The organism is Bacillus yunxiaonensis, assembly GCF_037104695.1.
Lineage (GTDB): Bacteria > Bacillota > Bacilli > Bacillales > Bacillaceae_G > Bacillus_A > Bacillus_A yunxiaonensis.
In genome coordinates this window covers 227370-342712 of record NZ_JBAWSV010000002.1, presented here as the reverse complement: position 1 = coordinate 342712, position 115343 = coordinate 227370, and the positions used below count along the sequence as shown (strand labels likewise).

The window sequence follows — 115343 nt, the reverse complement described above, 5'->3', positions numbered from 1 at the left end:
GATGAAAAAGAAGACAATGCAAAGATTAAAAATGTAATTGTCTTAATTGGAGATGGTATGGGCCCTTCTTATATGACAGCGCATCGTTATATGAAGGATAACCCAAAAACATTTGAAATGGAGCAAACCGAATTTGATAAGCATCTCGTAGGAACACAGGTTACATATCCAGAAGATGAGCATCAAAATATTACAGACTCAGCTTCTGCGGCAACTGCAATGTCAGCAGGGGTTAAAACATATAATGCAGCCATAGCAGTGGACAATGATAAATCAAAGGTAAAAACAGTATTAGAGCAAGCGAAAGAACGCGGAAAATCTACAGGTTTAGTTGCAACTTCTGAGATTACACATGCAACGCCAGCTGCGTTTGGAGCACATAACATTGATCGGAAAAATATGGATCAAATTGCTGATGACTATTTTAACGAGAAAATTAATGGGAAACATAAAGTTGACGTTCTCCTTGGGGGAGGATTAAAGAACTTTGATCGAAAAGATCGTAAACTTACAGAAGAATTTAAAAAAGATGGTTATAGTCTTGTAACGGATCGTCAGCAATTATTAAATGATAAAAATGATCAAATTCTTGGATTATTTGCGCCAGGTGGTCTTGATAAAATGATTGACCGCAATGACAGCACACCTTCTTTAGAAGACATGACAAATGCAGCGATTAATCGCTTAAATAAAAATAAAAATGGTTTCTTTTTAATGGTAGAAGGTAGCCAAATTGACTGGGCTGGTCATGATAATGACGTTGTTGCAGCGATGAGTGAAATGGAAGACTTTGAAAGAGCGTTTAAAGCAGCAATTGAATTTGCGAAAAAGGATAAGCACACGTTAGTAGTGGCAACGGCTGATCATTCTACTGGTGGTCTGTCTCTTGGAGCAAACGGAGTATATAATTTTGATGTGAGTCCAATTAAAGCAGCAAAACGTACACCTGACTTTATGGCAGCTGAAATCGCTAAAGGTGCAAACGTTGAAGAAACATTGAAAAAGTATATTGATTTACAATTAACACCTGAAGAAATTAAATCTGTGAATAATGCTGCAGCGTCAAAAGATGTAACAACGATTGATAATGCAATTGAAGCGATCTTTAATACACGCTCTTACACAGGTTGGACAACTGGTGGTCATACTGGTGAAGATGTTGGTGTATATGCATTTGGACCAGGAAAATACTTATTTGCTGGCGTTCAAGAAAATACAAACTTAGCAAAACGTGTGTTTGATATTATTGGCGGCGGCGACCCAAATAAAGGTAGACGCTAACATGAAGAAAAAGCGGGGCTTCTTTGCCTTGCTTTTTTCTTTTTGATTTTGGAGGGTAGATATATGAAACGATTTTTAAAGAGATTAGGGATTTTAGGAATAATAAGTTTTCAATTATGTGGATGTAGCTTACAAGAAAAAGCGAAAAAAGACACAACGAAAAAGGAAGAAACGATTCATAAAGAAGGGAAAAATGAGCCTATACCAAAGGAAGAAGAACAAGCGATTAGAAAGTTAATAGATTCCTATATTCAAACAATAAATGAGAAAAACTTTGAGGGGCATATGGCACTTTTTTCAACGAAGTCATTAGGATTAGAAGATACAAAAGCACAAAAAGAAGCAGAATTTAAAAATAAGAATAAAAAAATCGAACTATTGGATTTTAGCGTAAGAAATTTTGAAGGAGAGTATGCTGTGGTAGAAACGAAAGAGAAAGAAGAATCTGCTGAAAAGAAAGTTCGTTACACCGTAGGAAAAGAAGATGGTGTATGGAAGATAGAAGAAGTACGTGTGATTGAAAAAGGATAAAGTGAAACTTCCATCAGTGGGGCGGGATAAAAAAGAAGTTCTCTTGCATAGAGAACTTCTTTTACACAGGTAATAAAATGCGCTCTGAACACGATTCAATTTCATCAATATCTTGACGGATGGAGGCCATCTTATTGTCAAGTTCTTCAGCTTTCATAGCGGCATCATGTAATTCCTGCTTTAAATATTCAGGGATATTTCCTTCATATTTATAATACATTTTATGTTCTAAACTTGCCCAGAAATCCATTGCTAACGTACGTAATTGAATCTCTGCAAAAACATTTTGTGTTCCTGAATTTAATACTAATGGATACTTAATAATCATATGGAGACTTTTATAGCCATTTGGTTTTGGTGTTGCAATATAATCTTTAACTTCTATGATTTCCATATCTGTTCGTTTTTCTATCAAATTTTTCAAATAGTAAATATCTTCCACGAAACAACATGTAATTCGAATACCGATAATATCGAATAAATGTTGTTGGGCATTTTCGACAGTTGGCACTAAGTTTTTTCGTTCCAACTTTTTAATAATACTTTTTGGTTGTTTTAATCGTGTTTTTATATGTTCAAACGGGTTGTAGTCTTCTAGAAACTGAGCTTCCCGGTTCATAATTTCAAATTTTGTTTTCAGTTCTTCAAGAGCAAATGTATAAGGTAATACAAATGCTTTCCAATAATCAACTGTTGTTTGGTTAAATTCCATTATATACACACCTTTTTCTTATTTGGAAAGTAAGGCTGCTTAAACTAAATACCAAATCATATAAGCAAACGCCGCCACAGATGAAATCATAAAGCGATAGCGTGTTTTCATTACATGTTCCTCCTTCCCCACATAGTGTTTATTATATGATATAACTATGTACATTTTCTATACTAATTGATTGATGTGAATTCCGTATGAACAAATTGTTTCAGTTTTTTGTCTTTTTTATACCGCTTACAAAACATCTTGAGTTCGAGGTATTTTGCTTTCTTTGTATAAGCTTCTATATCATTTCAGTTTTAATGATTGCAACGGGAAAAGTAATGAAATTATAATTCAAACATATGGATATTATCTAAGAAGAAAGAGTTAGTTCTTTAAATTAAGGAGTTTTTTTATGATGGAATTGACAAAGTGAATGGTAAAGTTTATGATGTAAATCGTAACAATTACGTTTTGTGTCCGCGAAATCAATTTACTAGGAGGTATAAATTCATGCGTGTAAATATTACGTTAGCTTGTACAGAGTGCGGTGATCGCAATTATATTACAAAGAAAAATAAACGAAACAATCCAGAGCGTATTGAACTAAAAAAATATTGTCCACGATTAAAGCGAGTAACATTGCATCGTGAAACGAAGTAAACGACTAGAGATTCTAGTCGTTTTTTGTTATTTGTAAAGGGAATAGGGAGGGGAATACAGTGATATCGTGTGTGATGATATAAATGAATCTATAGTTATATAAAGACAAAAAATAGATAATTTGTACTCTCGATCATGACGTGGACAAGGGTACAAGCAAAAGGAGTTTTATTTCATACATTTATAGTATATTTCAATAGAAAGGAGTTCATTTATTCTTGCCCCCAAAAGATCAAAAATTTTTCCATCCGTATGAGTCTCCGGTTCCGATTGTAGGAGCTCAAAGACCACAAAAATTACACGTATTTACAACAGGACTTATACTGAGAAATCCCAATACTGAGATTGTGGTTGTTACGCTTTTGAATGAGGATTTCTACGAATCCAAAACGGTCACTGTGTCCGTGTTAGATTGGCAAAATACGTGGAATCCTACAGAGTTTGCTAAGGTTGGATTTCTAGCCGGACAAGCTCTCAATCCGTCTTTATCGACACAAGGGGTTCAACCGCAGCAAACTAATATCGTTCCTCCTAACAATGTCCAATCGATTTTTACACCTATTACATTTACGATTCCGCCACGCGGTCTTTTTACGATTCACGCATCTCCACCACAACCTGTAAATCTGCCAAGTCCTTGCTACGAAGTGATTGTTACTTTTCCGTCTAATTTTACTCACCCACCTGTTCCTATCAGACGTGTCATCGTCAATACATTTGGGATCAATGCTGCGGGTGTGCCGCAAGAGGGGAATACCGTCTTGCATAATCAGTTGATACCTAGTCCTATAACTTCACCCGTTCCTTTCTCTCCAATAGCTCCTCCACCTCCACCTCCTATCCTATAAGGATTAGAAACAAAATCTAGGGTTAGGAGATTCGGCACGAATAGCAGCATAAATTTCAATCATTTTTATCCCGCTATTTGTGGGCAGTAAGACCCCCACCTCAAGATTCAGAGAAGAGTGAAGAAGATAGGTCGGGGATAACTGCTGGCATGCGCCCGATTGGGCAGGATTTCCATCAGTGGGGGATGAAGAAAACCCCCACTGATGGAAGTTTCACTTTATGCCAACATCAATCCCCTTCAATAAGTAATTTGGATGGGACTCTAAATGTATGATAAAAAGGTTTTGATTTGATAACGGACTTTAAAAAAGACAAGAATTGATATTTGCGTTGTACAGACACAAACAATCACCCGCCCACATACACATAGTAAAGACCACTATTTTTGCGGGGGTGAAGAGGTTGAGTCTGTTCGCCGCAATTGGATATATGATTCGTGAGGTTTTCATTTTCGTATCGTATGTCAAAAATAATGCATTTCCACAGCCGTTGTCGCCTGATGAGGAGAGAAAGTACTTAGAGCTTATGGAGCAAGGAGATGCACACGCAAGAAATCTCCTCATCGAACATAATTTACGCCTTGTGGCACATATTGTGAAGAAATTTGAAAATACAGGAGAAGATGCAGAAGACTTAATTTCCATCGGTACGATTGGTTTAATTAAGGCGATTGAAAGCTATTCGCAAGGAAAAGGAACAAAATTGGCAACGTATGCAGCTCGCTGTATTGAAAATGAAATTTTAATGCATTTACGCGTATTAAAGAAAACAAAAAAAGATGTTTCTCTTCATGATCCAATTGGGCAGGATAAGGAAGGGAATGAAATTTCTTTAATAGATATTTTAAAATCAGAATCAGAAGATGTGATTGATACCATTCAACTGAGTATGGAGCTTGAGAAAATTAAAGAGTATATCGACATATTAGATGAACGGGAAAAAGAAGTAATTGTAAACCGATTTGGTCTTGGTATGGAGAAAGAGAAAACGCAGCGAGAGATTGCGAAAGCACTTGGTATATCGCGGAGCTATGTATCGCGTATTGAGAAGAGAGCATTAATGAAAATGTTTCATGAATTTGTTCGTGCAGAGAAAGATAAGAAGGGGAAATCTTGAAGATGGAAAATGCCTGATTTTATTCAAAAGCAGGCATTTTTCTTTTTCGATAAAATGAAACTCCTTTGATAAATCTATGTTCACGGTTGAAAATGATGGGTTCTATCTGTAATATTAAAAGGTGCTAATAATTTATGATATAGAAACAAAAATAGGAGAAACTACATTTAATAGTCTTATTACAAAAGAATATATCATAGTAGGGGGTTTCGCAGTTTGCGACGTACGTTATATCGATTATTGATTGAACTTACAAATGGTCGTTTTACGTCCTATGTATTGCGTAAATTTGCGCAGTCGCGTTTAAGCTCGATTATTATCCCGTCTTATGCAAAAGTATTTCACATTAGACAAGATGAGATGGAGAAGGATTTAAAAGAGTACGGAACGCTTCATGAATTATTTACGCGTAAATTAAAAAAGGGAAAACGATCGATTGATACAGAAGTATCTAGCATTGTGAGTCCGGTTGATGGTGTTTTTGCAGATCATGGTCCTATTGACCAAGCGAAAATGTTTGAGATTAAAGGAAAACAATATTCTATTGTAGATATGCTTGGTACGGAAGAAAGAGCAGCGCGCTACGCAGGTGGTACATACATGGTTATTTATTTAAGTCCAAGCCATTATCACCGTATTCATAGCCCGCTTTCAGGTACAGTAACAGAACGTTTTGTACTTGGAAGGAAATCATATCCTGTTAATGCAGCAGGTATGAAATATGGAAAAGATACGTTATCCAAAAACTATCGCTCTGTAACTGAAATAGAGAGTGAAGGAGAGCGGTTGGCTCTTGTTAAAGTAGGCGCAATGTTTGTTAATAGTATTGAACTGCTGCATGAGAGAGAAGTTGTTCAAAAAGGTGAAGAGATGGCTTACTTTACATTTGGCTCTACAGTTGTTCTATTATTTGAAAAGGATATGATTGAAGTAGTTCAATCATTAACTAGTGGACAAGAGGTTCGTGTTGGTGAAAAAGTCGCAACTCGGTTATAAAAGAAGCAGCTTTTATGTAGCTTGTTTCACTTTATAATAAAAGAGCCGTCTTCTAGATGGCTCTTTTTACAGGTGAAGCAATCTACCCCGCACTGAATGGGCAGTAAATCTCTAATCTTAATATACAGAGCTTATTAAGGTAATCTGGTCAACTAATCATAAGCGGATAAAAGGCCACCTATGGAAGTTTCACTTTATATGTACTCAAGACGACTTCAAAAGCTTGTCCTCTAGTGAACGTCTAATGATTTCTTGTTTAATAAGTAAAATGAAGTCGGGATTTAAATTTAATTCTTTTGCTTTATAATAAGACTCAGTGAGTAATTCAGTAGATAACTTTTCCATATGTTTCGCCGTCAAGGCGATTCACCTCCTACGAAAAAGGTAAATTTGTCACATTTAATGTACCAAAAATTGTCTTGTGTCACAATCTGTTGGTTATCCACATGTTATCGTGGATAAGATGTGTAAGAATTGTTGGTAATTTCGGAATTAACTGAAATTTAAACGTGGAAATTGTGTACAAGTTTATCCACAGGTGTGTAATCGAAAAATGCTGTCGAAAAATTTTGTCCAAGTTTAACGGACAGTAGCCGTTAGATGAGTTATTCCGCTACTAGCGGGCAGGAAGAGCCCGATAAGTTCACCTAACTCATTTTGAGAGAAAATCGCTCTCCAAAAGGGAAGTTGAACTATACCCCGCTCTAACAGGCAGTAGTGATAGAAGTTTCATGAAGAGTAACTGCCTGTAAGAGCCCGATAAGTTCACCTAACCCTTTTTGAGAAAAGACGCTCTCAAAAAAGGAAGGTGAACTATACAAAACTCCTCAAAGAGGTGAAAGAGATTGAGTTTATTTTTACCAAATGAATATGTGAAAAATGTGTATCATATTCAACCAGAAGAATTGGAAAAACGAGGTATAAAAGGGATTATTACTGATTTAGATAATACCCTGATTGAATGGGATCGTCCGAATGCGACCCCGCAATTGGAAGAATGGTTTGCTAAAATGAAGGAACACGGCATTCAAGTGACAGTTGTTTCGAATAATAATGAACAACGTGTAAAAGATTTTGCTGATCCACTTGGTATTCCGTTTATTCATAGTGCACGTAAGCCGCTTGTTCGTGCTTTTAAACGAGCGCTAACGGAAATGAATTTGCGTGCGGAAGAAGTAGTTGTAATTGGAGATCAAGTATTAACAGATGTGCTTGGAGGTAATCGTGTTGGACTGCACACGATTTTAGTTGTTCCAGTTGCAAAAACAGACGGATTTATGACTCGTTTTAATCGGAAAATTGAGCGTAGAATTATGCGTAATATGAAGAAAAAAGGTTTAATTAATTGGGAGGAATAAAGCTTGACTGAGACGTTTAAATGTATTGGATGCGGTGTTGCAATTCAAACAGAAAATAAAAGTGAAGTTGGTTATGCACCAGCTTCTTCGTTAGAGAAAGAACATATCATTTGTCAGCGTTGTTTTCGCTTAAAGCATTACAATGAAATTCAAGATGTGTCGTTAACAGATGATGATTTTTTACGCATTTTAAATGGAATTGGACAATCTGATGCATTAGTTGTTAAGATTGTTGATATTTTTGATTTTAATGGAAGTTGGCTGCCTGGTTTACACCGTTTTGTTGGAAATAATAAAGTACTTCTTGTCGGCAATAAAGCGGATTTAATTCCAAAATCTGTGAAACCGGAAAAGCTAACACATTGGATGCGCTATAGTGCGAAGCAACTCGGTTTAAAGCCGGAAGATGTTTTCTTAATTAGTGCTGCAAAAGGTCAAGGTATTGAAGAGCTTGCAAGTGCAATTGAACAATACCGTGATGGAAAAGATGTTTATGTTGTTGGGTGTACAAACGTTGGAAAATCAACGTTTATTAACCGTATTATTAAAACGTTTAGCGAGGAAACAGAAAATGTCATTACGACATCACATTTCCCGGGGACAACGCTGGATTTAATCGATATTCCATTAGATGAAAATTCATCTTTATATGATACACCAGGTATTATTAATCATCATCAAATGGCACATTATGTTGGAAAGCAAAGCTTAAAAATGATTACTCCAACAAAAGAAATTAAGCCGATGGTATTTCAACTCAATGAAGAACAAACGTTATTCTTTGGTGGATTAGCACGATTTGATTATATAAGCGGCGGTCGTCGTTCGTTTACTTGCCATTTATCCAATCGTCTTACAATTCATCGTACGAAGCTTGAAAAAGCAGATGCATTGTATGAAAAGCATGCTGGAGAATTATTAAATCCACCAACACCAGAAGAACTTGAGAACATGCCAGAGCTTGTAAAATATGAGTTTACAATTCACGAACCGAAAACCGATGTTGTATTTTCGGGTTTAGGATGGGTAACAGTGAATGAAGCTGGCGCAAAAATTGCAGCGCATGTACCAAAAGGAGTTAGTGTTTCATTACGTAAATCTTTAATCTAAAGTGGTGAGGACTTGTGAAACAATTATATGGCGTAATTGGGAATCCAATTGGACATTCCTTATCACCGCTCATGCATAATGATGCATTTACACATTTAGAGATCGATGCACATTATCATGCTTTTCTTGTTCAAGAGAGCGAATTAGGTGAAGCGGTGACTGGATTAAAGGCACTTGGGGTTGTTGGGTTTAATGTGACAACTCCGCACAAAGTTTCTATTATGCAGCATTTAGACGAAATTGATCCGTTGGCAGAGAAAATCGGTGCAGTAAATACAGTGCTTCATAAAGAAGGAAAACTAATTGGGTATAATACAGATGGAATTGGATATGTTCGTTCATTGCAATCTATTAGTAAAGAGCCATTAACGAACAAACGTATTTTACTGCTCGGCGCTGGCGGGGCGTGTCGTGCGATTTATTATTCACTTGCAGATGCTGGTGTGAAAGAGATTGACATTGCGAATCGAACAGTAGAAAAAGCAGAGCAGCTTATTGCTGGCTGTGAAAGTGAAGTCGTGTCCTTAGCGCTTTCAATAGAAGAAGCAATAGACAAACAAGCACTGTACGATATCATTATCCATACAACGACAGTAGGTATGCACCCGCATGTAGAAGATACACCGCTACGCATTCGAGATTTGAAAAAAGGAAGCATTGTGTCTGATATTATTTATAATCCGTTTGAAACGAAGTTATTGCAAGATGCGAAGGCGCATGGAGCGATTGTACAAAATGGCATTGATATGTTTGTATTTCAAGGCGCACTTGCATTTGAAATTTGGACGGGACGTTTGCCGAATATAGAACGAATGAAACAAATAGTAATGAAAAAGCTTGGAGGCTAAATACATGTTAACAGGAAAACAAAAACGATTTTTACGTGCTGAGGCACATCACTTAACACCAATTTTTCAGGTTGGTAAAGGTGGAGTAAATGAAAATATGGTAAAGCAAATTGCAGAAGCGTTAGAAGTGCGTGAGCTAATGAAAATTAGCGTACTACAAAACTGTGAATTTGATCGCCATGAAGTAGCAGAAGAGCTTGCGAAAGGTGCAAAAGCTGAACTTGTACAGGTAATCGGAAGCACAATCGTCTTATATAAAGAATCAAAAGAAAATAAACGTATTGTGTTACCAAAAACAAAGTAACGATTTCTAAAAGTTAGTTGAACCAATCGAGTTCGTATAGGTGCCTCACTTTTTCATGAAGGGGAACTATCACCTATAAGGACAAGGTAAAGGGGCGTTTTCTTTGAAGAGAATCGGGATTATTGGCGGGACATTTGACCCGCCTCATAATGGACATTTGTTAATTGCAAATGAAGTGTATGATGCATTGCAACTTGATGAGGTTTGGTTTCTGCCAAATCAAATCCCCCCTCACAAACGAGATAAGGAAGTCACAAGTGTACGTAATCGTTTAGAAATGATTCATTTAGCAATCGAACAAGACATGCATTTCTCTATTTGTTTAGCGGAACTGGAACGAGAAGGTCCGTCTTACACATATGACACTATGTTACAATTGACAAAGGAGCATCCAGACGTTCAATTTTATTTTATTATTGGCGGAGATATGGTCGAATACTTGCCAAAATGGTATAACATCGATAAGTTGTTAAAGCTCGTTACGTTTGTCGGCGTTGCTCGTCCTGGTTATACACTTTCTACGTCTTATGATATTGTAACGGTAGAAATTCCGGAATTTGCTGTCTCTTCGTCGCTTCTGCGCGAACGTTTTACAAAGAAGAAGACATGCAAATATTTGCTTCCTAAAGGAGTACAGGAATACATTGAGAGGAATGGGCTATATGGATCGTAAACGAGCACTTGAAATTGTGAAACAACAAATGCATGAAAAGCGTTATATTCATACAATTGGTGTTATGGAAACGGCTATCGAACTCGCAAAGCAATATGGTGTTGACGAGAAAAAGGCCGAGATGGCAGCGATTTTTCATGATTATGCAAAGTGTAGACCGATTTTAGAAATGGAAGAAATTATTAAGCGAGAAAATTTACCACAGGATTTGTTGCATTATAATAAAGAATTATGGCATGCACCAGTTGGGGCATATTTAGTAGAAAAAGAAGTCGGTATTACAGATACTGACATATTACAAGCTATTACGTATCATACGAGTGGACATGAACAAATGACGATGCTTGATAAAGTGATTTATGTGGCGGATTATATTGAACCTGGCCGTAAGTTTCCTGGCGTTGAAGAAGCGAGAAAGCTGGCGCGAGAAGATATTAATCAAGCGTTATTATATGCTTTAAAGCATACAATACAATTTTTAATGGAAAAGAACCAAACGATCTATCCATTAACATTCCAAACGTATAATGCAGTCATTAAGGAGGACTTTACGAAATGAAAGATAGAGAATTATTAGTATTGGCAGCACGAGCAGCTGACGATAAAAGAGCAGAAGATATTGTTGTTTTAAATATGCAAGGGATTTCACCGCTTGCGGATTATTTTGTGATTTGCCATGGTAACTCTGATAAACAAGTGCAAGCAATCGCTCGCGAGATTAAAGAACAGGCACATGAAGTGCAAATTGATGTAAAGCGCATGGAAGGTTTTGAAGAAGCGCGTTGGGTGTTAGTTGACCTTGGGGATGTTGTTGTACACGTATTCCATAAAGATGAGCGTGATTACTATAACTTAGAACGTCTTTGGGGCGATGTACCGCGTGAAGATATTGCAGAAGAGCTAGGTCAATGAGATACGAACAATTTGCATTATTGTATGATGAGCTAATGAATGATGTCCCATATGAAAAATGGGTAGAATTTACGGAACAAAGCTTAGAGCAAATTGGTAAAACAGATGCGAAAATTCTGGATGTGGCTTGCGGAACGGGCAATGTCACATTGCCTCTTGTGAAAAAAGGATATGATGTAACGGGAGTAGACTTATCGGAAGAAATGTTAACAATCGCTCAGCAAAAGTTATGTGAAGAAGGTCATTTTATTCCTTTTTATCAACAAGATATGCGCGAGTTGGATGTTCCAGGTGAGTTTGACTGCGTCACGATTTTTTGTGATTCGTTAAATTATGTGTTGCAAGAAGAAGGCGTTCAAGAAACATTTCGACGTGTTTATCATCATTTGCATCAAGATGGTTTATTTTTATTTGATGTTCACTCTCTTTATAAAATTCATCACGTATTTCAAAATGAAACGTATACAGTCAATGAAGAAGAAATTTCTCTCATATGGAACTGCTTCCCAGGTGAAGAAACAAACAGTGTCGAGCATGATTTAACATTTTTTGTACGAGATGAAGAAGAGGATGTGTATCATCGATTTGATGAGTTGCATATGCAGCGTACATATTCTGTTGAAGAACTGACGAAATGGCTTGAAGAAGCTGGTTTTACCGTTCTTCGCGTAACGGGAGATTTCGAAAGAACTGAAGTAACAGAACAAACAGAGCGTATTTTCTTTGTCGCTAAAAAGAATGCATAGTAAAAAAGCAACCGTATGAATGGTTGCTTTTTTACTTATAAAGTGAAACTTCCATCAGTGGGGGGCTTTATCCCCCACCTATCTTCTTCGATTTTCGGGGGTCTTACTGCCCGCGAATAGCGGGATAAAGGTAGGCAGCAAAAAAATAAAGCATTTATGAAGGAATATAGTAGTTTTTGTCGTAAGAGATATATTAATGCTTTTTAAATTGTTGTTCTACATGTTTTACATCCTCTTGGTACTTCTCGTGTGTTCGTTTTAACACCTTGTTAAACATATCTCCAACATGTTCTTCTAAAACGCGAATCCCTTCCCCGGTTATACCGCCTTTTACACACACTTTCTCCTGCAAAGTCGGCAAGGTGAAAATTTGTTTTTCTAACAGTTTTCCCATACCGATAATCATTTCGCTCGTTAAAATAGTAGCTTCTTCACGTGTAATGTTTGTTTCTTCTACAGAAGCATCAATAAAGCGCTGTAACAAATAGCTGAAAAATGCAGGGCCGCAGCTTACGATATCGGATGCCACTCTTGTGATATTTTCTTCAATAGTAATAGGTTTAGATATTTTTTGAAATAAGTTCAATACACGCGTTTGCCATTCTTGTGAGCAGTTTTTTCCGAATGTACATAGGGTGACACCAGCTAATGCGCGATTTGTAATACTCGGGATAATACGAGCAACATGGCAAGATACGATCGTTTCTAATTGTACGGTAGATATGGGGCTTGTAATCGAAACTAGGCATTTGTCATTTGTAAGAATAGGAGCATGATTTGTCAAAATAGGATATATATCTAATGGTTTTACGCAAATAAAAATCAGCTCAGAGCGTTCAATTACTTCTTGAATTGTTTTTGCTATATGAATAGAAGGATACTTCTCTTTTATATGATATGCTTTTGCGAAAGTACGATTAATAATAGTAAGACACGAAGGTTTGACAGCCCGGGCTTCGATGCATGCATCAATGAGTATATTCCCCATATTCCCTGTTCCTATTATTCCTATGTTCAATGTTTCATCCCCTCCTTCGTAACATCTTTCTCCTAAACAATATGAAGTTTATTTTGAATTTATGAATTAGAGGTGCAAAATGATGATGAATTTGCCGAGAAAGTGGCTCGTTTTATTTGCGGCAATTGGTGTTGTCGGTATTTTATTTGTATGGCAAACAAAAAATGGGCAAGAGCAGCCTGCAGTGAAAGTTGAAGCGAATTCTAAGATGGAAGAAAGGAAAGAGAAAACAAAAGTAATAGATTCTAAACCGCAATCGAAAACGACTATAGTTGATGTTAAAGGAGCTGTACATCATGAAGGGGTGTATGAATTACAAAGCGGAGCGCGGGTGAAAGATGCTATTGAAAAAGCAGGGGGATTTTTACCAGAAGCAGATGTGACGAAGGTAAACTTGGCGCAGATTGTACAAGATCAAATGATGATTTATGTGCCAAAAAAAGGAGAACAAACGGTTTCTGTGAATGGCTCGTCCTTGCAAGAAGGAAAAATACAAATTAATACAGCAACAAAGGAACAACTTGAAAAAATATCCGGCATTGGTCCTAGAAAAGCAGAAAATATTATGAAATATCGCGAGCAGCACGGACCGTTTCAAAAAGTAGAAGATTTATTAGAGGTTGATGGGATTGGAGAAAAGTCGCTAGAAAAAATAAAAGATGAAATAATTGTTCCATAAATGATTGACGACTTTTTTCTTCTTTCGCTACACTAGTAAGAAGATTAAAAAGTAGGTGAAGATAATGGAACGAGTTTCTTGGGATCAATATTTTATGACACAAAGTCATTTGTTATCACTGCGCAGTACGTGTACAAGGCTTGCGGTTGGAGCGACAATTGTACGGGATAAACGCATTATTGCTGGTGGTTATAATGGATCGATTGCCGGCGGTGTGCATTGTATAGATGAAGGGTGTTATGTGATTGATAATCATTGTGTACGCACAATTCATGCGGAAATGAATGCACTACTGCAATGTGCGAAATTTGGTGCGAAAACAGATGGAGCGGAAATTTATGTTACGCATTTTCCGTGTTTACATTGCTGTAAAGCAATTATTCAAAGTGGTATTACAGCAGTGTATTATGCGCAAGATTATAAAAATCATCCGTATGCACTTGAGTTATTTGAGCAAGCAAATGTAAGAGTAAAACATGTTCCTCTTGCATTTGACGTAACAACATTAGAAGAACAACAGAAAATGCAGGAGCTAAAACAGCTTTTGTCTTCGTTAGAAACAGATGAAATGACGTTGGAACAGTTGCAACAAGTATTATTGCAGGCAAAAAATATGGTATAAACCGTGAGGTGAGTACGTGTTGCGTGGGCAATGGAGCTACGTTGCAATCTCAGTTATCTTTGGGATTGCAACGGCTTACTCCTCTTTTTCTATCGTTCCTTTTTTTATATTCGTTTGCTATTGTTTCGTTTGTTTTCCTCGTACCTCTCTTCCAATATTCTCCTTGATTGTCCTCGTATTTGGTCTTACGTATGTATATGCAATCTACGTAGACAAACAAAATGATTCTATGCTCTCTTTTCGTGAGACAGACATAACAGGTACAATTCAAAGTACCCCGCTTATAAATGGAGATCGCCTTTCTTTTCAGTTAGGAATGGAAAGTAATGAAACAGTTCAGTTGTTTTACAAAATTCCGTCTCGTAAATTAAAAGAAGAATTGAAGCAATTGCACCCTGGTATGGTGTGTACGTTTACTGGTACTTTGAAAGAGCCGCCCCTTCCTCGAAATTTTTATGCGTTTAATTATAAGGATTATTTATATAAACAGCATATTCATGCTCTTTTTGAGGCAGAATCAATCTCGAATTGTGTACAAAAAGATATTTCGTTTGTTCATTGGTTATTTTCGATGCGACAAGCAGCTGTTTCTTATATAGGAGAGACTTTTTCCGGACAGTCAGCGGCCTTTATGAATGCTTTATTGTTTGGTGATCGCCAATATATGACGTTTGAGGTAGAGGAACAGTATCAACAGTTTGGACTTGTGCATTTGTTGGCAATATCAGGATCGCATATTGTTCTGTTAACTGCGATATGTTATTTCGTATTACTTCGAACTGGGATGACACGTGAAAGTACGACGATGCTCCTACTCGTGTGTATTCCACTATATATGTTTTGTGCAGGGGCCTCGCCATCGGTTGTGCGAGCATCTATAGCAGCTGTTATTGTGCTAGGAGCGCTCACGCAAGCAATCCGAGTCTCAGGGATGGATGCTTTAAGTATGACGTTGATAATCATGCTTTTTTATGATCCGTATGTACTATTTGACATTGGATTTCAGTTTTCATTCGTAGGAAGTTTTTCTCTTTTGTTATCTTCGTCGCAGCTTCTAGCTAGTGAACATGGTATAGTGAAAAATTCTATATATCTTTCAGTTATTTCTCAGTTAACGAGTACACCTATTTTACTTTATCACTTCGGCTATTTTTCTCCTTACAGTATTCTTCTAAATATGCTATATGTCCCGTTTTTATCTTTATTTGTTTTGCCTATGTGCATTGTGCTTCTTATATGTATGATATTTCTCCCAATTGTGTCACAGTGGTTAGCTCACATATTGTCTCTATGTATACATGTTTCGAATACGATGCTTCAAATATGCGAAGCTTTACCGTTTGTACGTCTTACCTTTGGACAAACACCGCCATTTATCGTTGCGCTATATTGCATGAGTATTGTAAGCGTCCTTTTATCATGGGAGGGGCTTATTTGGAGAAAATATCGCATGTTGTTTCTATCGAGCTTTTTTCTGCTTAGTATATGTCATTATGCATTTCCATATGTAAATGCAAACGGAAGTATTACTTATATTGACGTTGGACAAGGAGATGCTATTTTGATTCGTCTCCCATACAATCAAGGAACGTATGTAATTGATACGGGTGGGACACTTCCAGTAAAGAAGAAAGAATGGCAGCGGAAAAAACATGAATTTTCTGTTGGACATGACATCCTCATTCCATTTTTACAAAAAGAGGGTGTGCGAGTGATTGATAAATTAATTGTGACACATGGAGATATGGATCACATGGGAGCAGCTAAAGAAGTAATGCAATCCATTGCCGTGAAAGAGGTTGTTTTAGGGAAGAAGAAAAAATTCTCCTTACCTGAACAACAAATAAAGCAGCTTGCTGTGCAAAAGAATGTGCCCGTTCGAGTTGTAGAAAAAGGAGACAGCTGGGCGGCTGGTGAGGTGGTGTTTTCGGTATTATCCCCAGGAGGAGAAGAAAAGGCAGATAATGATCAATCTATTGTGATTTGGACGAAAATAGGGGGACTAACATGGTTATTCACAGGTGATTTAGAAGAAATAGGTGAGAGGCGTCTCATACAATGGTATCCAGAGCTGCATGCAGACGTTTTAAAAGTTGGACATCATGGTAGTAAAACGTCATCTTCACAACAGTTTTTGGATATTGTACAGCCGAAAACAGCCGTTATTTCTGTTGGAGAGAACAATCATTATGGGCATCCGCATAGTGAAGTGTTAGAGCGTTTAAAAGAACGCGGTATTAAAATGTGGAGAACGGATGAACAAGGAGCAATTTCTTATGTTTTTCAAGGGGAGACGGGAACGTTTCGCAGTAAGTTAACATATGATGAAACACAGAAAAAAAGAAGACTGCCACATGCAGTCTTTAAGAACCGATAAATTTAATGACTGTTGCGATGATAAATAATGTGGTAAAAAATCCAAATGAAACTATAAAGCCTACTCCTGAATCGGTAGCGTCATTACGCTTACTTTGAACGTTTTTTTCAAATTCATTCATCTTTGAATCCCTCCCAACATTCCATTTTAGTATAAAATATTGTCAGAAAAAAATCTACAATTTATCCTGTTATTCGTGGGCAGTATTCCAAACTCAAAATTCTGAGGGAGTTGGGAATATTGCCCGTAAAAGTCCAATTGGGCGAGATTTCCATTAGTGGAAAGTCGCCTCCGCTGATGGAAGTTTCACATTATCAATGCTTTTCCAAGTGTGCTAACAGTTGTCATTCATAGTTGGTAAGGCAAGTGCAAACAATAAGACCAAGGTAATTACCGTTACAAAATAAAATTCCCGGGGTTTATTTTGTAACGTTTTATATAGATCAAGGAACGGGTAGTTGCCTGTTCCTTTGCACTTGTAAAACGGTGGCTGCCACATTACTATAAGTATATAAAGTGTTAGGGAGTAGGAAGTTACATGAGTGATATACATAAAAAAATAAAGAAAAAGCAATTTTCCACGTTATATTTGTTATATGGAACAGAGGCATATTTTATAAATGAAACGCTTCAGCTTTTGACATCAGAAGCATTAGCTGAAGAAGATCGTGAGTTCAACATTGTTACGTATGACTTAGAAGAAGCGTATATAGAAGAAGTAGTTGAGGATGCAAAGACACTTCCTTTTTTTGGAGAACGTAAAATCATCGTTGTGAAATCACCGTTATTTTTAACATCTCAAAAAGCAAAAATTGAGCAAAACGTAAAAGTGTTAGAAGAATATATTGCTGAACCTTCATCATTTTCTATTCTCGTATTTATTGCCCCGTTTGAAAAATTGGACGAGCGTAAAAAAATTACAAAGCTCTTGAAGAAAACAGCAGATGTGGTAGAAGCAAATGCAATGCAAGTACAAGATGTGCGTAAATGGATCGTAAGCCGTGCAGAAGAAATGCATATTCATATAGAGGATGGGGCAGCTAGTTTGCTATTAGAGCTTGTTGGAAGCAATGTGACGATGCTTGCGCAAGAAATGGATAAGCTCACATTATATGTCGGACTAGGCGGTGAGATTACTACAGGTCTTGTAGCAGAACTTGTTCCAAAGTCTGCTGAACAAAATGTGTTCGCCTTAACAGAAAAGGTGATAAAAAAAGATATTGCAGGTGCAATGCGCATTTTAGAAGGATTATTTACACAGCAAGAAGAGCCAATTAAATTACTTGCGCTTCTTGTAGGTCAGTTTCGTTTATTATATCAAGTAAAAGAACTTCAGCAGCGCGGTTATGGGCAAAATCAAATTGCATCGCATATCGGTGTGCATCCGTATCGCGTGAAATTGGCAATGAATCAAACAAATTTCTTCTCATTTGAAGCGTTAAAGCGAGTGATTCATGAACTTGCTGAAGCAGATTATAATATGAAAACAGGAAGAATGGATAAACGACTTGTGCTAGAATTTTTTCTAATGCGTTTAAATCATATTGGATAGTGGAAAAATGTTCATGTAGACAACTACATGAACATTTTTTTAGGAAAATAAAAAACGACCCAGATGGATCGTTTTTTTAAACGCTTACGCGTTTACTTGTTTCGCTAAGCGAGATTTTTGACGAGATGCAGCGTTTTGGTGGATAAGACCTTTACGAGCTGCTTTGTCAAGTTTTTTAGAAGCTACTTTGTATGCTTCTTTTGCTGTTTCAAGATCGTTATTGTTAACTAAAGCCTCTACAGTTTTAACAGCTGTACGCATGTCAGATTTGATAGAAGCGTTATGTGCACGACGCTCTTCGCTAAGTTTAGCGCGTTTGATAGCAGATTTAATGTTTGCCATATATTTCACCTCCCTGGTGCGATCGAGTGACTCGATACTTACATAGAACAAGTGATATTCTATCAAACGGAGAAGAGAATTGCAATAGTGAGATCGATGAAATTTCAATATAGGAAAAGAATGGCTAAAAAAATTTGGGGAATTCTAATGAATATTTATTATAAGTAGTGGAGGAGATAGTATGCGTGAACCGCTTGATTTAAGTAAATATGCGATAAGAACAGATCTTGCATTAGAAGCCCATCAAATGCTGCAAGAGCAGCAAGAAGAAAAAACTGCTATTCAAGGTGTAATTGTAAAAGAGCGCGAAGAAGATGGTATTACAATTACGAAGGTGACAATTGATGAAAGTGCTGCTCCGGCGATGGGAAAGAAACCAGGAAATTATTTAACTTTAGAAGTGCAAGGGATTCGTCAGCAAGACACAGAGTTACAACAAAAAGTAGAGAATATTTTTGCGAAAGAATTCTCCTACTTCATGGAGGAAATTGGGATAGATAAGGAAGCGAGCTGCTTAATCGTTGGTCTTGGTAACTGGAATGTAACGCCGGATGCATTAGGTCCAATTGTTGTGGAGAATGTACTTGTCACACGTCATTTATTTAAGTTGCAGCCGGAAAGTGTTGAGGAAGGTTTTCGTTCCGTCAGTGCGATTAGACCGGGAGTTATGGGCATTACAGGTATTGAAACGAGCGATATGATTTATGGAGTCATTGAAAAAACAAAGCCAGACTTTGTGATTGCAATTGATGCGCTTGCTGCCCGGTCTATTGAACGAGTAAATAGTACCATCCAAATTTCGGATACTGGTATTCATCCTGGTTCTGGTGTTGGGAATAAACGAAAAGAGTTAAGTAAAGATACGCTCGGTATACCAGTTATTGCAATTGGTGTTCCAACTGTTGTAGATGCGGTCTCAATTACAAGTGATACAATTGATTTCATTTTAAAACATTTTGGGCGTGAGATGCGAGAGGGCGGAAAGCCAGCCCGTTCTTTACTTCCGGCCGGCTTTACATTTGGTGAGAAGAAAAAATTGACAGAAGAAGATATGCCGGACGAAAAGAGCCGCAATATGTTTTTAGGAGCTGTTGGTACGCTCGAGGAAGAAGAGAAGAGAAAGTTAATTTATGAAGTGTTAGCGCCGCTCGGACATAATTTAATGGTCACACCAAAAGAAGTTGATGCGTTTATTGAGGATATGGCCAATCTCATTGCCAGTGGTTTGAATGCAGCGCTTCATCATCAAATTGATCAGGATAATACAGGGGCATATACGCATTGATTGTAAAAGGAGAAATAAGAATTGGGGCAGTTTACACGCAAATGTATTCTTCTCGTTATCAGTTTATTTCTTATAACGTTAGCGGGTATGCAAGTTGCTAATAGCGGGTTAAAACAGATGAAAGGTTATAATAATCCAACATATGAGCAAATTGCTCATATAACAGGAACAGACCACGGGGATGTAGGAAGAACAATTCTTGGAGAAACATTTTCCATTGAGGAAAAACAAAAACAGCTAGAGGGATTAAAAAGTTTTAATATGCTAGAGACCATGGGAAGAGGATTGACTTTATTTGTACAAAATGTAGTTCGCAACGTAACATATACCGTTGTAGATAAAATGAAACGTATATTTCGTTAATTTGGAACGTAAAGAAGCGGCTATCTTACTTAAGAGTAGGGTAGCTTTTCTTCATGATAGAAAAGGTTTGTCTATTGTTTACGGATTGCATATGATAAAAGTAAGAGCACTTGCTTATAACGCTGCACCAGTTTTCATTGAATCTTTTCCCTTGTATTGATATAATCAGTGCTAGTGTATATTGGCGAGATTAGTAGGAGTGAGAAAATAGATGAATAAAGAAGAAAGAGCAAAAAGGCAGTCTAAAATTCGTAACTTTTCCATTATTGCTCACATTGACCACGGAAAGTCAACGTTGGCAGACCGCATTTTAGAGAAAACAAATGCGTTAACACAACGCGAAATGAAAGCACAGTTACTTGACTCTATGGATTTAGAGCGTGAGCGCGGAATTACAATTAAATTAAATGCAGTACAATTAACGTATAAAGCGAAAGATGGAGAAGAATATATTCTCCACTTAATTGATACACCAGGGCATGTCGATTTTACGTATGAAGTATCTCGTAGTTTGGCGGCTTGTGAAGGTGCGATACTTGTTGTTGACGCAGCGCAAGGGATTGAGGCGCAAACATTAGCAAACGTATATTTAGCACTAGATAATAATTTAGAAATTTTGCCGGTTATTAATAAAATTGACTTGCCGAGCGCTGATCCAGAGCGCGTTCGTCAAGAGGTAGAAGATGTAATTGGCTTAGACGCATCAGAAGCTGTGCTTGCTTCTGCAAAAGCGGGGATTGGTATTGAAGAGATTTTAGAACAAATCGTTGAAAAAGTGCCAGCTCCAGCAGGTGATTCGGAAGAACCATTACAATGTATGATTTTCGACTCTTTATATGATCCGTACCGCGGTGTAATTGCTTATATCCGTGTTGTAAACGGTACAGTAAAAGTTGGCGATAAAGTACGTATGATGGCAACAGGTAAAGAGTTTGAAGTAACAGAAGTAGGTGTGTTCACACCGAAAACAACACAGCGTGAAGAATTAACAGTGGGTGATGTAGGCTTTTTAGCGGCATCAATTAAAAATGTTGGTGATACGCGTGTAGGTGATACGATTACACATGCAAAACGTCCAGCGGCAGAACCTTTACCAGGGTATCGTAAATTAAATCCAATGGTATTCTGTGGTTTATATCCAATTGATTCTGCGCGTTATAATGATTTACGTGATGCATTAGAAAAGCTAGAATTAAATGACTCTGCTCTTGAATTTGAACCAGAAACGTCTCAAGCACTTGGATTTGGTTTCCGCTGTGGTTTCTTAGGCTTACTTCATATGGAAATCATTCAAGAACGTATTGAACGTGAATTTAAAATTGATTTAATTACAACAGCACCAAGTGTTATTTATAAAGTATATTTAACAAACGGTGAGGACATGACAGTTGATAATCCATCTAACATGCCGGATCCGCAATCTCTTGATCGTGTGGAAGAACCGTATGTAAAAGCATCTATTATGGTTCCAAACGATTATGTTGGGGCAGTTATGGAAATTTGCCAAGGGAAACGTGGTACGTTTATTGATATGCAATATTTAGATGAAACGCGCGTTACTTTGACATATGAAATTCCGCTTTCTGAAATCGTATATGATTTCTTCGATCAATTAAAGTCGAATACGAAAGGATATGCATCCTTTGATTACGAGCTAATTGGTTATAAACCGTCTAAGCTTGTGAAGATGGATATTTTATTGAATGGTGAGCAAGTCGATGCGCTATCTTTCATTGTGCATCGTGACTCAGCATATGACCGTGGAAAAGTAATTGTAGAAAAGTTAAAAGAGTTAATTCCAAGACAGCAGTTTGAAGTGCCAATTCAAGCGACAATCGGAAATAAGGTTGTGGCGCGTTCTACAATTAAAGCGATGCGTAAAAACGTATTAGCAAAATGTTACGGCGGTGACATTTCCCGTAAACGTAAACTTCTTGAAAAACAAAAAGAAGGTAAGAAGCGTATGAAGTCCGTTGGTTCTGTAGAAGTACCGCAAGAAGCATTCATGGCTGTATTGAAAATGGATGATAACTAATAACAAAAAGAAGCCGTTTGTACGGCTTCTTTTTCTTTAAGAAATCAGAAATGGTAGTTTTTAAGGATTCGGTTAATATTTAGACATCTTTGTATCTGTCCTTTACAATAGTGGTGATGCTTTTTATTGTAAAAAGAAAAAATTGTTTGGAAAAGGATGTGCTATTTGGTGAAGAGTAACCAAACAGTACCTCTTGATTAAAAGTTAGGAGATTGTCGTGTCTGAGAACATTCGAAAAGAAATTCAAGAGAAAATACAAAACGGCGATTTTAATTGCGAAAAGGAACTAACACTTTCTATCATTAGTGGAAAGTGGAAGGTTGTGATTTTATGGCATTTAGGTGTGGAAGGTCCGTATCGTTTCAGTGAACTTCAGCGTCTATTTCCTAATATTTCTCATAAGGTCTTGTCTAATCAATTAAAAGAATTGATTGAAGATGGAATCATTAATCGAACTGTATATCCAGAGGTACCTCCGCGTGTAGAATACTTTATGACGGAACTCGGTATGACGCTTTTACCAATCGTTGAAATGATGTATGATTGGGGGAAAATGCGAATGGACCAAATTCGTATAGGGTCACAGAAGTAAATAAACCTCCGAAGTGCGGGGGGGTTCTTTTTAGAAAGGTAGGAACAGAATTTGATACAAGCTGCATATATTCATATTCCGTTTTGTCAGCATATTTGTCACTATTGTGATTTTAATAAAGTATTTATTGAGCGTCAGCCAGTTGAACAATACTTGCAATATTTAGAGAAAGAAATTGTGAATACAATCAAAAAAACGCCTTTTGAACAAATGAAAACGATTTTTGTTGGTGGGGGAACACCAACAGCGCTAAATATGGAACAGACAGAGCATTTGCTAGATATTATTAATCGTCGTTTGCGTCCGTTTGCACCAAATTGTGAACTAACTTTTGAAGCTAATCCAGGCGATTTACCTAAAGAAAAATTGAATCTTCTACTAGAAGGTGGTGTAAACCGGATTAGTTTTGGTGTTCAAACATTTCGAGACGAATTATTGCAAAAAATTGGGCGCAAACATACGAGAGAAGATGCATTTGTAGCGATTCGTGAGGCGCAGGAAGTTGGTTTTACAAATATTAATGTTGATTTAATTTATGCATTGCCGACGCAAACGATAGAGGATGTAAGAGAAACGCTAGATATTGCTTTTACACTTGGGGTTCAACATTTCTCAGCGTATTCTTTAATTGTCGAGCCGAAAACGGTTTTTTATAATTTAATGAATAAAGGAAAACTGAGACTTCCAGGAGAAGATCATGAAGCAAGAATGTATGAAATTGTGATGGATGAGATGGAGAAGCATGGTTATAAACAGTATGAAATTAGTAATTTTTCGAAAGAAGGCTATGAAAGTAAACATAATCTAACATACTGGAATAATGAAGAATATTATGGTTTTGGAGCTGGGGCTCATAGTTACGTAAACGGCGAACGAATTCAAAATGTGGGTCCATTAAAACAATATTTCACTAAAATTGATGAGATAGGTTTTCCGTATTTAGATGTTCATAAAGTGACAAGGCAAGAAAAAATGGAGGAAGAGTTATTTTTAGGGCTGCGAAAAACAGCAGGTGTTTCAAAAGTAGAATTTAGAAAAAAATTCGGTGTAGAAATGAGCGAAATCTTTGCGAAGCAGTTACTTCATAATAAAGAACATGAATTGCTTCAAGAAATGAATACCCATATTTGTTTAACAAGAAAAGGGAAGCTATTAGGAAATGAAGTATTTCAATCATTCTTGGTGGATTAATTTCATATAAAGTTTCGCTGTATCCCGCTAGACGGTACGTAGAGGTGAATCAAGATGAGGGGGACCGTCTGTAAGAGCCCGATTGGGGGGACTAATTAGCGGCGGAAAATCATGCTGCTAAAAGTTTCACTATCTCATCACGTTTCCGTTGACAATTCAATATCAATTTTGGTAAGTTAGTAATAGATTTAGCACTCGAAACAGAAGAGTGCTAACAGAGGTGATGATGAAATGCTTACGGAACGTCAGCTCTTAATTTTACAGACAATAATTGATGATTTTATTGGATCTGCACAACCTGTTGGATCAAGAACTTTATCTAAAAAAGAAGAAATTACATTTAGTTCAGCGACAATTCGAAATGAAATGGCTGATTTGGAGGAGCTTGGGTTTATTGAAAAGACACATAGTTCTTCAGGGCGCGTTCCTTCTGAAAAAGGGTATCGCTTTTATGTAGATCATCTTCTTTCACCGCAGCTTTTGCCAAGTGAAGATATTGTGCAAATTAAAGACTTGTTTGCTGAAAGAGTTTTTGAAGCGGAAAAGCTGGCACAGCAATCCGCACAAATTTTATCAGAACTCACGAATTATACGGCGATTGTTCTTGGGCCAAAAGTGAGTGCGAATAAGCTGAAAAATGTACAAATACTTCCGCTTGATTATAAAACAGCGGTCGCAATTATTGTAACTGACACAGGACATGTGCAAAGTAAAACCATCACTGTTCCGGAATCTGTTGATTTATTAGATTTAGAAAAGATGGTTAACATTTTGAATGACAAGTTATCAGGTGTACCGATGTCAGAGCTTCATAATAAAATCTTTAAAGAAATTGTAATGGTTTTGCGTCAGTACGTTCATAATTATGATAGTGTCATGAAAATGTTAGACGGTACATTTCAATTTCCGTTATCCGAAAAAATATATTTTGGTGGAAAAGCAAATATGCTTGCTCAGCCAGAATTCCATGACATTCAGAAGGTTCGATCATTATTCACTATGATTGAAAACGAAGATGCGTTTTATGACATCTTGCAGAGCAAACAAATTGGTATTCAAGTGAAGATTGGACGTGAAAATTCTTCTGCTGCCATGGAAGATTGTAGTTTAATTTCTGCGACATACTCGATTGGGGATGAGCAGCTTGGAACAATTGCGATTTTAGGACCGACGAGAATGCAATATTCTCGTGTCATTAGTTTGTTGCAATTGTTTACAAAGCAATTTACAGATGGACTAAACGGTTTATATAAACCGAAATAATAAAAAACTTCCATTTGTGGCGGGGATATCCCCGCTGCTGATGAGTAGTTGGATACAAATTAGACAGCTGGGTTAGTGCTGAGTTGTGTTGGCCCGGCCTTTTTAAGGAGGTGAAAGTTGTGGAAGAGCGTAATGAACAAGTGGTAGAAGAAGTAAAAGAAGCACAAACAGAAGAAGCTGTGGCACCAGAAAATAGCGAAGAAACTGTAGTAGAAGAAAAAAGCGAAGCTGCTCTTTTACAAGAAAAAGTAGATGAATTACAAGCGAAATTGTCGGAAACGGAAGGTCGCGCGCTTCGTCTACAAGCTGATTTTGAAAACTATAAGCGCCGCGTTCAATTAGATAAGCAAGCGGCTGAAAAGTATAGATCACAAAGCCTTGTATCAGATATTTTGCCAGCTCTTGATAACTTTGAAAGAGCAATGCAGGTGGAAGCAAATGATGAGCAAATGAAGTCCTTATTACAAGGGATGGAAATGGTATATCGTCAATTGTTAGAAGCACTGAAAAAAGAAGGCGTAGAAGCGATTGAAACTGTTGGAAAGCAGTTTGATCCACATGAACATCAAGCTGTTATGCAAGTAGAAGACAGCGAGTTTGAATCAAACGCGGTTGTGGAAGAATTCCAAAAAGGCTATAAGCTGAAAGATCGTGTGATTCGACCATCAATGGTAAAAGTAAATCAATAATTTACATAAATGTAGGAGGTTTCGCCATGAGTAAAATTATCGGTATTGACTTAGGTACAACAAACTCTTGTGTAGCTGTTATGGAAGGTGGAGAACCAAAGGTTATCCCAAATCCAGAAGGGAACCGTACAACTCCTTCTGTTGTAGCTTTCAAAAATGAAGAACGTCAAGTTGGGGAAGTAGCGAAGCGTCAAGCGATTACGAACCCAAATACAATCATGTCTGTTAAACGTCATATGGGTACAGACTACAAAGTAGAAGTTGAAGGTAAAGATTACACACCTCAAGAAATTTCTGCAATCATTTTACAAAACTTAAAAGCTTCTGCTGAAGCATATTTAGGTGAAACAGTAACAAAAGCTGTTATCACAGTACCAGCATATTTTAACGATGCAGAACGCCAAGCAACAAAAGACGCAGGCCGCATTGCTGGTTTAGAAGTAGAACGTATTATTAACGAGCCAACAGCAGCTGCGCTTGCTTACGGTTTAGAAAAACAAGACGAAGAACAAAAAGTTCTTGTATACGACTTAGGTGGCGGTACATTTGACGTATCTATCCTTGAATTAGCAGATGGAACATTTGAAGTTATTTCAACTGCTGGTGACAATCGTCTTGGTGGTGACGACTTTGACCAAGTTATCATTGATCATTTAGTAGCTGAATTCAAAAAAGAAAATAACATTGATTTGAGCCAAGATAAAATGGCACTTCAACGTTTGAAAGATGCGGCTGAAAAAGCGAAAAAAGATCTTTCAGGTGTAACACAAACACAAATTTCATTACCATTCATTAGTGCTGGAGCTGCTGGTCCATTACACTTAGAATTAAACTTAACAAGAGCGAAATTTGAAGAACTTTCAGCTAATCTTGTTGAAAGAACATTAGAACCAACTCGTCGTGCATTAAAAGATGCTGGTCTTTCTCCAAGTGAATTAGATAAGGTTATTCTTGTTGGTGGTTCTACTCGTATTCCAGCTGTACAAGAAGCAATTAAACGTGAAACTGGTAAAGAACCATATAAAGGTGTAAACCCTGATGAAGTTGTAGCATTAGGTGCTGCAGTACAAGGCGGCGTACTTACTGGTGATGTAAAAGGCGTTCTATTATTAGACGTAACTCCGCTTTCTTTAGGTATCGAAACAATGGGCGGCGTGTTTACAAAATTAATTGAGCGTAACACAACAATCCCAACAAGTAAATCACAAGTGTTCTCAACAGCTGCTGATAACCAACCAGCAGTAGATATTCACGTACTACAAGGTGAGCGTCCAATGGCAGCGGATAACAAAACGTTAGGTCGTTTCCAATTAACAGATATCCCGCCAGCACCACGCGGCATTCCACAAATCGAAGTAACATTCGATATTGATGCGAACGGTATCGTAAACGTACGTGCAAAAGATTTAGGAACAAGTAAAGAACAAACAATTACAATCCAATCTTCTTCAGGTCTTTCTGATGAAGAAGTAGATCGTATGGTAAAAGAAGCAGAAGCAAATGCTGATGCTGACCAAAAACGTAAAGAAGAAGTTGAACTTCGCAATGAAGCAGATCAACTTGTGTTCCAAACAGATAAAGTTGTAAAAGATTTAGAAGGCAAAGTAGATGCAGCTGAAGTAGCGAAAGCAACAGAAGCAAAAGATGCATTAAAAGCTGCAATCGAGAAAAACGATCTTGATGAAATCCGTGCGAAAAAAGATGCACTTCAAGAAATCGTACAACAATTAACTGTAAAATTATATGAGCAAGCTCAAGCTGCTGCAGGATCACAGCAAGCAGAAGGCGCACAAGGTAATGCAGGCGCGAAAAACGACAATGTAGTCGATGCTGAGTTTGAAGAAGTAAAAGAAGATAAGTAATAAAATAAGTAAGATGACAAAAAGTCAAAGTCAAGCGTGCCTTGGCTTTGACTTTTTTCACGAGTGAAGAAAAGACTGGGTGCACACGGAGTCTTTTGTGTGAGAGTCCAATGTTTTTCTTTTTGCATACTGTAAGTGAGGAAACAGTGTTGCAAAGCACTTTCTTTCGATGTTAAAATTACGTTTATGTGAAAGGATTCGGGGGTTGTAAACTTATGAGTAAACGAGATTACTATGAGGTACTTGGCGTTAGCAAGGGCGCTTCAAAAGACGAGATTAAAAAAGCATACCGTCGTTTGGCGAAAAAGTATCATCCAGATGTAAGTACAGAAGAAAATGCAATTGAAAAATTTAAAGAAGTGCAAGAAGCATACGAAGTATTAAGTGATGATTCAAAACGTGCGCAGTACGATCAATTTGGTCATGCTGATCCAAATCAAGGCTTTGGTGGTTTTGGCGGTGGTGATTTCGGTGGTGGATTCGGTTTTGAAGACATCTTCAGTTCATTCTTTGGTGGCGGAGGCGGCGGCAGACGCCGTGATCCAAATGCACCGCGTCAAGGTGCAGACCTTCAATATCAAGTTTCTTTAAAATTTGAAGAGTCAATTTCTGGTAAGGAAATGGATATTGAAATTCCAACTGAAGATCCTTGTAATACATGTAGTGGTAGCGGAGCAAAACCGGGAACTTCGAAAGAAACATGTAAACATTGTTCTGGAACAGGTCAAGTTAGCGTGGAGCAAAACACACCATTTGGTCGTATTGTGAATCGTCAAGCTTGTAGACAATGCTCTGGAACAGGTCAAATAATTAAAGAAAAATGTACAACATGTCATGGCTCTGGAAAAGTACGTAAAATTAAAAAAATTAACGTTAAAATTCCAGCAGGTATTGATAATGGTCAACAAATTCGCGTGTCTGGTAAAGGGGAAGCTGGTATAAACGGCGGCCCAGCAGGAGACTTGTATGTAGTAGTTCGTGTGAAAGAGCATGAATTCTTCCATCGCGAAGGTGATGATATTATTTGTGAAATGCCATTAACATTTGCGCAAGCAGCACTTGGAGATGAAGTGGAAGTTCCGACTGTGCATGGAAAAGTAAAATTAAAAATTCCAGCAGGAACACAAACAGGAACAGAATTCCGTTTAAAAGGAAAAGGCGCTCCAAACGTACGTGGATATGGGCAAGGTGACCAATATGTTGTTGTTCGTGTTGTTACACCAACAAAATTAACATCACACCAAAAAGAATTGCTGAGAGAATTTACAGGTCAAGAAGACCATGATGATAGCCTATTTAAAAAGCTTAAGCGAGCTTTTAAAGGGGAATAATGGAAATAAAAAATGGAGTTGGTAAATTGTGAAATGGTCAGAAATTAGTATTCATACAACAGAGGAAGCTGTAGAAGCAATCTCGCATATTTTACATGAAGCAGGAGCAAGCGGTGTTGCGATCGAAGATCCTGCTGAATTAACGAAAGAGCGTGAACAACAATTTGGTGAGATTTATGCGTTAAATCCAGCTGAATATCCAACAGAAGGTGTACTTGTAAAAGCGTATTTCCCAAAGAATGATACTTTGCAAGAAACAATTACAAGTGTAAAATCATCCATTGATCTGTTGCCTTCTTATGGAATCGAGATTGGAGCAGCAACTGTATCTGTTAATGAGGTAGATGAAGAGGATTGGGCAACTGCTTGGAAAAAGTATTACCATCCAGTGAAAATTTCTGATACATTTACAATTGTGCCAACATGGGAAGAGTATACACCTTCTTCACCAGAAGAAAAAATTATCGAGTTAGATCCAGGGATGGCATTTGGTACAGGAACGCATCCAACAACAACGATGTGTATTCGTGCTTTAGAAAAAACAGTACAATCTGGCGATACTGTTATTGACGTTGGAACAGGCTCTGGTGTGTTAAGTATTGCTGCTGCCAAACTAGGTGCTGCGTCTATTCAAGCATACGATTTAGATCCAGTTGCAGTAGAGAGTGCTGAGATGAACGTCCGATTAAATCATACAGAGAATGTTGTAACTGTTGGACAAAACAGTTTACTAGAAGGCATTGAAGGCCCTGTTGATTTAATTGTCGCAAATTTACTAGCGGAAATTATTTTATTATTCCCCGAAGATGCAGCAAAAGTTGTTAAGCAAGGTGGATTATTCATTACATCTGGTATTATTGCTGCGAAAGAGAAAATTGTAACAGAAGCGTTAGTAAATGCAGGTTTTACAGTAGAAGAAGTGTTAACGATGGAAGATTGGGTAGCAATTATTGCGCGTAAAGGGTAAGTTAGAGTTTTCCCTATTTCGGAGTTTTATTGCCCGTTTGTACGGGGGAATGTAAACGAAAAGTCTCTCGCTGGCAGTAGTGAGGGACTTGCCGTTTGTTCAATCCAAATCAAACTGTTTAGCTCTTTTCGTAAGCATTTGTTTACGAAAAGAGCTAAACCTTACTAAGGTGATATAATGCAGCGTTATTTTGTAGAAGAACAAAATATAAATGAAACGACAATTCGTATTGTAGGAGATGATGTGCATCACATCGGAAGAGTGATGCGTATGACGCCTGGTGATCACATTTATTGTTGCACAAATGGGAGAACAGCAATTTGTACAATTGCTGAAATTACCAATGAATTTATAAATGCAACTATTGTAGAATGGATAGAGATGTCAAGTGAACTACCTATATTTGTGACAATTGCTAGCGGACTGCCTAAAGGAGATAAGCTTGAGTTGATTTTACAAAAAGGAACTGAGCTTGGAGCAGCCGCCTTTTTACCGTTTGAAGCATCTCGATCTATTGTAAAATGGGATGCGAAAAAAGCCGGGAAAAAAGTAGAGCGTTTTAATAAAATCGTAAAAGAGGCAGCTGAGCAGTCTCATCGCAGTGAGATTCCTACTGTGTATGCACCTGTTTCTTTTAAAGAGCTTCTTTCGATGAGCAAAGGCTATGATAGTTGCCTTGTTGCATATGAAGAAGAAGCAAAGCAAGGTGAAAAAACAAATTTCGCTAAGGCTTTAACAAAGTTAGAGCCAGGACAAAAGGTACTCATTGTATTTGGGCCAGAAGGTGGTTTAACAGAAGGTGAAGTGTCTTCTCTTTCTGAACATGCTTTTGTACCGTGCAGTTTGGGACCAAGAATATTGCGGACAGAAACAGCGCCTTTATATGCGCTAAGTGCCGCGTCTTATCATTTTGAATTAATGGGGTGAATATATATGGCAACTGTTGCGTTTCATACGTTAGGTTGTAAAGTAAACCACTACGAGACAGAAGCGATTTGGCAACTGTTTAAACAAGGTGGTTATGAGCGAACTGAATTTGAGAAAACAGCTGATGTATATGTAATTAATACATGTACTGTAACGAATACAGGGGATAAAAAAAGTCGTCAAGTAATTCGTCGTGCCGTTCGTCAAAATCCTGATGCAGTAATTTGTGTAACGGGATGTTATGCACAAACATCTCCAGCAGAAATTATGGCGATTCCAGGTGTAGATATTGTTGTCGGAACGCAAGACCGTGAGAAAATGCTTGGCTATATTGAAGAATATCGCAATGAACGTCAGCCAATTAATGCTGTACGTAACATTATGAAAACACGTGTATATGAAGAATTAGACGTACCATACTTTACAGATCGTACGCGTGCATCTTTGAAAATTCAAGAAGGATGTAACAACTTCTGTACGTTCTGTATCATTCCATGGGCTCGTGGTTTAATGCGTTCTCGTGATGGAAAAGAAGTTATTCGTCAAGCGCAGCAATTAGTAGATGCTGGCTATAAAGAAATCGTCTTAACAGGTATTCATACAGGTGGATACGGTGAAGACATGAAAGATTATAATTTAGCAGGATTACTTCGCGATATGGAAGCGCAAGTAACAGGTTTAAAACGCCTTCGCATTTCTTCCATTGAAGCAAGTCAAATTACTGATGAAGTGATTGAAGTACTGCGCGACTCTAAAGTTGTTGTACGTCATTTACACATTCCGCTTCAATCTGGATCCAATACAGTATTAAAGCGTATGCGCCGTAAATATACAATGGAATTCTTCCAGGAGCGTTTAGATCGCTTAAAAGAAGCGTTGCCAGGATTAGCAATTACATCTGATGTTATCGTTGGTTTCCCTGGTGAAACAGAAGAAGAATTTATGGAAACGTTCAATTTTATTAAAAATAATCGTTTCTCTGAACTTCATGTATTCCCGTATTCAAAACGTACAGGAACACCAGCAGCGCGCATGGACGATCAAGTGCCAGAAGAAATCAAGAACGAGCGTGTACACCGCTTGATTGCATTATCTGATCAATTAGCGAAAGAATATGCATCTCAGTTTGAAGGCGAAGTTCTTGAAATTATTCCAGAAGAACCATTTAAAGAAGCTGATCGTGAAGGATTATATGTAGGTTACACAGATAATTACTTAAAAGTTGTCTTTGAAGGGTCTGAAGAATTAATCGGTAAATTGATTAAGGTAAAAATCACGAAAGCTGGTTATCCTTATAATGAAGCGCAATTTGTTCGTGTTCTAGAAGATGCATCTCCGAAAGAATCAGCAAGCGCATAACCGAAAAGCATGCAAACAGTTTTGTTTGCATGCTTTTTTATTTGATGGAGAAGTTAAAATATGAAAACGCTATACTTTATGATATAATGCTGAAGATTAAGGTTGTCAGACAACTGATAAGTACGAAATTATTGAGTATAAGTTAAGAAAGGGGCAATTTTAAAATGAATTATGCAAAATTAATTGATCATACGTTATTAAAACCAGATGCAAAAAAAGAGGCAATTGTTACTCTATGCGAAGAGGCAAAACAACATGATTTTGCTTCTGTATGTGTAAATCCAACATGGATTGAAACAGCGGCAGAAATTTTAAAAGGAACAGACGTAAAAGTTTGTACTGTAATTGGTTTTCCTCTTGGAGCAAATACAGCAGAAACGAAAGCATTTGAAACAAAAGATGCAATTGCAAAAGGCGCAACAGAAGTTGACATGGTGATTAACATCGGTGCGTTAAAAGATAAAAACGACGAGTTAGTAGAGCGTGATGTTCGCGCAGTTGTAGAAGCTGCAAAAGGAAAAGCACTTGTAAAAGTAATTATTGAAACATGCCTATTAACAGAGGAAGAAAAAGTTCGTGCTTGTGAGTTATCTGTAAAAGCAGGCGTTGATTTTGTAAAAACATCAACAGGATTTTCAACAGGCGGCGCAACAGTAGAAGATGTTGCATTAATGAGAAAAACAGTAGGACCAGAAATAGGTGTAAAAGCATCAGGTGGTGTTCGTGACGAAAAAGGCATGGACGCAATGGTAGAAGCAGGTGCAACACGCATCGGTACAAGCTCTGGTGTAGCGCTAGTAAGCGGAAAAACAGCAACAACTGATTATTAAAATAAAAGCGGAAGCCGCTCGTTTAGAACATGAGGGCGTTGGAGCTCTTGACGTAGAGGCGTTTTTTGCCTCGTAGGAAAGAGTGAAACGACCGATTGTTCTAGCGGCTGTAGCTGGATAAAATAAAAGCGGAGCCGATTGTTTAGTCCTGTCGGCTAAGGTTATTTGACACGAAAAACTGGGGATATTGTATCCAGATGATGAAAAGTAGAAGCGAACATTTTGGTAGAATAATGTCGCATTGATATAGAATTTTATATCGAAATTGAACGTATCGTGAAAAAAGAAGAGCGATTGCTCTTCTTTTCTTTTATCAGATAGTTGACCTAAAAGTATAAAATGTATTATAATCTTAAAAGACATGCTGAGAAAGTGTTTCTTTTTGCATGCTGAATTTAGGATGTAAGTGGATGTTTCGGAGGGAGGGAAAGAGAATGTCAAAAACAGTCGTTCGTAAAAACGAGTCTTTGGAGGATGCACTTCGCCGTTTTAAAAGATCAACTTCTAAAGCTGGTACGCTTGCTGAAGCAAGAAAGCGCGAGTTCTATGAAAAGCCAAGCGTAAAACGCAAGAAGAAATCTGAAGCGGCAAGAAAACGCAAATTCTAAGAGAGGGTGTAATTTATGAGTCTTCTCAGTCGTTTAAACGATGATATGAAACAAGCGATGAAGAATAGAGAAAAAGAAAAATTAACCGTTATTCGTATGGTTAAGGCTGCTTTACAAAATGAAGAAATTAAACTGCAACACTCTCTTGCAGAAGAAGAGGAATTAACAGTTTTAACTCGTCAAGTAAAACAGTATAAAGACTCCCTCCTTGAATTTGAAAAAGCGGGTCGTGAAGACCTTGTTGATAAACTGAAAAGCGAAATTCAGATCTTAGAAACATATTTGCCAGAGCAATTAACAGAAGAAGAATTGACTGCTGTTATTCAGCAAACTATTTCTGAAGTTGGTGCAGCTTCTAAAGCTGATATGGGCAAAGTGATGAGTGCTGTTATACCGAAAGTAAAAGGTAAAGCAGATGGCTCACAAGTGAATAAGCTTGTTTCACAACTATTAGCATAAAAAAGCGTCTCATTTATAATGAGACGCTTTTTTATGTTTTTTTTCAATTTGGACGTGATATTACAAGCCTTTTTTTCATACATATGGGATGAGAGGGGGGTCTTCGATGAGAAAGTTGCAGCAAATGAAAAATTGGATTACTAAGCAGATAGACCTACCTGCAGATGTATTCATGGATCTGCCGAGAATTACACTTGTTGGGCAGGTACATATTTATATAGAAAATCATCGTGGATTATTAGTATTTAGCGATAAAGAGGTGCGGCTTTTGTTAAAACAAGGACAATTATTAATAAAAGGAGACTCTTTTGTTATTAAAACGATTCTTCCAGAAGAGCTTTTACTTGAGGGGACCATTGAGCAAGTCTTGTTTTTAGAAGAAGAAAAGAAAGATAGATAAAGTGAAACTTCCATCCGTGAGACGCTTTTCCTCGCGAATGGTTAGTTGAATCAATCGGGCTCTTGCAGTCGGTAAGCCTTCGTTTTCTTAGTTTTACTACTACCGACTGGTTTGAGCGGGATAAAGTGATAAAGAGGGTGCAGGTCTCTAAGCGGGGCTGCGCCTTTTTCAGAAAGCTGATGGGGGCGAGTTATGAAAAATCAGTGGTTTACAAGATGGATTGGGTATGTGAAGGTGCGGATTCAAGGAAGAGGAGTAGAACGATTTATTAATGAATGTGTACGGCGTGATATTCTTGTTTGGAATGTGAAGAAAGTTGCAGATGATACACTTGTATTTTGCATGCTACTTCGTGATGTGAAACGATTACGTCCGATTTACCGTAAAAATGAATGCAAACTGTATTTTATTGGACGTTACGGGTTACCGTTTTGGAATAAGCGTTTACTTCGAAATAGCGGTTTTCTTGTTGGTTTTTTAATTTTTTTAGTAAGTGTTATCGCCTTATCAAATATGGTATGGAAAATAGAAATAACAGGGGCAAAGCCAGAAACGGAATATATTTTGATGAAAGAATTGGACAAAATGGGTATTAAGAAAGGGAAGCTGCAATTTCAAATGCCGAGTGTAGAGACTGTACAGCGTTATTTGACTAATAATATTAATGCTATTACATGGGTTGGTTTGGAAGTGAAAGGAACGACATATCACTTTAAAATAGTCGAAAAAAATGAACCGAAAAAAGAAAAAGAACAGGTACCGCAACATCTAGTTGCAAAAAAGGAAGCAATTATTACGAAGATGTTTGTAGAGATTGGAAAGCCAGCAGTTATGAAAAATGATTATGTACAAAAAGGACAACTTCTTGTATCGGGGGTGTATGGGAAAGAGGATAGCCCGACAATTGTTTCTGCTAAAGGGGTTGTATTTGGGGAAACTTGGTACAAGTCTGAAGTGGAGGTACCTTTGAAAACGACATTTCAAGTTTATACAGGGAATTCATATAGAGAGCATTATCTTACTTTCGGAAACGCAAAAATAAAAATATGGGGATTTCAGCATGATAAGTATAAGCAGTCTAAAACGGAGATAGTAAGACATGATGTTAAGCTGCTTGGTTTTACACTGCCGATTGCTTATGAAAAAGCGATTGTACGTGAAGAGGAAGAAGCAAACCGTGAATATACAGAAAAACAGGCAATGGCGGTAGCGGAGGAAATGGGACAAAAAGAATTAAAGAAAAAATTGGATGAACGTGCTATGATTATAGGGAAGAAAGTTTTGCATAAACAGGTTGAGAATGGGAATTTAAAATTATTGTTGCATTATACAGTGATTGAAAATATTGCAGAGGCTCAACCGATATCTGAATCCGATATTCAAGGAGATTGAGTAATTAATGGCTGAACAATTAGTAGAGATGAATCAACAATTGGAAAACCATAATGAAGCAATTGCTTTGTTTGGAGTAAATGATGCGCATCTAAAAGTAATTGAGAACGAACTTGAGGTATCGATTGTTACGAGAGGGGAATCTGTTCGTGTATCTGGAACAGACGAAGCGATAGCTCTTGTTGAAGGTATATTAAAACAGCTTCTAGCTGTTATTCGCAAGGGTGTATCGATTTCCGAGCGTGACGTAACTTACGCAATTCAACTTGGTCGTCAAGGAAAATTGGCTCATTTTGAAGAGTTATATGAAGAAGAAATTTTTAAAACAGCAAAAGGTAAGTCCATCCGTGTAAAAACAATGGGACAAAGGCAATATATTCATGCTATTAAGAAGAATGATATTGTTTTTGGAATGGGACCAGCAGGTACTGGTAAAACATACTTAGCTGTAGTAATGGCTGTTCGAGCATTAAAAAATGGTTATGTAAAAAAAATTATATTAACAAGACCTGCTGTTGAAGCTGGAGAAAGTCTAGGTTTTTTACCGGGAGATTTGAAAGAAAAAGTGGATCCGTATTTACGCCCTCTTTATGATGCTCTTCATGATGTGCTTGGACAAGAACATACACAAAGAATGATGGAACGCGGTATCATTGAAATTGCCCCATTAGCATATATGAGGGGACGGACACTCGATGATGCGTTTGTTATTCTAGATGAAGCGCAAAATACAACAGGAGCACAAATCAAAATGTTTTTAACGCGTCTTGGATTTGGTTCAAAAATGGTTGTAACGGGAGATCCATCTCAGATTGATTTACCGAAAGGTGTGAAATCCGGTCTCTCTATTGCAGCGAATGTATTAGACGCTGTAGCTGGACTTTCGTTTATTAAACTTGAGCAATCGGATGTTGTTCGTCATCCACTTGTACAGCGAATTATTGAAGCATATGATAAAATGGAATGATCCTGCTTGTAAGGATCATTTCTTTTTATCCCGTTCAAACGGCCGGTACAGAGAAGAAAAACCGTCTGTAAGAGCCCGATGGGTTCAACTAACCATTCGTGAGGAAAGAGCGCCTCACGAAAGGAAGTTTCACTTTATATCAGGAGAGGAGAAGGTATTGTAATTATGTCAAGGTTTCAAGAAGTTGCAAAGTGGTTTCGCAATATACAACATTCGAAAAAACTGAGCTGGATTTCTTATGTTTTAGTAGGAGCAGTGCTATTTTTTGCGCTGATGAATAATGTAAAACCGGAACAATTAGATGTCAAAATGCTGTCTATTTCAAAAAAGACAATCCATTCTCCTGTTAAAATTGAAGATAAAGTAACAACGGAAAAGAAAAAGAGAGAAGCTGCTCAAAAGGTCGAGGATCAGTATACGTATCGAAGTGAATATAAACAAAACCGAATTGATGTTGTAAATTCGGTCTTTGATGCAGTTAAAGAAGTGGATTCAGAGACCAATGCTTCGGCACCAGATGCGCAAAAAAGCTTATCGACTTCAGAACGATTGGATAAGTTAAAAAAGAAATTGCCAACGGATTTAACGAAAAGTTTGTCTGATCAAGTGCTATTGCAATTTTTAAATGCGGCAGAAGATCAGCTTCTTGTGGCGAGGGAATCAACCGTCACAGCCGTTAATAATTTAATGAGTTCTCATATTAAAATGAATGAAGTGGATCAGTTTAAAGATCGTATTTCTAACGAGTTAAAAAATGTATTTGTTAGCAATGAATTGAAACAAGCAATTATTGCACTTGGTCAGTATGCGATTGTACCAAATTATTTTTATGATCCGTCTGCTACGAAGGAACGAAAGCAAATGGCGATGGATCAAGTGGCCCCTGTTTATATTTTACAAGGTCAAATTCTTGTGAAAGAAGGCGACACAATCACAAGAGAAATATATGAACAGTTGAAGTTAGTAGGATTACTGGATCAAAGTAATTCATTTCAACCATTTTTGGGACTAGCTATTTTTATAGGTGTTCTTTTATTTTTTATGCATAAGCAATTTGAGGCGTTTTTAAAGCCGAAAAGAGAGGACAAGCCATATATCCTAGCATATACAACAATTGTTGCTATTACAGTTGTTTTAATGAAAATTATTAGTTTGTTTCAAAAGCTAGAATATGCCGGTATTGCTTATATTGTCCCAGTTGCAATGGGAACTATATTAGTGAAGTTGATGATTAGCGATCGATTTGTTTTCATAACGAGTGTGATTTTTTCGGTGTGTGGTAGTATTTTATTTAATGAAGGGGTAACGAGTACACTGAATTTTTCAGTTGGGATTTATGTATTGCTTAGCTCGCTTTCTGTTAGTATTTTCTTGCGGGAAAAAAATCGCCGTACAATGCTGCTGCAAGCTGGGGTGCTTGTATCTATTTTAAATGTGGTTGTATTAGCAGCTTTATTGTTACTGCGCAACGGAAACTTTTCACCGCTTGAGATTGGAACACATTTATTAATGGCAGCGGCATCTGGGATTATTTCATCTATTTTAGCAATGGGGATTTTGCCATATTTAGAAAGTGCTCTTGGTCTTGTTTCTAGTATGAAGTTGGTGGAATTAGCAAGTCCAAATCATCCATTGATTCGCAAAATTTTATTAGAAGCACCAGGAACGTATCATCATAGTGTCATGGTTGCGAATTTATCAGAAGCGGCATGTGAAGCTGTAGGAGCAAATGGTGTGTTAGCACGTGTAGGGGCATACTATCACGATATCGGGAAAACGGTGCAGCCGCATTTCTTTATTGAAAATCAAATGGGAATCTCAAATCCTCATGATCGGTTAGATCCTGAAACAAGCAGAGATATTATAATTGCCCATGTTACAAATGGAGTGAAAATGTTAGAAGAACACCATATTCCGCAAGAAATTATTGATATCACGGCACAGCATCATGGAACCACTTTGTTAAAGTATTTCTACTATAAAGCAATGCAAGAGGATAAAGAGAAGTACACAGAAGAGATGTTTCGTTATCCAGGCCCAAAAGCAACATCAAAAGAATCGGCAATTGTCGGTGTTGCCGATAGTGTAGAAGCGGCAGTGCGTTCGATGAATGCACCAACGCCGGAGCAAATTGACAATCTTGTTCGTAGTATTATTAAGGATCGTCTACAAGATGGACAATTTAGTGAATGTAATTTAACATTTAAAGAACTGCAAATTGTGGAGAAAACATTATGTGAAACATTAAATGGAATTTTCCATTCTCGGATTAAGTATCCGAAATTATCAGAAGAAAAGGTGAAGTAAATGGGGTTAATAATTGACTTTTTTGATGAAACGGAAGAAGTAAAAGAAGAGTATGTTGATATGATTCAGCAGTTAGTTGAAAAAGCTGCGGATACAGAATCTGTAGAAGATGGAGCGGAACTTTCGATTACATTTGTAAATAATGAGCGTATTCAAGAAATTAACCGTGATTATCGTGATAAAGATCAGCCAACAGACGTGATTTCTTTTGCCATGGAAGATATGGGCGAAGGAGAAATGGAAATTGTCGGTGTGGAAATGCCTCGTATGTTAGGGGATATTATTATCTCTATTCCGAGAGCGAAAGAGCAGGCTGAAGAATATGGCCATTCTTTTGAGCGTGAGCTTGGTTTTTTAGCAGTGCATGGCTTTTTACATTTACTTGGTTATGATCATATGACAGAAGAAGAAGAAAAGGTTATGTTTGGAAAGCAAAAAGAAATTCTCGATACTTTTGGATTGGGTAGATGAAAAAAGGGAAACTAATAAATAGTTTTCGCTATGCATTTGCTGGAATTTTCTTTTGTCTTCTCCATGAACGAAATGTACAAATTCATTGTTTGGCAGCGTGCGTTGTTAGTGGCCTTGGCTTTTATTTTCATATTACGAAAATAGATTGGCTTATTTTACTGTTGACAATTGGCGTTGTATTTGCATTGGAAATCGTTAATACAGCGATAGAGAAAACAGTTGATTTAGTAACGACTGATGTGAAACCCCTTGCTAAAATAGCAAAAGACGCAGCAGCAGGCGCGGTATTGTTTTTCTCGATTATTGCCGTTGTAATTGGCGCTATTATCTTTGGGCCGTATATGATATAGTTGCATTCCAAAGATTTTTATCTTTTCATAATGTGAATGGAAAGGACGAGACACGATGAACAGCAAAGAATTAATTCAAGAAGCGATCGAAGCGCGTAAACAAGCATATGTACCGTATTCTAAATTTCAAGTCGGTGCTGCCTTATTAACGAAAGACGGGAAAGTATATCGTGGTTGCAATGTTGAGAATGCATCATATGGTTTGTGTAACTGCGCGGAAAGAACGGCGCTATTTAAAGCGATTTCGGAAGGAAGTACAGAATTTACTGCAATTGCAGTTGTAGCAGATACAAAACGCCCAGTGCCTCCTTGTGGAGCCTGTCGTCAAGTTATGGTAGAATTGTGTGAGTCAAATACAAAAGTATATTTAACAAATTTAAGCGGTGACATTCAAGAAACAACAGTAGGAGAATTGTTACCAGGAGCATTTTTAGCGGAGGATTTACATGAATAGAGAAGGTTTTAAATCAGGTTTTGTCTCTATTATTGGGAGACCAAACGTTGGGAAATCAACATTTTTAAACCGAATTATCGGTCAAAAAATTGCGATTATGAGTGATAAACCACAAACAACACGTAATAAAATTCAAGGTGTTTATACAGAAAATGATGCGCAAGTCGTATTTATTGATACACCAGGTATACATAAACCAAAGCATAAACTTGGCGATTTTATGGTTAAAATGGCTCAAACGACAATAAAAGAAGTAGATATTGTTTTGTTTATGGTCAATGCAGAGGAAGGCTTTGGACGCGGTGAAGAGTTTATCATTGAAAAATTACAAGAAACGAAGCGACCAGTATTTTTAGTGATTAATAAAATTGACCAAGTTCATCCAGAGGAGCTGCTTGGGCTTATTGATAAATACCGTACGTTATATGATTTTGCTGAAATTGTACCTATTTCAGCATTAGAAGGAAATAATGTGGAAGCGTTAATTGGGGCGATTAAAAAATATTTACCAGAAGGCCCACAATATTATCCGGAAAATCAAGTGACAGATCATCCAGAGCGCTTTATTATTGCAGAACTTATTCGTGAAAAAGTATTACATTTAACACGTGAGGAAGTGCCGCATTCTGTTGCGGTTGTTATTGATGCAATTCAAAAGCGTGAAGGCGGAGCAATTTATGTTAATGCAACAATTATTGTAGAACGTCCGTCACAAAAAGGAATTGTGATTGGGAAACAAGGTAAGATGTTAAAAGAAGTTGGGAAAAGAGCGCGCTTTGATATTGAGTCGCTTCTTGGTTCAAGAGTATTTTTAGAGTTGTGGGTAAAAGTGCAGAAAGATTGGCGTAACAAAATGTCACAGTTACGTGACCTTGGCTTCCGCGAAGACGAATATCTATAAAGTGAAACTGCCATTCGTCAGATGTTTTTCCTCACGAATGGTTAGCTGAACCAATCGGGCACATGCTAGCAATTATCCCCACCTATTTTTTCGCTTTTCTCTGAATATTGTGTTGGGGATTTTACTGCCCGCGAATAGCGAGATAAAAACTGTATAATTTAGAAAAAATTTTCTCACATGAAAATGAACAAAATGGGTCATTTTAATAACAAAGCAAGAAATTGGATTACATGTAAGCTTACTGAGAAAGGTGGATTCTTATGTTAGATTTTACCTGGAAAGTTTTCTCGAAAACAGGAAGCATTGAAACGTATCTTCTTTTGAAGGAAATGGAAAAAAATGTAGAAGATGAAATGCAGCAGCATGAAGAAATACAAGTAGAGCTAGATTCTCCAATTTCCTAACCCATTTTGTTCGAACCTTGGATGGTGACGAACATGTTTCAAAAAATTGAGGGAATTGTCATTCGAACGATTGATTATGGAGAAACAAACAAAATTGTAACTATATTTTCCCGCGAATTAGGAAAAGTTAGTGCAATGGCCAGAGGAGCTAAAAAACCTAAAAGTAGACTGGCATCCATTTCTCAATTATTAACTCACGGTCATTTTCTCATTCAAATGGGTTCCGGTTTAGGGACATTACAGCAAGGTGAGATTATTTCTTCTATGCGAGAAATCCGTGAAGATTTATTTTTAACTGCTTATGCGTCATTTATTGTTGAACTGACTGATAAAGCGACAGAAGAGAAAAAACATAATCCGTATTTATTTGAAATGTTATATCAAACGTTACATTATATGGGTGAAGGGGTTGACCCAGAAGTTCTAGCACTAATCTATCAAACGAAAATGTTGCCAGTTTTCGGGCTTAATCCATACTTTGATACATGTGCGATTTGTCACCAGTCAACAGATTTTGTCGCCTTCTCTATTAGGGAAGGCGGTTTTCTGTGTAAACATCACGCTGAGCAAGACCCGTACCGTGTTGTGATTGGAGAAGCTGTTCACAAGCTGCTGCGGTTATTTTATCATTTTGATTTAGCGCGTCTTGGAAATGTATCTGTTAAAGACGAAACAAAAAAACAAATGCGCACAGTATTGAATATGTACTATGATGAATATTGCGGGATATATTTAAAATCAAGACGTTTTTTAGATCAGCTTGATAAATTTCAAATATAGGGGACCAAATGAGGTCCTTTTTACATACTTTCTTTTTCGAATGACATATTTAGTATATAATATTTAAGAGATAGTATAACTCTTTTCGTGTTGTAATGAAGGTGGTGATTATCATAGAACTAAATAAGCGCCAAGAACATATCATCCAGATTGTAAAAGATAACGGTCCAATTACAGGAGAAGCGATTGCTGAGCAATTAAATTTAACGAGAGCAACGCTTAGGCCAGATTTAGCTATTTTAACAATGGCGGGTTATTTAGAAGCGCGTCCGCGTGTTGGTTACTTTTATACTGGAAAAACAGGTGGGCAACTGCTTTCTGAGGCGGTTAAAAAAATTATTGTACAAGATTATCAATCTAGGCCGGCTGTAATTGATAAAAACGTTTCTGTATATGATGCAATCTGTGCAATGTTTTTAGAAGATGTCGGTACTTTATTTATCGTTGACCAAAATACATTGTTAGTCGGTGTTGTTTCTCGAAAAGATTTGCTAAGAGCAAGTCTAGGAAAGCAGGATTTAACGTCATTACCGGTAAATATTATTATGACAAGAATGCCGAATGTTACGATGTGTCGCAAGGAAGATAGCTTGTATGATGTCGCAATGGGTTTAATAGAAAAGCAGATTGATGCTGTTCCGGTTGTGAAGGACACGAAACAAGGATTAGAAGTTGTCGGTCGCATCACAAAAACTAATATTACGCGTGCATTCGTTGATTTAGTGAATCATGAGTAAGTGCAATTTGTTTAAAGTGAGGTAATGCAATGAATAGTAAAATCGTATATGTCGTATCTGATTCGGTTGGAGAAACAGCTGATTTAGTTGTTCGAGCAGCTATGGGGCAATTTCCATTTGCGCCGGACATTAGACGTGTACCGTACGTAGAAGATACAGGGACATTAAAAGAAGTTATTTCTATCGCCAAAAGTAATGATGCGCTTATTTGTTTTACGTTAGTAAAGCCCGATATGCGAAAATATTTACGGGAAGAAGCGGCAAAAGAGGGTGTAGAGGCTTATGATATTATCGGTCCTCTTATCGACCAAATTGAAGAGGTAACAGGGCAAATTCCAAGATATGAGCCAGGGGTTGTACGAAAGTTGGATGAAGAGTATTTCAAAAAGATTGAAGCGATTGAATTTGCTGTGAAATATGACGATGGTAGAGATGCACGTGGTCTTTTAAAAGCTGATATCGTTTTAATCGGAGTGTCTCGTACATCAAAAACACCACTTTCACAATATCTTGCACATAACAAGCGATTAAAAGTAGCTAATGTTCCTCTCGTGCCTGAAGTGGATCCGCCGGAAGAATTATATCGCGTGCCGAAAGAAAAATGCTTTGGCTTAAAAATAACACCTGATAAATTAAATCATATTCGCAAAGAACGTTTAAAGTCTCTTGGGTTAAGTGATGGAGCGAGTTACGCTAATATTAATCGTATTAAAGAAGAGATTGAACACTTTGAACGTGTAGTGAGTAAAATCGGTTGTCCTGTTATTGATGTATCCAATAAAGCGATTGAAGAAACAGCAAATATTATTGTGAATGCAGTGCAAAACCGACAGAAGTTTTAGCACATTTACCAAAGGTGAATGTGCTTTTTTCACTCAATTATGAAAATTTAACAGATGTGTAGCTAAGTTTAGAAAAATATATTATAATAAAAAATTGTGATAAAAACATTCATTTTACGTTTAGACTTTAATTTTTCAGAATAAACTAGGGATAAGATTTGTGAAGGAAATACTTTTACGTAAAATCGACAAAAATCTGAACAAGAAAACACACATTATGGAAGGATTCACAGAAGGGATGTAGAATAGAGAAATATGCAAAACATCACTGGAATTTTTGTTGATGCAGATGCATGTCCAGTGAAGGTAGAAATTTTGCACGTCTGTACAAAATTTCATGTCGACATTTGATTTATCGCATCCTACGCCCATCAGTCAGGAAGCCAAAAAGGAAATTGGGTATATGTAGATTCTGCACAAGATGAGGTGGTTTTTTACATCTATCAGCGTGCAAAGGCAGGAAATCTCGTTATCACACAAGATATGGGACTTGCTGGTCTTCTTGTTAAAAAAGGAGTGTACGTATTATCTCCGCGCGGCACATTTGTAACCGATGAGCATATGGATACGATTTTATATAATCGATATGTATCTGCGAAGTTACGTAGACAAGGAACCTTTACAAAAGGGCCAAAAACATTTTCTAAGCGTGATCGACAATGTTTTTTGTCTAGTTTAGAAAAAATATTGTCGAATTATAAAGGAATTCTTTAGTTTGTATCGAATACAAAATACGACACGGAGATGGAGTTATGGGGAACAAAATTCCCGAGGAAGTTGTAGAACAAATTCGTACATCGTCTGATATTGTTGAAGTGATTGGTGAATATGTGCAGCTTAAAAAGCAAGGTCGAAATTATTTTGGACTTTGCCCTTTTCATGGCGAGAACTCACCGTCGTTTTCTGTTTCCTCTGATAAGCAAATTTTTCATTGCTTCGGATGCGGAGAAGGAGGGAATGTTTTTTCCTTCTTAATGAAAATAGACGGACTGTCTTTTGTGGAATCTGTACAAAAATTAGGTGAGCGAAATGGTATTCCTGTTGCTAACTTTACATCAGAACTAGAGCAAAAACAAAACATATCTGATGATAGTACGATTATGTTGCAAGCTCATGAGCTTTTGAAAAAGTATTACCATCATCTCTTAGTAAATACAGAAGATGGCAAACAAGCGCTTTCGTATTTGCTAGAGCGAGGTATTACGAAAGAAATGATTGCAAAGTTTGAAATTGGGTATGCCACTCCCGCTTGGGATGCAGCGGCGAAAATCTTGCAAAAGCGGGGATTCTCAACGGCTGTTATGGAACAAGCTGGGTTACTTGTTCGCAGCGAGAAGGATGGCAGTTATCATGATCGTTTTCGTGGACGAGTTATGTTTCCAATTCATACATTGCAAGGAAAAGTAGCTGCTTTTAGTGGACGGGCATTAGGAGATGATACACCTAAGTATTTGAATAGCCCAGAAACACCTATTTTTCATAAAAGCAAGCTGTTATATAATTTTCATCAAGCAAGGCCATTTATTCGAAAACGAGGGCAAGTTCTTCTCTTTGAGGGGTATGCGGATGTTTTAGCAGCTGTGAAAAGTGGAATTGAAGAATCTGTTGCAACAATGGGCACTGCTTTAACTGAGGAACAGGCGAAGCTTCTGCGGCGTAATGTTGAAACTGTTGTTCTTTGCTATGATGGTGATAAAGCAGGACAAGAAGCAACGATGAAAGCAGGACAATTGTTATTGCAAACCGGTTGTGAAGTGAAGGTTGTCTCTATGCCAGATAAATTAGACCCTGACGAATATGTGCAGCGATACGGGACAACACCGTTTCAAAAACTTGTACATGCAAGTATAAGTTTTGTTGGATTTAAAATAAATTATCTTCGTTTAGGGAAAAATTTACAAGATGAATCTGGAAAAGAAGCTTATGTGAAAAGTGTTTTAAAAGAGTTAGCGTCATTGCAAGATGCAATGCAGGCGGAATCGTATTTGAAGGCATTGTCACAGGAATTTGCTTACTCAATGGAAACACTACTTGGGCAATTGCACCAATATCGCAAAGAACAAAAGGTACAGCAAAAACAGACAAAGTCAATTTCGCAGCCTTCTCAAATTGTTCATGCGAAGCCGAAATTTTCTGGTTTTGAAAGAGCTGAAAGAGAGCTTATTTATCATATGTTGCAAAGTGTAGATATCGCTTTTCGTATCGAGCCTCATATAGAAGATTTTCATACAGAAGAACATAAAGGGATTTTATATGAGCTATACGCATATTATGAAAAGGGAAATGAACCGTCAGTCGGAAACTTTTTAAGCTGGCTTTCTGATGAAAAGTTAAAAAATATTGTAACTAATATTTCAACAGATGAGATGATTAATCCCGAATTCTCAGAAGAATTGCTTCATGGTAACGTAGATGCTTTACGTCGGCATAAGCAAAAGATAAAGAAAATGGAAAATATTTTTATGCTTAAGCAAATGGAAAAAGAAGACCATTTAGCAGCAGCGCGTTTTTTCCAAGAGTATTTACAAAAGCGAAAAGCAAGAAAATAGCTTTTTGTATAAAAACTTATTATAATCATTGTTTGTATCTCGCTAAGGAGGGGAACAAATGGCTGATAAACCAGCTCGTTCTAAACAAATTGAAACTGATATAACACTTGAGCAAGTGAAAGAGCAACTCACAGAGCTCGGAAAAAAACGTGGCGTTCTTACATATGAAGAGATTGCAGAACGCATGAGTGGATTTGATATTGAATCCGAACAAATGGATGAATATTATGAATATTTAGGTGAACAAGGAATTGATTTAGTTGGCGACAGCGATGAAGATCCAAACACACGTCAATTAGCCAAAGCAGAAGAAGAGTTTGACTTAAATGATTTAAGTGTACCGCCAGGTGTGAAAATTAATGATCCTGTGCGCATGTACTTAAAAGAAATTGGTCGTGTTGACTTATTATCTGCTGAAGATGAAATTGCTCTTGCAAAACGTATTGAAGAAGGCGATGAAGAAGCGAAGCGTCGCCTTGCAGAAGCAAACTTACGTCTTGTTGTAAGTATTGCAAAACGTTATGTTGGCCGCGGTATGCTTTTCTTAGACTTAATTCAAGAAGGGAATATGGGTCTAATTAAAGCAGTTGAAAAGTTTGATTACCGCAAAGGGTATAAATTTAGTACGTATGCAACATGGTGGATTCGCCAAGCGATTACACGTGCAATTGCGGACCAAGCAAGAACAATTCGTATACCAGTTCATATGGTTGAAACAATTAATAAATTAATTCGTGTTCAACGTCAGTTATTACAAGATTTAGGTCGTGAGCCGTCTCCTGAAGAAATCGGTGAAGAGATGGACCTAGCTCCTGAAAAAGTACGCGAAATCTTAAAAATTGCACAAGAGCCAGTATCTCTTGAAACACCAATTGGTGAAGAGGACGACTCTCATTTAGGTGACTTTATTGAAGACCAAGAAGCAACATCTCCTGCAGAGCATGCAGCATATGAGTTATTAAAAGAGCAATTAGAAGATGTATTAGATACATTAACAGATCGTGAAGAAAATGTTCTTCGTCTTCGTTTCGGTTTAGACGATGGACGAACTCGTACGCTTGAAGAAGTTGGAAAAGTATTCGGCGTTACGAGAGAGCGTATTCGTCAAATTGAAGCAAAAGCGCTTCGTAAATTAAGACACCCAAGCCGTAGCAAACGTTTGAAAGATTTCTTAGAATAGAGATTTGCTTAAAGTTTACTTCAGTAATATGAAGTAAACTTTTTTCTTTTGTTAATTTTTGTTAAAATGTAGCTGTCAAAAGCAATTACAATTCTTGTAATTTATTTTACAGAATTGTCTTTTGATTTGCAAATGGTCATTTTTCGATTTTTCGATTAATTTCGTGTATTCCTAGCAAAAATATGTGGAAAATATAACTGTTTATGATGAGAAAAGTGGATATTTATCAAAAATTTACGTGATTTTGTAGCGGAATAATTGATAGAATATATGGAATATTTTTAACTTATTGTAGTTTGGTCTTTTCTGGTAGAATGTTTTCAAGTACAATATAAATGACTGAATCATCAAACTATTAAGGGATATAGAGGGGGAAAAAGAAAAAATGAAGCGTAATCCGTTAATTCCATTTGCTCTTATTGCTGTATTAGGAATTATTATGATGTTTGTATTTTCATTTCAAGGTATGAATAAATCAAAGGAGCTAGCTGAGGCGAAGAAGCCCGGGGGAAAAACGACGCAGACAGCAGCAAAACCTGAAGATATTGTAAAACAAAGTTGTACAAGTTGTCATGGTGATCAGTTGCAAGGAGCAGTTGGTCCTAATTTGCAAAAAGTAGGTGACAGACTTTCAAAAGATCAAATCCAAGAAGTTATTTTAAAAGGAAGAGGAAACATGCCATCAGGTATTATTCCAGCGGATCAAGCGTCAAAGGTTGCAGATTGGTTATCAAAGAAAAAATAATATATTGTTACATGGCAACTCTTTGCGTCTTAGCGAAGGGTCTTTTTTTTGTCTTGATTTAATGAGCAGTAAGATTCCAGCTTCAAGATCTTGAGAAGTTAAAGAAGATAGATGGGAGATGATTGCTGAGTGATTCAATTAACTATTAGTGAGGATGAAGAAAATCCTCTACTGATGAAAGTTTCACTTTATTATGTTTGCTTTCTGTTTACCTTCTTTTTAAAATAAAGAGGATCAAGATAATCTCAAAAAAGACATGTGGTGACTACATGAAACAATTATTTTATGATATATGGTAGTTTCACTTTATCGCCTAAAATGTTGAATTCGAAAAAAACGGTTTGTAAGGTAAGTAAAATAATTTATTCCCTTGCAACAACAACTATAAATTCTTTATCATGGAGACAGACTGAAAAGAGAAGGAGCAATTGAAACAAATGAATGAAGTAAAGCTTTCAAAACGATTAGAAGAAGTGGTGCTTGAAATTCCAAAGGGTTCTACTGTTGCAGATATTGGTTCGGATCATGCTTATTTACCTTGTTATACGATTTTACATAATATTGCCACACAGGCGGTAGCGGGAGAGGTTGTAGAAGGTCCGTTCCGTTCTGCCCAAGCTACGGTAGCAGAGTGCGGATTGCAAGATAAAGTGAACGTACGTAAAGGAAATGGCTTAGAAGTAATCGCGCCAGGTGAAGTGGATGTAATTACAATTGCAGGTATGGGTGGTGCGTTAATTCGTGATATTTTAGAGAATGGAAAAGAGAAGCTTAGCGGTGTAACCCGTTTAATTTTACAGCCTAACATTGCTGCGCACCATATTCGCGAATGGTTTATTGAAAATGGTTGGGAATTAATAAAAGAAAAAATTATAAAAGAAGACGGCAAGATTTACGAAATTTTAGTAGGGGAACAGGGCAACACCCTTGCACCGTACAGTGAGAAAAAAGAAGAAGCTTTGTTAATGGGACCATTTTTAATGAAAGAGAAAAATGAAGTGTTTGTAGAAAAATGGGAGAGTGAACGTACAAACTTTAAAAATATTTACAAGCAATTAGAACGTGCGACAGAAACAGAAGATACAAAAGTGAAGCGTGCAGAAGTGCTAGAGAAGATTCGTATGATTGAGGAGGTTTTATCATGAGTAAAACGCCGAATGGATATGAAATCATTTCTTTATTTGAAAGCATGTACCCAAAACATTTAGCGATGGAAGGCGATAAGGTTGGATTGCAAATTGGGGCATTGAATAAAACGGTAGATAGTGTTTTAATCGCACTTGATGTAACGGAAGAAGTTGTACAAGAGGCGATAGAAAAAGGGGCAAATTTAATTATTGCCCATCACCCGCTTATCTTTAATCCATTAAAAGTAATTCATACAGAGCAAGCATATGGACGGATTATTGAAATGTGTATAAAACACGATATTGCAGTTTATGCTGCTCATACAAATGTGGATATTGCAAAAGGTGGTGTGAATGATTTACTTGCAGATGCTTTAGGATTGCAGGAAACGGAAGTGCTTGTTCCCACTTATGCAGAAGAAATGAAAAAGTTAATTGTATTTGTTCCTTCTTCTCATGCAGAAGCAGTACGTCAAGCGATTGGTGATGCGGGAGCGGGTCATATCGGGAATTATAGTCATTGTACGTTTAATAGTGGGGGTACTGGTACATTTCTGCCGCAAGAAGGAACAAATCCGTATATCGGAAAGACAGGGCATTTAGAACAGGTGGAAGAAGTTCGTATTGAAACTGTTATTCCTGCTTCCTTGCAGCGTAAAATCATGAAAGCAATGCTGCAAGCACATCCGTATGAAGAAGTGGCATATGATATTTATCCGCTAGAGAACAAAGGTGAAACATTAGGGCTTGGGAAAATTGGGTATTTACCACAAGAAATGACATTACAACAGTTTGCAGAGCATGTGAAGGAATCCCTTGAAGTGAAGGGAGCTCGCGTTGTTGGAAACTTACATGATACTGTGAAAAAAGTAGCGGTACTTGGCGGGGATGGAAATAAGTACATAAAGCAAGCGAAGTATAAAGGAGCAGACGTATATGTGACAGGAGATATGTATTATCATGTTGCGCATGATGCGATGATGCTTGGATTAAATATTGTAGATCCGGGGCATAACGTAGAGAAAGTGATGAAAAAAGGTGTACAAAAACAATTACAAGCAAAAGTAGATGAGAGAAAATTTACTGCGCGTATTCATGCTTCAGAATTACATACAGATCCATTTACGTTTGTATAACGTGGACTAAAATAAAATCCGTTATCTTATAAGATAACGGATTTTATTTATATTATCCCGCTATTGATGGGAGTTTCACTTTATTTTGCCTTTACTTTCGGTAAGATTTTTTGTAGTGGTACGTTTCGCTTGCGCTCCCATGTTGCAGGATTTGTTGGATCGTACTGTTCAAAAAATGCGATTACCTCTTTTGTGATAGGTGTTGGTGTAGAAGCCCCCGCTGTAATAGCGACTGTTTCTATGCCTTGTAGCCATTCTAATTGAATTTCACTTACATCGGCAACGCGGTATGCTTTTGTGCTAGCAATTTCTTCAGATACTTGTGCAAGGCGGTTAGAGTTATTACTTTTTGGATCACCAACAACAATTGTTAAATCAGCAGCAGTTGCTTGTTTTGCGACCGCTTCTTGACGCACTTGCGTAGCAAGGCAAATCTCTTTATGAAATTCTGCTGTTGGAAACTTTTCTTGGATTTTCTCCATAATATGTTGAACATCCCATTGACTCATCGTCGTTTGGTTTGTGACCAAAATTTTATCAGTTGGAATGGTAAGTGTTTCAAGGTCTGCATCTTTTTCAATGAGATGGACAATGTCCGGGGCAATCCCAATTGCACCTTCAGGCTCAGGATGTCCTTTTTTGCCGATATAAATAATATGGTAGCCTTCTGCTTTTTTTTCCTCAATTAAGTCATGTGTTTTTGTTACGTCAGGACATGTCGCATCAATTGTTGTTAGGCCTTTTTCTTTTGCACGTTGTTTTACTTCAGGAGATACACCGTGAGCTGTAAAAATAACAGTGCCAGACTCAATTTTTTCTAGAATATCTAAGCGGCTTGGACCGTCAAGTGTAATAATGCCATCTTCTTCAAATGCATCTGTTACGTGTTTGTTATGGACAATCATACCTAAAATATAAATTGGTCTTGGTAAAGTTTTATCCAGCGCTGCATTGCGCGCAATGACCATCGCGTCTACAACACCGTAGCAATAGCCGCGAGGGGAAATTTTAACAATTTTCATATAATTAATCCGCTCCTTAAAAAAGGATTTGTTTGATAAAGTTAATCCTTTTTATTATAAATGAGAAGGAAGCGGATGACAAAGAAATGTTACACATATAACTTTGGTTTAGGAGTAGTAGGTTGTAAGGTTTCTACGTTTGTATCATCTTCAAGTATGATTTGAGAAGTAAGTGGTTTGCTTGTAATAGGTATTTGTTTAGGTGAAGTGGGAGTTATTATTTCGACTTCTTCTGTTTCTTTTTCCTCAGTACTTTTTCCAGATGTAAGTATTTTCATTATGTTAGGAATACTGCGGACAATCGGGCTGTATTGCTGCACGACGGGTGCAACGGATTGGGCCATTTGGACAACTTTTTCAACGTTGTTTAGCATTCCAGTGGGGTTTGAAATGAAGTTAGTGAAAAAGCTGCCAATCCCACTAGGTGCACTTCCTGCAGCTCCAGCTGCTCCGCGTGTTTCATTTGGTGCCATCATTTGAGGTTGCATCATTTTTTGCTGCTGCTGCGGTTGCATATATGGGTTGTTTTGCTGCTGCTGCTGCGGTTGCATATATGGACGGTTTTGCTGATATGGTACATTTGAGTAGGTTTCCATTTGTCTATAAGGGGGCATCATATGCATATAATCTGCAGCTGGGTCGTTTTTTTTAAACAATTTTGCAAGAAAGCCTTTCTTTTTAGGCATCATGGGTTGCATACCTGGTGATGGTGGCATACCTGGTAATGGTTGCATGCCTGATGACGGATACATTGTATAAGGATAGGGAGGCTGACCGTACATTTGTTGATATGGAGGAGATTTCATACGCATTAGGGAATCCTCCTTTCTTTAATTTGGTAATATACACCACAATATGCAATTGACAGTAAGAAGGTTAGTTTTTCCCCTGAAAAGCTAAACTAAAGATAGATTTTACTGGTAGATTTCGATATAATGTTAACTTGACTGATTAATGAACGCAGTAGAAATAAGGAAGAAGGTGGAATGTATGTCAGTGCAAACATTTACACAGTATGATTTTCAACCATTTTTAATAGATGCAATTCGTGAATTGCGTTTTTCAGAACCGACAGAAATTCAACAGAAAATTTTCCCAGTTGTGAAGAAGGGAATTAGTATTATCGGGCAATCACAAACAGGTTCTGGAAAAACACACGCGTATTTACTTCCAACGTTAAATCGTATTGATACAAACCGAGAGGAAGTACAGCTCGTAATTACAGCTCCAACTCGTGAATTAGCACAGCAAATTTATGCAGAAATTGTAAAGATGACAAAGTTTTGTGAAGAAGACAAAATGATTACAGCGCGTTGTTTTATCGGTGGGACAGATAAACAGCGTTCGATTGAAAAGCTGAAGAAACAACCGCATGTTGTTGTCGGAACGCCTGGTCGTATTAAAGATTTAGTGGAAGAGCAAGCGCTATTTGTACATACGGCTTCTGTTATTGTTGTCGATGAAGCAGATTTAATGCTTGATATGGGCTTTATTCACGATGTAGATAAAATTGCATCGCGTATGCCGAAAAATTTACAAATGCTTGTTTTCTCAGCGACAATTCCGCAAAAGTTAAAACCATTTATGAAGAAATATATGGAGAACCCAGAGCATATTCATATTAATCCAAAGCAAGTAGCAGCAGTTAACCTTGAACATCATCTTATTCCATCAAGACACCGTAATAAAGTTGAGCTTGTGAAAAATATGTTACTGCAATATCAGCCGTATTTAGCGATCGTGTTTACAAATACAAAAAAAATGGCTGATGAAGTAGCTGATGGTTTAGCTGAGCGCGGTTTAAAAGTTGGTCGTATTCACGGTGATTTATCCCCTCGTGATCGTAAGAAAATGATGAAACAAGTTCGTGATTTAGAATTCCAGTACATTGTAGCTACAGATTTAGCTGCACGCGGTATTGATATCGAGGGAATTAGTCATGTTATTAACTATGAAATTCCGTCCGATTTAGATTTCTTTATTCACCGTGTTGGCCGAACTGCACGTGCTGGGTACTCTGGTATTGCAGCAACAATTTATGATCCGGCTGATGAAGAAGCATTAGATACTTTAGAGAAGCAACGCCATATTGAATTCCAACACGTTGATTTGCGTGCAGGTGAGTGGATTGAATTAGGACCTCGACGTCGTCGTCAAAGTCGTAAGAAACCGAATGATAAATTAGATGCTATGGCGCAAAAAGTTGTGAAAAAACCGAAAAAAGTAAAACCGAACTACAAGAAAAAGCTTGAATGGGAACGCGATAAAATTAAGAAAAAATATAGCAAGAAGAAAAGATAAGGACCTTCCTTATCTTTTTTTTGTGGAGAAGTTAACAGTGTCAGATTTCTACAAATTATGCTATCATTATAGCTATTGTATTTATAAGAGGTGATTACATGTTGAAAATTGGATCTCACGTTTCGATGAGTGGAAAGAAAATGCTATTAGCAGCGAGTGAGGAAGCTGTATCCTATGGTGCAACAACGTTTATGGTTTATACAGGGGCACCGCAAAATACGAGAAGGAAACCAATTGAAGAGTTAAATATAGAAGCTGGACGTAAACATATGGAACTTCATGGGATTGAAGAAATTATTGTTCATGCACCTTATATTATTAACATTGGCAACACAACGAAACCTGAAACGTTCCAACTAGGTGTTGATTTTCTTAGTATGGAAATCGAAAGAACATCAGCGTTAGGGGTTGCGAAACAAATTGTGCTTCATCCTGGAGCACATGTTGGAGCAGGTGCAGATGCAGGAATTCAAAAAATTATTGAAGGATTAAATGAAGTGTTAACAGCTGATCAAACGGTGAACATTGCGCTAGAAACAATGGCTGGAAAAGGAACAGAGTGCGGGCGCAGCTTTGAAGAGCTTGCTAGAATCATTGATGGTGTAACGCATAATGAGAAATTATCTGTCTGCTTTGATACGTGTCATACACATGACGCTGGTTACGATATTGTTAATGATTTTGACGGTGTTTTAAACGAGTTTGATAAAATTGTAGGTATCGATCGTTTGCAAGTATTACACATTAATGATAGTAAAAATGAGCGCGGTGCTAGAAAAGACCGTCATGAGAATATCGGATTCGGTCATATTGGTTATAAAACATTGCATCACATTGTACATCATCCACAATTACAGCATGTACCGAAAATTCTTGAAACACCATATGTAGGTGAGGATAAACAAGATAAAAAGCCACCGTATAAATTTGAAATTGAAATGTTGAAAAACGGTATGTTTGATGAAGAGATTCTTCAGAAAATTAAAGGTCAATAAAAAAGGGGGAAATCCCCTTTTTTATTTTAGTAATTTTTGGAACAAAATATTGATTTGCTGTGCAGTAGCAGGAGAAGTAACCTTTGCAATTTGTTTTAAGAGTTGCAATCTTTCTTGGACATCATAAATATTAATATTTTTTCCTTGAATTAATGTGACGATTTTATCTGCTTGTTCACTTGTAATAGATACTCCATATTCTGTACTATATTTTAATAATTCTTTAGAAGTCATATTGTTTAATTTTTTATTTACAAACTGCTGAATGAGGTTCATGTTGCTGCCTCCTTTGTTTTGTCCTCATATCCGAATATATGTGGAATATGCTTGTGTATATTCCAAAGCAGGCAGTTTTCTCAGCAAAAAAAGGTGAGTGTGCTATAATAAAAGGACAAAACTATAAAGATACTTGAGGAGGTAGCATGGAAAAAAAACAACATAGAAGAGAAAGTATAATTCATCTTGTGTATCGTCTTGTTATGATTGTAATCGGTGCTGGCTGTGCAGCGGTTGCACTCGAATTATTTTTAATTCCAAACAAAATTATTGATGGTGGTATTATCGGTGTTTCCCTCATATTAGATTACCTTACACCAAATATTTGGTGGCTAAGCTTTTCCACTTTAGTTGTAATCCTCAACTTACCATTTATGTACTCAGGTTATAAGCAAATCGGAAAAACATTTATGTTATCTTCTGTTTTTGCAGTTGTATGTTTAGCTTTCATTGAGTCAACATTACATTCTATTCAGCCCTTTACGACAGAGCCGATTTTAGCGACTGTCTTTGGCGGATTAATTTTAGGTGTTGGTGTTGGACTGGTAATTAGGCATGGTGGTTCATTAGACGGAGCGGAAATTCTAGGTATTTTACTAACAAAAAAATTACCGTTCTCTGTTGGTGAATTTGTGATGTTTATGAATATTTTCGTCTTTTCTTGGGCGGCATTTGTGTTTGGAGTAGAACAAGCAATGTATTCTGTCATGACATACTATATTGCCTTTAAAACGATTGATACAGTTATTCAAGGTCTAGATGAAACAAAAGCAGTTATTATTGTGTCAGACTATTATGAAGAGGTATCAAATGCAATTTTACATCGACTTGGTCGCGGAACAACGAAGTTAGTTGGGAAAGGTGGCTATACAGATAAAGAAAAAGAAGTCATCTATGCAGTTATTACTCGTTTAGAGGTAACGAAACTAAAATCAATTGTTCATGAAGTAGATGAAAATGCTTTTATTACTATTATGAATACACAAGAAACAAAAGGTGCAAAATTTAAATCAGCAATTCACTAAAAGCAGAGAGATTTTCTCTGCTTTTTGCTATAATAGAAGGGTTGTCTAAAATGAGAGGTATATTTTAGGACAGATTGGTTTACAACTCGTAATGAGCTATAATATAATTCAAAGGGAAATAAATCGGAATCATTCTGAATTAAAATAGGTGAGATATGATGGAATATATATTAGAAATCGAGAATTTAACCTTTCGTTACGAAGAGCGAAATGTGTTAGAGAACATTCAATTACAAGTTCCTAAAGGAGCTTTTTTAGGTTTAGTAGGCCCAAATGGATCGGGGAAATCTACATTATTGAAATGTATATTAGGTATTTTAAAACCGAAACAAGGGACGATTCGGTTGTTTGGTGTTGATAGTAAAAAATTTAAAAATTGGAATAAAATTGGATATGTTTCACAAAAGGCAAATAGCTTCAATTCTGGCTTTCCAGCGACTGTATTTGAAGTTGTTTCGATGGGACTTGTTTCTAAAAAGGGTTTATTTCGCTTTTTATCCAAATCTGATAAAGAAAAAGTAAGACAGGCTATCGCCGATGTTGGAATGAGTGATTTTATAAATCGGAACATTGGAGAGCTTTCTGGAGGGCAACAGCAGCGCGTCTTTATTGCAAGAGCACTTGTCAGCGATCCGGAGCTGTTGATTTTAGATGAACCAACAGTGGGGGTAGACGTAAAAAATGTTGAGAGTTTTTATGAAATGCTTGCACATTTAAATAAGAAATTAGGAATTACACTAATTCTTGTGACGCATGATATTGGCGCGGTAACAGAAAAAGTGACGCATGTGGCATGCCTAAATCAGCAGTTACATTTCCATGGAAATGTAGAGACATTCCGAGAGTTAGAAGATGCTGAAATGTCGTTATTATATGGTCATCATGTTCATCGTTTAGAGCATGATCACGAGCATCACGGGGGGATACGATGATACAGGATTTTTTGCAATATGACTTTTTACGAAATTCTTTATACGCTGGAATTTTAATTGGACTTGTTGCCCCGCTGTTAGGTGTTTTTGTTGTAATTCGTCGTTTATCATTTATTGCTGATGCGTTAAGTCATGTTACGTTATCAGGTATTGCAGCGAGCTTATTACTAGAAAAAACAGTATTTACCGGTGGTTTTTTAAATCCATTATATATGGGAATGGTATTTTCTATTGGCGGTGCTTTACTCATTGAAAAATTAAGAGCGGTATATAAACATTATCAAGAGTTAGCAGTTCCAATTATTTTATCAGCTGGTATTGGAATTGGTGTTGTGTTCATTTCGCTAGCAAATGGATTTAATACAGATTTATTTAGTTATTTGTTTGGTAGTGTGAGTGCAGTAACAAGCAGTGATTTACTTATTATTGGATTGGTTGCTATAGTTGTGCTTGTTGTCATCATTTTATTATACAAAGAACTGTTCTTATTATCTTTTGATGAAGAATATGCTGTAGCAACAGGTTTGCGTGCAAAATGGATTCACTTTATTTTTGTTATTTTAGTTGCACTTGTGATTGCGGTTTCAATGCGTGTTGTCGGTATTCTTCTTGTTTCATCGCTAATGACATTACCAGTTGCAGCGAGTATCCGTATCGCAAAAGGATTTAAACAAACGATTTTCTACTCTATTGTATTTGGGGAAATTTCGGTAGTCGGAGGTATGTTAGCTTCTTATCAGCTAAACCTCGCTCCAGGTGGTACAATTGTTGTGTTAGCAGTTCTTATTTTAATTGGTGCAATCTTATGGGAGAAGAAAAAAACTGCGTAAAGTAGGGATGATTATGAATCTTACAGAAGCTTTACACCTTATGAAGGAGAAAGGCTATAAACATACCGGAAAAAGAGAAGAGATGCTTCGCCTATTTGCAGCTCACAATAAATATTTAACAGCGAGAGATGTTTTAGCTAATATGAAAGATGATTATCCGGGATTAAGTTTTGATACCATTTATCGCAATTTAACTGTATTTGTAGAAATTGGCATTTTGGAACAGACTGAATTAAATGGTGAAAAGCATTTTCGCTTCAAATGTTCTACTACAGAACACCATCATCATTTCATTTGTTTAGATTGCGGAGGAACGAAGGAAATTACTTCGTGTCCAATGGAACTCATAAATAAAGATTTTAAAGGATTTGAAGTAACTGGGCATAAGTTTGAAATATATGGGCGCTGTCCAAAGTGTGCACAATAAAAAAAGCTTGTCAGTTTTGAAACTGACAAGCTTTTTTTATTAGAACTTTTTCACCTTATTTTTCTTGTTTTGCCGCATATTCTGCTGCAATTTTATCAATTTCTTTTTTTAATTCTTCTACCATTGTTTCTTCTGGTACTTTACGCACAATTTCGCCTTTACGGAAAAGCAAACCTTCTCCGCGTGCTCCGGCAATCCCGATATCAGCTTCACGTGCTTCACCAGGACCATTTACTGCGCAACCAAGTACCGCAACTTTAATCGGTGCTTTAATTTTTGAAATATATTCCTCTACTTCATTTGCGATGCTAATTAAGTCAATTTCAATACGTCCGCAAGTTGGACAAGAGATTAATGTAGCGGCGTTAGAGGCAAGACCAAATGATTTTAATAGTTCACGTGCTACTTTTACTTCTTCAACTGGGTCTGCACTTAACGAAATACGTAGTGTGTTACCAATGCCTTTGCTTAAGATAGCTCCAAGACCAGCTGCACTTTTTACAGTTCCGGCAAATAACGTTCCAGATTCTGTGATTCCAAGGTGTAATGGATAATCGAAAGCACGTGATGCTTTTTCGTATGCTTCAATTGCTAAGTTCACATCGGACGCTTTCATCGATACGATGATATCGTGAAAATCTAAGTCCTCTAAAATTTTAATGTGATGCAATGCGCTTTCTACCATGCCATCTGCTGTTGGGTATCCATACTTTTCTAAAATATGACGTTCTAATGAACCTGCATTTACACCGATGCGAATTGGAATGCCGCGTTCTTTTGCAGCATTTACAACTGCTTCAACTTTATGGCGGCGACCGATGTTGCCTGGATTGATGCGAACTTTGTCAATACCGCCTTCAATTGCTTTTAATGCTAGGCGATAGTCAAAGTGAATATCAGCAACAAGAGGGATATTAATTTGTTTTTTAATATCAGCAATTGCATTTGCAGCGCGCTCATCTGGAACGGCTACACGAACAATTTGACAACCTGCTTCTTCTAAACGTTTAATTTCAGCAACTGTTGCTTCCACATCATGCGTTTTTGTTGTTGTCATACTTTGTATAATTAATTCATTATTACCGCCAATTGTTAAATTTCCAACTTTAACAGGACGTGTTTTTGTACGATGAGTTATTTCATTCACGAATAGATCGCTCTCCTTATAAAAGAAGTTTCTTATTTTATAGACAAATACATTTATATTATATGCAGTATTTATCTAGTGAAGCCAAATGTCTAGTTTCACTTTTTCTATTGTATCAGCGCTTTGCTGCAGTTGACAAGAATTATGTAATGCTATTATGGATAAAGGGGGAATTTGTATTTTTTTCCGATTTGTATTTTTGCAGGAGATTCATTTTGATTTAATCCTTTAAAATCTGTAACAACCTTTTCAATAGAAGGAATTTTTTTTTTGTTAATTTCTTCTGTAATGGATAGAACGGTATCACCTGTTTTTACTTCAATGATTTTATATTTTGATGATAATATATTTTCTTTTTGGCCGTTCTTTGAAGCTTTAGCCGAAGTTTCTTTTGCTTTGGAATATGTATGAAGCAACGGCAAAGTGCCGATTGTAATATCGTAGTACAGAATGTAACCGAGGACAAGCAACAATAAGACGCCGCCAAGTCTTTTCATCTTTCTCACTCCTTTGTAGAAAAATATATGCTTGTCCAAAAAAAAAATGCCTTGAAGGCATTTTTTATAGTGAATTTTTTTCTTTTGGCTTTGGTACTTCTTTTATTGTTAAGTAAAGAACAATGAGGACAACAGCAATAAATAGAAGTAACGGGCTTGGGACATTAATTTTTAACAAGTCCATTATCATAAAGAATATCGTTGGGATTGTATAGCTGTAGGCAGTTAATGTCCAAATTTGTTTGTAAGATAGTTTGCGCTGTCCGCTCATTGCAGAGCCGATAAATGCTAATAGCGTAACACCAAGGAATGTAATGAAGAGCTGGAATAAGTAAATAAATATCCCGATAATGAACATAGCAATTGGATATATGCTATCGATAAATGTAACCAATTCTTGAATATCTTTCTTTTCAAAAGTTGTATTTCCAAAGTCACTATATGGAAATGATTGTGTTTTTTGTTCTGCTATTGAAATCACTTTATCTTTTAAGATGAACACACCATCTCGGTTTGGATATGCACTTGTATCTGTTGCGTTTGGATCAAATACAAAAATAGAATTTGTGTCATCTTTTACAATGGGTTTGTCGATGTCTGCGTGAAGTTCGCCATTTTCAATTTTAAAATCAGGCACATCTTTTTCGATAGAACGATCAACCAGACTGATACCATCTTGAATGAAATTTCCAAATAGAATTGTTTTTGGAACGGTAGCAAATAAACATAACAACATTATGTAAAGAATCGTTTTTCCGATTTTTTGAAAACGAAAAAGCGCCATTTCTTTTGGTACATATAAACTTTTAAACAATTGCGTAAATATGGACATGAATTCACTTCCTTCTTTTAAATATACTGATTTATCACCTCATTGTAACGTACGCTTCTAAAGAATCACAAGATATATCATGCGTGATATGAAAATCAATTGACACATTTCTTTTCAATATGGTAAATTTATCTTACATTTTTATATGTAATCATACATTCCGTAGTAGTTTAACTGACTAGAGCATACAAGATACCTTGGCAGTTATTCGTATATATATTGTGGACCCTTAGCTCAGCTGGTTAGAGCAGACGGCTCATAACCGTCCGGTCGTAGGTTCGAGTCCTACAGGGTCCATACCCATTTCGCATATTCATACATAGCACATATGCTTCCTTATAAAAGGAAGCTTTTTTTACGAAATGTATGAGCATTTCGTTTGAAAAGAAATGGAAAATTTGCTACTTTAATGTTAGCGAGGCAATACGTTAAATTTGTTTTCACCCCCTATATAATTAGGGTAAAATAAATTTGTATGCCAAGTCATTATCGGCAATACATACAATGGGAGGAATATAACAATGGCAAAACATGAATTACCAAATTTACCTTATGCGTATGATGCATTAGAACCTCATTTTGACAAAGAAACAATGAACATCCATCATACAAAACATCACAACACATACGTAACAAACTTAAATGCTGCATTAGAAGGACATTCGGAATTAGCAGAAAAAAGCATTGAAGAGCTAGTTGCAAACTTAAACGAAGTGCCAGAAGCAATTCGCACAGCAGTACGCAATAACGGTGGTGGACATGCAAACCACTCTTTATTCTGGACAATTCTTTCTCCAAATGGCGGCGGACAACCAGTAGGTGAACTTGCAGGCGCAATTGAAGCAAAATTCGGCAGCTTCGATGCATTTAAAGAAGAGTTTGCAAAAGCAGGCGCAACTCGCTTCGGTTCTGGCTGGGCATGGCTTGTTCTAAACAATGGTGAATTAGAAGTAACAAGCACACCAAACCAAGATACTCCATTAATGGAAGGTAAAACTCCAATTTTAGGATTAGACGTTTGGGAGCATGCATACTACTTACATTACCAAAACCGTCGTCCTGACTACATCGGTGCATTCTGGAACGTTGTAGATTGGAACGCAGTTGAAAAACGTTACCAAGACGCAAAATAATTATAATTGTAAAAGCTAGGAGATGTTTCTCCTAGCTTTTTTTGTTTCTCACATCGGATCGATTGGTTCAACTAATCGCCAATGGAGAAAAACATTCCATTGATGGAAGTTTCACTTTACCCCTTCTTCTTTACATAATTGTAGCCTTCTTTGGAAGACTAGAACATGTGAAGTAAAGGAGAGTTCATATGAAATGGAAACATTTAATTGGCGATGTTGAGGTGAATCGTGACTTAGTATTATTACTGACAATTGGCGGGTTATATGCGTTGGCTATTTCGTTGTCGAATACGTTTGTTAATATTTATTTATGGAAACAAACAAAGGATTTTGTGAATATTGGTCTTTATAATTTAGCAAGCGTTGTTTTACAACCGCTGACATTTCTTGTAGCCGGAAAATTAGCGAAACGAGTGGATCGGACGATTTTGCTCCGAATTGGTGTGACAACATTAGCTATTTTTTTTATTGTTGTATTACTAACAGGAACAAATGCTTCGCGGTATATTTTACTTATCGGTAGTTTGCTTGGAATGGGATATGGGTTTTACTGGCTCTCATTCAATTTATTAACATTTGAAATTACAGAGCCGGAGACACGGGATTTTTTTAACGGATTTCTCGGATTGCTTAGCTCATTTTCGGGCATGATTGGTCCGATTGCATCCGGATTTATCATTTCGCGTATGGAAAAGTGGAGTGGTTATACATTCGTTTTTTTTCTGTCTTTAACCTTATTTACTATTGCAGTTGTGGTCAGTTTTTTTCTCACAAAGCGTGAATGTGAAGGGCGTTATGAACTGGTTGAAGTAATGAAAGAGAGAAAGAATAATAAAAACTGGGGAAGAATTACACTTGCTCACTTCTTTCAAGGTTTACGAGAAGGTACATTTATATTTGTTATTTCTGTATATGTGTACTTGGCTTCTGGAAGCGAATTAGCGCTAGGAAAATATGGACTTGTAAATTCTGCTGTTTCTTTCATTTGTTACTATTTAGTAGCACGTGTAATGAAAAAGGAATGGAGAAAAAAAGCCATTTTAATTGGTGGAATTATTTTATATGCCGTTGTATTTTTAGTTGTCTTTCATGTTACGTATACGAAATTGCTCATTTATGCAGCTTGTATTGCTGTGGCGTATCCAATTCTTCTTGTACCATACGGTTCGATGACATATGATATAATTGGCAGAGCCAAACAAGCAAAAGAGCGGCGAGTAGAATATATTGTTGTTCGTGAACTATGGTTAAACGGAGGAAGAATCTGTTCCGTTTTAAGCTTCCTACTAGCGGTTTCGTTATTTCCGGCAGAAAAAAGCTTGCCTGTTTTATTATTAATATTGGGTGCTGGACATTTACTCATCTATTTTGCAATTCGAAATGTCAAATACGATGATGAAAAAGCGCATTCTACAGGGCTAGAAGTTGTACAAACGACTCAAAATACAACTGAAGGAGAAGGTTAACTTCTGCCCTATTTTATGTTAGAATAATAAAACGTATATGACAGTAGCGAGGACACCTGAAGAAGGTGTCCCTTTCCGCTTGCATAGCTGTTGGCAGAGGGGGTTCGTATGAGCAAGAACAAGAAAGAGAAAAAGAAGAAAGCCACGGTTCCGTTTCGGTTAAATGTGTTGTTTTTTTGTGTGTTTTTACTGTTTTCGACAGTTATTGTCCGCTTAGGAATGGTACAGATTGTACATGGTGAAGATTATAAAAATGAAGTAGATAGAAAGGAAAACTTAACAGTAAGTACCCCTGTTCCACGAGGAAAGATTTATGACAGGTATGGTCGTGCGGTTGTAGATAATACACCACTTCGAACGATTACGTATACAAAAGTGAAGGGGTCAAAACCTGAAGAACGTTTAGAAACCGCAAAACAACTTGCGAAACTAATTGATGTACCGACTGATAAGTTAACAGAACGAGATAAAAAAGACTTTTGGATTCTGTTAAATCCAGAGCGAGCAAAAGAAAAAATTACGAAAAAAGACAAAGCGGATCTCAAAGCGGAAAAGATTGACGATAAGCAACTGGCACAGCGTCAACTTGACCGTATTACAGAAGCAGAATTAAATGAATTAACAGCTCAGGATTTAAAGGTGTTAGCAATTAAGAGTAAAATGGACAGCGGTTATGCAATGACGCCGCAAATTATAAAAAAAGATACTACACCTGAAGAATATGCTGTAATTAGTGAGAATTTAGACAAGTTGCCAGGGGTAGACACTACGGTTGATTGGGATCGTAACTATGCTTATGGTGATATGTTCCGCACTGTACTTGGCGGTGTAACGAGTTCTGATGAGGGATTACCGCGAGAGAATCTAGATTACTACTTGGTTCGTGATTACGATCGTAATGATCGCGTCGGAAAAAGTTATATTGAACAGCAATACGAAGATGCATTGCATGGTACAAAAGCAGAAGTGAAAAATGTTACAGATTCAAAAGGTAATATTATTGAAACAGATTACGTATCTAAAGGAGAAAGCGGAAAGAATTTAACGCTGACTATTGATATGGAGCTGCAAAAGCAGGTTGAGCAAATTATCGCAGACGAAATGCAAAAAGCGAAAGCTTCAGGCTCAGCCGGTTATATGGATCGCGCGTTCGTTGTTATGATGAATCCGAAAAATGGCGAAATTTTATCGATGGCTGGTAAACAATTTGTGAATGAAGATGGGCAGTCTAAGATAAAAGATTATGCACTTGGTACGATGACGAGTTCATATGAAATGGGTTCGACTGTAAAAGGGGCAACTCTTTTGACAGGATATCAAACAGGAGCTATTACGCCAGGAGAAGTAATTGTCGATGAACCACTGAATTTTAAAGGTACGAAGGTGAAAAAATCATGGACAGGGAATGGAATGGGACCAATCGATGATTTAACTGCCCTGCAGCGATCTTCAAACGTATATATGTTTAAAACGGCGATGGCAATTGCTGGTGCACCATATGTGCCGGGTGGTACATTAAACGTTAAACAAAAGACTTTTGATACAATGCGTTATTACTTTAATCAATTTGGTCTTGGAGTGCCAACGGGAATAGATTTACCGAATGAAGTGTATGGAGTAAAAGGACCAGCAGGAGAACCTGGTAAGCTACTTGATTTTGCGATTGGACAGTTTGACACTTATACACCTCTGCAATTGGCACAATATGTATCAACGATCGCAAATGGCGGTTATCGCATGAAGCCGCAAATTGTAAAGGAAATTCGCAAGCCCACTTCAAAACCAGAAGATTTAGGACAAGTTGTGCAGTCGATGGAACCAGTTGTCTTAAATCGAGTAGATATGAAAGAGGATTATATTAAACACGTCCAAGATGGGTTTAAAATGGTAATGCAAACTCAAAATGGAACAGGTCATAGTGCTTTTGGTACTGCCACATATGATCCGGCAGGAAAGACAGGAACAGCACAGTCAGTTTATGCAGGTCCTGACCAAAAAGAAGTAAAAGCAAGGTTAGGTCAATTGCCAAATACGTATAATTTAACGATGATTGGATATGCGCCGGCATCTGATCCGGAAGTTGCATTTTCTGTTGTTGTTCCGTGGCTGTCTGATGATCACAATCCAGTCAGCAAAAATATTGCACGCCGAGTTATGGACGCATACTTTGATTTGAAAAAGCAAGAAATTAGCGGAAACGCTGGAGCATTAGAAGCTACTTCAAAAACAAATCAATAAGAATAAAAATATGTAAGGTTGGCACACTATCTGTGAAGATAGTGTGCTTTTTTTTATGTGTGCCGCATATAGTGATGAAAGAAGTGTACAAGCTTATGGAATAAGGCTTGTATTTTCGTAAATGAATAAATGAGGATTCATCCCGCTATTTATAGACAATAAGACTCCCACAATAAAGAAGATAGGAGGGGAAGCATTCGCTGATGGAAGTCTCGTATACAGACGCATAACTGCTTGTTCATTAGGGCATAGAAAATGTGGATATTTACAAAACTTTTACAAACTATTAAAACCGAGTTAATAGTTCGGCATTATTCTTAAATGTGTACTTCTGTTATCAGAAGGCTCCTAGGAGGAAATATTACGTGAAACGTAATAGAACATACACCATGGTTATATTATCGATATTTTTTTTATCTGCTCATACGTTACCTATTTCTGCTGCGAATATTGTAGGGAAAGTACAAATTGATGGATCTTCTACAATTTTTCCGATTATGGAAGCAGTAGCAGAAGAGTATACGAAAAGAGAACCCTCTGTAAAAATTTCCATTGGTATATCTGGAACAGGGGGAGGATTTCATCGTTTTGGAAAAGGCGAAGTGGATATGACGAATGCTTCTAGGCCAATGAAAAGAGAAGAAGAGCAACTTGCTAAGAAGCATCATATCACGTATACGCCACTTCAAATTGCTTATGATGGTCTTACACTTATTGTGAATCGTGAAAATACGTGGGCAGATAATCTTACAATAGAAGAATTACAAACAGTATGGAGTGAAAGTGGAACAACGAAAAAATGGTCACAAATTCATCCGAAATGGCCGCAGGAAACGATACAATTTTACGCACCAGGGGTAGATTCTGGTACGTACGATTATTTTCAAAATGTAGTGTTACAAAAAAAACTCATAACAAAAACAGTAACGTTATCCGAAGATGATAATGTTCTAATAAGAGGTGTTATGAGTAATAAACACGCAATTGCATTTGTTGGATATGCATACTATGCCGCGAACCGTGATAAAGTAAAGGCTGTAAAAATTAACGGTATTGCCCCATCGAAAGAAACAATTCAATCTGGGGCATATAAGCCGTTGTCTAGGCCGCTCTATGTATATGTAAACAATTCTTCTATTCGAGCGGAAAAAAGCGTTGCGAATTATGTATCTTTTATGATGAAGCACGCTGGAGAGCTTGTAGAGGAGATTGGATATGTGAAGCTACCGCAATATAAATATAATAAACAGTTGCAAATGTTAACAGAAATACAAAAATAATGTCAGGATGGAGAGGGGTTTTCATCTTTGGCTCGTAATGATAAGAGTCGCGTTACGGTTTCTGTTCAACATTTGATTGAAAGAAATATAGGCAAGCGAAAGAAAGCACAGCGAATCAATCAAATGGTTCCTTTCTTACTACGAATAATCGCCAGTATTTCTATTGTTACAACGATAGGAATTATTGTAACTTTAGCAAATGAAACATTTATGTTTTTTGAAAGAGTACCAATGGTTTCCTTTTTTACAGAAAAAGAATGGCTTCCCTTTTTTGAAAATCCTAAGTTTGGTATTTTACCGCTTATATATGGAACTGTGCTTGTTACTATCATTGCAATGGTTGTTGCGATTCCGATTGGATTAGGATGTGCAATATTTTTAAGTGAATACGCTTCTAATGCGGCAAGAAAGGTATTAAAACCGGTATTAGAACTGCTGGCGGGGATCCCGACAATTGTATACGGTTTTTTTGCTTTAACAGTTGTTACACCTATTTTGCAGCGCGTCGTTCCGGATTTACAGTTTTTTAACGCACTTAGTCCAGGGATTGTAATTGGTATCATGATGATTCCGACGATTGCATCTCTTAGTGAGGATGCGATGCGTGCTGTACCGAATCAGGTGCGAGAAGCTTCCTTTGCGATTGGGGCCACCCGTTTTGAAACGGCAAAGAACATTGTATTACCAGCAGCTTTTACGGGAGTTGTAGCAGCGATTGTGTTAGCCGCCTCAAGAGCAGTTGGAGAAACGATGATCGTTGTCATTGCGGGTGGTTCAACGCCAAGCTTATCATTAGATCCGACGCAGTCTATTCAGACGCTAACGGCTTATATTGTGCAAGTTAGCTTAGGGGATGCTCCTTATGGAACGCTGACCTATTACAGTATGTATGCTGTCGGAGCAACGCTATTTATTTTTACATTAATCATGAATATGATTGCGCAGTATATTATGCGTCGCTTTAAGGAGGCGACATAATATGCGTATGTTAAATGAGCGAAATATAGAAGAACATATGTCTTCTCGATTCCGGAAAGATCGTGTATGCAAGATTGCATTCCGTATAACTATGTTATTTTCACTTTGTATATTAATTTTTTTGCTGTACCAAATTTTCCGACAAGGCATAGCATATATTTCATTTGATTTTTTTACCAATTTTGCATCGCGAAATCCAGAGAAAGCTGGTATTGCAGCTGCTTTATCGGGAACGATTTTATTTATGAGTGTTGTTACTCCTACTTCTTTTTTATTAGGAGTCGGAACAGCTCTTTATTTAGAATACTATGCCAAGCAATCATTGTTTACACGAATGATAAAAATCAACATTCAAACGTTGGCAGGAGTGCCATCTGTTGTTTTTGGATTATTAGGATTAACAATGTTTGTATATGGGCTGCAGTTAGGTGAAAGCATATTGGCAGCAGCATTAACGATGAGTCTTCTCGTTTTGCCGACAGTTGTTGTAGCAGCGCAAGAGGCACTTCGATCTGTGCCGAGATCTCTGTTGGAAGCTTCTTATGGAGTGGGGGCAACGAAGTGGCAAACGATGTCTCGTGTTGTTATTAAAGCAGCAATGCCAGGAATTTTAACAGGTTGTATTTTGGCATTATCACGAGCGATTGGAGAAGCAGCTCCATTACTTGTCATTGGGGCACTTGCTTTTGCAAACTATGTACCGCTTGATGTATTTGATAAATTTACAGTTTTACCAATTCAAATTTTTAATTGGATGAGCAGGCCGCAGGAGGAGTTTCAACATGTAGCAGCAGCTGGAATTATTGTGTTACTACTGTTGTTGCTTTTTATAAACACTTTTGCAATATGGCTACGAAATCGTAAGTAAGAAGGACATGGATGAAAGGGGAATTTCAAAATGGTATCTACAGTAGTAAATGTACAGGTGAAAAAAGAAGAAAAGACTATCCCTCAGACAAAAAAGGTTGTATTTGATACGAAAAATTTAAACTTATGGTACGGAGAAGATCATGCGTTAAAGGATATTAATTTAAGTATTTATGAGAATGAAGTGACAGCAATTATTGGGCCAAGTGGTTGCGGGAAATCTACGTATTTAAAAACATTAAATCGTATGGTTGAACTAGTACCAATCGTTAGGACAACAGGGGTGATTGAATATCGTGATCGTAACATTTTCGATAAATCTTATCCTGTTGAGGAACTACGTACACATGTTGGAATGGTATTTCAGAAGCCAAATCCATTTCCAAAATCAATCTACGAAAATGTTGTGTATGGCCCGAAAATTCATGGTATTCGCGATAAGAAAACGTTGGACGAAATTGTTGAGAAGAGTTTGCGCGGTGCGGCGATTTGGGATGAATTAAAAGATAGATTACATGATAATGCGTATGGGCTATCAGGTGGACAGCAGCAACGTTTATGTATTGCACGTTGCTTAGCGATTGAACCAGATGTTATTTTAATGGATGAACCAACATCAGCGTTAGATCCAATTTCTACATTAAAAGTGGAAGAGTTAATTCAAGAGTTAAAGAAAGATTTCAGTATCGTTATTGTTACACATAACATGCAACAAGCAGCACGTATTTCTGATAAAACTGCTTTCTTCTTAAGCGGAGAAGTAGTGGAATATACAGAAACGAATAAATTATTTACAACTCCAACAGACAAACGAACAGAAGATTATATTACAGGCCGATTCGGTTAATAGTGTCGGTTTGAGAGAGAAATGTATGTTCTTATCAATTGGAATAATTCGGTGAGAGCTTCATCTTATATTGGGGCACGTGTAACGAATAAAGGGGGACCAACATGGTACGCGAACAATTTCAGTATGATCTGCAAGCATTACAGCAAAAAATTATTGAACTAGGTGAATTAGCAAAACAAGCTCTTGAAATTGCAATGGAAGGATTGCGTACAAGAGATGTAGAGAAGGCGCTTGAGGTAATCGATGGTGATTACCGTATGGATAATTTGGAAGAAGAAATTAATGATTTTGCATTAATGTTGATTACGAAACAACAACCTGTTGCTAGTGATTTACGAAGAATTTTTATTTCTATTAAAACTGCAACAGATTTAGAACGTATTGCAGATCACGCAGTAAATATTGCTAAGTCGACAATCCGTCTTGGTGAAAAAGAAGTATCTGTATCATTACAAAACCTTGAAGATATGTTCAAAATTGCAATAGATATGCTGCAAAATGTGATTCAATCTTATAGAGAAGAAAATTTAACATATGCGAAAAAGATTGCTGAGATGGATGATGAAGTCGATGAACTTTATGGGAAAGCTATTCGCGAGTTTATTTCTTCTATTCCAAATCAGCCAGAGACGATTGGACAAATCACACAGCTGTCGTTTATTGCACGTTATATTGAACGAGTAGCTGATCATAGTACAAACATTGCCGAAAATGTTTTTTATCTTGTAAAAGGAAAGCATTATTTATTAAATGAATAAGAATTGTTAAGAGAGGAATGCAGAATGTTCCTCTCTTTTTTTTAGTCAAAATATGACAAAAAAGGATTATTGTTACTTTGTTATTGCGATGGTAAGATGGATTATAATGCAACCGAAAGAAAACGCTTACTTTTTACGTTCATGAAAGGAAGTTTCACTTTACCCCGCTCAAACGGTTGGTAAGAAGTATAGGCAAGAAGAAAAATCAAACCATCCGTAAGAGCCCGATTGGTTCAGCTAACCTTTCATGAAAAAAGCGTTCATGAAAGGAAGTTTCACTTTACCCCGCTCAAACGGTTGGTAAGAAGTATAGGCAAGAAGAAAAATCAAACCATCCGTAAGAGCCCGATTGGTTCAGCTAACCTTTCATGAAAAAAGCGTTCATGAAAGGAAGTTTCACTTTATTCTTCTACGCGAAGAGAAAAGAGGGATGTATGGAGCCTTTGCATATTTTAATGTTGGCATGGGAATATCCCCCGATGATGGTAGGTGGCCTTGGAAGACATGTATATGAATTATCCCGGGCTCTTGCACATAATGGGCATTACGTGCATGTAGTAACGGTACACGAAGAGCGTTGCACGACATATGAAAAGATACATGATGTACATGTGCATCGTGTTTCAGTTGATGATCGTGAAAAGTATCATTTTTATGAATGGATTGCTCAGTTAAACAAGTCTATGTTTGCTTATACACAAGAATTGTGTAAATGTTATACGTTTGATGTGATTCATGCTCATGATTGGCTTGTTGCTATTTGTGCAATGGAACTGCAAAAACAGCAACATTTGTCACTCGTTACAACAATTCATGCAACGGAACATGGACGCAATGGTGGGATTTATACATCACTGCAATGGAAAATACATATGCATGAAAAAGAGCTAGTAAAAGAATCTAACATTGTGATTGTTTGCAGTCAGTTTATGAAAAATGAGGTTGTACGAGACTTGGAAATAAATGGTGAAGGTGTTGTTGTACATCCAAATGGGATTGACCGCCATTTCTTTCATGCTGTTACGCCTTCATTAGAAATTACGCAGCGTTATAATTTAGCAGAACGCTTGGTTGTATTTTCAATTGGCCGTATTGTCAATGAGAAGGGCTTCTATACCATTATTGAAGCAGCACCGCAGATTATTAAGCTATACCCACAGGTTTTGTTTATTATTGCAGGTCAAGGGGCCATGTTAGAGCAGTATCGTGCAGTTGTACAGGGAAGGGGATTGCAACATTCTATCTTTTTTCTCGGTCATATTACAGAAGAAGAACAACGAGCTTTTCTCCAAAGGTGTGATGTATTATTAATTCCAAGTTTGTATGAACCTTTTGGGATTGTTGCATTAGAAGGGATGCTCGCAAAGAGACCGGTTTTGGTTTCACGTGTGGGTGGTCTGCAAGAGATCATTATAGACGGTGTGAATGGGTTTCAAATGAAATCAGGCTGCTCGCAAAATTTGAGTGAGAAATTAATATTTATTATAGAACAACGAGAATTTGCTCAGTGTGTAGCAAATAAAGGATATGAAGATGTTCTTGTTCACTATAATTGGGGTGAAATTGCAAGAGCAACCGCACACACGTATGAAAAAGCAGTTCAACATCATAAATGTGGAGGTTGAATGCCGATGAAGGGGGTTATTTTAGCAGGAGGGAAAGGGACACGTTTACGTCCGTTAACATGTAACCTTCCAAAGCCCATGTTGCCTCTACTACAAAAGCCAGTGATGGAATATAGTATTGAACTATTGAAACAGCATGGTATTCGAGAAATTGCTATTACTGTTCAATATATGAGTTCCGTTATTCAAAATTATTTTGGTGATGGTAGTAAATGGGGAGTGAAGTTATATTACTTTGAAGATACTCCTCCTCTTGGTACAGCGGGGAGTGTAAAACAAGCAGAAAAGTTTTTAGATGAGCCATTTGTTGTGATTAGCGGAGATGCACTAACAGATTTTCAGCTATCTAAAGGGATTGATTTTCATAACAGTCATAACGGAATAGTTACAATGTTTGTTAAAGAAGTAGCTAATCCGTTATCGTATGGATTAGTTGTTACAAATCATCGCCATGAAGTTATTAAATATATTGAAAAACCAAGCTGGAACGAAGTAATTTCCAATACAGTAAACACTGGTATTTATATTATGAACCCCGACATTTTTTCTTATATTACACCTCATACGTTTTTTGATTTTAGTCATCATGTATTTCCTTTATTAGAAAATAAAGAAGCGATGTATGGATATGTAGCGGATGGATATTGGCTTGATATTGGAACATTTTCTCAATATCGTCAGGCTCAATTTGACTTGCTTACGAAGAAAGTTCATGTACCTATTCCATATACAGAAGTGTTGCCAATGGTATGGATTGGCGAAGATGTAACAATTGAAAAAGGAACAAAGATACACGGTCCTGCTTTTATTGGCGAAGGAACAACAATACAAACAGGAGCTGTTATTGAGCCGTATTCTATTATCGGTAAGCATAGCATGATTTCTGCATATACCCGTCTTCAAAAAAGTATTCTACTCCCCCATACGTACATAGGAAAGCAATGTGAGTTACTTGGAACAACAGTTGGGGCAAGTACAATTATTGAAGATGGAGTTACTTTATTTGAAAAGAGTGTTGTGGCTGATCAATGTCGAATTGGACGGAATGTAGTGATCAAGGCGAAGGGAAAAGTATGGCCAGAGAAAGTGGTTGAAAACAGTACAATTATTGCTTCATCTGGAATTAGAGAGCATGAAAATATTTCGTGTTTTCTGCAGAAAAGCCGTATGTGTGGGAGAAGTAATTTAGATATTACACCGCAAGTTGTTGTGAAAGTGGCAATGGCATACGGTTCTTTATTAGAAGAAGGAGGAAATTTGCTGATTGGCAGCAGTACACATACAGATGTAGAAATGTTTAAACATATTTTTTTACATGCTGTTCATACAGTGGGATTGCATACAAAGGAATGCCAAGAAATAAATGAGTCTTGTTTTCGATATGCGGTCGGGCAAACAAATGTCGTTGGCGGTGTGTTTTTTTATAAGGGGGAAGATGAGAAACTAGTCATTCAATTTTATAATGAAGAAGGAATGGGATTAACATATAAAAAGCAAAAAGAAATAGAAAATTTGTATATGGCAGAGTCATTTCGATATGTCGATTGTAAAAAAATTGGGAATAACGAAGTCATGCATGTTTGTTCAGATATGTATATTGAATCTGTCCTGCAATTAATAGATGTACCAGCTATAAAAAAACAAACATTCCATCTTCTTATAAATAAGTGGGATGAAATGTTTCAATCTTTGTTACTATCTTTTTTACAAAAAATTGGATGCACAGTAACGTGGATATACGCTGCTGAGAAAAAAGAGCATATTAAGTCATTAATGAAATCGAGTCAAGCAGATATGGCTATTATGTTTCGTGAACAGGGAAATACATTTGAGTTATATGATTCTTATGGAAATATTTACGGAAATACAAATTGTGAGGAGATTGATATTCCAAATTTATTATTTGAAAAAGATGAATGTGTCTATCCATTATCATTAAAGTTAGGAGAATGTTATCTTCTTTTCTATATGCAGAATGAAAATAAGAAATTATTTCAAATGAGATGGCAGCAAGATATTTTATTTCGAATTGGTAAATTATTGGAGTTAATCGTTCTACAAGGGAAAACACTTCCGGCAATGTTAGAGCAATATCCACCGCTTTACTTATTATGTGACGAGGTAGTTTGCTCATGGAATGAGAAAGGAAAGGTGTTAGGGATGTTGCTGCGAGACATGGCACAGAGGGAGTTTGAGGTATTAGAAGGAATTAAGTTTACACATGCGGAAGAAGAGTGGTCTTATGTTGTTTCTGATGTAAATCAACCGAAATTTCTTGTGTATTCTCAAGCAAGAAATCCAGTCATAGCAAAGGAAAATATGAATACTCTTATAGAAAAAATTAGACAATATCAAAAGGTGTAGAATTTTTATTTTAAAAGTGGTATTATAGTATAGTCTGATTTAAGTTATTAGTGACTGGAGGGAAATAAGAATGCGTGTAAATATTACTCTAGCATGTACAGAATGCGGAGATCGTAACTATATCTCAAAGAAAAACAAACGTAACAACGCTGAGCGTCTTGAGCTTAAAAAATATTGCAAGCGTGACAAGAAGTCTACGTTACACCGCGAAACAAAGTAAGCAGTAGGATATTTTCCTACTGTTTCTTTTGTATATAGGGGGAATTTATGATGAAAGAAGAGAAAAAAAGATTACGAAAAGAAATATTGCAGCGTATGAATACTTTATTGGAAGAACAGTATACGACTTTATCAGCAAAAATTGCAGATTCTTTATATAAACAACGAGAATGGATTGAGGCAAAAACAATCGGGATTACACTTTCTATGGAACGTGAAGTAAATACATATGCAATTATTGAAAAGGCATGGGAAGAAGGGAAAGCAATTGTTGTCCCAAAATGTAATCGTGAAACAAGAACAATGACATTTCGCCAAATTACGAATTTTGAACAATTGGAAACAGTTTATATGAATTTACGAGAGCCAGATCCGTCTATAACAGAAGAGGTATCAGCAGGGGAGATTGATTTACTTCTCGTGCCAGGTGTTGCGTTTACGCGTAAAGGAGAGCGTGTAGGATACGGTGGAGGATATTATGATCGTTATCTTGTGAACTATAAAGAGAAAACGCTATCATTAGTTTTTGATTTTCAAATTGTTTCTCATATCCCAGTTGAACCGTTTGATAAAACTGTACAAAAAATTATTACAGAAAAAGAAACAATCTCTATTGTGGAACTTACATAGGTCAATTATAAATTGACGATTCTTTTTCATGTTTATTATAATAAAATATGTGAACGTTTTCTTATTATGTTTTTATAGTAAGTGGACATAGAGGGTGAAAGAATGATATCTGTTTATGATATTCAACAATTATTAAAGAAATTTGGAACGATTATTTATACAGGAGACCGTGTTGCGGACTTACAATTAATGGGCGATGAGCTTCGTGAATTATATAAATCACAGCTGATTGAGCCAAAAGATTATCAAACTGCCTTATTTTTATTAAAGCAAGAAATTCAAAAAGAGATAAAGTGAAACTTTCATCAGTGGGGGCATCCCCCACTGATGGAAAGCTCTCACCAATCGGGCGCATGCCAGTAGTTATCCCCCACCTATCTTCTTTGTTTCCTCAGAATCTTCAGGTGGGGACCTTACTGGCACCTGAAGAAATTGATGAAGGAAGGGTAGTAAAATGGAAGAGAAATGGTTGGTTGGTGTTGATCTTGGTGGAACAACAATTAAGTTAGCGTTTATTAACATTTACGGTGAGTTTTTACATAAATGGGAAATCCCAACGAATATAAGTGAACAGGGAAAACATATTACACTTGATATTGCGAAAGCAATTGATAAAAAGTTAGAGGAATTAGGCGAGTTAAAAAGCAAGTTAATCGGAATTGGAATGGGTGCTCCAGGACCTGTTCATGTTGCTTCTGGAATGATTTATGAAGCAGTAAACTTAGGGTGGAAAAACTATCCGCTTAAAGATTTGTTAGAAGTAGAAACTGGTTTGCCAGTTGTCGTTGATAATGATGCTAATATTGCAGCGCTGGGAGAAATGTGGAAGGGTGCTGGAGAAGGTTCAAAGGATATTGTTTGTATGACACTTGGAACGGGTGTTGGTGGCGGTGTTATTACAAATGGTGAAATCGTACATGGTATAAGTGGAGCAGCTGGTGAAATCGGTCATATTACAGTTGTAACAGAAAATGGCTTTGCTTGTAACTGCGGGAAATCAGGGTGCTTAGAAACGGTTTCTTCAGCAACTGGTATTGTACGCGTTGCGATGCAAAAAATGCAGGAAACAGATGAAGCAAGTGTACTACGTTCGATGCTAGAACAAGAAGGAAGCATTACATCGAAAGATGTATTTGCTGCACTTGCACAAGGTGATGCATTAGCAGCAAAAATAGTAGACACAGTTGCTTCTTATTTAGGACTAGCGGTGGCAAACCTTTCTAGTACATTAAATCCAGAAAAGATTGTTATTGGCGGTGGTGTATCAAAAGCAGGTGATGCTTTGTTGCAACCAATTCAGCGCTATTTTGAACAATATGCATTTTCACGTGCTGTTAAAAGCACAAAACTAGCAATTGCGACACTTGGAAATGATGCCGGAGTAATCGGCGGTGCGTGGCTTGTGAAAAAGTATATTTATGAAGCAAAGTAATGTGAATTTTTATATGTGTTGAAGATTAACAAAATGAATAATCTTTTACGAGTATGACAAGAAAAAGGAAGGGAGATCCCTTCCTTTTTGCATATGCTAGAAATCATGATGTATGTAGAGAGTTTAAACAAGTTGCTTAATGTGCTGTTGGATAGCCACTGTTTATAAAAGTCATGACTGTAAACCAACCGAAAACAAGTACAGTTGCAACGGAAAAACCCCCAGCAAGAAGGTTCTTATCTCGCAACGTTTTAAGAGAAGAGTATACACCTATCAGAGTGACTAACGCAAAAATAATAACAAGACCCATACATATCCCCCTCTACTCTCTCATTTTTGTCTGAGTTTTTGTAATATTTTTTCATTTTAATTGTACATGTTTTCTATATTGTTGTCGAGGCATCGTTTCTTTTCTTATGAGAAGAAAATGTTGTATGATGAAAATGAGTGTAACGACTGGAGGAGATTAAGAGTGAATTGGATTCAAATGCCGTTAGGCCCACTGCAAACAAATGCGTATATTTTAAGTAATGATCAAAAAGAATGTATTATTTTTGATCCAGGTAGTGAAGGAGAAAAACTTGTAAATTATGTTAAACAAGAGCAGTTAAAGCCATTAGCTATTTTATTAACACACGCACATTTCGATCATATTGGTGCGGTAGATGAGGTACGCACTGCTTTTCAAATTCCGGTATATGTTCATCAAGAGGAGGCTGATTGGCTAGGAGATGCTACTGTTAATGGCTCGCAAATTTTTATGATGAATCGCAGTATTACGGCAAAACCGGCGGATCACATCATTGAGGAAGAAGGAGTATTAACAATTGGTTCATTTACATTTGATATGTATGAAACGCCAGGTCATTCACCAGGAAGTATTTCATACTATTGCAAAGAAGCAAATGCTGTATTCTCCGGAGATGTTTTATTTCAAATGAGCATTGGTCGTACGGATTTGCCAGAAGGTAGTTTCCAAGAATTAATCATGAGTATTGAAGAGAAGTTATTTGTACTGCCGGATGATACGAAAGTGTTATGTGGACATGGTCCAGAAACAACAATTGGTTTTGAAAAAGAAAATAATCCATTTTTACAATAAGGGGTACGAGAATGGAACACGTTCTAAAACAAGCAATGGAAAAAGAAATAGATCAGTCTATTTCTTATAGTACATATATGAGCCTTGCATTATATGACGTAAACAATGGCTATTATATGAAAGAACGTGAAAAAATCGGAAGGCAAGGAGATTTTTTTACAAGCAGTAACGTGTCTTCTATTTATGCCAAAACATTTGCTCATTTTTTTATTCAGCTTGTGGAAGCAGGAGTTGTTTCGCCGCATATATGTGAAGTTGGTGGTGGAACAGGAAAATTTGCATATGACGTATTACAAGAGTGGCAAACGATATCTCCCAATACGTTTGGAAATATGCAATACTCAATTATAGAGGTGAGTCCGTTTCATAGAGAGTTGCAGAAACAACAACTTATTTCCTTTCCCAATGTTTCGCAATATGCATCCTATGAGGAATTAGGAGCTTCCTTTACAGGAATTGTTTTTTCAAATGAGTTGTTTGATGCGTTTCCTGTAGAAGTGATTGAGAAACGAGAAAGAATGTTATATGAAGTGCGTATAAAGTATAACAGTGAGGGTAAGCTTGTTGAAGTATTGCGACTGCTAGATAGTGAAAGTATTATAAAGTATTTGCAAAGACATCAAATCTCACTTTATGAAGGACAACGATTTGAAGTACCGTTTCAAATGAATGCTTATGTAAAACAACTGACAAGTTGGCTGCAAGAAGGCTTACTTATAACCGTAGATTATGGTTATACAAATGAAGAATGGGCGCATCCAGCTCATCGTGAAGGAAGCATGCGAAGCTATTATAAGCATCAAATGATTCATGATCCTCTTCAATTCCCAGGAGAGATGGATATAACAACTCATATTCATTGGGACGCATTGAAGACAGTTGGAGAAGAGAATGGCTTACAAACAGTATGGCATACGAAACAAAGAGAATTTTTACTGGCTGCGGGTATTTTAGAACAGCTTGTAAATCATGAAGATCGTAATCCGTTTTCTGATAAACAGAAGAAAAACCGTGCAATTCGTTCTATGATTTTACAAGGTGGTATGGGAGATGCTTTTGATGTTGTCATTCAGCAAAAGGGGATTTCGTGTTTAAACTTAGAGCATTATCTACATGTTTTTTCATAAAATAAGGCGCAGAGTAAAATTCTGCGCCTTGTTTTATAGGTTAATACGACGTCTTTTAGGATTATGTAGTATTTTTATATTTTCTCTCATGATATATATTTATATTAAAGATATGAGATCAAAAATATACAATACGACCTATTTTTATTTGAATACCCCTAACCTAGTAATACGCGAACTAATTGAATAATCGTTTCATTTTCTACTTTGTAGTAAATTTCTAGCCCTTTTCTTTCGCTTGAAACAATTTTAGCGCTTTTTAATTTCGCTAAATGTTGGGAAATTGTAGATTGGGGCATATTTAAACCTGTATACATTGTAGAAACGTTACTTGGGCCTCGTTCAATCAATCCTTTTACAATACATAAACGAACTGGGTGAGCAAGTACTTTCAATAATTCCGCATTGTTTTCATACAATTCTAATTCCTTTTGAAAGGTTTCTAACATATTCTTTCCACCTCCATGCGTGCTGTTATACCATAATATACATAACAAAATTTTAAAGCAAAGAGAACAGTTGTTGCAAAAAAAATGCTCGAAAGTAAAGAAACTGTAAGAAAAGAGAACCTGGTGTAAATAAACTAGATAATTTTGGACGTTTTTCCAATAAGATAAATCAAGGTTTGTGAATTTAAATTACGGATATTTTTGTTCTTAATAAAAAACATTTTCATTTATATCACAATTTTACCATATTTTACGTTTCTTTCAATAATATAAATTAAAATTTTTAGAATAATTAGAAAAGGAGTTGTATATATCAATCTAGAAATTGGTAAGGATGGAAAGAAGGGATATTCATGAAGATAGAATTTTTAGGAACAGGTGGTGCCACGCCGATTCCAAGACCAGGTAGCTATAGTAAAGTAAGTAAAGAGGCGAGGGAAAAAGGTTTACCATATAGTAGAATGGGGCCAAGTATTTTTATTCACGACCTTCATTTATTAATTGATACACCAGAGGAAATACGATTGCAATTAGAGCGATCTCACATTTCAAAAGTAGAAGCCGGGATTTACTCACATTGGCATCCTGATCATACGATGGGGCGGAGAATTTGGGAAACGATGGCGTTTGAAACGAATAAAGCTTGGGCTACTACTGTGTATGTACCAGAGCAAGTAGCAGAAGATATGAAACAATTTCTAGGATCATGGGATCATATTCAATTTATGCAGCAACAAGGATGGATTGATTTAATCGTATTACGAGATGAGCAACCTTTCGAGAAAAATAAAGTGAAAGTTACTCCGTTTCGTTTATATGAACAATATGTGTATGCATTTTTATTAGAAGAAAAAGAAAAGCGAGTATTAATTGCAATGGATGAATTATATAAATGGGAAGAGCCTGCTCACTTAATTGGTAATTTAGATGTAGCAATCTTACCTATGGGAATCGTCGAGTTTGATTGGAAGACGAAAGAGCAAATAAGAGATCGTACTTTTATTGAACGCATACGCGAGGCGACGTTTGAAGATACGCTAGAAGTAGCGAAGCAATTACAAGCAAAACAAACAATTATTACGCACATTGAAGAAGTAGATAACCATGGATATGATGAGCTGAAAGAAATCGAAGCTGAATTACGAGCAGAAGGTATGAATATAACGTTTGCTTACGATACGATGCAGATTGAAGTGTGATGAAAACTTATTTTAATAGCGATGGGAGAGAAAGAGTATATGATGTCACTTCCAATTATAAAAGCTAATAATCAAGATGTGAGCGTTATTTTAAAGCATTCTGCAGCTGGGGTATATGAAAGTACTGGTAATACAGTTAACCCTCCGGAAGAAAAGGTATATGCAATGTTTACCGCTATACTGGAAAAAGGGGGATATTATCTAGTAGCCAAAGAAGAGGATCAAATACAAGGATGGATTCTTCTAGGTCAACATAAAGATTACTTTACAGATGCAATTCATGGATTTATTTATGATATATTTGTCTTACCTGAATATCGTGGAAAAGGACTAGCTAAGATGCTTATCCAGTACGGAATTGAGGAATTAAAATTAAAGGGCTATGACGAAATAGGTTTAAATGTATTTGCATCGAATACGGCGAAAGACTTATACAAAAGATTAGGGTTCAAAGAAACTCAAATTTTAATGAAATTATCAGTTTAATACTTTAAAGTTAGATGAGCTTTCATCTTCTACTTCCGCTAACGGGAGTTATATGAAAAAAAGTTCCTTCAGCCTTCTGAAGGAACTTTTTGGGTCTATAATTCTTTTTCGGAATACCAATAATTACAGTTTTGATTTTTCAACATGTAAGTTCCTGTTATGCAGAACAAAACATGACCTGCACTCGCTTTCTCCCTTTGTTTTAACCTTTGCACGTGGTAGGAAAAGGTCCTGACCGCTTCTATGCATGGCCAGATGCTCTTGCCCACCTAAAAAGAAAGGGGTTTTATGTCGGTTTGTTAATTTGTATTTATATCATTCTCTAGTTTAACCCTTTTTAAGATATAACAACTTCTTCTACATACGTAAGTGCATGCTCAAAGTCCGTAATTAAATCATCTGGATTTTCTAATCCAACAGATAAGCGCAGAAGTGAATTTGAAATCCCTCGTTTTTCACGTTCTTCTTGTGACATCGCAGCATGGGACATTTTTGCTGGATACGAAAGAATCGATTCAACAGCACCTAAACTAACGGCGAATACAGGAAGCTGAATATGTGTTAGGAATTGTCTTAGTGCATTTTCAGACTCTAGTGTAAAGGAAAGGACCGCTCCTGCTGATCTTGCTTGGGTGTGCTGCGTTTCATATCCGGCGTGGGACGGTAATCCAGGATAATAGATATCTTTAACTTTTGGATGCCCTTGCAAATAAAAGGCAATTTTTTCAGTACTTCGTGAAGAGTGCTCTAAGCGAACGTGTAATGTTTTTAAGCCGCGAAGGACAAGGGAACAATCTTGCGGCCCTAATATAGCTCCGAAAGAATTTTGTAAAAAACCAACTTTCTTTGCGAGTTCTTCATCTTTTACGACTGCCAATCCTGCGGTAACGTCGCTATGGCCTGCAATAAATTTTGTTGCACTATGGAGAACGATATCAGCCCCAAGTTCTAACGGTTTTTGAAATAGGGGTGTTAAAAATGTATTATCAACAAAAGTGAGCGCTCCAACAGATTTAGCAAGCTCACAAACAGCTTTAATATCTGTCACTTTTAATAATGGATTTGATGGCGTTTCAATATAAAAAACTTTTGTATTCGGCTGAATCTTTCGTTCTACTTCTTCTAAATTTGTCATGTCAACGAATGTGTGAGAAACGCCGTAACGAGAGAGAACTTCAGTTACAATTCGATATGTACCTCCGTATACGTCTTCAGAAATAAGAACATGATCTCCTTGTGATAAAAGAAGAAACGTTGTTGAAATAGCAGCCATGCCAGATGAGAAGGCAAACCCTTTGCTTCCACCTTCTAGTGAAGCAATGATTTCCTCGAGAGCTTCGCGCGTTGGATTTCCAGAGCGACTATAATCGTATTTTCCAAATGTATCTACATCAAATTGATGAAATGTGGATGTGTTATAAACAGGGACATTGACAGCCCCTGTTTGTTTGTCATGCTTAAAACGATTATGAAGTAAAAGCGTATCTAGTGAATAACTCATATTCTCACTCCTTCTTTTACTTGTTTTAGTGCTTGCTGTAAGTCTTGAATTAAATCATCTTGATTCTCAATTCCTACAGAGAAGCGGAGCAGACGATTACAAACACCGCGGGCTGTGCGAATATCTTCTGGTATATCTGCGTGGGTTTGTGTTGCAGGGTATGTAATGAAGCTTTCTACGCCGCCAAGACTTTCTGCAAACGTAATAAGAGAAAGAGATTGTAAGAATGGATCAATCCATGCTTCTTTTTTTAGTTTAAAAGAGATCATACCGCCTTTTCCCGGATAAAACACATCAGTTATAGATTCTTCTCCTTGTAAATAGGCAACAATTGCTTTTGCGTTTTCTTCATGCTGCTTCATACGCAGTGCCAATGTTTTCATGCCACGTATTAAAAGCCAAGAATCAAATGGGCTTAATACAGCTCCGGATGCATTGTGGTAGTGAGCAAGTTCTTCGCATAACTTTGCACCCTTAGCAACGACAAGTCCGCTCAATACATCGTTATGACCGCCTAAATATTTTGTAGCACTATGCAGGACAATGTCAGCACCTGTTGTTAAGGGTTGTTGTAAATACGGTGTGTAGAATGTGTTATCCACAATAAGAAGCAATTTGTGACGTTTTGCAACGGTAGCAACTGCTGCGATGTCCGTTACTTGCATAAGTGGATTTGTTGGTGTTTCTATGAAAATTGCTTTTGTCTTTGGTGAAATGGCCTTTTCAATTTCTTGTATATGCTGTGTATCTACGTATTTACATCGAACATCCCATTTTTGTTCGTGCTCTGTAAATAAACGATATGTTCCGCCGTATAAGTCTTCAGATACAATAAGTTCGTCACCAGAACGGAATAATGAAAGGACAAGAAGAACAGCAGCCATTCCTGAGCTACAGGCATAGCCTTGCTCGCCTTGCTCTAAGTCAGCGATTGCTCGTTCTAATAGAAGACGTGTTGGGTTTCCAGTTCGTGAATAATCAAACCCTGTTGACTTTCCAATTCCTTCGTGGCGATACGCAGTGGAGAAGTAAACAGGTGGGTTGACTGTTCCTGTTGTTGTTTCACTGCGGTTTCCAATTTGGGCAAGCTTCGTTTCAATTGTAGACATAATAGAATTCCTCCTTATACAAAATAAAAAAGCCTTCTAAGAAGAAGGCTTATATATGACAAATATAGTCTTCTTCTTATCTGTCAAATCATTTCTAAATTTGCTGGAATTAGCACCTTATTAACAAATAAAAAGCTTGTTAATGGTTGCTGAGGCGTCAATGGGCCAGTCCCTCGACCTCTCTCGATAAGAATTCGGAATATGAAGTTTTTTATTATGTTTTTTACTTTACAACAAATCGGGAAAAAAGCGCAACTATATTTTGAATAATTTTATTTTTCTTAAATTTATTTGACTTTCTCACTTTGACATGCTAAATTAATGAAAAAATTAACAAAGATTGTTAATGAGTGAACGGATAATGTTTACTTTTGGCATTCACAATAGAATGAACTCTTATCAAGAGTGGTGGAGGGAAAGGCCCTGTGAAACCCAGCAACCTTCAAACAATGTGTTTGAAACGGTGCTAAGACCTGCAGAACAAATTGTTCTGAATGATGAGAGGAGGATGAAATGCTGTCCCCCTCTTCATTGAGAAGAGGGGGTTTTTTATATTGGAAAGAAGAGAGGGAGATATGTGAAATTACTAGATTTATTGGAAAGAGGAATTGTTATTGGGGATGGGGCGATGGGAACTTTGTTGCACTCTCATGGTTTACAAAGCTGCTTTGAAGAATTGAATTTATCTGAACCGGAGCGGATTATTTCGATTCATAAACAATATGTTGCAGCCGGGGCAGATGTCATTCAAACAAATACATACGGAGCAAATGAAGGGAAACTGCGCATGTATGGGCTTGAGGATCGCGTAAGAAAGATTAACCGTGCTGCTGTAAGACATGCAAAAGAAGCAGTGACAGAAAAGAATGCAATTGTTGGAACAATCGGTGGTATGAAACACATTGGAGCAGTTACAACGACTGATATGGAACGAGAATTTATGCTCTTAGAGCAAGCAAATGCCTTGCTAGAAGAAAATGTTGATGGTCTATTATTGGAAACCTTTTATGATGAATTTGAATTGCTTCATGCAGTGAAAGTATTACGAAAGCAAACAAATGTCCCTCTTATTGCACAGCTTGCTCTTCACGCGGCTGGTACAACTCAAAATGGAAATAGTGTAGATGATGTATTGAAGCGGCTTATAGAGTATGGTGCAAATGTGGTCGGATTAAATTGTCAATTAGGGCCGCTTCATATGATTGAATCTTTTAAAACGATAGCAATTCCTGAATATGGTTATTTATCTGCATATCCAAATGCCGGTCTTCCTAAGTATGTAGAAGGTCGTTATGTATATGAAGGAAGCCCTGCTTATTTTGAAGAGATGGCGCCAGAATTTATTAAGCAAGGAGTTAGGTTACTGGGGGGGTGTTGCGGTACAACCCCTACTCATATCGAAGCGATGAAACGAGCGCTTGAAAATGAGCGTCCTGTAACAGCAAAAGAAGTTGTAAAGCGTACAGAAGTAATAACAACGAAGCGTGTACATACAGTGGATCGAATTACGTTAGCAGAAAAAGCGAAGAAAGAAACGACAGTGATTGTTGAGCTTGATCCGCCAAAAACTTTGGACACACAAAGGTTTTTTGAAGGAGCAAAAGCGTTGAAGCGTGCGGGAGCAGATGCTATTACGTTAGCAGATAATTCCTTAGCATCACCTCGTGTATCAAACATGGCGATGGGTGCGTTATTAACAAAGAACGATATTCCTGTATTAACTCATTTAACGTGCCGTGATCATAATGTGATCGGGCTTCAGTCTCATTTACTTGGATTAGCAGCGCTCGGTATGGAGGAAGTATTAGCATTAACAGGGGATCCAGCCCGCGTTGGTGATTTTCCTGGTGCAACATCTGTATATGATCTTTCTTCTGTAGAGCTCATTAAAATGATTAAAGAAATGAATAATGGGCGTTCTATTTTAGGGAAAACAATTGGAGAAGCTACCCATTTTTCAGTGGGCGGGGCCTTTAATCCGAATGTAAGACATATAGAAGCAGCTGTAAAACGAATGGAGAAAAAAATTGCAGCTGGAGCGGAGTATTTTTTAACGCAGCCTATTTATGATGCTGCAGTCATTCGAAACGTATATGAAGCAACGAAGCATATTGAGCAGCCAATTTTTATTGGCATTATGCCACTTGTAAGTAAACGAAATGCAGATTTTCTGCATTTTGAAGTGCCAGGCATTACCCTTCCAGAACAAGTGAGAAGGCGTATGGATGGACATAGAACGCCAGAAGAAGCAGTGACAGAAGGGATTCGTATATCTCAAGAGTTAATTGATGTTGCAATGGAATTATTTAATGGTATTTATTTAATTACACCATTTTTAAAGTACGAAGTGACAGAAGCACTTGTTAAGTATATTCAGGCGAAGAAAGAGCAGAAAGAAGGAATGAATGTATGAGACCAATCGAGGAAAGATTGCAGCAAGACATTTTAATTTTAGATGGTGCAATGGGGACGATGATTCAACAAGAAGACCTTTCGGCTGCAGATTTTGGCGGAGAAGAATATGAAGGCTGTAATGAATATTTAGTAAAAACACGCCCAGATGTTATTTTACATATTCATAAAGCGTATATTGAAGCAGGAGCAGATATTATTGAAACAAATACATTTGGTGCAACGAACATTGTACTAAGTGATTATAATCTCTCTCACTTAGATGAGGAGTTAAATGAAAAGGCAGCTCAATTAGCAAAACAGGCTGTAATAGAGAGCGAAAAAGAAGTATATGTAGCTGGTGCAATGGGCCCAACGACAAAAGCGATTAGTGTTACGGGTGGGGTGACGTTTGAGGGGCTTATTGAGGCATACACAAGACAGGCACGCGGGTTATTGCGTGGTGGTGTAGATTTGTTACTTGTGGAAACAAGTCAGGACATGCGTAATGTAAAAGCGGCCTGTTTAGGAATTGAAAAGGCATTTGTTGAGGCAGATAAAAGAGTTCCTCTTATGATTTCTGGAACAATTGAACCGATGGGAACAACGTTAGCTGGGCAAACAATTGAGGCATTTTACTTATCGGTAGAGCATATGAATCCACTATCAGTAGGGTTAAACTGCGCAACAGGACCGGAGTTTATGAGAGAACATATTCGTTCACTCGCAGAGTTATCAGAGTGTTATATTTCTTGTTATCCAAATGCTGGGCTTCCGGATGAAGATGGCCATTATCATGAGTCACCGCATTCGCTTGCATATAAAGTGAAGCAGTTTGCAGAAGAAGGTTGGGTCAACATTGTTGGTGGATGTTGCGGAACAACGCCAGCACACATTCGAGCGATGAAAGAGGCGTTGTTATCATTTCAGCCACGTGTGAAGCAAGAAAGAAAAGGGCATGGAATTAGCGGGCTTGAAGCATTGCAATATGAAGATGCAATGCGTCCGTTATTCGTTGGGGAGCGTACGAATGTAATTGGCTCAAGGAAATTTAAACGTCTTGTTGCAGACGGGAACTTTGAAGAAGCAGCAGAAGTAGCCAGGGCACAAGTAAAGAAAAATGCCCATATTATTGATATTTGTATGGCAGATCCAGACCGTGATGAAATAGAAGATATGGAGAATTTCCTGCAAGCTGTGACGAAAGTATTAAAGGTGCCAATTATGATCGATTCGACAGATGAGAAAGTTATGGCAAGAGCTCTTACTTATTTGCAAGGAAAAGGAGTGATTAACTCCATTAACTTAGAAAATGGAGAAGAGCGTTTTGAAAAAGTGATTCCACTTATTAAACAGTATGGAGCTGCTATTGTTGTTGGAACAATTGATGAAATTGGTATGGCGGTAACGGCCAAGCGGAAGCTTGAAATTGCGAAAAGAAGTTATGAGTTATTAACAACGAAATACGGAGTACGCCCATCTGATATTATTTTTGATGCACTTGTATTCCCTGTTGGAACAGGAGATGAAGAATATATCGGTTCAGCTGTGGCAACAATTGAAGGCATTCGGCTTATAAAAGAAGCAATGCCTGAGTGTTTAACGATATTAGGTGTAAGTAATATTTCGTTCGGTTTACCACCAGCAGGACGCGAAGTATTAAATTCAGTCTTTTTATATCATGCTACAAAGGCAGGCTTAGATTATGCAATTGTTAATACTGAAAAACTAGAGCGCTATGCCTCTATTTCTGAAGAAGAAAAAGCATTAGCAAACGCTCTTTTGTTTGAAACGACGAAAGAAACATTAGAGAAGTTTACAAACTTTTATCGAAATGTGAAGCAGAAAGAAGTCGTAGCAGCTGAAACGTTAACGCTTGATGAGCGCTTATCTCATTATATTGTCGAAGGAACGAAGCAAGGATTACACGATGACTTGCAAGCTGCGCTTGCTGAAGGAAGAAAGCCGCTTGACATTATTAATGGGCCGCTTATGGCAGGAATGGATGAAGTAGGGCGTTTATTTAATAACAATGAGCTGATTGTTGCAGAGGTGTTGCAAAGTGCGGAAAGCATGAAAGCAGCGGTTGCTTATTTAGAGCCATATATGGAGACAACTGATAGTGCGAAGAAAGGGAAAGTATTGCTTGCTACAGTAAAAGGGGATGTACATGATATCGGTAAAAATTTAGTGGAAATTATTTTATCTAATAATGGATATGATATTGTGAACCTCGGTATTAATGTGCGATCTGATCGTATTATTCAAGAGGTGAAAGAACAAAATCCTGATATTATTGGATTATCAGGATTACTTGTTAAATCTGCGCAACAGATGGTGACAACAGCAGAAGACTTAAAAGCAGCAAATATTGATGTTCCCATTGTTGTAGGCGGAGCAGCGCTGACGCGGAAATTCACAGAAACTCGCATCTCTCCTTCTTATCAAGGACTCGTCTTATACGCAAGCGATGCGATGACGGGGTTAGATCTTATCAATCGTCTGCAACACGAAGAGGAACGAGAAAAGATGCGTGAAGAAAAAGCGAAGCGCCACCTACATGTTGTTGCAACAGAAGAGAAAAAAGTAGTAGAGGTACCAGTACAGATTGAAAAATTACCTGCAGTGCCAGTGATCATACCAGATTCTACAAAACGTGTCGTTCTCCGGGATTTTCCAGTAGCACATCTTGCTCCTTTTTTAAATCGACAAATGTTACTTGGGCATCACTTAGGTTTAAAAGGGAACGTAAAAAAATTGTTGCAGGAAGGAGATAGAAGGGCCCATGAACTCAATGATTTAATTGATGAATTACTTCGTGAAGGAGAATCGTGGTTACGTCCGAGTGCTGTATATCAATTCTTTCCTGCACAAAGTAAAAACCAAGATATCTTAATTTATGACCCAAAAGATCGGGCGCGTGTATTAGAACGTTTTACATTTCCAAGACAAGGGAAAGCACCATACCGAACGTTAGGCGATTACCTGCGCCCAGTTGGGGATGAAATGGATTATGTTGCTTTTTTAGCTGTAACAGTCGGAAAAGGCGTGCGCGCCGTAGCAGAGAAATGGAAAGAGAAAGGTGATTATTTACGCAGCCATGCTATTCAGTCGCTGGCACTTGAACTTGCAGAAGGCTTAGCTGAAAAAACGCATATGCTCATACGTGATCGCTGGGGATTTCCAGATTCACCAAACATGACGATGGAAGAGCGGTTCCGCACAAAATATCAAGGAATTCGCGTTTCTTTTGGCTATCCTGCATGTCCGGAACTGGCTGATCAAGAAAAGTTATTCCGCCTCATTCATCCGGAAGAGATTGGAATTTCCTTAACGGAAGGGTTTATGATGGAACCAGAGGCTTCCGTTACAGCAATGGTATTTGCTCATCCAGAAGCACGTTATTTCAGTGTGTTATAATCTAAAGTAAAACTTCTATAAAAGGAGACTTACTGTGAAGACGATTATATTTACAGGCGGAGGTTCTGCTGGTCATGTTACGCCTAATTTAGCGCTTATACCGCATTTTCAAAAGGGTGGTTGGAACGTGTGCTATATTGGTTCGCACAATGGAATCGAAAAGACTATCATTGAAAAAGAAGGGATTCCTTATTATGGTGTAGCAAGCGGAAAGCTTCGTCGTTATTTTGATTTGAAAAATATAAAAGACCCCTTTCTTGTGATGAAAGGGGTTATGGATGCGTATGTACGTATTCGGAAATTAAAACCAGATGTTATTTTTTCGAAAGGTGGCTTCGTATCTGTACCAGTTGTAATTGGTGCATGGTTAAACCGTGTTCCTGTTTTTTTACATGAGTCTGATATGACACCGGGACTTGCAAATAAAATTGCTCTTCGTTTTGCTTCGAAAATATTTGTTACGTTTGAAGAAGCAAAAAAACATTTACCAAAAGAAAAAACAGTCTATACGGGGTCACCTGTGCGAGAAGAGGTATTGCAAGGGAGTCGTAATAAAGGACTGCAATTTTTACGGTTCACTGCATCAAAGCCAGTTATTACGGTTATGGGAGGCAGTTTAGGGGCAAAGCGCATTAATGAAGCAGTGCGCGGTGCATTGCCAGATCTTCTTCAAACATATCAAATTGTTCATTTGTGCGGGAAAGGAAACCTCGACGAAAAGCTTGAAAGTATGCCAGGATACAAGCAGTTTGAATATGTTCATGGTGAACTGCCAGACATATTAGCAGCAACAGATATTGTCATTTCTCGTGCAGGATCCAATGCAATCTTTGAATTTCTAACACTGCAAAAGCCGATGCTATTAATTCCTCTTCCGAAATCTTCGAGCCGAGGCGATCAAATTTTAAATGCACAGTCGTTTGAAAAACAAGGATATGGACGTGTGTTATTTGAAGAAGATTTAACGGAAACGTTACTTGTTGAATATGTGGAAGAATTGTATAAACATCGTTTGCAGTATAAAAGATCTATGCAGCAGTATAACGGACAAGAAGCGTTGCAAACGATAATTGATTACGTAACGAAAGCATGATTTCATAGAAATCATGCTTTTTAAATAGAGATAACAGCATACTTTATGTTACAATAACATAGATTTGACAGGAGAATTCTAATTGTTGATGCGTGAAAATACGGATGAGATTAGGAGTGACTATGTTGGGGCTAAGTCTCTATGAAAACATTGCTCTAGTTGTTTGTTTAGTATTGTATATTGGTAGTATTATAGTTTATATGGGACGGAATTTTTCACAAGAACGTAAACTAGAAAAATCAGAAATTACAGCTGAATTAGATATGTTAAATGATAAAAGCAATAAAAAAGTAAAAAAAGAGTTATAGTTGTAAACGTCCTCTTTTTTCATGCACATAAAGAGTTTCCTGTCTATGTATTACACAATAAGGAGAGAAGTAGTATGAAATTTTACATTGCTTCAACCTTTACAAATAAACCTCTTGTCCGTTTTGTAGCTGATAAACTGAAACAAGCAGGATGGATTCATACATATGATTGGACAAAAAATGAAAAAGCGACAAATAGATTAGAATTAGAAAGTATTGGAAAAGCAGAAAAACAAGCTGTACAAGCTGCAGACGTTTTTCTGCTTTTGTTGGATGGAGGGAAAGGAAGTCATACAGAGTTTGGAATGGCACTTGCTTGGGAGAAAAAGGTATATTTGTATAGTGAAAATCATTCTTTAGATACAACGTTTTACCATTTACCAGAAGTACATATAGTGGAAGGCAGTATAGAAGAATTTGTTGAACAAGTGTTAGGGGGTGCAAGGGTTTGATTACAATTGATGATGCTATATATGGTGAACATCATATAGATGGAGTGCTCGCAGAACTATTGCAATCAAAAGCAGTGCAGCGCCTTAAGAAGATTCATCAAGGCGGTGCAAGCTTTCTCGTGAATCCAACGTGGAATGTAACACGTTACGAGCACTCAGTTGGCGTTATGATTCTTGTAAAAATGTTAGGTGGTAGTGTAGAGGAACAAATTGCAGCCTTGCTTCACGATATATCTCATACAGCATTTTCTCACATTGTGGACCACGTATTAGAGGAGAAAGATGAAGATTATCATGAACAAATCTTTATGGATGTTATTGAGCATTCAGAGGTTCCGTCTATTTTGCAGAAGTATGACTATGATTATAGGATGATTGAGAAATGGGAACAATGGACGTTATTAGAACAACCTCTTCCGAATTTATGTGCGGATCGTGTAGATTATACGTTACGGGATTTATATACATATGGAATGATTTCAAAGCAAGAAGTATGTTCTTTTTTAGAGGACGTAACAGTTCATAATGGACAAATATGTTTACAGTCTGTACAGGCAGCAGAATGGTTTACAGAAGCTTATTATAAAGAAACGATTGATTTCTTTTTGCATCCGTTGAATTCGTATGGTTATTATATATTAACAAAGGTATTAAAAGAAGCGTTGCGAAAGAACATTTTGCATGTATCTAATTTTTTAGCTGATGATGAAACGGTGTTACAAATGTTGCGAAATAGTGGAGATAGTGAAATTGAGAAGATGCTTAGTTCCTTACATTCAAAAGTAGAATTAGAAGAGAACAGGGCAGAATACGACATTTGTTATAAGGGTGGAAAAGCACGATTAATTGATCCGTGTGTTTATAAAAATGGCAAGATGCAAAGAGCGTCTGTCGTATCTCCATTTGTTAAACAATGTAATGAGAAAGCGAAAAAGCAATTGCAACAAAATATATATTTAAAAATCCAGAATGTATAGAAGGAGTAACGAAATATGAATTTAGAGCAAGGATGGAAAACAAACTTTTTAACAGTTGTACAGCAAAGTGAATATAAGAAAGGTGCATTTTTAGCACAATTACTATTTGAAGATGGAGAAGAAGTAGAAGAACTCGTTGATGATTATGGGTATGAAGAGATTATAAATCGTGAACATGATGATGAACTGGAAGAGATCTTAGGCGAAGAATTATTTTATGAACTTGAGCGTAACGTTTTTGTATCATCGCAGTCAAAAGAGAAGTTCATTTCCTTTATAAATGGTTTAGGATTTCATCTATTAGATTGTATTGTGTTATTGGAATCAGAATTTCATGTAGATAGCTCGATGTTTTCATCTGATGCAGTGAAAAAAATGGAGAAGCGTTTTCATAAGTTTCCTTATGTAGAAGGTGAGCAAACGATTTTTGATATGACACTAGAAGAAGTAGTTGAATTATTAGAGAATGCGTCAGGTCTTCAAATTAAAGAAAATATGACTGTATAGAGAAAGAACGTGCTTAGCACGTTCTTTTTTTTGTATGTTCTGCGTTTTTATATTGCTTTTCAATGATTGTATTTAAATATTCAACCTTTCGTATGCAAGATTGTATATGCTTCTCCACTTCATGCAATTCTGTAAGGTGATGTGTTTCAATAGGATGAATGTGTACGCTGAATTTTTCAAATTGAGCGCTATATGTTATTTCTGCATAGCCGCTCATAATATCTGTGTCGTTGTGAAACAAATACTGTTTTGTTTTTTCACAATATGCTGCATTTTGAAATCCATATGATTTTAAAGTTTCGATGATTTTTGTAATGATTACTGTATTCATTGTTTTTCCTCTTTAAGAAATTCTAATTTATCCTCGCTATTTATGAACAGTAAGTTCTCCACCTCAAGACTGTGAGAAAGCCAAAAAGATAGTGAAGAATAAACGTGCGCAAAAAGCGATGCTTGAATTGGCCATCAGTGAAGTCCCTGCTAATGGGTTTTTCACTGTATTAGTATAACATGAGTTTATTTTAGAAAGCGCTATCAATGCGTTTATAACATGAATTTTTATGTATATTTTATACAATTAAAACAAATGAAAAATAATTGTAATAAAGCAAAAAGTAGGGGACTCTTTCGTTGTTTCATCATATACATACAGAAATGGAGCAAATGAAAGAGGTGAAGATGTTGAACTTTGATATTACAGGACAAAAAGCATATGTAAAAGATGGCCCGCATCGGAATCAAATAGGAGTCATAAAACGAAATGATACGAAGAGCAGTACAGAATATGCGATTGTAATTGACGATATGAATATCGATATTGAATTAAAAGATATTGTTTTAATTGATGTAGATGTTCGGCAATTTCATGATTGGTGCGAGGAACAAGGTTATTTGTAAAAAGTTTTATTACTGTGCTTACTTTAACGATCGTTCATTAACAAATTGAATGGTATAATTATGTCCGGAAAAAACACGCTGAAAATAGCGTGTTTTTTATTTATGCTGTATGATTTTTTGTAGGGTGTTAACTTCTTTTTCTTTTTAAACAAACTTTTTAGTGCCTGGCATTCGCATTCTTTTGGCTAGAAGAATGTCCCACCGTTGCTATGCATAGCGCGATACTCTCTTTCTTAAGAAGAAGGCTGTATTCATATAGAATTGTCATGTTTGGAAAATTGTAGGGGGTTTTAATAATTATATTTTGAAATATATGGATTTTAGTATTATAATAATTATATACTTCACCAGATTAAATAAATGAAGTTACATACATGCAGAGAGGGATGGATATACATGAAAGCATTACTTTGGTATGATCAACGTGATGTAAGAGTTGAAGAAGTTCCAGAACCAGCTGTAAAACCAGGAGCAGTCAAAATTAAAGTAAAGTGGTGCGGAATTTGTGGAACGGATTTACACGAATATTTAGCAGGGCCTATTTTTATTCCAACAGAAGAACATCCGTTAACACATACGAAAGCACCGGTTATTTTAGGTCATGAATTTAGTGGTGAAGTCGTTGAAATTGGTGAAGGTGTTACATCTTATAAAGTAGGAGACCGCGTCGTTGTGGAACCGATTTATTCTTGCGGTAAATGTGAAGCTTGTAAGCGTGGTTATTATAATCTTTGTGACCAGCTTGTCTTCCATGGTATTGGCGGAGATGGCGGCGGTTTTTCTGAATATACTGTTGTACCTGAAAATATGGTTCATCACATTCCAGATGACATGACTTATGAACAAGGTGCACTTGTAGAGCCAACTGCAGTTGCAGTTCATGCAGTGCGTCAAAGTAAATTAAAAGAAGGCGAATCTGTAGCTGTATTTGGCTGCGGACCAATCGGACTTCTTGTGATCCAAGCAGCGAAAGCGGCCGGGGCAACTCCTATTATTGCGGTTGAGCTTTCTAAAGAACGCCAAGAATTAGCAAAATTAGCAGGTGCTGATTATGTATTAAACCCAGCTACACAAGATGTACTACAAGAAATTCGCAATTTAACAGATGGCGTTGGTGTACGCATTAGTTATGAAGTAACAGGTGTTGAAGTTGTGCTTCGTCAAGCAATTGAAAGTACTAGCTTTGATGGACAAACTGTCATTGTCAGTGTATGGGAAAAAGATGCAACAATTACTCCAAATAACTTAGTTTTAAAAGAAAAAGAGGTTATTGGTATTCTTGGATATCGTCACATTTTCCCATCGGTTATTAAATTAATTAGCTCTGGTCAAATACAAGCAGAGAAACTAATTACGAAAAAAATTACAATTGATGAAGTTGTGAAAGAAGGATTTGAAGCACTTGTGAAAGATAAAAAACAAGTGAAAATTCTTGTTTCGCCTAAATAATAGACTCGTTTAGAATAAGCATAAAAACAGCTGACAGATTACTGTCAGCTGTTTTTTCTTATAATGCAACTTCTTCAGTTGTATTGACTGTTTCATTGTACGTATTTACATCTAATTCTCCGAGCCATTTGCTAGAAATCAAACCAGCTGTCATAGAACCACTCACGTTTAAAGCTGTGCGTCCCATATCAATTAATGGTTCAACAGAGATTAATAGAGCAACAATTCCGATTGGTAAGTTCAGTGTAGAAAGTACGATGAGTGCTGCAAATGTTGCTCCGCCTCCAACACCGGCAACGCCAAATGAACTAATCGTAACAACGGCAATTAACGTTAAGATAAATTGCGGCTGCAACGGATCGATACCAACAGTTGGCGCAACCATCATCGCAAGCATTGCAGGATAAATACCAGCGCATCCGTTTTGACCAATTGATACACCAAAGGATGCCGCAAAGTTTGCAATTCCTTCTGAAATGCCTAGTTTTTCTTTTTGCGCTTCAATATTTAATGGCAGTGTACCTGCGCTTGAGCGTGAAGTAAACGCAAATGTTAAAACAGGGAATACCTTTTTCAAATATTGGATTGGATTTAAACCAGAAAGAGCGATAAGTAATAAGTGAATAATAAACATAACAATGAGTGCTACGTAAGACGCTAATACAAAGTTTCCAAGTTTTAAAATGGCCTGGATGTCACTACCTGAAACTGTTTTTGCCATAAGAGCAAGTACGCCATATGGAGTAAGACGTAAAATTAATGTTACCATCCGCATTACGAGCGCATATACGGCATCGAGCATACTCTTAAATTGTTCTGCCTGCTCTGGGTATTTCTTTTTCACTCCTAAGAAGGCGATCCCAATAAATGCTGCAAAGATTACAACAGAAATTGTTGATGTTGGACGAGCGCCTGTTAAATCTAGAAATGGATTTGCAGGGAGTAATTCTAATAATTTTTGCGGGATGGGTGTTTGGTCAATGGAAGTGGATTTTTCTTCCACTAATTTTAAGCGAGCTGTTTCAGCAGCTCCTTGCTGCAATCCAGTTGCTGAAACATGAAAACCAGCACTTGAAGCAATTCCGACTGCAGCAGCAATTGCAGTTGTAAGGAGTAAAATACCGATAATAAAACCGCTAATTTTACCAAGATTATTTGTTAGTTTCAATTTTGTAAACGCTGAAAGAATAGAAACTAAAATAAGCGGCATAACGATCATTTGTAATAACTTAACATAACCGCTTCCAATTAAGTTAAACCAATTGTTGGATTGGATAATGACTTCAGAAGTTGGTTTGTAAAAAAATTGTAAAATAAGTCCAAATGCAATTCCGAGTCCGAGTGCGGTAAATACACGTTTATTAAATGATACGTGCTTACGTTGCATATAATATAACACGCCGACTAATAAGAGCATAATTACAACGTTTATGCTAACTGACAGTGTATTCATACTATTTTCCTCCTTCAAATCTGTTACATACAAATATATTCCAATAAAACCTATAAGTCAACTATGAAATGAGTTGGATATAAAAAAAGATGGCATATATGCCATCTTAATGTCCTATTCCTGGTGTAAGAAGGAATGTCGTGTAGTATGTGAATCCGATGAAGAAAACTGTTAAATATGCGCCGAATACATAAATGTACATGCGCTCTGTTAATTTTAAATAGCTTAAAAGTACGAAAAATCCTGTTTGTCCTAAAAATAATAGTGCTGTGCTATACATATCCCCTAAATAAAACATGACTGAAAAAATACCTGTCCAAAAGCCGAGAACGCGAAACATGCGCTCCATCCCATTCCCCTCCTTTTGTATGAACTCAATACTTCTTTTATTATAATGTACTTTTCTAACTATTGTAAACATTTACAAAATAATAAGAAGCCAGTATAATCTGGCTTCTTGTTTTACATATGAATATGATAACTACAAGACTTACAACTTGTTTCTAGCATAGTATCGTTGCGTGTTAAATCCTTGTTCGGAAATAGAATTTCAAAGATACCTTTCATCATATCTTCGTGCATGTTGCAAATTTCTTTTGGGTGGTGAATAGCCACTTCTTTAAAAGGACAATTGTATACTTCATAGAAGATTTTTGTTTCATCAATGCTTAATTCGAATGTCGGAGATAATCCGGCTGTTGTTAGAGCTTCCTTGGCAATTTGTATTTTTTGTTCTACAGTCAATTCATTTTCGTTAATGTTTAGATGACGTAGATGTTGTTCCATTAATTCTTTACCAAACTGCTTACCTGTCTCATATAGCGCATTTTTACCAACTTCGCCTAAGCTAAGTAACGTATTGCATGCAATTTGTGCTAACAATTGATAATCACGAAACGGGAACTGCAGTTGAATCACATCGTCTGATAGTGCGTATAACCGGCTTGGTCTGCCGCCTTTGCCTGTTTTTTTTGTTTCCGATTTTAACATATTTACATCTTCTAACTTAGAGAGATGTAGACGTGCAACATTTGGATGAATATTAAATTCATCAGCAATTTCTTGTACAGTAACTTCGTTATGTTTTTGAGAAATATATTGATAAATATAATAGCGTGTTGGATCAGATAGTACGTTTGTAATTTTTAAAGCTTGTTCCATGAGGATCGCCACCTTTATCGGTTTATCTAAGATAACAACATTATAATATAGATAATGTTGTATAATAATCAGTTTTGGCAATGATTCATTAATTGTTCATAATTTCACATACTTTTTCCTGTTTTTCTTTTGGAAAATTTAAAAATTTCAAGATAGAAATAGAAAACTCCTCATTTTTCTTTTCATGATGGCCATGATATATAAATAGTGAGGAGGGGATAATAGTGAATGCTGTTGAACAGTTTGCTGACACAATCATGAAAGAAGCATGTCGGTTGCGTGCATCAGATCTTCATATTGTGCCGCGTCATGAAGATGCTATTGTGCAATTACGTATTGGAAAAGATTTGGTGACAAAGCGCTGTATTTCAAAAGAGTTTTGCGAACGGCTTGTATCGCACTTTAAATTTTTAGCATCTATGGATATTGGTGAAAGGAGAAAACCGCAAAATGGTTCATTGCAGATGAAAGTTGATGAGGAGGAAGTATATTTACGCCTTTCTACTTTGCCAACTATACATCATGAAAGTTTGGTCATTCGTATGCACTTGCAAACGGCGGTGCCAACTCTCTCACATCTCTCATTATTCCCAAGTTCCGCGAAAACACTTCTCTCTTTTTTACATCATTCGCATGGATTAATTATTTTTACAGGACCTACAGGGTCAGGAAAAACAACAACGATGTATGCTCTTTTAGAAGTAGCGAAGAAGGAGCAGACTCGCCGCATTGTTACGCTTGAAGATCCGGTTGAAAAGAAAAAGGACGGGTTATTACAAATTCAAATTAATGAAAAAGCTGGTATTACGTATGCAACTGGATTAAAAGCAATTTTACGTCATGACCCGGATATTATTTTAGTAGGAGAAATTCGAGATGAAGAAACGGCAAAAGTGGCGGTTCGAGCAAGTTTAACAGGCCATTTAGTTATGACGACATTGCATACAAATGATGCGAAAAGTGCGGTGTTACGCTTAATGGATTATGGTATTACCCTTCAAGAAATTGAACAGTCGTTATTAGCAGTAGCGGCACAAAGACTAGTGGAATTGAAATGTCCATTTTGCAAAGGAAAATGCTCGCCGTTATGTAAAAAAATGCGTCATGTACGCCGAGCAAGCATTTATGAATTATTGTACGGTTATGAGTTAAAAGAAGTAATTCGGGAAGCGGATGGAAAACAAGCAGTGTATCAATATACAACACTTCAAGATGAATTAAGAAAAGGATATGCACTAGGATTTATTGAAGAAGATATCTATGTTTAAACATGAGAAGTGGCGGTTACATGAACAAGCCTTATTGCTCCGGAGGCTTGGTGAGCTCTTAGAGAAGGGATATTCTTTATTACATGCATTAGAATTTCTTCATTTCCACTTAAATCCTCAAAAACAAATACAGCTTCAAGATGCTGCCGAAGAATTTAAAAAAGGAAGTAGCTTGCATGATGTGTTCTATAAACTTGCATTTCACCCAGACATTTTAAGTTATTTATTTTATGCAGAGCAGCATGGTGACATTTCCTTTGCTTTGCAACAAGGAAGCTCACTACTCAGCAGAAAAGATAAACACCAAAAAAATATGATGAAAGTATTACGTTATCCGCTTTTTCTTTCCTTGTTTTTATTAGGAATCCTCCTCGTATTTAATATGGTTCTTCTACCGCAATTTTCAACTTTATATGCCTCACTCCGCGGGTCTTCTTCTTCGTTTACAGACGATATTTTAACGTTTATTCAAGTCCTTCCGTATGTGATAGGTGGAGCTGCTTTGGCAATCGGCATTGTAGTGCTTATATATATAGTGTATGTAAAGAGGTTGCACCCGATTAGAAGAATGAATATTTTTATGCGAGTGCCTCTTATAAAACAGTTTTTTATGTTAACGAACTCACACTATTTTGCAATCCAATTAAGCGGTCTTTTGCAAGGCGGGTTATCTATATTAGAAGCGCTCACATTAATGAAGGAACAAAAGCATCATCCATTTTTTCAATGTGAAGCTCTCAAAATACAGGAGTTATTAACGATAGGCGAACATCTTGATTTCATTATGATGAACCGTCCTTACTACGAACGGGAGCTTTCTTATATTATTAAACATGGACAAGCAAATGGGAATTTAGCAGCAGAGCTTGCCGATTATAGTGAACTGACAATAGAAAAGATGGAAGAGAAAATGAATCGTATTTTATTTGTTGTGCAACCTCTTTTATTTGCATGTATCGGAATGGTTGTTATTCTCATGTATTTGGCGATGATTATGCCGATGTTTCAAATGATGGATTCTATTTAGGAGGCTTGTTCTGTGAAAAATGAAAAAGGCTTTACGTTGTTAGAAATGTTGCTTGTTATGCTTGTGATTTCTGTTTTACTGCTTCTTATTATTCCAAATGTGGTAAAACAGCGCTCTTCTGTACAAGGAAAGGGATGCGACGCCTTTGTAAAGTCTGTTGAAGCGCAAGTACAAGCGTATCAACTTGAATATAATAAAGTCCCAACAGTAGATGAGTTATACAATGGTAAATATATTACATCTAAAACTTGTCCAAAAGGTGAGAGTATTACAATTGATGCGACAGATGGGGAAGTTACAGTTGCAGGGAAATCGTGAAGAAAAATGGCTTTACGCTATTAGAAATGCTCATCGTATTAAGCGCCATCTCTATATTAAGTTTTGTAACATACTTTAATCTATCCTCAATATATGAAAAACAAAAAATTGATCAGTTTATCAATCAATTTTCCCAAGACATTCTTTTTATGCAACAATCAGCGATAAGCCATCGTAATCGTCATACGTTACGATGGTTTTCTAATCAAGCAAAGTATAGCGTTACATCTTCAGGGGAAACAGATCCTGTTCTTGTTCGTTACTATCCATCTGATATACAGGTGAACTTAAATACGTTTCCAAATCCAATGACTTACGGTGCTGATGGAAATATTAATAGAGGCGGCACAATTATTGTTTCTTATAAAACAAAAACGTATTATATCGTATTTCAGCTTGGGAGAGGAAGATTTACGTATTATGAAGTGTGAAAAAGGTTCGGTTATGCTTGAGATTCTTGTGTCCCTTAGTTTATTAATGATGACGGTCTCACTCTTGCTCCCGCAAACGCTTCTCATTATGCAAGAACGAAAAAATATTCAACTCCGGTACAAAGCACAGCTATTCTTAAAAGAAGCAGCGGCCGTATATATGTATCATCATGTAATTTCACCAGTAATAGAAAAGCGATATGAGAATGTAACGTATAGAATTCAATGGCAGACTGACAAGGTATGTGTACAATGGAAAGATATGAAACAACGAGAAAATGAACGGTGTCGCTATGTTAAAAAATAGCAAAAAAGAAAAAGGATTTACGTTATTAGAAGTGATGATGTGTTTTTTATTGTTATCGGTATTTTTTCTTCTTCTACCTCGGCTTCACGTATTATTTATAGAAACTCCTTACTCTAAACAAGTTACGAATTGGGAATGGAATATTTTTTTAGAGCAAGTGCAAATTGAAATTCGAGAAGTAGAGGAAGGAAATAGTGGAGACGGAAAATTGTTTTTGAAAACAAAGACAGGAGAACGTATTACGTATGTTATGTCTGGAAATAATGTTGTTCGAAAAGTAAATGGTACGGGACATGAAGTTCTTTTACAAAAAGTAGAGAATATTTCTTATGAATTAACAGCGCATACATTGATAATACGCGTGCAGGATATAAGTGGTAAGATATATGATGGTGTTGTTACCCGTTATTCTGCTATTGAGGTGAATAGATGAGATCTGAAAGTGGATTTACAATGCCGGGAACAATCATTCTCATATTGTTGCTCATGTCTTTCTTTGTATATGAGACAAATATATTCTTATCAGATCAAAAGTTTTATGCAGAAGCAGAAGAATTGTTTATATTAGAAGAAATAACGGATCAAGCTGTTGCAGAAGTGAAACAAGAATTAAAAACTGGAATGGGAAAAAGGGAATTTTTTTATACGTATGAAAAAGGGGAAGCAAAGGGAGGGTACACAATAGTAAATGGAGATGCTTTTGTTACTTTGCAATGTATAACGAAACGAAAGCTCACACATAAAGTGAGCTTTCGTTATAATACAAATAATGAAGCGATTACGAATTGGCAAGAGGAGAGGTTGTAGTATGAGAGCATTATATATAACAGGTTTTATGGGAGCTGGGAAAACGACAATTGGTAAAGCATTAAGCAGTGTACTTCATATCCCAGTGATTGATACAGATCAACGTATTGAAGAAAACACGAAGAAAATTATTCGAGATATCTTTTCGGAAGAAGGAGAAGACGTATTTCGAAAGTATGAAAGTGAAGTACTGCAATCGTTACCTACAAATGATTATATTATTACAACAGGAGGGGGAATAGTCGAAAAAGCTGAAAATCGACAGTGGATGAAAGAACATGGCATTGTAATTTATTTGTATTGTGATCCATATGTGATTGCAAAGCGCATTGCTGAGGATACAACAAGGCCGTTATTTCAAAAAGAAAACATCCCATCGTTTATAGAGAAATTTGAAAAGCGTCAAGCTTATTATGAAGAAGCAACATTGAAAATAGACACGACAAATAAAAGTATTGAAACAATTGTGCAAGAAATTCAAACGCAGATTAAGGCATAAAAAAGTGGACATACTAATCTAGTAGGGGTGAGAGATATGTCTACAAATGATTATATAAGATATATGACACAACAATTCGTATCATATATGGATGCTCCAAAAGCTGACCGAAAACAAAAGCGGCAACAGCGCCGCGAGGAAAGAGAACCATTTTTAAATCGTTGGTTCGGTGTGCTGCCGTTAAGTGCCGCAGTATTTTACCGGCAAGTGAAGAAAAAGCGAAAAAAATCGAGTTAATACTTTTGGAATAATTTACTACTAGAAAAGAACTGCATGCCATAGTACAATTTCTACGGCGAGTTGTACTCGTCATCTATTCGACAATATAACCTAAACAAGTAGCTCCACTGTTTGTAAACAGTGGAGCTACTTGTTTATCTTGCTACTTTTATTTCTTACTTACTTAACGAATGTACCTATTAGTATTTCTAAAAACATCAGGTTAACTGCCTCGTATTTTTTTACTTATTTTGGCTTTTTTTGGGCTCTTAATGCTATTTTTTCAAGTCCATTTTCTCCTGAAAATTCTACATCTGTTTTTGGCTGAGCATTTTTATTATTTTTAAATTGGTTATTCTTGTTTTTAGCCATTTTTTCACCGCCCTTGTAGTTTGATTTAGTTATTCCTTCAAGGATGCCAACTATTATTACACTATATAAAGATGTCGGAGTGATATTTTTATATATTTTTCGTTATCGGCATCCACGATTTTAGTTTGCTTTCTTTTTTGTTGGCTATGCTATTTGATTTTCTTTAATAGAGCCAAAGAAAAAGAAACACTCTATTTCAAACGAATAAAAAACCCCCGCTGATGGGAGTTTTACTTTATAAGTTAAATGTCTGCTTCTGTCACTTGCTTAATTTTATGACCAACCCAAAGGAATCCAGCTCCGATTCCTATCGAAACGAACCAACCAATTCCTGTCATAAGTGCTTTCATTTCTCCGTATCCATCTACCCCAAACTTAGAAATCATATATATTTTGACGAAACTAAGTAGAATAAACTGTAAGCCAAAAAACAAAGTAAAGTACTGAAACGATGGAAAGAGCCGAGGATCACGGTACAGTACTTGTGATTCCTTTCGATCATAGCCTTGGAGTGCAGCATAGTCGGCGGCGAAATATAACATAAGTGGTTGCTTAATAAAAATGGTACATATGACAAGAGTTCCAAGTGTAATGTGATAGTATACGTCATTCCATAACATCTTTTCAGCTGAGCCAGAAAGTAAGTCTACGCTTGTGTTTACAATCATCGTAATAAGAATGAAAAAGCCAGTCACATGAAATTGTCGTTCTTTTTTGAAACAATACAACGTATAGAAAATACCTGGTACAGAAGAAATGAGCATTGCATAATACGCATCCACATAATGTTTGCCGAATTTCCAAATAACAAATGGAAAGATGAGATAAAAAACGATATCGTATAAAGCTTTATGGTTTTGTTTCATCAAAATCCTCCTCAAATTGTATTTTACAACAATAATTCTGAATATTACACCTATTTAATTGATAAAGAAACTTAAATTAAAATAATTTTAATTTAATGTTGACTTCAATTTAATAACCTGTATAATACTAATTATAATAATTATAAAGTAGAAATAAATATTAATTAGCTCTTAGGAGGAAGAATACGGATATGACAAAACGTTTAGTAGGAAAACAAGCACCGCGTTTTGAAATGAATGCTGTGATGCCAAATAAAGAATTTAAAAAAGTAAGTTTAGAAGAAAATATGAAAAATGATAGATGGACAGTTCTATACTTCTATCCAATGGATTTCACTTTCGTTTGTCCAACTGAAATCATCGCTCTTTCTGATCGTTATGACGAATTTGAAGATTTAGACGCAGAGGTAATCGGTGTTTCTACAGATACAGTGCACACACATTTAGCGTGGATTAACACAGATCGTACGAAAAACGGTTTAGGTGATTTACGTTATCCATTAGCAGCCGATACAAATCACACTGTATCAAGTGACTATGGTGTGTTATTAGAAGAAGAAGGCATTGCACTTCGTGGATTATTCATTATAAATCCAGAGGGTGAATTAATGTATCAAGTTGTACACCACAACAATATCGGGCGTGAAGTAGACGAAGTATTACGCGTTCTACAAGCATTGCAAACAGGCGGACTTTGTCCAGCAAACTGGAAACCAGGGCAAGAAACGTTATAATTTAAAGGGGGAATTAAGTTTATGAAATTACGCGAGCAAATGCCATCATTAGAAGGTGCAACACAAATTTTAAATGACACAATCACACGTGAAGAGTTAATTGGAGATAAACCAACGCTTATTCACTTTTGGTCAGTAAGTTGTTATCTATGTAAAGAAGCAATGCCAGAAGTAAATGAATTACGCGATGAATATGATGATCGTTTAAATGTTATTGCAGTTCATATGCCTCGTTCAGAAGATGATTTAGATTTAGCGGTAATTGAAAAAATGGCAGAGAGTCATGATATCATTCAACCAATCCTAGTTGATAGCGAGCATGTAATTACAGATGCATTTGAAAATAAATATGTCCCTGCGTATTACGTATTTGATAAAGAAGGTAAACTGCGCCACTTCCAAGCAGGTGGAAGTGGTATGCCAATGCTTCGCAAACGTCTTGAGCGTGTATTAAACGAAGAATAGAAACAAAAATGATTACCTCTAGCAAGGTAATCATTTTTGTTATATAATGATTAAAACGCTTTCATTTTTTGGGTTGTTCACAAATTTGTCTAAATTACACATTAATACTGTGACAATATTGTTTTATAATGAAACTAATCATTCATACATGCATACATTAATTGTGAAATAAATAACATATTGAATCTATATAAATGTAAACGTTATCAAAAAGAGGTGGTATAAATGAGTAAGTTTTTCTTTGATCAAAACCCTGCAAGAGTTGAGGACGGAAAGTTGGTAGAATATGCGGAAACGATTTATGGAAAAGGAGGTCGTTCTGTATTAGAAAATTTAGTTATAAAGGCGTCTATTCGACTACGTGATCGTTATCCTGATAAGTCTGATGAGCAGATCTCTTTTCTTGTGAATCAAGGTCTGCATGATATGTTTCAAAAATATGTGTAAGGAGAGGCTAATGCCTCTCCTTACTTTTTTTGCATAAGGGAAATTATGATTGCTAAAACTAATGGTGAAGTATATGCGAGTGGGGTGAACAAAATGAGTAACGGAGCAGGCGGTTCAAAGAAGAATAAAGAAACAGATGCAAATCATGTGAGTGCAAAACAGAGAGAATATCAAAAGCGAATGACAAAGATTCATCAACAAGAACATAACGATGGTCGAAAATATAATGGGAAAATATAAAGTGAAACTTCCATCAGTGGGGGCTTCATCCTCCACTGATGGAAAGCCCACCCAATCGGGCTCTGACTGCCCAAAAGTAGCGAGATAAAAAAAGCACCTTCTAGAAGGTGCTTTTTATGTTAGAAAATGATTTGCTGTGACATAAAAGAGTCCGCCGTTTATGATTTGCATGGTAATGCGCGGTTCATATTGTTCTTGCAATGCTTGTTTTTCTACCCTGTAGCTTTCTGGTAATTCATCACTTTCCTCGTAAAAACGATTTAATAGTTGTAAATCGTGATTCCAACGCACTTTTGCTTCTTCAGCCCATGTGTGATCATCTGTCCCAATGACATTTTTCATTGCTTCTTCAATTCTAGATAACCCGCTTTGCGGTTTAATAATAGGTGTTAATGTAAAACAAAAATCAGGGATTTTTGGTGTTAAACGAAGTGTTGATAATGCTTCATGAAAATTTGTAATCATCGTACCAGAAATAAGATGGATACCGACGGAATACAGCATGTCTTTTTTTCGATCACATTGATAGGAGACCTTTATATTGACGCCAAGCCAAGGATGAAGCGGGATGCTTGCCTGTCCATTAGAATGAACCTCTTCAAATAAACGAATGTAAGCACCTAATTCCTTTGTGGCTTGAAAAATTTGGTGTAAGCGCGGAGAACCATAGTGAATGAGCTCGCCTTCTTTCTCCTCGTGTTTTGGATCGGTAATGAATGTAAGACGCATCGGATTTGGTGTTCCGCCAGTCTTCTCAAGATAATGCCAGTAAAATGGACGGTTCATCAGCAGCTTGTCCATATCAATTGTTAGTTGTACGTCTAGTAAATGTGGAAAACGCTGCAAAATTTCACAGCTATTTGCCTCGAAAAAACAACTTAAATAATTATGAATTTCATGTTGCTGCATAACCACGCACCTCAGTTTCATTTCGTTTTGCAAATTCAATAATGGATGTTAAGTTTTCCATTTTTATTCGGATTTCTCCTTCACTTTTGGAATGTGCAAAAATATCTTGAATGTGCGCATCAATATTTTTCATATTAATTCTTGTCAAAATTTCATCTAAATCGCCAATGACACGCTCAAATAAGTTAATTTTTTCATACAGCAGTTTTAAAATATGTTCTTCTACTGTATGTTTCGTTGCCAAATTATAAATATGAACATCATGCTTTTGTCCAAGACGATGAATACGTCCGATTCTTTGTTCCAGTCGCATCGGATTCCAAGGAAGATCATAGTTGATCATATAATTGCAAAACTGTAGATTAATTCCTTCACCGCCTGCTTCTGTCGCAATCAATACTTGTGCATGATTTTGAAATAATTCTTTCATCCAATCTTTTTTACCGCGTTTAAATCCGCCGCGAAATGGCACAGACGAGATGCCATGCTGCTTTAAAAACCATTGTAAATACATTTGAGAAGCACGATATTCTGTGAAGATTACAACTTTATCATTAATTTCTTTAATAATTTCTAATGTTTTATTTGCTTTTGAGTTGGAAGAAATACAATTAATTTTTTCCATCAACACATCTATGTATGGATCTAGTGTATATTGTTCATCTTCTTTTTGACGCTTTTCTACATGTTTTTTGAGTGAGAAATAAACAGCTTCTCGGCTGCTGCATGCCTCACGCTTTAATGTTAAAGCAGAAAATGCAGAAGTAAATGCATCTTGCCTTTTCCACCCTTCAATTGCATCGTATAATGCTTTCTCTTGTTCATTGAAATCTACAAAGAGCGTATGAACGTGTCGCTTTGGCCATTCAATGCCAGTGTCATGCCGGCGGTTCCGTACCATTACTTTATTGATAAGCTCTTTTAAATGTTCATCTGTTTCAGCGTTACGATTTTTAGAAGCATAATATTCTTCAAAGTTAGATTGATTGCCGAGATGGCCAGGTTTTAATAATGAAACAAGATTAAAGATTTCATCAATGCGATTTTGAACAGGTGTTGCTGTAAGTAATAAACAAAACTTTTTCTTTAATAGTTGCGCAAATTCATAGTTTTTCGTTTTATTGTTTTTTAGTTTATGTGCTTCATCAATAATAATGAGATCGTATTCTAAATTTAAAACAATGTCACGATGCGGAGAGCGTTTTGCTGTATCGATGGAAGAAACGATAACGTCAGCTTGCTCCCAGGAGTAACTTTTTCTTTGGGCGACAGCTGGAATGAAAAATTTCGTATTCAATTCATATGCCCATTGTGAAACGAGTGAAGCAGGTACAAGAATAAGCACTTTTTTCACAAGTCCGCGCACCATATATTCTTTTAAAATAAGCCCGGCTTCAATTGTCTTTCCAAGACCAACCTCATCTGCTAAGATTGCTTTTCCATTCATTTTTTCAATGACTGTTTGTGCTACTTCTAACTGATGTGGAAGTGGCGTGAAACTAGGTAAATGCTTGGGTGCCTGTAACCCGTCAAATGTTGGAATGAGAAGGGACTGTTCAGTTTGATATGCTAGATGAAATAGTTCCCAATTTGTCCACGGGCCATCTTCTTCTATTCGTTTTAAGAAGTTTTCTTGCCAAGAACGATCTATTGAAATTTCGACATTCATGGATAAAATCTCACCTTCTATAAATTCTAAATTATTTTTTTAGCTAGAATATTGATGAAACGACTCGAAAAATGTTAGGATAATGATGTGAAATGTGTGGAATCTTTCGTATTTTATCCAAGAAAGTACTTTTTTATTTACGCTTTCATAAAAAAATAGCGTGAGATTCCGTATATCCCATCTTTACAGAATCAAAAATGTTTAGATATGGGAAGCCAACTTTTATTGATTTGTCATAGACAGCGTAAGGGGGAGAGAACATGATTACATTACAACGTACACCGCTATTTGATGTATACGCGAAGTATGGTGGGAAGACAATTGACTTTGGTGGTTGGGAATTGCCAGTTCAATTTTCGAGCATTAAAGAAGAACACGAGGCTGTTCGTACAGCAGCAGGTCTTTTTGATGTGTCTCACATGGGAGAAGTAGAAGTAAAAGGTGCAGATAGTTTAGCATTTTTACAACGTGTAGTTACAAACGACGTTTCTATCTTAAAGGTAGGCGGAGCACAATATACGGCAATGTGTTACGAAGATGGTGGTACAGTAGATGATTTATTAATCTACAAACGCGGGGAAGAAGACTATTTATTAGTAATCAATGCATCAAATATTGAAAAAGATTACGAGTGGTTAGCGTCTCATGTAAGCGGTGATGTACAAGTAGTCAACGTTTCTAGCGAAATTGCACAACTTGCAATTCAAGGACCAAAAGCAGAAGACATTTTACAAAAAGTTGTGTCAGAAGATTTGAAAGAAATTAAGTTCTTTAAATTTAAAGACCATGTTCTTGTAGATGGTGTAGAAGCGCTTGTATCTCGTACAGGTTACACAGGTGAAGATGGCTTTGAAATTTACTGTAAGAGCGAAGACGCTGCAAAGCTTTGGGAAAAACTTCTTGAAGCAGGAGAAGAAGATGGCTTAAAACCATGTGGTTTAGGAGCTCGTGATACACTTCGCTTTGAAGCAACACTTCCACTTTATGGTCAAGAGTTATCGAAAGATATTACACCAATTGAAGCTGGAATTGGGTTTGCAGTAAAACCAAACAAAGAAGCAGATTTCTTTGGAAAAGAAACTTTAAAGGAACAAAAAGAAAACGGTGCCCCTCGTAAATTAGTCGGCATCGAAGTAATTGAGCGCGGTATCCCGCGTACTCATTATCCAGTATATGTAGGCGATGAAAAAATCGGGGAAGTTACAAGTGGTACACAATCTCCAACGTTAAAGAAAAGCATTGGTTTAGCGCTAATTGATGTAAAATATGCAGCAATTGATACAGAAGTCGAAATTGAAATTCGTAACAAACGCGTCAAAGCAGTTGTCGTTCCAACACCATTTTACAAACGTTCAAAGTAACGGGGAGAGGGGTAGATTTCATGTTGCATCGTTATCTTCCAATGACAGAAGAAGACAAAAAAGAAATGTTACAAACGATTGGTGTGCAATCGATTGATGAATTATTTTCTGATATTCCAGCAAGCGTTCGTTTTCAAGGGGATTTAAATATTAAACCAGCAAAATCAGAACCAGAACTTTTAAAAGAACTGTCTGAGCTTGCTCGTAAAAATGCAAACTTAAAAGACTATGCTTCCTTCCTAGGAGCAGGTGTATATGATCATTATGCACCAGTAATTGTTGATCATGTTCTTTCTCGTTCAGAATTTTATACAGCTTATACACCATACCAACCGGAAATCTCACAAGGGGAATTACAAGCAATTTTTGAATTCCAAACAATGATTTGTGAATTAACGGGTATGGATGTAGCAAACTCCTCTATGTATGACGGAGGTACAGCGTTAGCAGAAGCGGCAATGCTAGCAGCAGGTCATACTCGTAAAAAGAAAATTCTTGTTTCTAAAACGGTTCATCCAGAATCAAGAGCAGTACTTGAGACATATGCAAAAGGTCAACATCTTAAAGTTGTTGAAATTGATCATAAAGACGGTGTAACAGATTTAAACGTATTACAAAGCGAAGTAGACGACACTGTCGCTTGCGTAATCGTACAATATCCAAACTTCTTCGGACAAGTGGAGAAATTAGCTGATATTGAGAAAATTGTTCATCAACAAAAATCATTATTTATCGTTTCTTCAAACCCATTATCACTAGGTGCATTAACACCACCAGGAAAATTTGGTGCTGATATTGTCATTGGTGATGCACAACCATTTGGTATCCCAACACAGTTTGGTGGACCACACTGCGGTTATTTCGCAACAACGAAAGCATTTATGCGTAAAATTCCAGGACGTCTTGTAGGACAAACTGTGGATTCAGATGGTAAACGTGGCTTCGTATTAACATTACAAGCTCGTGAACAACATATTCGTCGTGACAAAGCAACATCTAATATTTGTTCAAACCAAGCATTAAATGCATTAGCAGCATCTGTTGCGATGACGGCGCTTGGAAGACAAGGTGTAAAAGAAATGGCACGTCAAAACATTTCTAAAGCACAATATGCAAAACGCCAGTTTGAAGCAAAAGGGTTCACAGTAGCGTTTGCTGGACCATTCTTCAATGAATTTGTTGTAGATTGCAAACGTCCAGTACAAGAAGTAAATGATGCATTAGTACAAAAAAATATCATCGGTGGTTATGACCTTGGCCGTGATTATAAAGAACTTACAAATCATATGCTTCTAGCTGTAACAGAGCTACGCACAAAAGAGGAAATTGACACACTTGTAAACGAAATGGGGGCTATCCAATGAAGAACCAAGATCAAGCACTTATTTTTGAAATGAGTAGAGAAGGACGCGTAGGATATAGCTTACCCCAATTAGATATAGAAGAAGTAAAATTAGAAGATGTGTTTGAGAGTGAGTATATTCGTACTGAAGATGCAGAGCTTCCAGAAGTATCAGAGCTTGATATTATGCGTCACTACACAGCACTTTCAAACCGTAACCACGGTGTGGATTCTGGATTTTATCCATTAGGATCTTGTACAATGAAGTACAATCCAAAAATCAATGAAAACGTGGCACGATTCCCAGGCTTTGCACACATTCATCCGCTTCAAGATGAAAAAACAGTGCAAGGTGCAATGGAATTAATGTATGACTTACAAGAACATTTAATTGAAATTACAGGTATGGATACTGTTACACTTCAACCAGCAGCTGGTGCACATGGGGAATGGACAGGATTAATGTTAATCCGTGCATACCATGAAGCAAACGGTGATCATAACCGTACAAAAGTTATCGTTCCTGACTCTGCGCATGGAACAAACCCAGCATCTGCAACAGTAGCAGGTTTTGAAACAATTACAGTAAAATCAAATGAAAATGGTCTTGTTGACTTAGAAGATTTAAAACGTGTTGTGAACGAAGAAACAGCAGCACTTATGTTAACAAATCCAAATACACTTGGTTTATTTGAAGAAAACATCTTAGAAATGGCACAAATCGTTCATGATGCAGGTGGTAAATTGTACTATGACGGTGCAAACTTAAATGCAGTATTAAGTCAAGCGCGCCCAGGAGATATGGGATTTGACGTTGTGCATTTAAATCTTCATAAAACATTTACAGGTCCGCACGGCGGCGGTGGTCCAGGTTCTGGCCCAGTAGGTGTGAAAGCTGATTTAATTCCATTTTTACCAAAACCAATTTTAGAGAAAACAGAAAATGGCTATCACTTTAACTACGATCGTCCACAAGCAATTGGACGCGTGAAACCATTCTATGGAAACTTTGGTATCAACGTTCGTGCTTATACGTACATTCGTTCTATGGGTCCAGACGGACTACGTGCAGTAACAGAATATGCTGTATTAAATGCAAACTATATGATGAGAAGATTAGCTCCGTTCTATGATCTTCCATTTGATAGACATTGTAAGCATGAGTTTGTTTTATCAGGCCGTCGTCAAAAGAAACTTGGCGTACGTACGCTTGATATTGCGAAACGTCTGCTTGATTTCGGCTACCATCCACCAACAATTTACTTCCCATTAAACGTGGAAGAATGTATCATGATTGAGCCGACGGAAACAGAATCAAAAGAAACATTAGATGGCTTTATCGATAAGATGATTCAAATTGCAAAAGAAGCAGAAGAGAATCCAGAAGTGGTTCAAGAAGCGCCGCATACAACAGTAATTAAGCGTCTTGACGAAACAATGGCAGCGCGTAAGCCGATTTTGCGTTATCAAAAACCATCTATGGTACAAGTTTAATCATCAATAAAATATTTTGGAGAGAACTCGCTATAGGCGAGTTCTTTTTTATATTGCCGAATAAGGTATCAGTACCTAAAAAAGATGTTATAAAATTGCGGGTTTTATGTAAGATTGAAGAATTCTCATACTTTCTCAACATTTTTGTTGAAAAAGTCCCTTTGATAAAATTGTGTATTTTTGTTAGAATTTTAATGAAATTAAAGTGAATGAGAAGCAAAAATGTCAATTTTTCATACATATGTGAAGAAATGAACAAGGGGATGAAAAAGATGGGCTATAAGCGTTATAGGATGGTGTACCATTTAGAAAATGGTGAGATGATTAAGGATATTAAAGAATTTTATTACCAAGATACAGAAAAAATGTTAGAGAGAGTGAAGCATCACGTATTAGATAATAAAAGTGTAACCGCAATTGATAGTAAAGGAACACTTATTCCAATCGCTTGTCATGATATTGTGAAAGTCGAGTTAGACCATTTACAGGAAAGTTAGTCTTGAGTCATAGGGGAGAATTCGTTACAATAAATGAGTAATTTAGAGAGGAGTTCGTTATGGGTAGTCAAAGACATTTTTACATGTTTATTGTTGCTTTTTTACTTGTTACAGTATTAACGGTATATTTAATTATTGATAGCCACTGGTACAATACAGTACATCCAGCAGTTCTTATTTTTATGTATGTCGGGATTGCTGTTGTTAGTTTTGGGATGAGAGATGAGATGTTAAATCGCTTTGAGAAGTAATACATATATGAAAGACCAACAGGGAAATGTTGGTCTTTTTTGTTGCCTAAAATAGGAGAGTGTGTATATACTGTGGAGGGAAATGACAATATTGTTATTTTTATGTATATGATTGAAATAGAATTTGGATTTGAAGACATAGAGTTTATATGTTCTACGATTGCTAGTAGCAATGGATCTTGTAGTGATCTATTTAAGTTTAGTCATCCCAATTTTCTTTGTGTTTGGACATCCAAAAGCACGTTTGATCAATTTTAGTTTGTATGAAATTATATGAGCAGAAAGATATATAAAGTGAAACTTCCATCAATGGGGGTTTTACTGCCCACGAATAGCGGGATGAATGGGAGTATGGAATTATGAAAATCAAGGGGACCTTCTTCATAATAGTTGGATTGCTATTCATTATTGGAACAGGGATTGGCGTTACAATTCATTTCATTCCTACTCATATATCAGTCCCCACTTGTCTTTTATTCGGCACTGTTTTCATGACGACAGGAAATATAATGAGAAAAAAGAAAATCGTACATTATAGAGGGTGTCTCATTACGAGACACCCTCTTCAATGAAGCAAATTATGTACAACAAATTTATAAACTGACACCATACTTGGTGAATAAACAGGCACGTTATACGTATGCAGTACTAAACTAAAAAACACAACACATACAATAAAGATAAAAAATAGTAGTAAAATATGCTTATGTACAGAAGTTTGCATATAATCAGCTCCTTTTTTGGTAGTATGTGCAAAGGAGGAAATTATATAAAAAAAGACAGTTACTTCCTGTCAGAAGAACTGTCTTTTGAAAAGAATTTATTCCAGAGTTTCGCGATACTCCAGAGGATGATAATTCCAATTGAAGCGATAATCGACCAAGCAAAGGAAGCTACTTCAAGGGCCATGTTTGGAATAAAAGAGATGATTAAAAATGCTTTATGGAATAACCATTCTGCAATATGGAATATAGATTGCAATAAGAGTGCAACTGCAATCATGATTCCTGTCATAATTTGTTTTCCTCTTTTTTTCCACACAGCATTCACCTCGTTAACTCATTAATTTTAAGCCAACTGCACCGCATAAGATGCAGCTTAAGAAAGCAAGGCGGCGCCAATCAGCAGATTCACGGAAAATAAGAATACCAAGCAGTGCGCTTCCTGCAGTTCCGATTCCCGTCCAGATTGCGTAAGCCGTTCCCATTGGCAGTGTATCCATTGCGAGAGACAGAAAAAGGAAGCTTACGCCGAAGTTTGCAGCTAAAATGAGTTTTGGCATCCAGCCTTTTTTTTCATTGGCTATCTTCATAAAGATAACACCAGTAATCTCACATATACCAGCAATAATTAAAAATAACCATGCCATGTTTATGCAGCCTCCTTCTCTACTTGTTCACCTGTTACTCGTTTTAAACCAATAACACCAACGAAAATT

General features: G+C 36.9%; 128 protein-coding genes, 1 tRNA gene, 1 pseudogene and 2 riboswitches (2 of these 132 cut by a window edge). Of the genes and pseudogenes, 104 read left to right on the top strand and 26 right to left on the bottom strand.

What is annotated here, in order from left to right; translation table 11 throughout:
- Positions 1-1281 carry the 3' portion of an alkaline phosphatase gene (locus tag WAX78_RS07875; RefSeq protein ID WP_336481734.1) on the top strand. It extends 105 nt beyond the left edge of the window, so the window shows 1281 of its 1386 coding nt (coding positions 106-1386); its start codon lies off the left edge, out of view; the stop codon is at positions 1279-1281.
- 63 nt (positions 1282-1344) lie between these two features.
- On the top strand, positions 1345-1812 hold the full coding sequence (locus WAX78_RS07870) for a Cif family virulence factor (RefSeq protein ID WP_336481733.1): 468 nt from the start codon (positions 1345-1347) through the stop codon (positions 1810-1812).
- A 61-nt stretch (positions 1813-1873) separates the two neighbouring features.
- On the opposite strand, the gene WAX78_RS07865 is transcribed toward WAX78_RS07870, so the two are convergent.
- A complete protein-coding gene (locus WAX78_RS07865; RefSeq protein ID WP_336481732.1) occupies positions 1874-2524 on the bottom strand; it encodes a GTP pyrophosphokinase in 651 nt (216 codons plus the stop codon).
- Between the two features lie 498 nt (positions 2525-3022).
- On the opposite strand from WAX78_RS07865, the gene rpmG (WAX78_RS07860) reads away from it, so the two are divergent.
- From rpmG (WAX78_RS07860) to WAX78_RS07845, 4 genes are all read left to right on the top strand, one after another.
- Positions 3023-3172, top strand: a complete 150-nt coding sequence (gene rpmG, locus WAX78_RS07860) for a 50S ribosomal protein L33 (protein WP_001265619.1) — start codon at positions 3023-3025, stop codon at positions 3170-3172.
- A 218-nt stretch (positions 3173-3390) separates the two neighbouring features.
- A complete protein-coding gene (locus WAX78_RS07855; protein ID WP_336481731.1) occupies positions 3391-4020 on the top strand; it encodes a hypothetical protein in 630 nt (209 codons plus the stop codon).
- Positions 4021-4423: 403 nt separating this feature from the next.
- Positions 4424-5137, top strand: a complete 714-nt coding sequence (gene sigK / locus WAX78_RS07850; protein ID WP_336481730.1) for an RNA polymerase sporulation sigma factor SigK — start codon at positions 4424-4426, stop codon at positions 5135-5137.
- A gap of 216 nt (positions 5138-5353) precedes the next feature.
- Positions 5354-6133: a phosphatidylserine decarboxylase gene (locus tag WAX78_RS07845; protein ID WP_336481729.1), complete on the top strand. Its 780-nt coding sequence runs from the start codon at positions 5354-5356 to the stop codon at positions 6131-6133.
- Between the two features lie 204 nt (positions 6134-6337).
- On the opposite strand, the gene sda is transcribed toward WAX78_RS07845, so the two are convergent.
- Positions 6338-6493 (bottom strand): sporulation histidine kinase inhibitor Sda, encoded by a 156-nt coding sequence (gene sda / locus WAX78_RS07840; protein WP_336481728.1) that lies wholly within the window; start codon positions 6491-6493, stop codon positions 6338-6340.
- 485 nt (positions 6494-6978) lie between these two features.
- Between sda and WAX78_RS07835 the strand changes: the two genes are divergently transcribed.
- The 8 genes from WAX78_RS07835 to WAX78_RS07800 all read left to right on the top strand — a co-directional run bounded on the left by WAX78_RS07835 (position 6979) and on the right by WAX78_RS07800 (position 12084).
- Complete coding sequence (locus WAX78_RS07835) at positions 6979-7491, top strand: YqeG family HAD IIIA-type phosphatase (RefSeq protein WP_336481727.1); 513 nt, start codon at positions 6979-6981, stop codon at positions 7489-7491.
- A 3-nt stretch (positions 7492-7494) separates the two neighbouring features.
- Positions 7495-8601, top strand: a complete 1107-nt coding sequence (yqeH, locus tag WAX78_RS07830; RefSeq protein WP_336481726.1) for a ribosome biogenesis GTPase YqeH — start codon at positions 7495-7497, stop codon at positions 8599-8601.
- Positions 8602-8615: 14 nt separating this feature from the next.
- A complete protein-coding gene (gene aroE, locus WAX78_RS07825) occupies positions 8616-9449 on the top strand; it encodes a shikimate dehydrogenase (protein WP_336481725.1) in 834 nt (277 codons plus the stop codon).
- 4 nt (positions 9450-9453) lie between these two features.
- A complete protein-coding gene (gene yhbY / locus WAX78_RS07820) occupies positions 9454-9753 on the top strand; it encodes a ribosome assembly RNA-binding protein YhbY (protein WP_336481724.1) in 300 nt (99 codons plus the stop codon).
- Positions 9754-9856: 103 nt separating this feature from the next.
- Positions 9857-10426, top strand: coding sequence for a nicotinate-nucleotide adenylyltransferase (locus WAX78_RS07815; RefSeq protein WP_336481723.1), 570 nt, complete (start codon positions 9857-9859; stop codon positions 10424-10426).
- Positions 10416-10985, top strand: coding sequence for a bis(5'-nucleosyl)-tetraphosphatase (symmetrical) YqeK (gene yqeK, locus WAX78_RS07810; protein ID WP_336481722.1), 570 nt, complete (start codon positions 10416-10418; stop codon positions 10983-10985). Before WAX78_RS07815 ends, yqeK begins: the two co-directional genes overlap by 11 nt.
- Entirely contained in the window at positions 10982-11338 is a 357-nt protein-coding gene (rsfS, locus tag WAX78_RS07805) for a ribosome silencing factor (protein WP_336481721.1), read from the top strand. Before yqeK ends, rsfS begins: the two co-directional genes overlap by 4 nt.
- Complete coding sequence (locus tag WAX78_RS07800) at positions 11335-12084, top strand: class I SAM-dependent DNA methyltransferase (RefSeq protein ID WP_336481720.1); 750 nt, start codon at positions 11335-11337, stop codon at positions 12082-12084. The genes rsfS and WAX78_RS07800 overlap by 4 nt, the downstream gene beginning before the upstream one ends.
- 193 nt (positions 12085-12277) lie before the next feature.
- Here WAX78_RS07800 and comER read toward each other — a convergent pair whose 3' ends face one another.
- Positions 12278-13102, bottom strand: coding sequence for a late competence protein ComER (comER, locus tag WAX78_RS07795; RefSeq protein ID WP_336481719.1), 825 nt, complete (start codon positions 13100-13102; stop codon positions 12278-12280).
- Positions 13103-13181: 79 nt separating this feature from the next.
- Here comER and WAX78_RS07790 point away from each other — a divergent pair, with 79 nt between their 5' ends.
- The 3 genes from WAX78_RS07790 to WAX78_RS07780 all read left to right on the top strand — a co-directional run bounded on the left by WAX78_RS07790 (position 13182) and on the right by WAX78_RS07780 (position 16780).
- A complete protein-coding gene (locus WAX78_RS07790; protein ID WP_336481718.1) occupies positions 13182-13781 on the top strand; it encodes a helix-hairpin-helix domain-containing protein in 600 nt (199 codons plus the stop codon).
- A 64-nt stretch (positions 13782-13845) separates the two neighbouring features.
- Positions 13846-14403, top strand: a complete 558-nt coding sequence (locus tag WAX78_RS07785; RefSeq protein WP_336481717.1) for a ComE operon protein 2 — start codon at positions 13846-13848, stop codon at positions 14401-14403.
- Positions 14404-14422: 19 nt separating this feature from the next.
- The gene (locus tag WAX78_RS07780) at positions 14423-16780 is read left to right on the top strand and encodes a DNA internalization-related competence protein ComEC/Rec2 (RefSeq protein ID WP_336481716.1); all 2358 of its coding nucleotides are present in this window, start codon (positions 14423-14425) and stop codon (positions 16778-16780) included.
- On the opposite strand, the gene WAX78_RS07775 is transcribed toward WAX78_RS07780, so the two are convergent.
- Entirely contained in the window at positions 16767-16901 is a 135-nt protein-coding gene (locus WAX78_RS07775) for a YqzM family protein (RefSeq protein ID WP_098307876.1), read from the bottom strand. The two genes, WAX78_RS07780 and WAX78_RS07775, sit on opposite strands and share 14 nt — an antisense overlap.
- A gap of 417 nt (positions 16902-17318) precedes the next feature.
- Between WAX78_RS07775 and holA the strand changes: the two genes are divergently transcribed.
- Positions 17319-18332 carry a DNA polymerase III subunit delta gene (gene holA, locus WAX78_RS07770; protein ID WP_336481715.1) on the top strand — a complete coding sequence of 338 codons (1014 nt, stop codon included), beginning with the start codon at positions 17319-17321 and terminating at the stop codon, positions 18330-18332.
- An 84-nt stretch (positions 18333-18416) separates the two neighbouring features.
- On the opposite strand, the gene rpsT is transcribed toward holA, so the two are convergent.
- Complete coding sequence (gene rpsT, locus WAX78_RS07765; protein WP_336481714.1) at positions 18417-18674, bottom strand: 30S ribosomal protein S20; 258 nt, start codon at positions 18672-18674, stop codon at positions 18417-18419.
- 181 nt (positions 18675-18855) lie between these two features.
- On the opposite strand from rpsT, the gene gpr reads away from it, so the two are divergent.
- The 33 genes from gpr to WAX78_RS07600 all read left to right on the top strand — a co-directional run bounded on the left by gpr (position 18856) and on the right by WAX78_RS07600 (position 51177).
- A complete protein-coding gene (gene gpr / locus WAX78_RS07760; RefSeq protein ID WP_336481713.1) occupies positions 18856-19959 on the top strand; it encodes a GPR endopeptidase in 1104 nt (367 codons plus the stop codon).
- A gap of 21 nt (positions 19960-19980) precedes the next feature.
- Positions 19981-20322 carry a YqxA family protein gene (locus WAX78_RS07755; RefSeq protein WP_336481712.1) on the top strand — a complete coding sequence of 114 codons (342 nt, stop codon included), beginning with the start codon at positions 19981-19983 and terminating at the stop codon, positions 20320-20322.
- 211 nt (positions 20323-20533) lie between these two features.
- The gene (lepA, locus tag WAX78_RS07750) at positions 20534-22357 is read left to right on the top strand and encodes an elongation factor 4 (RefSeq protein WP_336481711.1); all 1824 of its coding nucleotides are present in this window, start codon (positions 20534-20536) and stop codon (positions 22355-22357) included.
- 217 nt (positions 22358-22574) lie between these two features.
- Positions 22575-22949 (top strand): winged helix-turn-helix transcriptional regulator, encoded by a 375-nt coding sequence (locus WAX78_RS07745; protein ID WP_336481710.1) that lies wholly within the window; start codon positions 22575-22577, stop codon positions 22947-22949.
- A gap of 51 nt (positions 22950-23000) precedes the next feature.
- The gene (gene hemW, locus WAX78_RS07740) at positions 23001-24140 is read left to right on the top strand and encodes a radical SAM family heme chaperone HemW (RefSeq protein ID WP_336481709.1); all 1140 of its coding nucleotides are present in this window, start codon (positions 23001-23003) and stop codon (positions 24138-24140) included.
- Between the two features lie 231 nt (positions 24141-24371).
- Complete coding sequence (hrcA, locus tag WAX78_RS07735) at positions 24372-25403, top strand: heat-inducible transcriptional repressor HrcA (RefSeq protein ID WP_336481708.1); 1032 nt, start codon at positions 24372-24374, stop codon at positions 25401-25403.
- A 119-nt stretch (positions 25404-25522) separates the two neighbouring features.
- A complete protein-coding gene (gene grpE, locus WAX78_RS07730; RefSeq protein ID WP_336481707.1) occupies positions 25523-26092 on the top strand; it encodes a nucleotide exchange factor GrpE in 570 nt (189 codons plus the stop codon).
- A gap of 26 nt (positions 26093-26118) precedes the next feature.
- Positions 26119-27954 carry a chaperone protein DnaK gene (gene dnaK / locus WAX78_RS07725; RefSeq protein WP_336481706.1) on the top strand — a complete coding sequence of 612 codons (1836 nt, stop codon included), beginning with the start codon at positions 26119-26121 and terminating at the stop codon, positions 27952-27954.
- Between the two features lie 215 nt (positions 27955-28169).
- The gene (gene dnaJ, locus WAX78_RS07720) at positions 28170-29285 is read left to right on the top strand and encodes a molecular chaperone DnaJ (RefSeq protein WP_336481705.1); all 1116 of its coding nucleotides are present in this window, start codon (positions 28170-28172) and stop codon (positions 29283-29285) included.
- A 28-nt stretch (positions 29286-29313) separates the two neighbouring features.
- The gene (gene prmA / locus WAX78_RS07715) at positions 29314-30252 is read left to right on the top strand and encodes a 50S ribosomal protein L11 methyltransferase (protein ID WP_336481704.1); all 939 of its coding nucleotides are present in this window, start codon (positions 29314-29316) and stop codon (positions 30250-30252) included.
- A gap of 177 nt (positions 30253-30429) precedes the next feature.
- Positions 30430-31179 (top strand): 16S rRNA (uracil(1498)-N(3))-methyltransferase, encoded by a 750-nt coding sequence (locus WAX78_RS07710; protein ID WP_336481703.1) that lies wholly within the window; start codon positions 30430-30432, stop codon positions 31177-31179.
- Positions 31180-31185: 6 nt separating this feature from the next.
- Entirely contained in the window at positions 31186-32538 is a 1353-nt protein-coding gene (gene mtaB, locus WAX78_RS07705; protein WP_336481702.1) for a tRNA (N(6)-L-threonylcarbamoyladenosine(37)-C(2))-methylthiotransferase MtaB, read from the top strand.
- 164 nt (positions 32539-32702) lie between these two features.
- Positions 32703-33368: a deoxyribose-phosphate aldolase gene (gene deoC, locus WAX78_RS07700; RefSeq protein ID WP_336481701.1), complete on the top strand. Its 666-nt coding sequence runs from the start codon at positions 32703-32705 to the stop codon at positions 33366-33368.
- 434 nt (positions 33369-33802) lie between these two features.
- Positions 33803-33976: a 30S ribosomal protein S21 gene (gene rpsU / locus WAX78_RS07695; RefSeq protein ID WP_020062243.1), complete on the top strand. Its 174-nt coding sequence runs from the start codon at positions 33803-33805 to the stop codon at positions 33974-33976.
- A gap of 15 nt (positions 33977-33991) precedes the next feature.
- Positions 33992-34435 (top strand): GatB/YqeY domain-containing protein, encoded by a 444-nt coding sequence (locus WAX78_RS07690; protein ID WP_336481700.1) that lies wholly within the window; start codon positions 33992-33994, stop codon positions 34433-34435.
- Between the two features lie 106 nt (positions 34436-34541).
- Positions 34542-34835, top strand: a complete 294-nt coding sequence (gene yqfC, locus WAX78_RS07685) for a sporulation protein YqfC (protein WP_154710175.1) — start codon at positions 34542-34544, stop codon at positions 34833-34835.
- Between the two features lie 192 nt (positions 34836-35027).
- Entirely contained in the window at positions 35028-36227 is a 1200-nt protein-coding gene (gene yqfD / locus WAX78_RS07680; protein ID WP_336481699.1) for a sporulation protein YqfD, read from the top strand.
- Positions 36228-36234: 7 nt separating this feature from the next.
- A complete protein-coding gene (locus tag WAX78_RS07675; RefSeq protein ID WP_336481698.1) occupies positions 36235-37194 on the top strand; it encodes a PhoH family protein in 960 nt (319 codons plus the stop codon).
- 165 nt (positions 37195-37359) lie between these two features.
- Positions 37360-39501, top strand: coding sequence for an HD family phosphohydrolase (locus WAX78_RS07670; RefSeq protein ID WP_336481697.1), 2142 nt, complete (start codon positions 37360-37362; stop codon positions 39499-39501).
- A complete protein-coding gene (gene ybeY / locus WAX78_RS07665; RefSeq protein WP_336481696.1) occupies positions 39502-39972 on the top strand; it encodes an rRNA maturation RNase YbeY in 471 nt (156 codons plus the stop codon).
- On the top strand, positions 39969-40322 hold the full coding sequence (locus WAX78_RS07660; RefSeq protein ID WP_336481695.1) for a diacylglycerol kinase family protein: 354 nt from the start codon (positions 39969-39971) through the stop codon (positions 40320-40322). The genes ybeY and WAX78_RS07660 overlap by 4 nt, the downstream gene beginning before the upstream one ends.
- Before the next feature lie 55 nt (positions 40323-40377).
- A complete protein-coding gene (locus tag WAX78_RS07655) occupies positions 40378-40776 on the top strand; it encodes a cytidine deaminase (protein ID WP_336481694.1) in 399 nt (132 codons plus the stop codon).
- Positions 40769-41677 carry a GTPase Era gene (gene era / locus WAX78_RS07650; protein ID WP_336481693.1) on the top strand — a complete coding sequence of 303 codons (909 nt, stop codon included), beginning with the start codon at positions 40769-40771 and terminating at the stop codon, positions 41675-41677. Before WAX78_RS07655 ends, era begins: the two co-directional genes overlap by 8 nt.
- A gap of 260 nt (positions 41678-41937) precedes the next feature.
- The gene (locus WAX78_RS07645) at positions 41938-42081 is read left to right on the top strand and encodes a YqzL family protein (protein ID WP_090916686.1); all 144 of its coding nucleotides are present in this window, start codon (positions 41938-41940) and stop codon (positions 42079-42081) included.
- 33 nt (positions 42082-42114) lie between these two features.
- On the top strand, positions 42115-42861 hold the full coding sequence (gene recO, locus WAX78_RS07640) for a DNA repair protein RecO (protein WP_336481692.1): 747 nt from the start codon (positions 42115-42117) through the stop codon (positions 42859-42861).
- Between the two features lie 104 nt (positions 42862-42965).
- A complete protein-coding gene (locus WAX78_RS07635) occupies positions 42966-43598 on the top strand; it encodes a helix-turn-helix transcriptional regulator (RefSeq protein WP_230574874.1) in 633 nt (210 codons plus the stop codon).
- Positions 43599-43627: 29 nt separating this feature from the next.
- Positions 43628-44440, top strand: coding sequence for a pyruvate, water dikinase regulatory protein (locus tag WAX78_RS07630; protein WP_336481691.1), 813 nt, complete (start codon positions 43628-43630; stop codon positions 44438-44440).
- 354 nt (positions 44441-44794) lie between these two features.
- Positions 44795-45154: a DUF188 domain-containing protein gene (locus WAX78_RS07625; protein WP_336482011.1), complete on the top strand. Its 360-nt coding sequence runs from the start codon at positions 44795-44797 to the stop codon at positions 45152-45154.
- Positions 45155-45192: 38 nt separating this feature from the next.
- Positions 45193-46989, top strand: coding sequence for a DNA primase (dnaG, locus tag WAX78_RS07620; protein ID WP_336481690.1), 1797 nt, complete (start codon positions 45193-45195; stop codon positions 46987-46989).
- 58 nt (positions 46990-47047) lie between these two features.
- Entirely contained in the window at positions 47048-48169 is a 1122-nt protein-coding gene (gene rpoD / locus WAX78_RS07615; RefSeq protein ID WP_336481689.1) for an RNA polymerase sigma factor RpoD, read from the top strand.
- A gap of 385 nt (positions 48170-48554) precedes the next feature.
- On the top strand, positions 48555-48914 hold the full coding sequence (gene cccA, locus WAX78_RS07610) for a cytochrome c550 (protein ID WP_336481688.1): 360 nt from the start codon (positions 48555-48557) through the stop codon (positions 48912-48914).
- A 437-nt stretch (positions 48915-49351) separates the two neighbouring features.
- Positions 49352-50059 (top strand): tRNA (adenine(22)-N(1))-methyltransferase, encoded by a 708-nt coding sequence (locus tag WAX78_RS07605; RefSeq protein ID WP_336482010.1) that lies wholly within the window; start codon positions 49352-49354, stop codon positions 50057-50059.
- The gene (locus WAX78_RS07600) at positions 50056-51177 is read left to right on the top strand and encodes a Nif3-like dinuclear metal center hexameric protein (protein ID WP_336481687.1); all 1122 of its coding nucleotides are present in this window, start codon (positions 50056-50058) and stop codon (positions 51175-51177) included. Before WAX78_RS07605 ends, WAX78_RS07600 begins: the two co-directional genes overlap by 4 nt.
- Positions 51178-51257: 80 nt before the next feature.
- Here WAX78_RS07600 and WAX78_RS07595 read toward each other — a convergent pair whose 3' ends face one another.
- Both WAX78_RS07595 and vrrA read right to left on the bottom strand, forming a co-directional pair.
- Complete coding sequence (locus WAX78_RS07595) at positions 51258-52199, bottom strand: 4-hydroxy-3-methylbut-2-enyl diphosphate reductase (protein WP_336481686.1); 942 nt, start codon at positions 52197-52199, stop codon at positions 51258-51260.
- 89 nt (positions 52200-52288) lie between these two features.
- A complete protein-coding gene (gene vrrA, locus WAX78_RS07590) occupies positions 52289-53011 on the bottom strand; it encodes a VrrA/YqfQ family protein (RefSeq protein ID WP_413789175.1) in 723 nt (240 codons plus the stop codon).
- 178 nt (positions 53012-53189) lie between these two features.
- On the opposite strand from vrrA, the gene WAX78_RS07585 reads away from it, so the two are divergent.
- Positions 53190-54500, top strand: coding sequence for a DEAD/DEAH box helicase (locus tag WAX78_RS07585; RefSeq protein WP_336481685.1), 1311 nt, complete (start codon positions 53190-53192; stop codon positions 54498-54500).
- Positions 54501-54598: 98 nt separating this feature from the next.
- Complete coding sequence (locus WAX78_RS07580) at positions 54599-55495, top strand: deoxyribonuclease IV (protein ID WP_336481684.1); 897 nt, start codon at positions 54599-54601, stop codon at positions 55493-55495.
- Positions 55496-55516: 21 nt separating this feature from the next.
- On the opposite strand, the gene WAX78_RS07575 is transcribed toward WAX78_RS07580, so the two are convergent.
- Positions 55517-55771, bottom strand: coding sequence for a DUF2624 domain-containing protein (locus tag WAX78_RS07575; RefSeq protein ID WP_336481683.1), 255 nt, complete (start codon positions 55769-55771; stop codon positions 55517-55519).
- A gap of 146 nt (positions 55772-55917) precedes the next feature.
- On the opposite strand from WAX78_RS07575, the gene WAX78_RS07570 reads away from it, so the two are divergent.
- The 4 genes from WAX78_RS07570 (at position 55918) to WAX78_RS07555 (ending at position 58985) form a co-directional block, all read left to right on the top strand.
- Positions 55918-56796 carry a YitT family protein gene (locus WAX78_RS07570; protein WP_336481682.1) on the top strand — a complete coding sequence of 293 codons (879 nt, stop codon included), beginning with the start codon at positions 55918-55920 and terminating at the stop codon, positions 56794-56796.
- A gap of 158 nt (positions 56797-56954) precedes the next feature.
- A complete protein-coding gene (locus WAX78_RS07565; RefSeq protein ID WP_336481681.1) occupies positions 56955-57728 on the top strand; it encodes a metal ABC transporter ATP-binding protein in 774 nt (257 codons plus the stop codon).
- The gene (locus WAX78_RS07560; RefSeq protein ID WP_336481680.1) at positions 57725-58558 is read left to right on the top strand and encodes a metal ABC transporter permease; all 834 of its coding nucleotides are present in this window, start codon (positions 57725-57727) and stop codon (positions 58556-58558) included. Before WAX78_RS07565 ends, WAX78_RS07560 begins: the two co-directional genes overlap by 4 nt.
- A 13-nt stretch (positions 58559-58571) precedes the next feature.
- Positions 58572-58985, top strand: coding sequence for a Fur family transcriptional regulator (locus tag WAX78_RS07555; RefSeq protein ID WP_336481679.1), 414 nt, complete (start codon positions 58572-58574; stop codon positions 58983-58985).
- Positions 58986-59040: 55 nt separating this feature from the next.
- Here WAX78_RS07555 and ispG read toward each other — a convergent pair whose 3' ends face one another.
- From ispG to WAX78_RS07540, 3 genes are all read right to left on the bottom strand, one after another.
- Positions 59041-60132 carry a flavodoxin-dependent (E)-4-hydroxy-3-methylbut-2-enyl-diphosphate synthase gene (gene ispG, locus WAX78_RS07550; RefSeq protein ID WP_413789174.1) on the bottom strand — a complete coding sequence of 364 codons (1092 nt, stop codon included), beginning with the start codon at positions 60130-60132 and terminating at the stop codon, positions 59041-59043.
- Positions 60133-60287: 155 nt separating this feature from the next.
- Entirely contained in the window at positions 60288-60629 is a 342-nt protein-coding gene (locus tag WAX78_RS07545) for a hypothetical protein (RefSeq protein ID WP_336481678.1), read from the bottom strand.
- Positions 60630-60693: 64 nt separating this feature from the next.
- Complete coding sequence (locus tag WAX78_RS07540) at positions 60694-61461, bottom strand: DUF1189 domain-containing protein (protein ID WP_336481677.1); 768 nt, start codon at positions 61459-61461, stop codon at positions 60694-60696.
- 223 nt (positions 61462-61684) lie between these two features.
- On the opposite strand from WAX78_RS07540, the gene WAX78_RS07535 reads away from it, so the two are divergent.
- From WAX78_RS07535 to WAX78_RS07465, 15 genes are all read left to right on the top strand, one after another.
- Positions 61685-61758, top strand: a tRNA-Ile gene (locus tag WAX78_RS07535).
- Between the two features lie 224 nt (positions 61759-61982).
- A complete protein-coding gene (sodA, locus tag WAX78_RS07530) occupies positions 61983-62594 on the top strand; it encodes a superoxide dismutase [Mn] (RefSeq protein WP_336481676.1) in 612 nt (203 codons plus the stop codon).
- Positions 62595-62782: 188 nt separating this feature from the next.
- Positions 62783-64060 (top strand): MFS transporter, encoded by a 1278-nt coding sequence (locus WAX78_RS07525; protein ID WP_336481675.1) that lies wholly within the window; start codon positions 62783-62785, stop codon positions 64058-64060.
- Between the two features lie 108 nt (positions 64061-64168).
- Positions 64169-66298: a peptidoglycan D,D-transpeptidase FtsI family protein gene (locus WAX78_RS07520; RefSeq protein WP_336481674.1), complete on the top strand. Its 2130-nt coding sequence runs from the start codon at positions 64169-64171 to the stop codon at positions 66296-66298.
- A 365-nt stretch (positions 66299-66663) separates the two neighbouring features.
- Positions 66664-67578 (top strand): PstS family phosphate ABC transporter substrate-binding protein, encoded by a 915-nt coding sequence (locus WAX78_RS07515; protein WP_413789173.1) that lies wholly within the window; start codon positions 66664-66666, stop codon positions 67576-67578.
- A gap of 27 nt (positions 67579-67605) precedes the next feature.
- Positions 67606-68556: a phosphate ABC transporter permease subunit PstC gene (gene pstC / locus WAX78_RS07510; protein ID WP_336481673.1), complete on the top strand. Its 951-nt coding sequence runs from the start codon at positions 67606-67608 to the stop codon at positions 68554-68556.
- A gap of 1 nt (position 68557) precedes the next feature.
- The gene (pstA, locus tag WAX78_RS07505) at positions 68558-69424 is read left to right on the top strand and encodes a phosphate ABC transporter permease PstA (protein WP_336481672.1); all 867 of its coding nucleotides are present in this window, start codon (positions 68558-68560) and stop codon (positions 69422-69424) included.
- Positions 69425-69454: 30 nt separating this feature from the next.
- Positions 69455-70270, top strand: a complete 816-nt coding sequence (pstB, locus tag WAX78_RS07500) for a phosphate ABC transporter ATP-binding protein (RefSeq protein ID WP_336481671.1) — start codon at positions 69455-69457, stop codon at positions 70268-70270.
- A 104-nt stretch (positions 70271-70374) separates the two neighbouring features.
- Positions 70375-71031 carry a phosphate signaling complex protein PhoU gene (gene phoU, locus WAX78_RS07495; protein ID WP_336481670.1) on the top strand — a complete coding sequence of 219 codons (657 nt, stop codon included), beginning with the start codon at positions 70375-70377 and terminating at the stop codon, positions 71029-71031.
- A gap of 434 nt (positions 71032-71465) precedes the next feature.
- Positions 71466-72656, top strand: coding sequence for a glycosyltransferase family 4 protein (locus tag WAX78_RS07490; protein ID WP_336481669.1), 1191 nt, complete (start codon positions 71466-71468; stop codon positions 72654-72656).
- A gap of 6 nt (positions 72657-72662) precedes the next feature.
- A complete protein-coding gene (locus WAX78_RS07485) occupies positions 72663-75020 on the top strand; it encodes a sugar phosphate nucleotidyltransferase (protein WP_336481668.1) in 2358 nt (785 codons plus the stop codon).
- A gap of 70 nt (positions 75021-75090) precedes the next feature.
- On the top strand, positions 75091-75240 hold the full coding sequence (rpmG, locus tag WAX78_RS07480; RefSeq protein ID WP_012095458.1) for a 50S ribosomal protein L33: 150 nt from the start codon (positions 75091-75093) through the stop codon (positions 75238-75240).
- Positions 75241-75290: 50 nt separating this feature from the next.
- Positions 75291-75869, top strand: coding sequence for a 5-formyltetrahydrofolate cyclo-ligase (locus WAX78_RS07475; RefSeq protein ID WP_336481667.1), 579 nt, complete (start codon positions 75291-75293; stop codon positions 75867-75869).
- A 102-nt stretch (positions 75870-75971) separates the two neighbouring features.
- Positions 75972-76166, top strand: a complete 195-nt coding sequence (locus WAX78_RS07470) for a YqgQ family protein (protein WP_141524992.1) — start codon at positions 75972-75974, stop codon at positions 76164-76166.
- A 157-nt stretch (positions 76167-76323) separates the two neighbouring features.
- Positions 76324-77301: an ROK family glucokinase gene (locus tag WAX78_RS07465; protein ID WP_336481666.1), complete on the top strand. Its 978-nt coding sequence runs from the start codon at positions 76324-76326 to the stop codon at positions 77299-77301.
- 136 nt (positions 77302-77437) lie between these two features.
- Here WAX78_RS07465 and WAX78_RS07460 read toward each other — a convergent pair whose 3' ends face one another.
- A complete protein-coding gene (locus WAX78_RS07460; protein WP_336481665.1) occupies positions 77438-77611 on the bottom strand; it encodes a DUF2759 domain-containing protein in 174 nt (57 codons plus the stop codon).
- A 162-nt stretch (positions 77612-77773) separates the two neighbouring features.
- Here WAX78_RS07460 and WAX78_RS07455 point away from each other — a divergent pair, with 162 nt between their 5' ends.
- Together WAX78_RS07455 and WAX78_RS07450 are read left to right on the top strand one after the other, a co-directional pair.
- Positions 77774-78403, top strand: a complete 630-nt coding sequence (locus WAX78_RS07455) for an MBL fold metallo-hydrolase (protein ID WP_336481664.1) — start codon at positions 77774-77776, stop codon at positions 78401-78403.
- Between the two features lie 11 nt (positions 78404-78414).
- On the top strand, positions 78415-79530 hold the full coding sequence (locus WAX78_RS07450; RefSeq protein WP_336481663.1) for a class I SAM-dependent methyltransferase: 1116 nt from the start codon (positions 78415-78417) through the stop codon (positions 79528-79530).
- A gap of 158 nt (positions 79531-79688) precedes the next feature.
- Here WAX78_RS07450 and WAX78_RS07445 read toward each other — a convergent pair whose 3' ends face one another.
- Positions 79689-79979, bottom strand: a complete 291-nt coding sequence (locus tag WAX78_RS07445) for an ArsR/SmtB family transcription factor (RefSeq protein ID WP_000894376.1) — start codon at positions 79977-79979, stop codon at positions 79689-79691.
- Positions 79980-80332: 353 nt separating this feature from the next.
- Between WAX78_RS07445 and WAX78_RS07440 the strand changes: the two genes are divergently transcribed.
- Together WAX78_RS07440 and WAX78_RS07435 are read left to right on the top strand one after the other, a co-directional pair.
- Entirely contained in the window at positions 80333-81178 is an 846-nt protein-coding gene (locus tag WAX78_RS07440) for an MBL fold metallo-hydrolase (protein ID WP_336481662.1), read from the top strand.
- Between the two features lie 21 nt (positions 81179-81199).
- On the top strand, positions 81200-81664 hold the full coding sequence (locus WAX78_RS07435) for a GNAT family N-acetyltransferase (RefSeq protein ID WP_336481661.1): 465 nt from the start codon (positions 81200-81202) through the stop codon (positions 81662-81664).
- Positions 81665-82001: 337 nt separating this feature from the next.
- Here WAX78_RS07435 and metC read toward each other — a convergent pair whose 3' ends face one another.
- On the bottom strand, positions 82002-83165 hold the full coding sequence (gene metC, locus WAX78_RS07430) for a cystathionine beta-lyase (protein WP_336481660.1): 1164 nt from the start codon (positions 83163-83165) through the stop codon (positions 82002-82004).
- Complete coding sequence (locus WAX78_RS07425) at positions 83162-84274, bottom strand: methionine biosynthesis PLP-dependent protein (protein WP_336481659.1); 1113 nt, start codon at positions 84272-84274, stop codon at positions 83162-83164. The genes metC and WAX78_RS07425 overlap by 4 nt, the downstream gene beginning before the upstream one ends.
- 73 nt (positions 84275-84347) lie before the next feature.
- Positions 84348-84467, bottom strand: a riboswitch (SAM riboswitch).
- A 200-nt stretch (positions 84468-84667) separates the two neighbouring features.
- Positions 84668-84778, top strand: a riboswitch (SAM riboswitch).
- 73 nt (positions 84779-84851) lie between these two features.
- On the opposite strand from WAX78_RS07425, the gene WAX78_RS07420 reads away from it, so the two are divergent.
- The 7 genes and pseudogenes from WAX78_RS07420 to WAX78_RS07390 all read left to right on the top strand — a co-directional run bounded on the left by WAX78_RS07420 (position 84852) and on the right by WAX78_RS07390 (position 93422).
- Positions 84852-86687 carry a bifunctional homocysteine S-methyltransferase/methylenetetrahydrofolate reductase gene (locus WAX78_RS07420; RefSeq protein ID WP_336481658.1) on the top strand — a complete coding sequence of 612 codons (1836 nt, stop codon included), beginning with the start codon at positions 84852-84854 and terminating at the stop codon, positions 86685-86687.
- Positions 86684-90085 (top strand): methionine synthase, encoded by a 3402-nt coding sequence (gene metH / locus WAX78_RS07415; protein WP_336481657.1) that lies wholly within the window; start codon positions 86684-86686, stop codon positions 90083-90085. Before WAX78_RS07420 ends, metH begins: the two co-directional genes overlap by 4 nt.
- Positions 90086-90119: 34 nt before the next feature.
- Entirely contained in the window at positions 90120-91178 is a 1059-nt protein-coding gene (locus WAX78_RS07410; RefSeq protein ID WP_336481656.1) for an undecaprenyldiphospho-muramoylpentapeptide beta-N-acetylglucosaminyltransferase, read from the top strand.
- 85 nt (positions 91179-91263) lie between these two features.
- A pseudogene (locus WAX78_RS07405) lies at positions 91264-91486 on the top strand (DUF3966 domain-containing protein).
- A gap of 74 nt (positions 91487-91560) precedes the next feature.
- Positions 91561-91938: a nucleoside 2-deoxyribosyltransferase gene (locus WAX78_RS07400; protein ID WP_336481654.1), complete on the top strand. Its 378-nt coding sequence runs from the start codon at positions 91561-91563 to the stop codon at positions 91936-91938.
- The gene (locus WAX78_RS07395; RefSeq protein WP_336482007.1) at positions 91938-92915 is read left to right on the top strand and encodes an HD domain-containing protein; all 978 of its coding nucleotides are present in this window, start codon (positions 91938-91940) and stop codon (positions 92913-92915) included. Before WAX78_RS07400 ends, WAX78_RS07395 begins: the two co-directional genes overlap by 1 nt.
- A 15-nt stretch (positions 92916-92930) precedes the next feature.
- The gene (locus WAX78_RS07390) at positions 92931-93422 is read left to right on the top strand and encodes a hypothetical protein (RefSeq protein WP_336481653.1); all 492 of its coding nucleotides are present in this window, start codon (positions 92931-92933) and stop codon (positions 93420-93422) included.
- Between the two features lie 13 nt (positions 93423-93435).
- On the opposite strand, the gene WAX78_RS07385 is transcribed toward WAX78_RS07390, so the two are convergent.
- A complete protein-coding gene (locus tag WAX78_RS07385; RefSeq protein ID WP_336481652.1) occupies positions 93436-93753 on the bottom strand; it encodes a hypothetical protein in 318 nt (105 codons plus the stop codon).
- 350 nt (positions 93754-94103) lie between these two features.
- Here WAX78_RS07385 and WAX78_RS07380 point away from each other — a divergent pair, with 350 nt between their 5' ends.
- Together WAX78_RS07380 and WAX78_RS07375 are read left to right on the top strand one after the other, a co-directional pair.
- The gene (locus tag WAX78_RS07380; RefSeq protein ID WP_154710920.1) at positions 94104-94319 is read left to right on the top strand and encodes a DUF3912 family protein; all 216 of its coding nucleotides are present in this window, start codon (positions 94104-94106) and stop codon (positions 94317-94319) included.
- A gap of 396 nt (positions 94320-94715) precedes the next feature.
- Positions 94716-95768 (top strand): 2,3-butanediol dehydrogenase, encoded by a 1053-nt coding sequence (locus WAX78_RS07375; RefSeq protein ID WP_336481651.1) that lies wholly within the window; start codon positions 94716-94718, stop codon positions 95766-95768.
- 58 nt (positions 95769-95826) lie between these two features.
- On the opposite strand, the gene WAX78_RS07370 is transcribed toward WAX78_RS07375, so the two are convergent.
- From WAX78_RS07370 to WAX78_RS07360, 3 genes are all read right to left on the bottom strand, one after another.
- Entirely contained in the window at positions 95827-97221 is a 1395-nt protein-coding gene (locus WAX78_RS07370; RefSeq protein WP_336481650.1) for an L-cystine transporter, read from the bottom strand.
- Positions 97222-97327: 106 nt separating this feature from the next.
- Positions 97328-97570 carry a DUF2626 domain-containing protein gene (locus tag WAX78_RS07365; protein ID WP_336481649.1) on the bottom strand — a complete coding sequence of 81 codons (243 nt, stop codon included), beginning with the start codon at positions 97568-97570 and terminating at the stop codon, positions 97328-97330.
- 113 nt (positions 97571-97683) lie between these two features.
- Positions 97684-98382 carry a helix-turn-helix transcriptional regulator gene (locus WAX78_RS07360; RefSeq protein WP_336481648.1) on the bottom strand — a complete coding sequence of 233 codons (699 nt, stop codon included), beginning with the start codon at positions 98380-98382 and terminating at the stop codon, positions 97684-97686.
- Positions 98383-98606: 224 nt separating this feature from the next.
- Between WAX78_RS07360 and comGA the strand changes: the two genes are divergently transcribed.
- The 9 genes from comGA to WAX78_RS07315 are packed head-to-tail and all read left to right on the top strand — an operon-like array spanning position 98607 to position 103276.
- Complete coding sequence (comGA, locus tag WAX78_RS07355) at positions 98607-99650, top strand: competence type IV pilus ATPase ComGA (RefSeq protein WP_336481647.1); 1044 nt, start codon at positions 98607-98609, stop codon at positions 99648-99650.
- On the top strand, positions 99643-100677 hold the full coding sequence (comGB, locus tag WAX78_RS07350; protein WP_336481646.1) for a competence type IV pilus assembly protein ComGB: 1035 nt from the start codon (positions 99643-99645) through the stop codon (positions 100675-100677). Before comGA ends, comGB begins: the two co-directional genes overlap by 8 nt.
- 12 nt (positions 100678-100689) lie before the next feature.
- Positions 100690-100995 carry a competence type IV pilus major pilin ComGC gene (gene comGC / locus WAX78_RS07345; protein WP_336481644.1) on the top strand — a complete coding sequence of 102 codons (306 nt, stop codon included), beginning with the start codon at positions 100690-100692 and terminating at the stop codon, positions 100993-100995.
- Entirely contained in the window at positions 100992-101426 is a 435-nt protein-coding gene (comGD, locus tag WAX78_RS07340; RefSeq protein ID WP_336481643.1) for a competence type IV pilus minor pilin ComGD, read from the top strand. Before comGC ends, comGD begins: the two co-directional genes overlap by 4 nt.
- Complete coding sequence (locus tag WAX78_RS07335; protein WP_336481642.1) at positions 101416-101733, top strand: type II secretion system protein; 318 nt, start codon at positions 101416-101418, stop codon at positions 101731-101733. Before comGD ends, WAX78_RS07335 begins: the two co-directional genes overlap by 11 nt.
- On the top strand, positions 101720-102166 hold the full coding sequence (comGF, locus tag WAX78_RS07330) for a competence type IV pilus minor pilin ComGF (RefSeq protein ID WP_336481641.1): 447 nt from the start codon (positions 101720-101722) through the stop codon (positions 102164-102166). Before WAX78_RS07335 ends, comGF begins: the two co-directional genes overlap by 14 nt.
- Positions 102163-102540: a competence type IV pilus minor pilin ComGG gene (comGG, locus tag WAX78_RS07325; protein WP_336481640.1), complete on the top strand. Its 378-nt coding sequence runs from the start codon at positions 102163-102165 to the stop codon at positions 102538-102540. The genes comGF and comGG overlap by 4 nt, the downstream gene beginning before the upstream one ends.
- Before the next feature lies 1 nt (position 102541).
- The gene (locus WAX78_RS07320) at positions 102542-103039 is read left to right on the top strand and encodes a shikimate kinase (protein ID WP_336481639.1); all 498 of its coding nucleotides are present in this window, start codon (positions 102542-102544) and stop codon (positions 103037-103039) included.
- 36 nt (positions 103040-103075) lie between these two features.
- The gene (locus tag WAX78_RS07315) at positions 103076-103276 is read left to right on the top strand and encodes a YqzE family protein (RefSeq protein WP_336481638.1); all 201 of its coding nucleotides are present in this window, start codon (positions 103076-103078) and stop codon (positions 103274-103276) included.
- A 228-nt stretch (positions 103277-103504) separates the two neighbouring features.
- Here WAX78_RS07315 and WAX78_RS07310 read toward each other — a convergent pair whose 3' ends face one another.
- Together WAX78_RS07310 and WAX78_RS07305 are read right to left on the bottom strand one after the other, a co-directional pair.
- Positions 103505-103630 (bottom strand): hypothetical protein, encoded by a 126-nt coding sequence (locus tag WAX78_RS07310; protein WP_336481637.1) that lies wholly within the window; start codon positions 103628-103630, stop codon positions 103505-103507.
- A 242-nt stretch (positions 103631-103872) separates the two neighbouring features.
- On the bottom strand, positions 103873-104496 hold the full coding sequence (locus WAX78_RS07305; protein WP_336481636.1) for a VC0807 family protein: 624 nt from the start codon (positions 104494-104496) through the stop codon (positions 103873-103875).
- 191 nt (positions 104497-104687) lie between these two features.
- Between WAX78_RS07305 and WAX78_RS07300 the strand changes: the two genes are divergently transcribed.
- The 4 genes from WAX78_RS07300 (at position 104688) to WAX78_RS07285 (ending at position 106382) form a co-directional block, all read left to right on the top strand.
- A complete protein-coding gene (locus tag WAX78_RS07300) occupies positions 104688-105230 on the top strand; it encodes a peroxiredoxin (protein WP_336481635.1) in 543 nt (180 codons plus the stop codon).
- Positions 105231-105251: 21 nt separating this feature from the next.
- Positions 105252-105695 (top strand): TlpA disulfide reductase family protein, encoded by a 444-nt coding sequence (locus tag WAX78_RS07295; RefSeq protein ID WP_336481634.1) that lies wholly within the window; start codon positions 105252-105254, stop codon positions 105693-105695.
- 225 nt (positions 105696-105920) lie between these two features.
- Entirely contained in the window at positions 105921-106142 is a 222-nt protein-coding gene (locus WAX78_RS07290) for a hypothetical protein (protein ID WP_336481633.1), read from the top strand.
- A 45-nt stretch (positions 106143-106187) separates the two neighbouring features.
- On the top strand, positions 106188-106382 hold the full coding sequence (locus tag WAX78_RS07285) for a hypothetical protein (RefSeq protein ID WP_336482025.1): 195 nt from the start codon (positions 106188-106190) through the stop codon (positions 106380-106382).
- A 114-nt stretch (positions 106383-106496) separates the two neighbouring features.
- On the opposite strand, the gene WAX78_RS07280 is transcribed toward WAX78_RS07285, so the two are convergent.
- Positions 106497-107291 (bottom strand): YqhG family protein, encoded by a 795-nt coding sequence (locus tag WAX78_RS07280; protein ID WP_336481632.1) that lies wholly within the window; start codon positions 107289-107291, stop codon positions 106497-106499.
- Entirely contained in the window at positions 107278-108960 is a 1683-nt protein-coding gene (locus tag WAX78_RS07275) for a DEAD/DEAH box helicase (RefSeq protein ID WP_336481631.1), read from the bottom strand. The genes WAX78_RS07280 and WAX78_RS07275 overlap by 14 nt, the downstream gene beginning before the upstream one ends.
- A gap of 260 nt (positions 108961-109220) precedes the next feature.
- Here WAX78_RS07275 and gcvT point away from each other — a divergent pair, with 260 nt between their 5' ends.
- The 6 genes from gcvT to WAX78_RS07245 all read left to right on the top strand — a co-directional run bounded on the left by gcvT (position 109221) and on the right by WAX78_RS07245 (position 114477).
- Entirely contained in the window at positions 109221-110321 is a 1101-nt protein-coding gene (gcvT, locus tag WAX78_RS07270; protein ID WP_336481630.1) for a glycine cleavage system aminomethyltransferase GcvT, read from the top strand.
- Between the two features lie 20 nt (positions 110322-110341).
- A complete protein-coding gene (gcvPA, locus tag WAX78_RS07265) occupies positions 110342-111685 on the top strand; it encodes an aminomethyl-transferring glycine dehydrogenase subunit 1 (RefSeq protein ID WP_336481629.1) in 1344 nt (447 codons plus the stop codon).
- Positions 111682-113157 carry an aminomethyl-transferring glycine dehydrogenase subunit 2 gene (gene gcvPB / locus WAX78_RS07260; RefSeq protein WP_336481628.1) on the top strand — a complete coding sequence of 492 codons (1476 nt, stop codon included), beginning with the start codon at positions 111682-111684 and terminating at the stop codon, positions 113155-113157. The genes gcvPA and gcvPB overlap by 4 nt, the downstream gene beginning before the upstream one ends.
- A 272-nt stretch (positions 113158-113429) precedes the next feature.
- Entirely contained in the window at positions 113430-113654 is a 225-nt protein-coding gene (locus WAX78_RS07255) for a DUF3929 family protein (RefSeq protein WP_098307696.1), read from the top strand.
- A gap of 59 nt (positions 113655-113713) precedes the next feature.
- The gene (locus WAX78_RS07250) at positions 113714-113905 is read left to right on the top strand and encodes a hypothetical protein (RefSeq protein ID WP_098307694.1); all 192 of its coding nucleotides are present in this window, start codon (positions 113714-113716) and stop codon (positions 113903-113905) included.
- Positions 113906-114264: 359 nt separating this feature from the next.
- Entirely contained in the window at positions 114265-114477 is a 213-nt protein-coding gene (locus WAX78_RS07245) for a hypothetical protein (protein WP_336481627.1), read from the top strand.
- A 211-nt stretch (positions 114478-114688) separates the two neighbouring features.
- On the opposite strand, the gene WAX78_RS07240 is transcribed toward WAX78_RS07245, so the two are convergent.
- The 3 genes in view from WAX78_RS07240 to WAX78_RS07230 are tightly spaced (at most 13 nt apart) and all read right to left on the bottom strand, a layout consistent with a single transcriptional unit that may run on beyond the window.
- A complete protein-coding gene (locus WAX78_RS07240) occupies positions 114689-114946 on the bottom strand; it encodes a DUF3975 family protein (RefSeq protein ID WP_336481626.1) in 258 nt (85 codons plus the stop codon).
- A 13-nt stretch (positions 114947-114959) separates the two neighbouring features.
- Positions 114960-115274 (bottom strand): DMT family transporter, encoded by a 315-nt coding sequence (locus tag WAX78_RS07235; protein ID WP_336481625.1) that lies wholly within the window; start codon positions 115272-115274, stop codon positions 114960-114962.
- A gap of 2 nt (positions 115275-115276) precedes the next feature.
- Positions 115277-115343: the final stretch of a DMT family transporter gene (locus tag WAX78_RS07230; protein ID WP_336481624.1), read on the bottom strand. It continues 266 nt past the right edge of the window; only the last 67 of its 333 coding nucleotides appear in the window; its start codon lies beyond the right edge, outside the window; it ends in the stop codon at positions 115277-115279.

Coding starts and splice junctions, on each gene's coding strand:
- WAX78_RS07870 (WP_336481733.1), top strand. CDS start 1,345: ATGAAACGATTTTTAAAGAGATTAGGGATTTTAGGAATAATAAGTTTT.
- WAX78_RS07865 (WP_336481732.1), bottom strand. CDS start 2,524: ATGGAATTTAACCAAACAACAGTTGATTATTGGAAAGCATTTGTATTA.
- rpmG (WP_001265619.1), top strand. CDS start 3,023: ATGCGTGTAAATATTACGTTAGCTTGTACAGAGTGCGGTGATCGCAAT.
- yhbY (WP_336481724.1), top strand. CDS start 9,454: ATGTTAACAGGAAAACAAAAACGATTTTTACGTGCTGAGGCACATCAC.
- yqeK (WP_336481722.1), top strand. CDS start 10,416: ATGGATCGTAAACGAGCACTTGAAATTGTGAAACAACAAATGCATGAA.
- rsfS (WP_336481721.1), top strand. CDS start 10,982: ATGAAAGATAGAGAATTATTAGTATTGGCAGCACGAGCAGCTGACGAT.
- WAX78_RS07800 (WP_336481720.1), top strand. CDS start 11,335: ATGAGATACGAACAATTTGCATTATTGTATGATGAGCTAATGAATGAT.
- WAX78_RS07790 (WP_336481718.1), top strand. CDS start 13,182: ATGATGATGAATTTGCCGAGAAAGTGGCTCGTTTTATTTGCGGCAATT.
- WAX78_RS07785 (WP_336481717.1), top strand. CDS start 13,846: ATGGAACGAGTTTCTTGGGATCAATATTTTATGACACAAAGTCATTTG.
- WAX78_RS07775 (WP_098307876.1), bottom strand. CDS start 16,901: ATGAATGAATTTGAAAAAAACGTTCAAAGTAAGCGTAATGACGCTACC.
- holA (WP_336481715.1), top strand. CDS start 17,319: ATGAGTGATATACATAAAAAAATAAAGAAAAAGCAATTTTCCACGTTA.
- rpsT (WP_336481714.1), bottom strand. CDS start 18,674: ATGGCAAACATTAAATCTGCTATCAAACGCGCTAAACTTAGCGAAGAG.
- gpr (WP_336481713.1), top strand. CDS start 18,856: ATGCGTGAACCGCTTGATTTAAGTAAATATGCGATAAGAACAGATCTT.
- lepA (WP_336481711.1), top strand. CDS start 20,534: ATGAATAAAGAAGAAAGAGCAAAAAGGCAGTCTAAAATTCGTAACTTT.
- hrcA (WP_336481708.1), top strand. CDS start 24,372: ATGCTTACGGAACGTCAGCTCTTAATTTTACAGACAATAATTGATGAT.
- dnaK (WP_336481706.1), top strand. CDS start 26,119: ATGAGTAAAATTATCGGTATTGACTTAGGTACAACAAACTCTTGTGTA.
- dnaJ (WP_336481705.1), top strand. CDS start 28,170: ATGAGTAAACGAGATTACTATGAGGTACTTGGCGTTAGCAAGGGCGCT.
- WAX78_RS07710 (WP_336481703.1), top strand. CDS start 30,430: ATGCAGCGTTATTTTGTAGAAGAACAAAATATAAATGAAACGACAATT.
- mtaB (WP_336481702.1), top strand. CDS start 31,186: ATGGCAACTGTTGCGTTTCATACGTTAGGTTGTAAAGTAAACCACTAC.
- deoC (WP_336481701.1), top strand. CDS start 32,703: ATGAATTATGCAAAATTAATTGATCATACGTTATTAAAACCAGATGCA.
- rpsU (WP_020062243.1), top strand. CDS start 33,803: ATGTCAAAAACAGTCGTTCGTAAAAACGAGTCTTTGGAGGATGCACTT.
- WAX78_RS07690 (WP_336481700.1), top strand. CDS start 33,992: ATGAGTCTTCTCAGTCGTTTAAACGATGATATGAAACAAGCGATGAAG.
- yqfC (WP_154710175.1), top strand. CDS start 34,542: ATGAGAAAGTTGCAGCAAATGAAAAATTGGATTACTAAGCAGATAGAC.
- yqfD (WP_336481699.1), top strand. CDS start 35,028: ATGAAAAATCAGTGGTTTACAAGATGGATTGGGTATGTGAAGGTGCGG.
- WAX78_RS07675 (WP_336481698.1), top strand. CDS start 36,235: ATGGCTGAACAATTAGTAGAGATGAATCAACAATTGGAAAACCATAAT.
- WAX78_RS07670 (WP_336481697.1), top strand. CDS start 37,360: ATGTCAAGGTTTCAAGAAGTTGCAAAGTGGTTTCGCAATATACAACAT.
- ybeY (WP_336481696.1), top strand. CDS start 39,502: ATGGGGTTAATAATTGACTTTTTTGATGAAACGGAAGAAGTAAAAGAA.
- WAX78_RS07660 (WP_336481695.1), top strand. CDS start 39,969: ATGAAAAAAGGGAAACTAATAAATAGTTTTCGCTATGCATTTGCTGGA.
- WAX78_RS07655 (WP_336481694.1), top strand. CDS start 40,378: ATGAACAGCAAAGAATTAATTCAAGAAGCGATCGAAGCGCGTAAACAA.
- era (WP_336481693.1), top strand. CDS start 40,769: ATGAATAGAGAAGGTTTTAAATCAGGTTTTGTCTCTATTATTGGGAGA.
- WAX78_RS07645 (WP_090916686.1), top strand. CDS start 41,938: ATGTTAGATTTTACCTGGAAAGTTTTCTCGAAAACAGGAAGCATTGAA.
- recO (WP_336481692.1), top strand. CDS start 42,115: ATGTTTCAAAAAATTGAGGGAATTGTCATTCGAACGATTGATTATGGA.
- WAX78_RS07630 (WP_336481691.1), top strand. CDS start 43,628: ATGAATAGTAAAATCGTATATGTCGTATCTGATTCGGTTGGAGAAACA.
- dnaG (WP_336481690.1), top strand. CDS start 45,193: ATGGGGAACAAAATTCCCGAGGAAGTTGTAGAACAAATTCGTACATCG.
- rpoD (WP_336481689.1), top strand. CDS start 47,048: ATGGCTGATAAACCAGCTCGTTCTAAACAAATTGAAACTGATATAACA.
- cccA (WP_336481688.1), top strand. CDS start 48,555: ATGAAGCGTAATCCGTTAATTCCATTTGCTCTTATTGCTGTATTAGGA.
- WAX78_RS07605 (WP_336482010.1), top strand. CDS start 49,352: ATGAATGAAGTAAAGCTTTCAAAACGATTAGAAGAAGTGGTGCTTGAA.
- WAX78_RS07600 (WP_336481687.1), top strand. CDS start 50,056: ATGAGTAAAACGCCGAATGGATATGAAATCATTTCTTTATTTGAAAGC.
- WAX78_RS07595 (WP_336481686.1), bottom strand. CDS start 52,199: ATGAAAATTGTTAAAATTTCCCCTCGCGGCTATTGCTACGGTGTTGTA.
- vrrA (WP_413789175.1), bottom strand. CDS start 53,011: ATGCGTATGAAATCTCCTCCATATCAACAAATGTACGGTCAGCCTCCC.
- WAX78_RS07585 (WP_336481685.1), top strand. CDS start 53,190: ATGTCAGTGCAAACATTTACACAGTATGATTTTCAACCATTTTTAATA.
- WAX78_RS07580 (WP_336481684.1), top strand. CDS start 54,599: ATGTTGAAAATTGGATCTCACGTTTCGATGAGTGGAAAGAAAATGCTA.
- WAX78_RS07575 (WP_336481683.1), bottom strand. CDS start 55,771: ATGAACCTCATTCAGCAGTTTGTAAATAAAAAATTAAACAATATGACT.
- WAX78_RS07570 (WP_336481682.1), top strand. CDS start 55,918: ATGGAAAAAAAACAACATAGAAGAGAAAGTATAATTCATCTTGTGTAT.
- WAX78_RS07565 (WP_336481681.1), top strand. CDS start 56,955: ATGGAATATATATTAGAAATCGAGAATTTAACCTTTCGTTACGAAGAG.
- WAX78_RS07560 (WP_336481680.1), top strand. CDS start 57,725: ATGATACAGGATTTTTTGCAATATGACTTTTTACGAAATTCTTTATAC.
- WAX78_RS07555 (WP_336481679.1), top strand. CDS start 58,572: ATGAATCTTACAGAAGCTTTACACCTTATGAAGGAGAAAGGCTATAAA.
- WAX78_RS07545 (WP_336481678.1), bottom strand. CDS start 60,629: ATGAAAAGACTTGGCGGCGTCTTATTGTTGCTTGTCCTCGGTTACATT.
- WAX78_RS07540 (WP_336481677.1), bottom strand. CDS start 61,461: ATGTCCATATTTACGCAATTGTTTAAAAGTTTATATGTACCAAAAGAA.
- sodA (WP_336481676.1), top strand. CDS start 61,983: ATGGCAAAACATGAATTACCAAATTTACCTTATGCGTATGATGCATTA.
- WAX78_RS07525 (WP_336481675.1), top strand. CDS start 62,783: ATGAAATGGAAACATTTAATTGGCGATGTTGAGGTGAATCGTGACTTA.
- WAX78_RS07520 (WP_336481674.1), top strand. CDS start 64,169: ATGAGCAAGAACAAGAAAGAGAAAAAGAAGAAAGCCACGGTTCCGTTT.
- pstA (WP_336481672.1), top strand. CDS start 68,558: ATGCGTATGTTAAATGAGCGAAATATAGAAGAACATATGTCTTCTCGA.
- pstB (WP_336481671.1), top strand. CDS start 69,455: ATGGTATCTACAGTAGTAAATGTACAGGTGAAAAAAGAAGAAAAGACT.
- phoU (WP_336481670.1), top strand. CDS start 70,375: ATGGTACGCGAACAATTTCAGTATGATCTGCAAGCATTACAGCAAAAA.
- WAX78_RS07490 (WP_336481669.1), top strand. CDS start 71,466: ATGGAGCCTTTGCATATTTTAATGTTGGCATGGGAATATCCCCCGATG.
- WAX78_RS07485 (WP_336481668.1), top strand. CDS start 72,663: ATGAAGGGGGTTATTTTAGCAGGAGGGAAAGGGACACGTTTACGTCCG.
- rpmG (WP_012095458.1), top strand. CDS start 75,091: ATGCGTGTAAATATTACTCTAGCATGTACAGAATGCGGAGATCGTAAC.
- WAX78_RS07475 (WP_336481667.1), top strand. CDS start 75,291: ATGAAAGAAGAGAAAAAAAGATTACGAAAAGAAATATTGCAGCGTATG.
- WAX78_RS07470 (WP_141524992.1), top strand. CDS start 75,972: ATGATATCTGTTTATGATATTCAACAATTATTAAAGAAATTTGGAACG.
- WAX78_RS07465 (WP_336481666.1), top strand. CDS start 76,324: ATGGAAGAGAAATGGTTGGTTGGTGTTGATCTTGGTGGAACAACAATT.
- WAX78_RS07460 (WP_336481665.1), bottom strand. CDS start 77,611: ATGGGTCTTGTTATTATTTTTGCGTTAGTCACTCTGATAGGTGTATAC.
- WAX78_RS07450 (WP_336481663.1), top strand. CDS start 78,415: ATGGAACACGTTCTAAAACAAGCAATGGAAAAAGAAATAGATCAGTCT.
- WAX78_RS07445 (WP_000894376.1), bottom strand. CDS start 79,979: ATGTTAGAAACCTTTCAAAAGGAATTAGAATTGTATGAAAACAATGCG.
- WAX78_RS07440 (WP_336481662.1), top strand. CDS start 80,333: ATGAAGATAGAATTTTTAGGAACAGGTGGTGCCACGCCGATTCCAAGA.
- WAX78_RS07435 (WP_336481661.1), top strand. CDS start 81,200: ATGGGAGAGAAAGAGTATATGATGTCACTTCCAATTATAAAAGCTAAT.
- metC (WP_336481660.1), bottom strand. CDS start 83,165: ATGAGTTATTCACTAGATACGCTTTTACTTCATAATCGTTTTAAGCAT.
- WAX78_RS07425 (WP_336481659.1), bottom strand. CDS start 84,274: ATGTCTACAATTGAAACGAAGCTTGCCCAAATTGGAAACCGCAGTGAA.
- metH (WP_336481657.1), top strand. CDS start 86,684: ATGAGACCAATCGAGGAAAGATTGCAGCAAGACATTTTAATTTTAGAT.
- WAX78_RS07400 (WP_336481654.1), top strand. CDS start 91,561: ATGAAATTTTACATTGCTTCAACCTTTACAAATAAACCTCTTGTCCGT.
- WAX78_RS07390 (WP_336481653.1), top strand. CDS start 92,931: ATGAATTTAGAGCAAGGATGGAAAACAAACTTTTTAACAGTTGTACAG.
- WAX78_RS07385 (WP_336481652.1), bottom strand. CDS start 93,753: ATGAATACAGTAATCATTACAAAAATCATCGAAACTTTAAAATCATAT.
- WAX78_RS07375 (WP_336481651.1), top strand. CDS start 94,716: ATGAAAGCATTACTTTGGTATGATCAACGTGATGTAAGAGTTGAAGAA.
- WAX78_RS07370 (WP_336481650.1), bottom strand. CDS start 97,221: ATGAATACACTGTCAGTTAGCATAAACGTTGTAATTATGCTCTTATTA.
- WAX78_RS07365 (WP_336481649.1), bottom strand. CDS start 97,570: ATGGAGCGCATGTTTCGCGTTCTCGGCTTTTGGACAGGTATTTTTTCA.
- WAX78_RS07360 (WP_336481648.1), bottom strand. CDS start 98,382: ATGGAACAAGCTTTAAAAATTACAAACGTACTATCTGATCCAACACGC.
- comGB (WP_336481646.1), top strand. CDS start 99,643: ATGTTTAAACATGAGAAGTGGCGGTTACATGAACAAGCCTTATTGCTC.
- WAX78_RS07335 (WP_336481642.1), top strand. CDS start 101,416: ATGAAGTGTGAAAAAGGTTCGGTTATGCTTGAGATTCTTGTGTCCCTT.
- comGF (WP_336481641.1), top strand. CDS start 101,720: ATGTTAAAAAATAGCAAAAAAGAAAAAGGATTTACGTTATTAGAAGTG.
- comGG (WP_336481640.1), top strand. CDS start 102,163: ATGAGATCTGAAAGTGGATTTACAATGCCGGGAACAATCATTCTCATA.
- WAX78_RS07320 (WP_336481639.1), top strand. CDS start 102,542: ATGAGAGCATTATATATAACAGGTTTTATGGGAGCTGGGAAAACGACA.
- WAX78_RS07315 (WP_336481638.1), top strand. CDS start 103,076: ATGTCTACAAATGATTATATAAGATATATGACACAACAATTCGTATCA.
- WAX78_RS07310 (WP_336481637.1), bottom strand. CDS start 103,630: ATGGCTAAAAACAAGAATAACCAATTTAAAAATAATAAAAATGCTCAG.
- WAX78_RS07305 (WP_336481636.1), bottom strand. CDS start 104,496: ATGAAACAAAACCATAAAGCTTTATACGATATCGTTTTTTATCTCATC.
- WAX78_RS07300 (WP_336481635.1), top strand. CDS start 104,688: ATGACAAAACGTTTAGTAGGAAAACAAGCACCGCGTTTTGAAATGAAT.
- WAX78_RS07295 (WP_336481634.1), top strand. CDS start 105,252: ATGAAATTACGCGAGCAAATGCCATCATTAGAAGGTGCAACACAAATT.
- WAX78_RS07290 (WP_336481633.1), top strand. CDS start 105,921: ATGAGTAAGTTTTTCTTTGATCAAAACCCTGCAAGAGTTGAGGACGGA.
- WAX78_RS07285 (WP_336482025.1), top strand. CDS start 106,188: ATGATTGCTAAAACTAATGGTGAAGTATATGCGAGTGGGGTGAACAAA.
- WAX78_RS07280 (WP_336481632.1), bottom strand. CDS start 107,291: ATGCAGCAACATGAAATTCATAATTATTTAAGTTGTTTTTTCGAGGCA.
- WAX78_RS07275 (WP_336481631.1), bottom strand. CDS start 108,960: ATGAATGTCGAAATTTCAATAGATCGTTCTTGGCAAGAAAACTTCTTA.
- gcvT (WP_336481630.1), top strand. CDS start 109,221: ATGATTACATTACAACGTACACCGCTATTTGATGTATACGCGAAGTAT.
- gcvPA (WP_336481629.1), top strand. CDS start 110,342: ATGTTGCATCGTTATCTTCCAATGACAGAAGAAGACAAAAAAGAAATG.
- gcvPB (WP_336481628.1), top strand. CDS start 111,682: ATGAAGAACCAAGATCAAGCACTTATTTTTGAAATGAGTAGAGAAGGA.
- WAX78_RS07255 (WP_098307696.1), top strand. CDS start 113,430: ATGGGCTATAAGCGTTATAGGATGGTGTACCATTTAGAAAATGGTGAG.
- WAX78_RS07250 (WP_098307694.1), top strand. CDS start 113,714: ATGGGTAGTCAAAGACATTTTTACATGTTTATTGTTGCTTTTTTACTT.
- WAX78_RS07245 (WP_336481627.1), top strand. CDS start 114,265: ATGAAAATCAAGGGGACCTTCTTCATAATAGTTGGATTGCTATTCATT.
- WAX78_RS07235 (WP_336481625.1), bottom strand. CDS start 115,274: ATGGCATGGTTATTTTTAATTATTGCTGGTATATGTGAGATTACTGGT.